Annotated in this window: 98 protein-coding genes, 2 tRNA genes and 1 pseudogene (2 of these 101 cut by a window edge); 40 read left to right on the plus strand and 61 right to left on the minus strand. The window is 70.3% G+C overall.

Going from position 1 to position 115,343, the window contains the following annotated elements; all coding sequences use genetic code 11:
* On the plus strand, positions 1–783 hold the 3' portion of the coding sequence (locus ACRYCC_RS35345; RefSeq protein ID WP_433818279.1) for a S9 family peptidase. 975 nt of this gene lie to the left of the window's left edge; only the last 783 of its 1,758 coding nucleotides appear in the window; its start codon lies off the left edge, out of view; it ends in the stop codon at positions 781–783.
* 656 nt (positions 784–1,439) lie between these two features.
* On the opposite strand, the gene ACRYCC_RS35350 is transcribed toward ACRYCC_RS35345, so the two are convergent.
* The gene (locus ACRYCC_RS35350) at positions 1,440–2,510 is read right to left on the minus strand and encodes a ribonuclease HI (protein WP_433818281.1); all 1,071 of its coding nucleotides are present in this window, start codon (positions 2,508–2,510) and stop codon (positions 1,440–1,442) included.
* 273 nt (positions 2,511–2,783) lie between these two features.
* Between ACRYCC_RS35350 and ACRYCC_RS35355 the strand changes: the two genes are divergently transcribed.
* The 7 genes from ACRYCC_RS35355 (at position 2,784) to ACRYCC_RS35385 (ending at position 16,143) form a co-directional block, all read left to right on the plus strand.
* Positions 2,784–4,427 (plus strand): DNA recombination protein RmuC, encoded by a 1,644-nt coding sequence (locus ACRYCC_RS35355; RefSeq protein WP_433818282.1) that lies wholly within the window; start codon positions 2,784–2,786, stop codon positions 4,425–4,427.
* A gap of 87 nt (positions 4,428–4,514) precedes the next feature.
* The gene (locus tag ACRYCC_RS35360; RefSeq protein WP_433818284.1) at positions 4,515–6,587 is read left to right on the plus strand and encodes an N-6 DNA methylase family protein; all 2,073 of its coding nucleotides are present in this window, start codon (positions 4,515–4,517) and stop codon (positions 6,585–6,587) included.
* Positions 6,588–6,622: 35 nt separating this feature from the next.
* Positions 6,623–8,230, plus strand: a complete 1,608-nt coding sequence (locus ACRYCC_RS35365; RefSeq protein ID WP_433818285.1) for a class I SAM-dependent DNA methyltransferase — start codon at positions 6,623–6,625, stop codon at positions 8,228–8,230.
* A complete protein-coding gene (locus ACRYCC_RS35370) occupies positions 8,223–9,410 on the plus strand; it encodes a restriction endonuclease subunit S (protein WP_433818286.1) in 1,188 nt (395 codons plus the stop codon). Before ACRYCC_RS35365 ends, ACRYCC_RS35370 begins: the two co-directional genes overlap by 8 nt.
* Positions 9,407–12,613, plus strand: a complete 3,207-nt coding sequence (locus ACRYCC_RS35375; protein WP_433818288.1) for a type I restriction endonuclease subunit R — start codon at positions 9,407–9,409, stop codon at positions 12,611–12,613. The genes ACRYCC_RS35370 and ACRYCC_RS35375 overlap by 4 nt, the downstream gene beginning before the upstream one ends.
* Positions 12,614–12,674: 61 nt before the next feature.
* Entirely contained in the window at positions 12,675–15,260 is a 2,586-nt protein-coding gene (locus ACRYCC_RS35380) for a hypothetical protein (RefSeq protein WP_433818289.1), read from the plus strand.
* Between the two features lie 73 nt (positions 15,261–15,333).
* Complete coding sequence (locus tag ACRYCC_RS35385; protein WP_433818291.1) at positions 15,334–16,143, plus strand: hypothetical protein; 810 nt, start codon at positions 15,334–15,336, stop codon at positions 16,141–16,143.
* A 328-nt stretch (positions 16,144–16,471) separates the two neighbouring features.
* Here ACRYCC_RS35385 and ACRYCC_RS35390 read toward each other — a convergent pair whose 3' ends face one another.
* The gene (locus tag ACRYCC_RS35390; protein ID WP_433818293.1) at positions 16,472–17,905 is read right to left on the minus strand and encodes a hypothetical protein; all 1,434 of its coding nucleotides are present in this window, start codon (positions 17,903–17,905) and stop codon (positions 16,472–16,474) included.
* Between the two features lie 651 nt (positions 17,906–18,556).
* On the opposite strand from ACRYCC_RS35390, the gene ACRYCC_RS35395 reads away from it, so the two are divergent.
* A complete protein-coding gene (locus ACRYCC_RS35395) occupies positions 18,557–19,576 on the plus strand; it encodes a helix-turn-helix domain-containing protein (protein WP_433818294.1) in 1,020 nt (339 codons plus the stop codon).
* Positions 19,577–20,448: 872 nt separating this feature from the next.
* Here the strand turns inward: ACRYCC_RS35395 and ACRYCC_RS35400 are convergent.
* Positions 20,449–20,522 (minus strand) — tRNA-Ile (locus tag ACRYCC_RS35400).
* Positions 20,523–20,683: 161 nt separating this feature from the next.
* Between ACRYCC_RS35400 and ACRYCC_RS35405 the strand changes: the two genes are divergently transcribed.
* The 5 genes from ACRYCC_RS35405 (at position 20,684) to ACRYCC_RS35425 (ending at position 26,826) form a co-directional block, all read left to right on the plus strand.
* Complete coding sequence (locus ACRYCC_RS35405) at positions 20,684–21,382, plus strand: LppX_LprAFG lipoprotein (protein WP_433818296.1); 699 nt, start codon at positions 20,684–20,686, stop codon at positions 21,380–21,382.
* Positions 21,379–22,917, plus strand: a complete 1,539-nt coding sequence (locus ACRYCC_RS35410) for an MFS transporter (RefSeq protein WP_433818298.1) — start codon at positions 21,379–21,381, stop codon at positions 22,915–22,917. Before ACRYCC_RS35405 ends, ACRYCC_RS35410 begins: the two co-directional genes overlap by 4 nt.
* Before the next feature lie 52 nt (positions 22,918–22,969).
* Positions 22,970–23,626 (plus strand): HD domain-containing protein, encoded by a 657-nt coding sequence (locus ACRYCC_RS35415; RefSeq protein WP_433818299.1) that lies wholly within the window; start codon positions 22,970–22,972, stop codon positions 23,624–23,626.
* 172 nt (positions 23,627–23,798) lie between these two features.
* Positions 23,799–25,199, plus strand: a complete 1,401-nt coding sequence (locus ACRYCC_RS35420) for a WS/DGAT/MGAT family O-acyltransferase (RefSeq protein WP_433818460.1) — start codon at positions 23,799–23,801, stop codon at positions 25,197–25,199.
* 247 nt (positions 25,200–25,446) lie between these two features.
* Positions 25,447–26,826: a WS/DGAT/MGAT family O-acyltransferase gene (locus ACRYCC_RS35425; protein WP_433818462.1), complete on the plus strand. Its 1,380-nt coding sequence runs from the start codon at positions 25,447–25,449 to the stop codon at positions 26,824–26,826.
* A gap of 23 nt (positions 26,827–26,849) precedes the next feature.
* Here the strand turns inward: ACRYCC_RS35425 and ACRYCC_RS35430 are convergent, their stop codons facing one another.
* Positions 26,850–27,758, minus strand: coding sequence for a carbohydrate kinase family protein (locus tag ACRYCC_RS35430; protein ID WP_433818464.1), 909 nt, complete (start codon positions 27,756–27,758; stop codon positions 26,850–26,852).
* A gap of 145 nt (positions 27,759–27,903) precedes the next feature.
* Between ACRYCC_RS35430 and ACRYCC_RS35435 the strand changes: the two genes are divergently transcribed.
* On the plus strand, positions 27,904–28,659 hold the full coding sequence (locus ACRYCC_RS35435) for a class II aldolase/adducin family protein (RefSeq protein WP_433818300.1): 756 nt from the start codon (positions 27,904–27,906) through the stop codon (positions 28,657–28,659).
* 55 nt (positions 28,660–28,714) lie between these two features.
* On the opposite strand, the gene ACRYCC_RS35440 is transcribed toward ACRYCC_RS35435, so the two are convergent.
* The 3 genes from ACRYCC_RS35440 to ACRYCC_RS35450 form a co-directional block, all read right to left on the minus strand.
* Positions 28,715–30,130: a purine-cytosine permease family protein gene (locus tag ACRYCC_RS35440; RefSeq protein WP_433818301.1), complete on the minus strand. Its 1,416-nt coding sequence runs from the start codon at positions 30,128–30,130 to the stop codon at positions 28,715–28,717.
* Positions 30,131–30,209: 79 nt separating this feature from the next.
* Positions 30,210–31,169: an isopenicillin N synthase family dioxygenase gene (locus ACRYCC_RS35445; protein WP_433818302.1), complete on the minus strand. Its 960-nt coding sequence runs from the start codon at positions 31,167–31,169 to the stop codon at positions 30,210–30,212.
* Positions 31,166–31,645, minus strand: a complete 480-nt coding sequence (locus ACRYCC_RS35450; RefSeq protein ID WP_433818303.1) for a nucleoside deaminase — start codon at positions 31,643–31,645, stop codon at positions 31,166–31,168. Before ACRYCC_RS35450 ends, ACRYCC_RS35445 begins: the two co-directional genes overlap by 4 nt.
* A 137-nt stretch (positions 31,646–31,782) precedes the next feature.
* On the opposite strand from ACRYCC_RS35450, the gene ACRYCC_RS35455 reads away from it, so the two are divergent.
* Positions 31,783–33,297, plus strand: coding sequence for a PucR family transcriptional regulator (locus ACRYCC_RS35455; protein ID WP_433818304.1), 1,515 nt, complete (start codon positions 31,783–31,785; stop codon positions 33,295–33,297).
* Between the two features lie 24 nt (positions 33,298–33,321).
* Here ACRYCC_RS35455 and ACRYCC_RS35460 read toward each other — a convergent pair whose 3' ends face one another.
* Positions 33,322–35,082, minus strand: coding sequence for a fatty acyl-AMP ligase (locus ACRYCC_RS35460; RefSeq protein ID WP_433818305.1), 1,761 nt, complete (start codon positions 35,080–35,082; stop codon positions 33,322–33,324).
* Positions 35,083–35,111: 29 nt separating this feature from the next.
* On the minus strand, positions 35,112–36,056 hold the full coding sequence (locus ACRYCC_RS35465) for an acyl-CoA desaturase (protein WP_433818306.1): 945 nt from the start codon (positions 36,054–36,056) through the stop codon (positions 35,112–35,114).
* Positions 36,057–36,304: 248 nt separating this feature from the next.
* Here ACRYCC_RS35465 and ACRYCC_RS35470 point away from each other — a divergent pair, with 248 nt between their 5' ends.
* Positions 36,305–37,054, plus strand: a complete 750-nt coding sequence (locus ACRYCC_RS35470; RefSeq protein ID WP_433818307.1) for a glucose 1-dehydrogenase — start codon at positions 36,305–36,307, stop codon at positions 37,052–37,054.
* A gap of 3 nt (positions 37,055–37,057) precedes the next feature.
* On the opposite strand, the gene ACRYCC_RS35475 is transcribed toward ACRYCC_RS35470, so the two are convergent.
* Positions 37,058–37,258, minus strand: coding sequence for a DUF397 domain-containing protein (locus ACRYCC_RS35475; RefSeq protein WP_433818309.1), 201 nt, complete (start codon positions 37,256–37,258; stop codon positions 37,058–37,060).
* Entirely contained in the window at positions 37,255–38,073 is an 819-nt protein-coding gene (locus tag ACRYCC_RS35480; RefSeq protein ID WP_433818310.1) for a helix-turn-helix domain-containing protein, read from the minus strand. The genes ACRYCC_RS35475 and ACRYCC_RS35480 overlap by 4 nt, the downstream gene beginning before the upstream one ends.
* 124 nt (positions 38,074–38,197) lie before the next feature.
* On the opposite strand from ACRYCC_RS35480, the gene ACRYCC_RS35485 reads away from it, so the two are divergent.
* Positions 38,198–38,623, plus strand: a complete 426-nt coding sequence (locus ACRYCC_RS35485; protein ID WP_433818311.1) for an ATP-binding protein — start codon at positions 38,198–38,200, stop codon at positions 38,621–38,623.
* A gap of 76 nt (positions 38,624–38,699) precedes the next feature.
* Here ACRYCC_RS35485 and ACRYCC_RS35490 read toward each other — a convergent pair whose 3' ends face one another.
* From ACRYCC_RS35490 to ACRYCC_RS35500, 3 genes are all read right to left on the minus strand, one after another.
* Entirely contained in the window at positions 38,700–39,863 is a 1,164-nt protein-coding gene (locus ACRYCC_RS35490; RefSeq protein ID WP_433818312.1) for a glycosyltransferase family 4 protein, read from the minus strand.
* On the minus strand, positions 39,860–42,016 hold the full coding sequence (locus tag ACRYCC_RS35495) for an amylo-alpha-1,6-glucosidase (protein ID WP_433818313.1): 2,157 nt from the start codon (positions 42,014–42,016) through the stop codon (positions 39,860–39,862). The genes ACRYCC_RS35490 and ACRYCC_RS35495 overlap by 4 nt, the downstream gene beginning before the upstream one ends.
* Positions 42,017–42,197: 181 nt before the next feature.
* Positions 42,198–42,270: transfer RNA gene (locus ACRYCC_RS35500), tRNA-Asn, on the minus strand.
* A 171-nt stretch (positions 42,271–42,441) separates the two neighbouring features.
* Here ACRYCC_RS35500 and ACRYCC_RS35505 point away from each other — a divergent pair.
* Positions 42,442–42,750 (plus strand): YtxH domain-containing protein, encoded by a 309-nt coding sequence (locus tag ACRYCC_RS35505; RefSeq protein WP_433818314.1) that lies wholly within the window; start codon positions 42,442–42,444, stop codon positions 42,748–42,750.
* Between the two features lie 72 nt (positions 42,751–42,822).
* Here ACRYCC_RS35505 and ACRYCC_RS35510 read toward each other — a convergent pair whose 3' ends face one another.
* Genes ACRYCC_RS35510 through ACRYCC_RS35550 form a run of 9 tightly spaced genes read right to left on the minus strand, consistent with a single transcriptional unit; the run spans position 42,823 to position 51,918 of the window.
* Positions 42,823–43,329 (minus strand): hypothetical protein, encoded by a 507-nt coding sequence (locus tag ACRYCC_RS35510; protein ID WP_433818315.1) that lies wholly within the window; start codon positions 43,327–43,329, stop codon positions 42,823–42,825.
* A gap of 42 nt (positions 43,330–43,371) precedes the next feature.
* Positions 43,372–44,691: an MGH1-like glycoside hydrolase domain-containing protein gene (locus ACRYCC_RS35515; RefSeq protein WP_433818317.1), complete on the minus strand. Its 1,320-nt coding sequence runs from the start codon at positions 44,689–44,691 to the stop codon at positions 43,372–43,374.
* Between the two features lie 49 nt (positions 44,692–44,740).
* Entirely contained in the window at positions 44,741–45,616 is an 876-nt protein-coding gene (locus ACRYCC_RS35520) for an HAD family hydrolase (protein ID WP_433818318.1), read from the minus strand.
* On the minus strand, positions 45,613–48,318 hold the full coding sequence (locus ACRYCC_RS35525) for a phosphoribosyltransferase (RefSeq protein ID WP_433818320.1): 2,706 nt from the start codon (positions 48,316–48,318) through the stop codon (positions 45,613–45,615). The genes ACRYCC_RS35520 and ACRYCC_RS35525 overlap by 4 nt, the downstream gene beginning before the upstream one ends.
* Positions 48,315–49,454 carry an HpcH/HpaI aldolase/citrate lyase family protein gene (locus ACRYCC_RS35530; RefSeq protein ID WP_433818321.1) on the minus strand — a complete coding sequence of 380 codons (1,140 nt, stop codon included), beginning with the start codon at positions 49,452–49,454 and terminating at the stop codon, positions 48,315–48,317. The genes ACRYCC_RS35525 and ACRYCC_RS35530 overlap by 4 nt, the downstream gene beginning before the upstream one ends.
* A 10-nt stretch (positions 49,455–49,464) precedes the next feature.
* Positions 49,465–50,040: a TerD family protein gene (locus ACRYCC_RS35535; protein WP_433818322.1), complete on the minus strand. Its 576-nt coding sequence runs from the start codon at positions 50,038–50,040 to the stop codon at positions 49,465–49,467.
* Positions 50,041–50,071: 31 nt separating this feature from the next.
* On the minus strand, positions 50,072–51,190 hold the full coding sequence (locus ACRYCC_RS35540; RefSeq protein ID WP_433818323.1) for a DUF475 domain-containing protein: 1,119 nt from the start codon (positions 51,188–51,190) through the stop codon (positions 50,072–50,074).
* Positions 51,187–51,765 carry a TerD family protein gene (locus tag ACRYCC_RS35545; protein WP_433818325.1) on the minus strand — a complete coding sequence of 193 codons (579 nt, stop codon included), beginning with the start codon at positions 51,763–51,765 and terminating at the stop codon, positions 51,187–51,189. Before ACRYCC_RS35545 ends, ACRYCC_RS35540 begins: the two co-directional genes overlap by 4 nt.
* Before the next feature lie 30 nt (positions 51,766–51,795).
* Entirely contained in the window at positions 51,796–51,918 is a 123-nt protein-coding gene (locus ACRYCC_RS35550; RefSeq protein ID WP_433818327.1) for a hypothetical protein, read from the minus strand.
* A 201-nt stretch (positions 51,919–52,119) separates the two neighbouring features.
* Between ACRYCC_RS35550 and ACRYCC_RS35555 the strand changes: the two genes are divergently transcribed.
* A complete protein-coding gene (locus tag ACRYCC_RS35555) occupies positions 52,120–53,352 on the plus strand; it encodes a molecular chaperone DnaJ (protein ID WP_433818329.1) in 1,233 nt (410 codons plus the stop codon).
* A 17-nt stretch (positions 53,353–53,369) separates the two neighbouring features.
* Here the strand turns inward: ACRYCC_RS35555 and efeB are convergent, their stop codons facing one another.
* From efeB to dnaG, 5 genes are all read right to left on the minus strand, one after another.
* Positions 53,370–54,644: an iron uptake transporter deferrochelatase/peroxidase subunit gene (efeB, locus tag ACRYCC_RS35560; RefSeq protein ID WP_433818330.1), complete on the minus strand. Its 1,275-nt coding sequence runs from the start codon at positions 54,642–54,644 to the stop codon at positions 53,370–53,372.
* The gene (gene efeO, locus ACRYCC_RS35565) at positions 54,641–55,768 is read right to left on the minus strand and encodes an iron uptake system protein EfeO (RefSeq protein ID WP_433818331.1); all 1,128 of its coding nucleotides are present in this window, start codon (positions 55,766–55,768) and stop codon (positions 54,641–54,643) included. Before efeO ends, efeB begins: the two co-directional genes overlap by 4 nt.
* An 87-nt stretch (positions 55,769–55,855) precedes the next feature.
* Positions 55,856–56,329: a YbjQ family protein gene (locus tag ACRYCC_RS35570; protein WP_433818332.1), complete on the minus strand. Its 474-nt coding sequence runs from the start codon at positions 56,327–56,329 to the stop codon at positions 55,856–55,858.
* Positions 56,330–56,435: 106 nt separating this feature from the next.
* Positions 56,436–57,584 (minus strand): RNA polymerase sigma factor RpoD, encoded by a 1,149-nt coding sequence (rpoD, locus tag ACRYCC_RS35575; RefSeq protein ID WP_433818465.1) that lies wholly within the window; start codon positions 57,582–57,584, stop codon positions 56,436–56,438.
* A 72-nt stretch (positions 57,585–57,656) separates the two neighbouring features.
* On the minus strand, positions 57,657–59,573 hold the full coding sequence (dnaG, locus tag ACRYCC_RS35580) for a DNA primase (RefSeq protein WP_433818333.1): 1,917 nt from the start codon (positions 59,571–59,573) through the stop codon (positions 57,657–57,659).
* Positions 59,574–59,767: 194 nt separating this feature from the next.
* Here dnaG and ACRYCC_RS35585 point away from each other — a divergent pair, with 194 nt between their 5' ends.
* The 7 genes from ACRYCC_RS35585 (at position 59,768) to ACRYCC_RS35615 (ending at position 66,578) form a co-directional block, all read left to right on the plus strand.
* Positions 59,768–60,070, plus strand: coding sequence for an urease subunit gamma (locus ACRYCC_RS35585; RefSeq protein ID WP_433818334.1), 303 nt, complete (start codon positions 59,768–59,770; stop codon positions 60,068–60,070).
* Positions 60,067–60,387 (plus strand): urease subunit beta, encoded by a 321-nt coding sequence (locus tag ACRYCC_RS35590; RefSeq protein WP_433818335.1) that lies wholly within the window; start codon positions 60,067–60,069, stop codon positions 60,385–60,387. The genes ACRYCC_RS35585 and ACRYCC_RS35590 overlap by 4 nt, the downstream gene beginning before the upstream one ends.
* A complete protein-coding gene (locus tag ACRYCC_RS35595; protein ID WP_433818336.1) occupies positions 60,380–62,089 on the plus strand; it encodes an urease subunit alpha in 1,710 nt (569 codons plus the stop codon). The genes ACRYCC_RS35590 and ACRYCC_RS35595 overlap by 8 nt, the downstream gene beginning before the upstream one ends.
* A 13-nt stretch (positions 62,090–62,102) precedes the next feature.
* Positions 62,103–62,798, plus strand: a complete 696-nt coding sequence (locus ACRYCC_RS35600) for an urease accessory protein UreF (protein ID WP_433818338.1) — start codon at positions 62,103–62,105, stop codon at positions 62,796–62,798.
* An 18-nt stretch (positions 62,799–62,816) separates the two neighbouring features.
* Positions 62,817–63,503 carry an urease accessory protein UreG gene (gene ureG / locus ACRYCC_RS35605; RefSeq protein WP_433818339.1) on the plus strand — a complete coding sequence of 229 codons (687 nt, stop codon included), beginning with the start codon at positions 62,817–62,819 and terminating at the stop codon, positions 63,501–63,503.
* Between the two features lie 58 nt (positions 63,504–63,561).
* A complete protein-coding gene (locus ACRYCC_RS35610; RefSeq protein ID WP_433818340.1) occupies positions 63,562–64,299 on the plus strand; it encodes an urease accessory protein UreD in 738 nt (245 codons plus the stop codon).
* Positions 64,300–64,364: 65 nt separating this feature from the next.
* Positions 64,365–66,578, plus strand: coding sequence for a leucine-rich repeat domain-containing protein (locus ACRYCC_RS35615; RefSeq protein ID WP_433818341.1), 2,214 nt, complete (start codon positions 64,365–64,367; stop codon positions 66,576–66,578).
* Between the two features lie 28 nt (positions 66,579–66,606).
* Here ACRYCC_RS35615 and ACRYCC_RS35620 read toward each other — a convergent pair whose 3' ends face one another.
* Together ACRYCC_RS35620 and ACRYCC_RS35625 are read right to left on the minus strand one after the other, a co-directional pair.
* Positions 66,607–68,019: an aminobutyraldehyde dehydrogenase gene (locus tag ACRYCC_RS35620; protein ID WP_433818342.1), complete on the minus strand. Its 1,413-nt coding sequence runs from the start codon at positions 68,017–68,019 to the stop codon at positions 66,607–66,609.
* Complete coding sequence (locus tag ACRYCC_RS35625) at positions 68,016–69,293, minus strand: glycosyltransferase (protein WP_433818343.1); 1,278 nt, start codon at positions 69,291–69,293, stop codon at positions 68,016–68,018. Before ACRYCC_RS35625 ends, ACRYCC_RS35620 begins: the two co-directional genes overlap by 4 nt.
* Positions 69,294–69,414: 121 nt before the next feature.
* Here ACRYCC_RS35625 and ACRYCC_RS35630 point away from each other — a divergent pair, with 121 nt between their 5' ends.
* A complete protein-coding gene (locus ACRYCC_RS35630) occupies positions 69,415–70,023 on the plus strand; it encodes a TetR/AcrR family transcriptional regulator (RefSeq protein ID WP_433818344.1) in 609 nt (202 codons plus the stop codon).
* On the opposite strand, the gene ACRYCC_RS35635 is transcribed toward ACRYCC_RS35630, so the two are convergent.
* Together ACRYCC_RS35635 and ACRYCC_RS35640 are read right to left on the minus strand one after the other, a co-directional pair.
* The gene (locus ACRYCC_RS35635; RefSeq protein WP_433818345.1) at positions 70,024–71,004 is read right to left on the minus strand and encodes an SIS domain-containing protein; all 981 of its coding nucleotides are present in this window, start codon (positions 71,002–71,004) and stop codon (positions 70,024–70,026) included.
* Positions 70,992–72,116: a hypothetical protein gene (locus ACRYCC_RS35640; protein ID WP_433818347.1), complete on the minus strand. Its 1,125-nt coding sequence runs from the start codon at positions 72,114–72,116 to the stop codon at positions 70,992–70,994. The genes ACRYCC_RS35635 and ACRYCC_RS35640 overlap by 13 nt, the downstream gene beginning before the upstream one ends.
* A 193-nt stretch (positions 72,117–72,309) precedes the next feature.
* Here ACRYCC_RS35640 and ACRYCC_RS35645 point away from each other — a divergent pair, with 193 nt between their 5' ends.
* Positions 72,310–73,563 carry an ABC transporter ATP-binding protein gene (locus ACRYCC_RS35645; RefSeq protein ID WP_433818348.1) on the plus strand — a complete coding sequence of 418 codons (1,254 nt, stop codon included), beginning with the start codon at positions 72,310–72,312 and terminating at the stop codon, positions 73,561–73,563.
* Positions 73,564–73,611: 48 nt separating this feature from the next.
* Here ACRYCC_RS35645 and ACRYCC_RS35650 read toward each other — a convergent pair whose 3' ends face one another.
* From ACRYCC_RS35650 to ppdK, 6 genes are all read right to left on the minus strand, one after another.
* Positions 73,612–74,124, minus strand: a complete 513-nt coding sequence (locus tag ACRYCC_RS35650; RefSeq protein ID WP_433818349.1) for an SHOCT domain-containing protein — start codon at positions 74,122–74,124, stop codon at positions 73,612–73,614.
* 105 nt (positions 74,125–74,229) lie between these two features.
* Positions 74,230–74,682: a GtrA family protein gene (locus tag ACRYCC_RS35655; RefSeq protein WP_433818350.1), complete on the minus strand. Its 453-nt coding sequence runs from the start codon at positions 74,680–74,682 to the stop codon at positions 74,230–74,232.
* Positions 74,683–74,766: 84 nt separating this feature from the next.
* Positions 74,767–75,999 carry an NAD(P)/FAD-dependent oxidoreductase gene (locus tag ACRYCC_RS35660; RefSeq protein WP_433818351.1) on the minus strand — a complete coding sequence of 411 codons (1,233 nt, stop codon included), beginning with the start codon at positions 75,997–75,999 and terminating at the stop codon, positions 74,767–74,769.
* A gap of 125 nt (positions 76,000–76,124) precedes the next feature.
* A complete protein-coding gene (locus ACRYCC_RS35665) occupies positions 76,125–77,378 on the minus strand; it encodes a deoxyguanosinetriphosphate triphosphohydrolase (protein ID WP_433818352.1) in 1,254 nt (417 codons plus the stop codon).
* A gap of 82 nt (positions 77,379–77,460) precedes the next feature.
* Positions 77,461–78,159: a YdcF family protein gene (locus tag ACRYCC_RS35670; RefSeq protein WP_433818354.1), complete on the minus strand. Its 699-nt coding sequence runs from the start codon at positions 78,157–78,159 to the stop codon at positions 77,461–77,463.
* 296 nt (positions 78,160–78,455) lie between these two features.
* A complete protein-coding gene (gene ppdK / locus ACRYCC_RS35675) occupies positions 78,456–81,146 on the minus strand; it encodes a pyruvate, phosphate dikinase (RefSeq protein ID WP_433818355.1) in 2,691 nt (896 codons plus the stop codon).
* Positions 81,147–81,369: 223 nt separating this feature from the next.
* On the opposite strand from ppdK, the gene ACRYCC_RS35680 reads away from it, so the two are divergent.
* Positions 81,370–83,256 carry a glycoside hydrolase family 15 protein gene (locus ACRYCC_RS35680; protein ID WP_433818356.1) on the plus strand — a complete coding sequence of 629 codons (1,887 nt, stop codon included), beginning with the start codon at positions 81,370–81,372 and terminating at the stop codon, positions 83,254–83,256.
* 146 nt (positions 83,257–83,402) lie between these two features.
* Here ACRYCC_RS35680 and ACRYCC_RS35685 read toward each other — a convergent pair whose 3' ends face one another.
* The 3 genes from ACRYCC_RS35685 to ACRYCC_RS35695 all read right to left on the minus strand — a co-directional run bounded on the left by ACRYCC_RS35685 (position 83,403) and on the right by ACRYCC_RS35695 (position 87,082).
* The gene (locus tag ACRYCC_RS35685; RefSeq protein ID WP_433818357.1) at positions 83,403–84,443 is read right to left on the minus strand and encodes an ABC transporter permease; all 1,041 of its coding nucleotides are present in this window, start codon (positions 84,441–84,443) and stop codon (positions 83,403–83,405) included.
* Entirely contained in the window at positions 84,440–85,951 is a 1,512-nt protein-coding gene (locus ACRYCC_RS35690; RefSeq protein WP_433818358.1) for a sugar ABC transporter ATP-binding protein, read from the minus strand. The genes ACRYCC_RS35685 and ACRYCC_RS35690 overlap by 4 nt, the downstream gene beginning before the upstream one ends.
* A 78-nt stretch (positions 85,952–86,029) precedes the next feature.
* Positions 86,030–87,082 carry a substrate-binding domain-containing protein gene (locus ACRYCC_RS35695; RefSeq protein WP_433818360.1) on the minus strand — a complete coding sequence of 351 codons (1,053 nt, stop codon included), beginning with the start codon at positions 87,080–87,082 and terminating at the stop codon, positions 86,030–86,032.
* A 243-nt stretch (positions 87,083–87,325) separates the two neighbouring features.
* Here ACRYCC_RS35695 and ACRYCC_RS35700 point away from each other — a divergent pair, with 243 nt between their 5' ends.
* The gene (locus ACRYCC_RS35700; RefSeq protein ID WP_433818361.1) at positions 87,326–88,114 is read left to right on the plus strand and encodes a DeoR/GlpR family DNA-binding transcription regulator; all 789 of its coding nucleotides are present in this window, start codon (positions 87,326–87,328) and stop codon (positions 88,112–88,114) included.
* On the plus strand, positions 88,111–89,139 hold the full coding sequence (gene galT / locus ACRYCC_RS35705) for a galactose-1-phosphate uridylyltransferase (protein ID WP_433818362.1): 1,029 nt from the start codon (positions 88,111–88,113) through the stop codon (positions 89,137–89,139). Before ACRYCC_RS35700 ends, galT begins: the two co-directional genes overlap by 4 nt.
* A 9-nt stretch (positions 89,140–89,148) precedes the next feature.
* Here the strand turns inward: galT and secD are convergent, their stop codons facing one another.
* Positions 89,149–91,425 carry a protein translocase subunit SecD gene (gene secD, locus ACRYCC_RS35710; protein ID WP_433818363.1) on the minus strand — a complete coding sequence of 759 codons (2,277 nt, stop codon included), beginning with the start codon at positions 91,423–91,425 and terminating at the stop codon, positions 89,149–89,151.
* Positions 91,426–91,512: 87 nt separating this feature from the next.
* Positions 91,513–91,956, minus strand: coding sequence for a hypothetical protein (locus tag ACRYCC_RS35715; RefSeq protein WP_433818365.1), 444 nt, complete (start codon positions 91,954–91,956; stop codon positions 91,513–91,515).
* Between the two features lie 181 nt (positions 91,957–92,137).
* On the opposite strand from ACRYCC_RS35715, the gene ACRYCC_RS35720 reads away from it, so the two are divergent.
* Entirely contained in the window at positions 92,138–92,818 is a 681-nt protein-coding gene (locus ACRYCC_RS35720) for a hypothetical protein (protein ID WP_433818367.1), read from the plus strand.
* Between the two features lie 276 nt (positions 92,819–93,094).
* Here ACRYCC_RS35720 and ACRYCC_RS35725 read toward each other — a convergent pair whose 3' ends face one another.
* The 5 genes from ACRYCC_RS35725 to ACRYCC_RS35745 form a co-directional block, all read right to left on the minus strand.
* Complete coding sequence (locus ACRYCC_RS35725) at positions 93,095–93,289, minus strand: hypothetical protein (RefSeq protein WP_433818368.1); 195 nt, start codon at positions 93,287–93,289, stop codon at positions 93,095–93,097.
* Between the two features lie 125 nt (positions 93,290–93,414).
* Positions 93,415–94,803, minus strand: a complete 1,389-nt coding sequence (locus ACRYCC_RS35730; RefSeq protein ID WP_433818370.1) for a glycine--tRNA ligase — start codon at positions 94,801–94,803, stop codon at positions 93,415–93,417.
* Between the two features lie 266 nt (positions 94,804–95,069).
* Positions 95,070–96,164 carry an alpha/beta hydrolase gene (locus ACRYCC_RS35735; RefSeq protein WP_433818371.1) on the minus strand — a complete coding sequence of 365 codons (1,095 nt, stop codon included), beginning with the start codon at positions 96,162–96,164 and terminating at the stop codon, positions 95,070–95,072.
* 240 nt (positions 96,165–96,404) lie between these two features.
* On the minus strand, positions 96,405–97,736 hold the full coding sequence (locus ACRYCC_RS35740) for a glycoside hydrolase domain-containing protein (RefSeq protein WP_433818466.1): 1,332 nt from the start codon (positions 97,734–97,736) through the stop codon (positions 96,405–96,407).
* Between the two features lie 178 nt (positions 97,737–97,914).
* Complete coding sequence (locus ACRYCC_RS35745; RefSeq protein ID WP_433818373.1) at positions 97,915–98,187, minus strand: antibiotic biosynthesis monooxygenase family protein; 273 nt, start codon at positions 98,185–98,187, stop codon at positions 97,915–97,917.
* Positions 98,188–98,256: 69 nt separating this feature from the next.
* On the opposite strand from ACRYCC_RS35745, the gene ACRYCC_RS35750 reads away from it, so the two are divergent.
* The 5 genes from ACRYCC_RS35750 to ACRYCC_RS35770 are packed head-to-tail and all read left to right on the plus strand — an operon-like array spanning position 98,257 to position 101,549.
* Positions 98,257–98,553 (plus strand): DUF6703 family protein, encoded by a 297-nt coding sequence (locus tag ACRYCC_RS35750; RefSeq protein WP_433818375.1) that lies wholly within the window; start codon positions 98,257–98,259, stop codon positions 98,551–98,553.
* A 32-nt stretch (positions 98,554–98,585) separates the two neighbouring features.
* Positions 98,586–99,488, plus strand: a complete 903-nt coding sequence (locus tag ACRYCC_RS35755; protein WP_433818377.1) for a metal ABC transporter substrate-binding protein — start codon at positions 98,586–98,588, stop codon at positions 99,486–99,488.
* Positions 99,485–100,276: a metal ABC transporter ATP-binding protein gene (locus ACRYCC_RS35760; protein ID WP_433818378.1), complete on the plus strand. Its 792-nt coding sequence runs from the start codon at positions 99,485–99,487 to the stop codon at positions 100,274–100,276. The genes ACRYCC_RS35755 and ACRYCC_RS35760 overlap by 4 nt, the downstream gene beginning before the upstream one ends.
* Positions 100,277–100,281: 5 nt before the next feature.
* Positions 100,282–101,175, plus strand: coding sequence for a metal ABC transporter permease (locus tag ACRYCC_RS35765; RefSeq protein WP_433818468.1), 894 nt, complete (start codon positions 100,282–100,284; stop codon positions 101,173–101,175).
* Complete coding sequence (locus ACRYCC_RS35770; protein ID WP_433818380.1) at positions 101,172–101,549, plus strand: Fur family transcriptional regulator; 378 nt, start codon at positions 101,172–101,174, stop codon at positions 101,547–101,549. Before ACRYCC_RS35765 ends, ACRYCC_RS35770 begins: the two co-directional genes overlap by 4 nt.
* A 33-nt stretch (positions 101,550–101,582) precedes the next feature.
* On the opposite strand, the gene ACRYCC_RS35775 is transcribed toward ACRYCC_RS35770, so the two are convergent.
* On the minus strand, positions 101,583–102,425 hold the full coding sequence (locus tag ACRYCC_RS35775) for an isoprenyl transferase (protein ID WP_433818381.1): 843 nt from the start codon (positions 102,423–102,425) through the stop codon (positions 101,583–101,585).
* A complete protein-coding gene (gene recO / locus ACRYCC_RS35780) occupies positions 102,422–103,210 on the minus strand; it encodes a DNA repair protein RecO (protein WP_433818382.1) in 789 nt (262 codons plus the stop codon). Before recO ends, ACRYCC_RS35775 begins: the two co-directional genes overlap by 4 nt.
* A gap of 140 nt (positions 103,211–103,350) precedes the next feature.
* Here recO and ACRYCC_RS35785 point away from each other — a divergent pair, with 140 nt between their 5' ends.
* Both ACRYCC_RS35785 and ACRYCC_RS35790 read left to right on the plus strand, forming a co-directional pair.
* The gene (locus ACRYCC_RS35785) at positions 103,351–104,382 is read left to right on the plus strand and encodes a M4 family metallopeptidase (RefSeq protein ID WP_433818383.1); all 1,032 of its coding nucleotides are present in this window, start codon (positions 103,351–103,353) and stop codon (positions 104,380–104,382) included.
* Positions 104,379–104,627, plus strand: a complete 249-nt coding sequence (locus ACRYCC_RS35790) for a protealysin inhibitor emfourin (protein ID WP_433818385.1) — start codon at positions 104,379–104,381, stop codon at positions 104,625–104,627. Before ACRYCC_RS35785 ends, ACRYCC_RS35790 begins: the two co-directional genes overlap by 4 nt.
* A 146-nt stretch (positions 104,628–104,773) precedes the next feature.
* Here the strand turns inward: ACRYCC_RS35790 and leuA are convergent, their stop codons facing one another.
* From leuA to ACRYCC_RS35845, 11 genes and pseudogenes are all read right to left on the minus strand, one after another.
* Positions 104,774–106,495 carry a 2-isopropylmalate synthase gene (gene leuA, locus ACRYCC_RS35795; protein WP_433818386.1) on the minus strand — a complete coding sequence of 574 codons (1,722 nt, stop codon included), beginning with the start codon at positions 106,493–106,495 and terminating at the stop codon, positions 104,774–104,776.
* Positions 106,496–106,724: 229 nt separating this feature from the next.
* Complete coding sequence (urtE, locus tag ACRYCC_RS35800) at positions 106,725–107,420, minus strand: urea ABC transporter ATP-binding subunit UrtE (RefSeq protein ID WP_433818387.1); 696 nt, start codon at positions 107,418–107,420, stop codon at positions 106,725–106,727.
* Positions 107,421–107,454: 34 nt separating this feature from the next.
* Positions 107,455–108,203: pseudogene (urtD, locus tag ACRYCC_RS35805) on the minus strand (urea ABC transporter ATP-binding protein UrtD).
* Positions 108,200–109,297: an urea ABC transporter permease subunit UrtC gene (gene urtC, locus ACRYCC_RS35810; protein ID WP_433818389.1), complete on the minus strand. Its 1,098-nt coding sequence runs from the start codon at positions 109,295–109,297 to the stop codon at positions 108,200–108,202. Before urtC ends, urtD begins: the two are co-directional and overlap by 4 nt.
* The gene (gene urtB / locus ACRYCC_RS35815) at positions 109,294–110,172 is read right to left on the minus strand and encodes an urea ABC transporter permease subunit UrtB (protein ID WP_433818390.1); all 879 of its coding nucleotides are present in this window, start codon (positions 110,170–110,172) and stop codon (positions 109,294–109,296) included. Before urtB ends, urtC begins: the two co-directional genes overlap by 4 nt.
* Before the next feature lie 33 nt (positions 110,173–110,205).
* Positions 110,206–111,429, minus strand: a complete 1,224-nt coding sequence (urtA, locus tag ACRYCC_RS35820; protein ID WP_433818391.1) for an urea ABC transporter substrate-binding protein — start codon at positions 111,427–111,429, stop codon at positions 110,206–110,208.
* Positions 111,430–111,662: 233 nt separating this feature from the next.
* Entirely contained in the window at positions 111,663–112,421 is a 759-nt protein-coding gene (gene ddaH / locus ACRYCC_RS35825; RefSeq protein ID WP_433818393.1) for a dimethylargininase, read from the minus strand.
* Entirely contained in the window at positions 112,418–113,032 is a 615-nt protein-coding gene (locus tag ACRYCC_RS35830) for a zinc ribbon domain-containing protein (RefSeq protein WP_433818394.1), read from the minus strand. Before ACRYCC_RS35830 ends, ddaH begins: the two co-directional genes overlap by 4 nt.
* A 108-nt stretch (positions 113,033–113,140) precedes the next feature.
* Entirely contained in the window at positions 113,141–114,109 is a 969-nt protein-coding gene (gene era / locus ACRYCC_RS35835) for a GTPase Era (protein WP_433818469.1), read from the minus strand.
* 63 nt (positions 114,110–114,172) lie between these two features.
* Complete coding sequence (locus ACRYCC_RS35840) at positions 114,173–114,829, minus strand: hypothetical protein (RefSeq protein WP_433818395.1); 657 nt, start codon at positions 114,827–114,829, stop codon at positions 114,173–114,175.
* Positions 114,826–115,343 carry the 3' portion of a SigE family RNA polymerase sigma factor gene (locus ACRYCC_RS35845; protein ID WP_433818396.1) on the minus strand. Its footprint extends 25 nt past the window's final position, so only the last 518 of its 543 coding nucleotides appear in the window; its start codon lies beyond the right edge, outside the window; it ends in the stop codon at positions 114,826–114,828. Before ACRYCC_RS35845 ends, ACRYCC_RS35840 begins: the two co-directional genes overlap by 4 nt.

The following is a 115,343-nucleotide window of genomic DNA, read 5'->3' on the forward strand; positions in this document are numbered from 1 at the left end:
GAACCCGACACCATTGAGTTCGCCGCCCGCGACGGCCGGACCGTGCACGCCTTCCTGTACCGCCCCCATGGTGACGGACCGTTCCCCGCGGTGATGTCCATCCACGGCGGCCCCGAAATGCAAGAACGCCCCGAGTACCTACGCGCCGGCCTGTACCAGTACCTGCTCGCCCACGGCATCGCGATCCTCGCGCCGAACGTGGCCGGCTCCTCCGGGTACGGCCTGGCCTTCCAGACCTGCATCTACCGCGACTGGGGCGGCATCGACCTGCGCGACTGGGAGGACTCCGCCGCCCACCTGGCCGCCCTCGACTGGATCGACCCCTCACGTATTGCGGTGATGGGCGGCTCCTACGGCGGCTTCGCCACCCTGTCCTGCCTGTCACGCGTCCCCCGCCCCTGGGCGGCCGGGGTTTCCATCTGCGGACCCTCCAACCTCATCACCCTGGCCCGCGCCTGCCCGCCGACCTGGCGGCACTTCGTCAACAACGTTCTCGGCGACCCCGACAAGGACGCCGACCTGCTCAGCTCCCGCTCACCGGTTAACTACGTCGAGAACATCAACGCACCACTGTTCGTCATCCAAGGCGCCCAGGACCCCCGCGTCCCCAAAGCCGAAGCCGACCAGATCGTCGAGCGGCTCCGCGCCCGTGGTGTCGAGGTCCGCTACGACCTCTACGACGACGAAGGCCACGGCTTCACCAGACGGGACAACGAAATCCAGGCCTACACCGACATCGCCGACTTCCTCACCCACCACCTCCAAACAGCCCCACCGGAGTGATCCCACGACACGCGATGAGCACAAACACTCACATGAACACAAGTGAGCAGCCCTCTCCACGGACACCACCGGCAGCCGGAAACGACTGCCACCAAGGAGAAACCAGCCGGTCGGGGCACCCCGACTCGGCGTCTCGGGCCTCGCTTCTGATCAAAAACCCTCATGTGAGCCTCCACGGTGCTTGCACGATCTCCACCGCCACCCTTCAATAGCGGCGAGTGATCACAAGAACACGGAGGGCTTCAATGAAGATCGCAGCCGTAGGCAGCCGGCTCACCGCACGCCTCAACAACCGGCTACTTCCCCGGCGACCAGGCTCATCCCCGCTGCCACCCCGAAGAGCTCGCCTCAACATGCTTGCGGCCGGGTTTCCGCTGGCCAACGCCAGTCTGCTACCAGGCGACTTCAAACCCAGCACGTCGTGGCACACCGGACCCCAGATGCATTACCACAGCCTGTGGGGCTCGTGGAGTCTGCTACTCGCCGTACTGATCGTCGCCGCAGCGTGCGCTTCGCTCCACCACCGCCGGACACGCCGATCAGGCCAGGCTCAATAGCGTCAACAGTGCAGTGGTCAACTGCTGTGCGCCTTCAGCCGCGAATGCCTCGACGTCAGCGAAGGATCGGACCACGCTGGCCGCTCTGTCGACCGTTGCTCACGCTGCCCGATCGCCAAGGACAGCGGTGGCGCGCAAGGCGAATCGACTACGGATGTCGGCGAGTTCGTCGGCCACCGTACGCGGGTGGGCGCCGTTGCCTTCCAGGATGGCAAGGGCGGCCAAGCGGTCGGCCGCCTCGTTGAGGATGTGGCCGCAGTGGCCCTTGATCCAAATGACCTTGACGCGGTGGCGCTGGGCGTGGGCCTGGCGCATCCACGGCAAGGGATGCCGGCTACGGCGCTGGACCTCGTCGAGGCCGCCCTCCAGAACCCGGTTAATCAGGTCCACGCAGCCCTGGTTGTCGGAAAGGATAAGCAGTTCCCGGTCAGCCAGTTCAGGAGCAACCGCTGCCCTGCAGATCGCGATCATCTCGGCTTGGTGGATCTCGGTGGTGGCCGTCAGCCCATAGCCGACCTCGCCAGTCTCAGTAATCCATCCGTACCCGCAGGCCTCGCCACCACGGCCGGAAGCGTCCGTAGCGACGACCAGCCGCCCTTCGGTATCGAGTGATCCCTGGTAGCTGTGGATGAGCCGTTCACGGACTTCGGCAGCGCAAGTACCGCGGGCTTCCAGGGTCAGCGCCCCCACGTACTCGCGGAGCCGATTTCCGAACTCCTCCATGCGCTGACGTGCAATCCCCTGGCGGAAGATCAGCAGATCCAGTTCCTGTCGGACAGTTCGCAGCCGGGCTCGCATCGCCGGCGTGGATAGATCCGGGCGCGCGGCGAGCCGGGCTTCCAACCGCAACGCGTCGGCGCGAGTATCGCGGACGGCACGGGCAAGGTGGATCACCCACCTTTCCACGAGTGCGTCGTCGACCAGATACCGGTTGGGTGCGATGAGCGCGTCGCGCTGGACCTCATAAGCGAAGTGCTCGATATCCAGGTCGGACAGCTCCGCCAGCGGACCGGACAGCTGGTCATCGATCCATCCATGGCGGACCGCCCAGCGCCACATGCCCTGGCTCGGGACGGTGGTGCTCAGGTCGGTGAAACCACGGTTCCGTAGTTCGGTCTCGATCAGATGGCCCTCAGTGTCGGTCCAGGACGCCTCGCTCGTGTGGTTCATGGCAGCCTCCGGGGCTTGAGTTCGTCGGGGGAAGACGATTCGCCCACGGTAGGAGCTACTTCTTTGCTGGCAATAAGCAATTACTGATAAGGCCAGTTATCAGCGATCCAATCGATATAAGGCAAGGCTCGGCCTTATGGTCATTGCCACCTGGGACACAGCGGCTTCGCGAGGGCCGTGGGTCACAGTGACCGCACCTTCCCCAACCGGCCCATTTACCGGGTCGGCGCGGCTTCCCCGGAGGTATCGACCATGAACGCACTATCTGTGACCGTGCTGGTTCTGCTGTCCGCCGTTGGCTTCGGCGGGATCGGTTACCTGATCGCAAGGAGCCGGACCGCCGCCGAACGCGGGCGACTGGAGATGGACCTTAAGGTCGCCGAGGAACGCGTCCGACAAGCCGCGACCCACACCCAGGAGTTGCGTGCTGAACGCGACGAGGCGAAGGATCGTGCGGACCGTTGGGAGAAGACCCAGGCCGAGCAGTCGGCCGAACGGCGTGGTCAGGCCGAGCGGCTCGTAGGTCTCAGCACGGAGTTGACGTCCGTCCGGGAGAAGCTGAGCGGCGCTGAGGCCGAGGTTGAACGGTTGCGTGCCGCTGCCGCCGGCCAGCGACAGGAGAACGAGGCTTTGCTCCGCGATCTGCGTGAGCGCGACCAGCAGAACGCGGCGCTGTCCACCGTCGACGGCCAACGTCAGCGGGAACTGATGGAGTGCAAGCAGCAGCTGGCCGGGCTCCAGGTAGAGCGGCAGGCCCTGCGCGAGCAGGCCGCGGCTGTGGAAGCGGCGCGCAAGGAGCTGGATCAGTCCCGCGAGGACAACAACAGGATGCAGACCGAGAGCTTTCGGGCACTGGCCGCGCAAATGCTGGCCGCATCGGAGGAGAAGCTGGTCGCCGCGGCGGACGGGAAGCTCAGTGCGACCAATGCGGCGATGCGCGAGCGCCTGGAGCAGATGGACCTGTACCTGCGGCAGTTCGACAGCCAGCGGGCGTCGGCGGACGCTCAGCTCAAGCAGCAGATCACCCAGTTGGCCGAGGAGAACGCCAAGGGCCGCGAGCAGACCCGCTCACTGGTCGAGGCGCTGCGCAAGCCACAGGTACGCGGTGCCTGGGGCGAGATGCACCTGAAGCGGTCGGTCGAGCTCGCCGGGATGCAGGAGCACTGCGACTTCGCCACTCAGGTTCAGGTCGAGGGAGACGATGGTCGGCTCCGGCCGGACCTGGTGGTCAATCTGGCTGGCGGCAAGCGTGTGGTCGTGGACGCGAAGGTCTCTCTGGCCGCGTTCCTGGCCGCCACCGAGGCGACCGACGACGCGGAACGAGAGCGGTGCTGGGCCGACCACGCCAAGCAGCTCCGCAAGCACGTCGACGCATTGGCGGGCAAGGAGTACTTCCGCAAGGTCGCCGGCAGCCCGGAGTTCGTGGTGATGTTCCTTCCGGGCGAGTCGCTGCTCCACCCGGCGTTGGAGCGTGACCCGCAACTGCTGGAGTACGCCGTCGGCAAGCGCGTCATCGTCGCCGGTCCTACCAACCTCATCACGATGCTGCGTACGGTCGCGTTCGCCTGGACCCAGGCCGCACTGCAGGACAACATGCAGCAGGTGTACGAGCTGGGACGAGAGCTGTACGAGCGGCTCGGCACGCTCGGCGGCCACCTCAGCACGCTCGGAACGAACCTCGGCAGTTCGGTCAACGCCTACAACAGGGCGATCGGCTCGCTGGAGAGCCGGGTGCTGGTGACGGCCCGCAAGTTCCAGACCCTGAAGGTCGTCGAAGACGATCTCAAGCCGGTCAGACCGGCCGAGCAGGCCGTACGCCCGTTGGGCAGCGCCGAACTGCTCGCCTCAGCCGAAGCGGAACGCACGGTTCGCGCTCTGCCCTCAGCCGATGCCAACGGAAGAGCCGAGACAGCCTGATAACCCGGCTTATCGGCATGTTCTCGGCCAAATTCCAAGGACCCATCTAGAGTTCTCCATGTGCGGGTCACGAAAGGAGGTGCTGACATGACAACTCCCCACGGGACCGCACAACTGATGTCAATGACGGAGATCGCGGAACTCGCAAACGTCCGGCGACCGGTCGTCACCACGTGGCGACGGCGGCACGAAACCTTTCCCAAGCCTTCCGCCGGTGATCAGGCCCATCCGCTCTTCGACTCCGAGCAGATCGTCTCCTGGCTGGTCGAGACCGGGCGAGCGCAGCGCAGCACGATCGAAGGCGATCTGCGGCTCTACACGCTCGCTCGGCTCGGCGCCCAGATGCCGCCACGGGCGCTGATCTCTTCGCTCACCGCGCTGATCTGCCTGCGTCACCTCACCGATGACGAACTCGACGATGGAACGCCGGGGCTGATCGCTCGACTCCGCGAACTCGCCCAGGGTGTGGATCCGGACGACCGCCTGTTGCTGTCGGAGATCAGGGCAGTGCGCGCGTCCTGGCTGCCGCAGGTCGTGGACGACCTGGTGGAGGCCGCCTGGGGCACTCAGAACGCCTTCGAGAGAGTGATGGAGGTCCGGGAACGGCTGGGGGCGGTGGAGTTGTCGGTCGACCGGCTCGACCCCACGCTGGTAGGACTCATCGCCAAGCTCACCGACGCCGTCCAGCAGGCCGACCGTGACGGGGCGGCCCGGATCGCCGACCCCTATGCGGGAGCCGGTGACCTTCTGCTCGCAGTGGCCGCCACGACCCGTGATGATCAGGAACTACGTATCACCGCCAGCTGCCCCGACCCGTACGTGGCCCGGCTGACCCGTCGCCGATTGGCTGTCCGCGACCTGCATGAAGGCGGCTTCGAGGTGCGTACGGATCCGAAGGACGACCTGGAGGACGCAAATATCATCGTCACCCAGGTGCCCTACCGGCCAGCCGAAGAACGCTCCGACGCGGACGCACTGCGGCTGCTCAACGACATCTCGTTGCGGCTCGCCCCTGGAACAATCGCGGTGGTTGTGGCTCCGGCGGACACCATCGCCGGGCTCGATCCCGCGGCCGATGCCGGTACGCTCCGCTCCGAGTTGCTTGCTTCTGGCTCGGTGAAGGCGATCGTTCGGCTGCCCGGCGGGCTGGTGCCATACCGCCCGGGCTATGAGGTGGCGCTGTGGGTACTCAGCGCAGACTACAGCTCGTCCTTGCGCGGCTGGGCGCTGCTCGCCGACGTCTCCGACCCCGACCTGACCTCTACGGTCACCGACGCGCTGGCCACCGATGTGCTCACCTGGCGGCACGAGGCCTTCGATCCCGATGCGCACGCCCGTACGTTCGCAGTTCAGACACCGGTCGCCGCCCTGGTGACCTCACCACGCCCGCTCACCCCCCGCTACCTGCCAACTGAACGGGAGCTCTACCAGGATGTCCCCGAACGGGTCGCCCGGGCCCTGGAGTTGGAACGCGTACTACGCGAGGTACGGCCAGACCGCCCGATGCTGCACAGCGACCTCGCCACCCGCGCCAATCCCATTCCGCCCCGTACCTCCACGATCAGCGAACTCACCAGAGGTGGCCGGGCCAAAACCAACCGGCTGTCCCTACGGAAGGGCACCCGGATCGCCCCCGAACTCATCAGGCTTGGCGACGACACCGCCACCCGAGCGCACTCCTACCCGGTACTCGGCCCGCCGGAGGCGCTGGGCCGGACACCGCTCGGCGCCAGGCGCATCGACCGGATCGCCTTCGAGACCTCCTACCCGAAAGCTCAGCGCAGCCTGCCCGGTGACGTCATCATCACAGCCGTCCCGGAGCCGGCCGCAGTCATCGATCACGACGGCTACTCGGTGGTCGAGTTTCCGGCCCGAATCCTGCGTGTCACCGAGCGAGGCAAGGAACAATTCACCCCGCGAGTCCTCGCTGCACTGCTCAACCGAGCCGGACGGCCCGAGGGCGCGATTCGCCCCGTGCAACGGCTCGAAGAGCTGCGGCTGCCACTACTCTCGGCGGCCGACCTGGCCCAGTTCGACCGGCTGCTGGCCGAACTCGAAGAACGCCGTAGGCAGGCGTGGAAGGAGATTCATGCTCTTGACGAACTGCGTCGTATCGCCGTTGCCGGCCTCTCCGACGGAACCTTGACTCTCACCATCTAAGCCCAGCGATCGACACAGCCACGCGAAGGAGAACGATGCCACCCCGCAAGACGGCCGCAGGCCAGGGTGAACTGCCCGGCATATCGACGATGGCAGATCTCAAGGAGATCCTCTGGAAGGCCGCCGACAAGCTCCGCGGCTCCATGGACGCCGGCCAGTATAAGGACTTCGTCCTCGGCCTGGTCTTCCTCAAGTACGTCTCCGACGCGTTCGAGGAGCGGCGTGAGCAGATCCGTCAAGAGTTGATCAACGAGGGAGTCCCCGAGTCCCGGCATGCCGGATTCCTCGATGACCCGGATGAGTACGAGCGCGAGGGCATCTTCTGGGTGCCCGAAGGCGGCCGCTGGGCCGACTTGGCCGCCCAGGCGAAGTCTGGCGCGATTGGTGAACTGATCGACGCCGCGATGGACGCCATCATGAAGACCAACCCCTCACTCACAGGTGTCCTCCCCAAGCTCTTCAACCGCGACAACGTCGACCAGCGGCGGCTCAGCGAGTTGGTCGATCTGATCAGCGACGCTCGCTTCAGCGGCCACGAGGGCAAATCCGCCCGCGATGTGCTGGGCGAGGTCTACGAGTACTTTCTGGAGAAGTTCGCCCGAGCCGAGGGCAAGCGCGGCGGAGAGTTCTACACGCCCGCCAGCGTGGTCCGGATCCTGGTCGAGATCCTCGAACCGTACAAGGGACGGGTGTACGACCCATGCTGCGGGTCGGGCGGCATGTTCGTGCAAGCCGAGAAGTTCGTGCTGAGCCATCGGGGCCGCCGCGACGACATCGCCGTCTACGGGCAGGAAGCCAACGAGCGGACTTGGCGGCTGGCGAAGATGAACCTCTCCATCCACGGGATCAGCGGTGATCTGTCCACCTTGTGGGCCGACACCTTCTACGAGGACAAGCACCCCGATATCAAAGCCGACTATGTGATGGCCAACCCGCCGTTCAACATGTCGGACTGGTATCGCAAGACGGACGACCCGCGCTGGCGTTTCGGCACCCCACCGGCCGGGAACGCCAACTTCGCCTGGATCCAGCACATCATCTCCAAGCTCGGCACCCGCGGCAGCGCCGGCGTGGTCATGGCCAACGGCTCGATGTCCTCCAAGCAATCCGGCGAAGGCGAGATCCGCACAGCCCTAGTCGAAGCCGATCTGGTCGCCTGCATGGTCTCCCTACCGCCTCAACTCTTCCGCACCACCCAGATCCCCGCCTGCCTCTGGTTCTTCGCCAAGGACAAGAGTTCACGCGGCGGCCACACCGACCGGCAAGGCCAGGTGCTCTTCATCGACGCACGCAATATGGGCACCATGGTCGACCGCACCGAGCGTGTCCTCACAGTTGACGACGCCGCCAAGATCGCCGACGCCTACCATGCCTGGCGCGGCACAGCCAGCGCTCGTGATGCGGGTTTGGCCTACGCCGACGAACCCGGCTTCTGCTACTCGGCCAACCAGGACGAGATCCGCACTCATGACCACGTCCTGAGCCCGGGACGCTACGTCGGCGCTCCCGAAGATGACGTCAGCGATGACGAACCCATCGCCGAAAAAATCGATCGCCTCGCCAAGGACCTCTTTATTCACTTCGATGAGTCCGCCCGCCTCGAGCAGATCGTTCGCACACAACTGGAGCGCATCGATGCCTGAGTGGCCTAAAGTTCCTTTTGTACAGCTTGCAGCGCAAGGAAAGAGTAGTTTCTCTATCGGGCCGTTCGGATCCGCAATCACCAAGGAGAACTATGTAGCTCATGGCGTTCCCGTTGTTCGCGGCATCAACCTAGCCCGTGGCATCTTCCACGATGACGAGTTCGTCTATATTACCGAGGGGAAGGCCGACGAGCTAGCTAATGCCAACCTTGCACCCGGGGATCTAGTCTTCACTCACAGGGGGACAATTGGCCAGGTATCAATGATCCCCCGAGTGCCACGTTTCTCGCGATATGTGCTTTCATCTAGTCAAGTAAAAGCTCGGCTTGATGAATCGCTGACCATCCCTGAATTCTACTTCTACTGGTTTCGATCACCGGTCGGTCAGCACACTCTGCTGGCAAATGCGTCAACGGTTGGAGTTCCTGGCATCGGACAGCCCCTTGCAACGATTAAGTCGCTTAAGGTCCCCTGCCCTCCCCGCTTGACTCAGGAAGGAATCGCGACAGTACTGGGAGCACTCAACGACAAGATCGCCGTCAACAACCGCATCGTAAATACAAATCGAGAGCTTAGCCTATGCCTGTATAGGAGATCAATTTTCAATGAGTTCAAGCAATCGACAATTGGCCAGGCGGTAACATTTCACAATAAATCCCGCGTGCCACTTTCCTCCCGACAGCGCAAAGAATTTCAGGGACCATACCCTTACTATGGGGCAAACGGAATAGTGGATCACGTTGCAGAATATCGATTTGACGGCGACTATATCCTCGTCGGCGAAGACGGCAGCGTAGTTACGAAGAACGGCTCTCCAGTCGTCCGACATGCGCATGGACAGTTCTGGGTAAGCAATCATGCCCACGTTCTCAGTGGAGATGCAATATCAAATGAGCTACTTCATTGCGCTCTTCGCGATTCCGACGTACGTCCATATGTGACGGGCGCCGTACAGCCCAAACTGAGCATGGGAAATCTGAAGAAGGTTTCAATAATCCTTCCGTTGGAGCGCCATCGTCTTGCACTGGAAGCCGAGCTCGGATTCCTCGCATCTCTGGCACTTATCAAATCGACTGAGAATCAGTCACTCGCAGAATTGCGGGACACGCTGCTACCGAAGTTGATGTCGGGGGAGATCAAGGTTCGGGACGCGGAGAAGGCGGTGGAGGAGGCCGTATGAGCGGGTACAGCGAATCGGACCTAGAGCATGACGTCCTGGAGATCCTGGCCGAGCTCGGATGGGAGCCCCATGAAGGGAAGCAGATCGCCAAGGGCTCGGGTGAGCGTGAGTCCTGGAAAGAGCTGATCATCCCGGGCCGGCTGCGGGAAGCGATCGCGAAGATCAACCCGGGCCTGCCAGCGCCATCCGTGAATGAGGTCGTGGACCTGATCCTCACCCCGCAGTCACAGGACGTCAGGAGCGAGAACTTCCGGATCCACGAATTCCTGACCCGGGGCATCCGCGGGATCAGCTACAACGACGAATACGGCGCCGAGAAGAACCCGACCGTCCACCTGATCGACCGGGCCGACCCTTACCGCAACGACTTCCTCGCGGTCCGGCAGGTCATGGTCGTCGACGGGGACGAGCGGCGCCGCTTCGACGTGGTCCTCTACGTCAACGGGCTGCCGCTGGCGATCTTCGAGCTGAAGAAGGCCGGCGACGAACACGCCACCCCCGAGACCGCGCACGCCCAGCTCATGGCCTATGTCCGAGACGTATGGCAGTCCTTCCGCTGCAACGTCATCTGCCTAGCCTCCGATGGCCTGCACGCCCGGTATGGCACGGCGTTCACCCCGTACAACCACTTCGCCCCGTGGAACGTCGACGACGCTGGTAAGCCGGTGGAGCAGCCCGCGCCCACCTGGGAAGAGTCGGAGTTGAGCCTCACCCTGCACGGCCTGTTCGACCAACGGCGGTTCATGGAACTGCTGGACGGCTATGTGGCCTTCTCCCAGTCCGACGAGGGCATGTTGAAGCGAGTCGCCAAGCCGCACCAGTATTTCGCGGTCGCCAGGGCGATCGGCAAGACCGTCGAGGCGGTGCGCAGCAACGGCAAGGCCGGCGTGGTCTGGCACACCCAGGGGTCCGGCAAGTCCATGGAGATGGAGCTCTACTCCAACCAGGTGCTCAAGCACCCGGCCCTGGGCAACCCCACCATCGTGGTCATTACCGACCGTACAGACCTGGACGACCAGCTGTTCGACGGCTTCAACGCCAGCGAGCTACTGCCGGAGAAGCCGGTCCAGGTGACCAGTCGGAGCCAACTACGGACCGAGCTGACCAACCGGCGTACTGGTGGGATCTACTTCACCACCCTGCAGAAGTTCGGCAAGACCAAGGTGGAGAAGGACGCGGGGAAGGCCCACCCGTTGTTGTCGGACCGGCGCAACATCATCGTGATCGTCGATGAGGCCCACCGCAGCCACTACGACAGCCTCAACGGCTATGCCCGGCACCTGCGCGACGCGCTCCCGTATGCCACGATGATCGCGTTCACCGGGACCCCCCTCTCCGAGGCGGACCGCGACACCCAGGCGGTGTTCGGCGACTACATCGACATCTACGACCTCACCCGGGCCGTCAACGACGGCGCGACCGTACCAGTCTACTACGAGAGCCGCCTGATCCCGGTCAAGCTCCCCGAGGACACCGATCCCGAGCAGCTCGATGAGGAAGCCGACAAGGCCACCGAAGGTCTGGACGACTCCGAACGCCGCCAGGTCGAGCAGGCCGCCGCCGTGCTCAACGCCGTGTACGGCGCCCCTGCCCGGCTGAAGAAACTGGCCGCCGACATAGTCGGGCACTGGGAGGCCCGGTCGGAGTCGATGAAGGAGTTCATCGACGCGCCCGGCAAGGCGATGATCGTGTGCAGCACGCGGGAGATCTGCGCGAAGCTGTACGAGCAAATTATTGCCATAAAGCCGGACTGGCACTCAGATGCCATCGACAAGGGCAAGATCAAGGTCGTTTACAGCACCACCAACGGCGATTCCGAGGAAATCCTTGAGCACCGGCTGCGGCCATCGCAGCACAAGGCCGTTCAGGGTCGGATGAAGAATGCTGACGACGAGCTCGAACTGATCATCGTCAAAGACATGCTGCTCACCGGGTTCGACGCCCCGCCGCTGCACACCCTGTACCTAGACCGCTCGATGCGCGGCGCGCAGCTCATGCAGACGCTGGCTCGGGTCAATCGCACCTTCCGCAACAAGCAGGACGGCCTGATGGTGGGGTACGCCCCGCTGCACGAGAACCTGCTCGCGGCGCTGGCCGAATACACCAGTGACGACCAGCACAACAAGCCGATGGGCCGGGAGCTGGACGACGCGCTGGACAAGGTACGCGACCTCGTCGACGTCCTTGGCAACACCCTGCTGGCCGGCTACCCATGGAGAGAGAACCTCCGAGCCAAGAACCCGAAGGCGTACCGCGACACAGTGCTGGGTGCGACGAACTACCTACGGGATCCGAAGAATCCCCTCAACCAGGTCACCGACCCCGAAGAGCTGACGCTTAAGGAGCGGTTCGCCAAAGAGGCCGCGCGGCTGACCCGGTTCTTCGCGCTGTGCTCCAGCAGCGGAGAACTGAACGACCTGCGCGACGACATCTCCTTCTTTCGCGACGTACGGGTGTGGGTCGCCAAGTACGACGCCGCCGAACGTCAGTCTGAGGGGCGGCCGATCCCCGCCGACGTGGAGCTGTACCTCAAGCAGCTCACCGCGGGCGCGATCGAGGCCGGTGACGTGACCGACCTGTTCACAGCAGCCGGGTTGGAACGACCGAACTTGTCGCATCTGGACGATGAGTACGTCAAGCAGATGCAGCAGGCCAAGAACCCGGCCTTGGCGATCGAGGCGCTGCGCCGGCTGGTCCAGCAGGAGATGCGCAAGGTCACCAAGCACAACATCGTTCGGCAGCAGAGCTTCTCCGACCGGCTCATCGCGCTGATGCGCAAGTACACCAACCAGAATCTCACTGCCGCCGAGATCATCGCCGAGCTGGTCGCCATGGCCAAGGAGGTCTCCGCCGACGCCGACCGCGGCCAGCGCTTCAATCCAGCACTCCACCCCGACGAACTGGCCTTCTACGACGCAGTCGCAGCCAAGGACTCTGTCGTAGTCCTCATGGGCGAGGGCGAACTCTCCAACGGAGAAGAGAAGCTCGCCGCCATCGCCCGCGACCTGGTCAAAGCCGTACGCCGTAACCTCTCCACCGACTGGACCGCTCGCGACGACGTCCAGGCCAAACTCCGCTCCATCATCAAGCGACTACTCGCCATTCACGGCTACCCTCCTGATGAGGAGAAGGACGCCATCGACAAGGTCATCCGCCAACTGGAAACCTTCGCCGACGAGTGGTCACCTAATGCAGACCAGTGATAGCCACAGGCGAAAGTCAAGCGACTCCTCGCGAACTGCTGAAAGCGCATCCCCTCGCGAGTTGGTGAAGATGGCCAGCTCTATCCGGGAGCGGGCCTCTAAAGGTGTCGACCTGGGGACCGTGCGTAGGGAGCTTAACAAGTTCAGCACCAGAGAGAACGCCATAGCGGCCATCTCCTACGCGCTATGGCAGATCGAGGGAGAACGGGTCGCTTACGGCCTGGGAGACGGCCTGGCGCCGAAGCGGACTTCTCTCGATCGAGAGCGGACTCTGCTGGAGCGCGTTCTTGCACACCTTTCCGAGGCCAGCCGTGCCGCCCATCTTCGGCGGCTCGCCGGGGTTCCCCGAGCCTCGTCCGCGCCGAATCACCTATCGGCCATGGTCATGCAGCATGTCGGCAAGCTCTCCTTTCAGAAGATCCTTCGTGAGGTCCTCGCCGGTCGGCACCTCCCGCCGAACGCGATTCATCCTCCGGATAACCCCGGCTATGTCTGGGCCTCTACCAATGGACTGCTCCCCAAACCGAACCCCCCGGTCGACCAGTTGCTTCGGCAGAGCGACGAATCCTTCGTCGCCACCATGCTCGAAGACGCCCTCAATCCTGGGCATCTGCCTGATCATCCGGCGGTCGCGACACGGCGGCTCACCCTGGCATCCGCAGCCGAGCGTCAGATGCGCTACCGAGTCGGCCAGGTTGAGGAACGGATCGGCAACCTCTCTCCGCGCGACCGCACCGCCACGTACTTCCGAGAACTACGCGAGGCGTATGAGCGCGCCGGGATGCTCGCACTGCGTCAGCGGCAGAGCGAATCGGTAACGGCCGAGCTGGAGTTTCGGGTCAAGCGTCTGGTCCGCGGTCCAGTCTTCATGAGCCTCCGAGCCGACTGCCTCCAAGAGGCGGCGGCCATCGCCGCCAAAGAGAAACCCGATCTTTGGGGGGCCGTCCTGATAGCCGTGGTTTCGCACCAGCGTCACTGCCCCGAGGCCAAGGCGTCCTTCCCGTGCGCCGAATGCGCGCCGATGTTGGCCAAGTCCATCACTTCAGCAGGCCGGGCGCCGGCCTCCGTGCCGAAGCAGCCAGGCCATCCAGCGACTGTCGACGATGTCACCATCGTAGAACGGCCCAACGTTCCTCCGGCGGATCGGGAGCTGCCCAAGCCTGCAGCACAGCTGCGGGAGGGCGCCCTGATTGTCGCCGTCAACGCCCACGCCAATCCCCGTTCGACCGTGGTGGGCCTCGCCTGGGTTTCTGAAGACGGTCAGGCCGGGGTCGCCACCGACCACGCAAGTTCGCTGCGCGAAGCGCAGCTTCTAGCGATCTGCCGGGCTGTGGCCGACCTCCAGGACACCGGACTGCCTATCGACATCCTCAGCCCCAACCAGCAAGTAACCGGAGATGCCAGGCTCCTGCTCCGCCAGACATCGGGCCAGCCACCTGCGATCAAGTCGGAGATCCCAGGGGCAACAGACCTGCTGAACTACCTGGTAAGCCGCGCAGGAAAGATTCAGGTACACACGGCGGGCAGTACGCACAAGAAGCATGAGCCCCTCATCGAGGCAACTCGGGGGCTCGCCAAGATCGCGCTCGGGGTCATCCGAGGGGACAGCTCTCAAAAAAACCTCGAGAGAAAGGTCTCCCAGGTCTCAGAACGCTTCAGCGTATCGGACAGCCCCCGACTCCTGGGCCCAGGCGAAAGCGCAGCCAGCCCCACTGTGCGCAAGGATCGAGATGGGCTTGTCTGGACCCAAGCACTGCACGCCCATCACCTGCGCTCACGGGCCATATCATTGCCCGCCGAAATCAGATCAGCAATAAGACAATCATTTCACGGCGAGGCCAGGATTCCGCTGACGATCTATCACCGGTCCGGGGAACTCCTCGCGGACAAAGCAATGAGAACCGTACGGGTCCAGACAGGAAACGCGGAGCCGGATCTGACTTCGCCGGGCTGGCCACGCGATTTTTTCCCAGGGATCATCGTCAAGTGTTCTTGGCAGCGGCGCACGAAGATGCTGACCGCAAAGACCCTTCGACTCGGCTCACCCTCCCGCATCGAAGACAGATTGATCAGCTACGACTACGATCCGCGGGTCCTCACCCGAGAGACGGCCCCCGGGGGTACCGGATCGGACGCCCCGAAGGGTCTCAGCGTCTCCGACTGGGTACTCCGGACGCTCCAGATCCTGGGTTACCTCGACATAGACGGCCGCGCCGTACTCGCCGAGGAGTCCCTAGAACGGAACATGGTCGAGCTCGGCTTCCCCGCCCAGCAACTACACCAAGTGACCGAGGCCGTGAAGGGACTGATCCGAGACGGAGGGATTCGGAAGGTGCAGGGATCGATCGGGCCCGGTGGATATCCGATCTTCCCCGCCATACGATATCGCCCGCCTGTGGAACTGCTTAGCTTCCAACCCAAGGTAGCCAAGGCTCGGGCCGAGTCACGGCCGCCGACTCAACGCATGCCACCACCCCACCGACCTCAATACGTATCCGGATTCGTGCGACGACTCCCGTCCGGATACACCGCCAGCGACGAGGCCATCGACGCCCACGCCGACGCCCAGCGTAGGGCAGAACTCGCCAACGACGGATCACTCAAGCCCGGCTACACGTTCGTCCGTCGTCATCGCAGGAACCACTGATCCACAGCCGACCAAAGATGTGTTCCCGTACTCACCAGGCCATGTAGGCGCCATGTCGAGAAGAGTGAGATGAATGGAATTCAAATTCCCAATGGGCCATACGGATTCCGTGACGCTTGCTAGCAACGCACGTCGGGAGAGTGCAATTCGCCAAGCTCGCTCAATCTTTCGAAATTATCCTACGGTACCCCTACGGGACCTTTTGAAACACGAAGGCGCCACTAGCATTAACATACTCGACCTCTGCTGGACTCAGCACCTGCGAGGCACTCTGGAAAAACTAAACGTTACCGAAACAACACAGTTGCTTAGGCTCTCAGCAAGGGACATCGTGAGGGCGCCCGGCAGTGGGGCCAACACTTCGATTAATCTCATTATAATTCTCATCCTCGCCCTAGGCGGTGAGTACATTAGATCCCCTCGTCCGGAGAAAGAAAACAGAGATCGACTGGAAAACAACCACCTAGATTTCCTCTCTTTTAGTGCCACAAAAGCGGATATCTTTGATCGTTTTGTCAATTTGAGCAGTGCATGGAAAAGTCAAACAAAGGGCGTCGAGGATGAACTTGCAGGATTGATCGTTGAAGAATACCAAATGTATTCAATTTCCGAGATTCTTGGTCTTGAGGAAGATGCCCGCACACCTAGGTCCATAACCTGTGATGACGTTCGACCCTATTGCCTCAGTGCTAGATCTCAGAAGTTGCTAGCAAATCCCAAACTTACCAAGTCACGAGATCTCACAAAGACAATCGTCGGTGACTTTGAAAAAATTCCTGGCATAGGCCCAACTGTTGCACGAGAAATAATTACAGCGCTTCTCAGAGCCGTCGCACAACAACTCGTAGATCGACCGACTGGTTCGATGGAAACGAGCTTCTGAGGAGCAGGGAGGGTCGGATGAAGAGTAAGTGGTGCGTCAACTGTCATACCCCGATGCCGCTACATGCTGAGACCGGTGCTCGGGGTCGGGACATCGCATGGATGGTTTACTGCAAGGCATGTGCCGCCCTGGTCGACGGCAAGATGGAACTCGTCATGGCGCGACCGGACGGGACATCGATCGATATCTATCGATGCCGTTCCTGTGGGACGCCACGATCCTGCCGGCCCGGATGGCGCACTTAGTGCATGGTTTGCCTCGACGAGCGGACCAACCCTCCCGATGACGCCACGGTTGAAACGGATCCGCTTGATCTGCTGGGACGTCATCAAGTATCCGCCGAGTCTGGCCCAGGTAGAGTGTCTTGACTAAACGTCTGATGGGTATAGTGCCTGGCCTTTGAGCCCCGGTCCCTGGTGCGCTTCTGGCGTCGGCCGACGGATTCTTGGCTACGCTCTACTGCTACGACGGTGCTTTGCCCGCCATCGATGCTTCGCTCGACCAGCCGCCGGAGGTCCCCAGCTGTGGTGCCGACCGTTCCAACCAATCCGTATTTGACCATCTCGACGAACTGGGTGGCGACTAGATAGCGCTCTACCTGTTTGTAGCCGAGAATCCGTGCTTCACTGCCGGTACGTGGACCACGGGTGCAATCGTCCGCCAGCAGGAGGCGCACGTAGGAGAGCGGAAGGTACATGCCGGGGACGAGCCCTTCGACGGGACGGGCCACTGAGTCCGTCGGCCAGTAGGCGAGTTTGAGAAAGCACGCGTCGCCTCCCATCCGCCACTCGCTCGGCTTCGCAGGAGACCTGCTCATCCGCTCCACATCTTCAAGTCGGTCGAGTTGTCTCCTGAGCCGCCCATCCACACGTATGGATCGGTGAATCGGATCGAGGCGCTTGTACTGGACGAGGACGAAACTTTCGGTAGGTTCGTGATAGTAGATCATGTCGGTCCCGAGGCGCGCCTCGACTGGGGTCGCGTTGACGTTTGCTACCTCAAGCCTTCTGCCAGTTCCGTCCTGTAGTACGTGGACGTCACACCGTATCTCGTGTGCTTGCTGCCAGTCGCTGAACATGTCGAAGGCGACCCCGGCGACGCGTATGTCGTGATCGATCAAGCTGTGCTCAACCGGCTGGGGTATGAGCCCGGCAAGATAGGGAGCATCTCGGGATAAGGGCCTTCGCCATGCCGCTAGTGCGGACTGTGGAAACTCGGCTATCCGGAGAAGACTTCTGGTGGCATCCTGCTGTTCCTGCCAAGACCGGTCCGCGAGGTCAGCGCTATCAAGCATGGGAGGAGCCGCCTGAGCGAGGAGCCAGTCGAGTAGCCCATCCAGACCTGAGTGCCGTCCTCGAAGTGCGGCCTCCAGCGCTTCCCACACTTCGTGGCTGCATTCGCCGACGTCACCCAGACGAGAGTTTTCATCGAACTCCTCGCGCAGCGATGCGGACATGTAGCTGAGCAACCCCTCCTCGCCATCGAGTGGGACCGCCTCCATGCACTCTCGGAGGGGATCGATGGTGATGCTCCTGTCCACGGCTCCAACGATGTTGTGCTGGGCCACAACGCCCATCCAGCCAAGCCGTCGCTGCCTCTGGGTTTCGCCTTCCTCGCTCAGCACCAGGACCATCGGAAGACCACTGCCCGAGCCGTTTCCCGTCCTCCCTTTAGGGAGAGCCTTCGTCAGCCGTTGCTCTGCTCTCAGTCTGTTATGGATAGAAGAGAGTTCTGGAGCGGCGAGCGTCACGATGTAGACCACGCGCGGAGCGTACGGGACTCAGCGGCGTCGGTCATCCGAATCGCACAATGCTGATCGAATCTGAGGTCTTCCATCTCCTCCAGCGATCCGCCGCCGTCTTTTCGCCGGTCAACCCGGCGCACGTAGTCACTGACTATGCGAGATTGCGGTCCTCCACTGACCTGACCCACAGCTGGGCCATGGTGATCACACCACGTCGAATCGGCCGACTATAGCGATCATGCAGTCGCTGGCGTGCCGTTGCCCGCGCACGGGTCTGCGTGGCTCCCCGTTGTCGAGTCGAACCCATGCCGTTTCTTGACCAACGATTGAAGAGCGGGCCTCTATCTGCGGCTGGCGGCGGATCACAAGGCAGGAGCTCTTGATGGGCTCCCGGGGCAGCTCGACGACCCCTGCGCCGGGATTCCGTCCAATGTTCGCACTCGCTACGCGGCAGATCAGTGCATTCGCACTGCTGATGCTGCCGCAGCAGCCAGCCGCCAGGGCGCATCGGCGATCGCCGCCCCGCGCGGCCCCACCATCCGGCTAGCACAGCAACGATAGCCACCACCGAGGCCCGCCAGCGCATCACGGTGACCCAACCAACTAACCGGCGTTAGCTTAACGCCGGTTATGCCGCTTCCGCTCCGCGACGAGCGGAGAAACGGCCGCATGTACGTCCTTGACGCCGCCGATCACCACCAAAGCCACGTTCACGTATCGCCTGTAGTCCTGGCCCGCCTGCTCAATCCTGTCAACGGTTCGGCGCTTGTTCGAGTCCTGGCGGCTCATCGGGACTTTCCTCTCTTGTGCGGGGTGGCTGCGTCGGATTCACAGATCGAGCGACGCCTCGTGTTACGGTTTTCGAGCTTCCCCGTGTTGCCGGTGAAAAAGTATCAGCAACACAGTTCACAAGGAAGGCGTGTTGTCGTGAAATCCGGATCGGGTTCGGCGGTGGCGTTCGGCCGCGTGCTGCAGGCCGTACGTAAGCACCTGTCGAAGAACCAGGCCGACGTCGCCAGCTCCTTCGAACCCAAGCTCTCCGTGGCCGCCGTCTCCATGGCCGAGAGCGGCAACCGCCCACCCAAGACCGAGGCGATTGTCCGGGGCTACGCCGCCGCCCTGGAACTCGACGAGGATGCGCTGCTCGATCTCTGGTGGGCGATGCAGGGGATGGTCGCACTGGAGAGCCGGGCCGAAGAGCGCATGGTCAAGCAGTGGTGGCGCGAGCTGAGGCCAGGTTGGGACGCCTCACACGACCGTGACCGCGCCAAAGACGCCGCCAAGGCGAAGCGGACTCCGAACGACGACTATTACGCGCCTTCGGCGGCCCTGTTCGCCCTCGCCGACGCGATCTGCGGGATCCTGGCGCGCATGCTGGGCGATTCGTGGAAGGCTAGCTATAAAGCCGAGATCGGCCTCCGTGAGCCTTTCGACGGCTATCTCGCAGTGGTCAATATCGAGCTGCAGGCCTACGAGTCTCTGGAGATGATGGCCACCTTCGCGTGCCCTGAGCCCGTGACACGGCCCCTCCCGGCCGAACAGATGAGGACGAAGCCTCAGGGAGGCGACGTCGGATGGATCCTCAATGCGCTGATGGCGATGCCCGCCCGCGAACGAGCGGCAGTCGCCGGGTTCATCCACGGTCTGCGAGAGGGTTCCAGCCTCTACGGAGCCGGCGAAGACAAGTAACGGCGCCACCGACCACGAATCAAGGCCGTGGCTCAGCGGTCAGCGTGGGCGGGCCACCGAGTCCGAACGCCTGGCCCGCATTATGCGCACGCCGTCGGCCCGCAGGCGAGGGAAAGCACCGCCACGCTGACGCCGGTCCGCCAAACGGGATCCTCGGCGAGCAGCCTGATCCACCACACGATGAGCAATGCGGCGCTGGCAGCGATGCCTCAGCAGCGACCTTCCACGTGTTCTCCCCCAGGCGAGACGCGGCGAACCCCTCCGCACCAGTGCCATCGTCAGATGCCGATCAGGGGCTGATGCGTGGCCGATACGGTCCACGGTCATCAACCCCCAATGCGTGGTGGACGAATCACGTCAGGGCAAATCGGCCAGCGATGACGATTATGCAGCCGCTGCCATGGCGTCGGTCGAGCACGGGTCTGTGTGGCTCCCCGTTCGGGGTTCGAACCCGTGCACGGGAGGCGGCCTACCGGCCAGCCCGCGCGGAACGGCCTGGCTTGACCGGGACGGCCATCACCTATCTCTGCTCGTACGCCACGGAACGACCCGGCAGCATTCGGCACGAAGCCCGCCTGCCGCCACTGGATCAAGATCCGAGGTGACCCCATGGCCGCACGGCGGAGCCAGCCAACGCTGCTATCGCATCGTGCCGTGCTTGGTGCCTCGTACCGAGCGGTCGAACGGAACAGCCACCGCCGCCTGACCGGTCCGTACCCGATGAACATCGACGGCCGGGGACCGCCCACGGCGCCATGATCAACCCCGGCCCGACCCCACGAGCAAACATGGAGCAAACACGGGAAACAAATCACCCGAAACCTGACACAGGCATATCGGATAAAAACTGGATACGACCAGCTCAGAATGGGTGGGGCGGGCGGGACTCGAACCCGCGACCGATGGATTATGAGTCCACTGCTCTGACCAGCTGAGCTACCGCCCCGTACAGCACCGCGGCCTCATCCCCGTCCGCAAGACCGCCCGGCGCGGCCATGATAGCGGCGGGCGCTCGCGGCGTGCCACCACGAACCCATCCCGCAGAGCGACCCTCGGTAGCCCTCCAGGAGGATGACGCATCAGGTGACCCGTCGGTAGGGTCCCTGCATGCCGTCAATCCGCGCCGTAGCCGTCACCGCCGCCCTCGCCCTCACCGCCGTCACGGCCTGTTCCGGTGGCGGTTCCGGTGGTGGCTCGGGTGAGAAGCTCCCGGCGGGGGCGGACCTCATGAAGCAGTCGTCCACCGCGATGGGCCAGATCACCAGCATGGGCTTCGCGATCCGGACGGACGGCAAGCCGTCCCTCCTCGTCCGGAGCGCGGACGGCAAGCTGCTCAAGAGCGGCGACGCCACCGGCACCCTCCAGGTCGTGCAGTCCGGGGCGACCGTGGAGATGGCCTTCACCGTGCTCGGCGACAGCGTCTACCTCAAGGGCGTGACCGGCGGTTACCGCAAGGTGCCCAAGGCCCTGGCGATCGCGTTGTACGACCCGTCGGCGATCCTCGATCCGCAGCGCGGCATCGCCCCGCTGCTGGCGAAGGCGTCCGGTCCGAAGGCGGAGGCGAAGGAGAAGGTCGGCGGCCAGGAGGCGTACCGGGTCAGGGCGACCCTGCCGAAGGACTCGGCGGCGGCCCTGGTGCCGGGGGTCACCCAGGACCTGACCGGTCTGGTGTGGTTGGGGGTGACCGACCACCGGCTGCTGAAGGTGAAGGCGGACCTGCCCCCGGCGGCGGACGGCGGCAAGGGCACGGTGACCGTCACCTTCACCGACTTCAACGGCAACTTCAAGATCACCGCACCGGCGTGACGACCTCCCGGAGGGTCGCGATCGGGGTGGGCGGCGCGGTCGTCCTGCTGGCCGCGCTGGACGCCTACGTGATCACGACGGTCCTGTTCGACATCGTCAAGGACCTGTCCATCCCGGTGAACCACCTGGAGCGGGTCACCCCGGTGGTCACCGGGTTCCTGTTCGGCTACGTCGCCGCGATGCCGCTGCTGGGCCAGCTGTCGGACCGGTTCGGCCGCCGTCCGCTGCTGCATCTGTGCCTGGCGGGGTTCGCGGCCGGTTCGCTGGTGACCGCCGTCGCCGGGGACGTCACGGTGCTGGTCGCCGGCCGGACCCTGCAGGGCGTCGCGGGGGGCGCGCTGCTGCCGATCACCATGGCGCTGGCGGGCGACCTGTGGGAGGAGCGGCAGCGCCCGGTGGTGCTGGGCGCCGTCGGCGCCGCGCAGGAGCTCGGCAGCGTGCTGGGACCGCTGTACGGCGCCGGGGTCGCCGCGGCCCTGGGCTGGCGCGGCATTTTCTGGATCAATCTCCCGCTCACGGTGCTGGCGATGGTGGCCGTCCAGTTCACCGTTCCGGGCGGGAGGGCGCGGCAGCGGTCGGTACGGCCGCGGATCGACGTGGTCGGGGGCCTGTTGCTCGCGACGGCGCTGGGACTGCTGGTGGCGGGCTCCTACAACCCCGAGCCCGACAAGGGGGCACTGCCGTCGTGGGGCCCGCCCGTGCTGGCCGCCGGGCTCGCGGTGATCGTGGCGTTCGTGGTCTGGGAGGCCAGGTCGCCGGTGAAGCTGCTGGACCTGACCGGTGTGCGCCGGAGGCCGCTGTTCGCCACCCTCGGGGTGAGCCTGCTGTCCGGCGCGGCCCTGATGGTGACCCTGTGGGCGGTCCAGCTGACCGCCCAGACCCTGCTGAGGAAGGACGCGGTCGGCGGTGCGCTGGTGCTGGTCTGGTTTCTCGTGGCGCTGACGGCCGCCGCGGTGCTGGGCGGGGTGCTGGCCCGGTGGGCCGGGGAGCGCTGGACCGCCGTGGTCGGGATGGCCGTCGCGGCGGCCGGTTATCTGCTGATCGCGGGCTGGCCGGTCGATCCGTCGGCCGCGCAGTACGGGCCGCTCCCCCGGATGGGCGTGGACCTGGTGATCGCCGGGCTGGGGCTCGGGCTGGTCATCGCCCCGGTGTCCTCGTCGGTGCTTCGGGTGGTGCCCGCCGCCCAGCACGGTGTGGCGTCCGCGGCCGTGGTGGTGGCCCGGATGATGGGCATGCTGCTCGGCCTGGCCGGGCTGTCGGCATGGGGCTTCCACCGTTTCCAGTCGCTCACCCACGACCTGGTCATGCCGCTGCCGTTCGGAGTGGCCAAGGACGAGGCGAAGCGGCAGCTGCAGGACTACCTGGCGGCCGTCGACCGGGCCCTCCACACCGAGTACCACGAGATCTTCCTCATCGTGGCCGTGCTGTGCGCCCTGGGCGCCCTCACCGCGCTGCTGCTCGACGGCCGTCCGAAGCCCGGAGAGGCGCATCCCGTGCCCGCCCTGGACGAGGAGCCCTCGGCGTCACTCGGCTGACCCCGGCCGCCGGCGTACGCGGGCCGGGCGGACGGCGTGCCATCATGAACCCATGGCCGCCGACCCGCGCAGATTGCTGGTAGAGGACAGTCCCCTCCCCGACGGCCTGGACGCCAGGCTGGCCGCGCAGTTCGGCTTCCTGGTGGAGATCGATCGGCTCAAGACCGTGCTGCGGCAGTCGCCGCTGGCGGCGGCCGACCGGCGGGAGAACGACGCCGAGCACTCCTGGCATCTGGCGATGATGGTCGTCCTGCTGTCGGAGTACGCCGACCGGCCCATCGACGTCGGGCACACCGTCCAGCTGGTCCTGGTGCACGACCTGGTGGAGATCTACGCCGGCGACACCCCGCTCTACGACGCCGACGCGGGCCTGGATCAGCGTGCGCGCGAGGAGCTCGCGGCCGACGAGCTCTTCGCCCTGCTCCCCCGTGACCAGGAGCGGCGCCTGCGGGCGCTGTGGGACGAGTTCGAGGAGCGGCGGACCCCCGAGGCGCGCTTCGCCAAGGCGATGGACCGCCTGCAGCCCCTGCTGCTGAACTGGATGGCCCAGGGCGGCACCTGGAGGACGCCGGGCGTCACCGCCGATGACGTACGGGCCCGCAAGGCGGTGATCGGGGACGCCTCCGCCCCGCTCTGGCGGGCGGCGCGGCACCTGATCGACGAGGGCGAGGCCCGGGGCTGGTCCACCGGCGCCACGCCCGTGGGCTGAGCGGCGGCCCGGGGAGGGACCTTCCCGGGCGAATTGCCGACTTCCGGGTCCGCGGCTGCGGCCAGGAGGATTGCTTCTGCCCCCGGCCGGTAGGAGTGTGGGAGAGGCCGCACGACTGATCAGTGACTGATCTGCGACAACGACGGCCGGAGGAGGTTCTGCGGTGGAACGGATGAGCGGCCTGGACGCCGGGTTCTACTTCGCCGACGGCCCGGACAACCCTTTGCACATCGCCTCGGTGACGGTGTTCGAGGGCCCGGCGCCGTCCTATGGCGACCTGGTCCGGCTGATCGTGTCCAAGCTGCCCCAGGTCCCCCGGTACCAGCAGCGGGTCCGTACGGTCCCGCTCAACCTCGGCCGGCCCGTCTGGGTCGACGATCCGCACTTCCAGATCCTCTACCACGTCCGGCACACCGCGGTCCCGGCGCCGGGCAGCCCGGAGCAGTTGCGCAACCTGGCCGGCCGGGTGCTGTCGCAGCGGCTGGATCCGGCCAAGCCGCTGTGGGAGATCTGGCTGGTCGAGGGGCTCGAGGACGGCCGCTGGGCGGCGATCACCAAGGTCCACCACTGCGTGGTCGACGGCGTCGGGGGCATCGACCTCATGACGGCGCTGTTCGACCTCAGCCCGGACACCGCTCCCCTGGAGCGGGAGACCGAGCGGCCGGACGCGCTGAAGATCGTGCCGCCCCCGGAGCCGTCGCAGCTCTCCCTGCTGGTCGACGGCGTACGGGGCACCATCGCCGAGCCGCTGCGGCAGCTCACCGCGCTGCCCGGCGCCGCCCGTCAGCTCGGTGACGGGCGGGCGCTGCGGAGCTTCGCCTCGGGTGTGCCGCGCACGATCGGACGGCTGACCCGGCCGACGACGGGGTCGCTCACCGGGGCCGTCGGGCCGCACCGCCGCTGGATGTGGGAGCACGCGACGCTCGACGAGATCAAGCGGATTCGCAAGGCCTTCGGCGGCACGGTCAACGACGTGATCCTCACCGCGGTCACCCGGGGGTTCCGTGATCTGCTGGAGGCGCGCGGAGAGCTCACCGGTTCCACGCTCGTCCGCACCCTGGTGCCGGTGTCGGTCCGCGGGGAGGACGAGGCCGGGAAGGTCAGCAACCGGGTCTCGGGAGTGCTGGTCAACCTGCCCTGCGGGGAGGAGTCGGCCCGGCGGCGGCTGTTCCTGATCCGCAGCCAGATGGACGACCTGAAACGCACCCACCAGGCCAACAGCGGCGACGCCATCGCCAGGCTCGCCGGCTTCGCGCCGACCCTGCTGGCGCTCGGCTCGCGGGCGGCGCTCAAGCGCAGCCAGCCGGTGGTGCAGACCGTGGTCACCAACGTGCCCGGGCCGCCGTTCCCGCTGTACGTCCTGGGACGCCGGATGGTGGAGCTCTACCCCTACGTCCCGCTCGGCATGGGCGTCCGGGCGGCCATCGCGATCTTCTCCTACGAGGGGACGCTGACCTTCGGGCTCACCGGCGACTTCGACGGGATGCCCGACCTCGAGGTGCTCGGCCACGGGATCCGGGCCGGCTTCGACGAACTCACCGAGCAGGCCGCGGAGGGGGCCCCGGCGACCTGACCGTTTCAGGCCATCCGGCGGCCACGGCCGGAGCTTGTTGCTCTATGGGTGATTGGCCCATCACCGAACGGGCATCTCCTGTCCCATCACCCCCCGACGAGAGTCGCCCCGAAGGAGCTCATAAGGATCAGTCAGTGCCGAGGGCACGACCGTTCTCCCCTGCTCGGTCGGAGCGCCACCGTGCTTGCAGGTGTCCTTATCCCACCCCGGAGCCGGGCGGCGGAGAGTTTGGTGATCCGTGCATCAGATGAGCGGCCTGGACGCGAGCTTCTATCTCCTCGAGGACGAGAACACCCCGCTGCACGTGGCGTCGGTGATCGTCTTCGACGGGCCCGCCCCCTCGTACGGGGATCTGGTCCGGCTGATCATGTCGAAACTGCCTCAAGTGCCGCGGTACCGGCAGCGCGTCCGATCCATCCCGCTTCACCTGGGCCGGCCCGTCTGGACCGACGATCCGCACTTCCAGATCCTCTACCACATCCGTCATACGGCGCTCCCGTCTCCCGGCAGCGACGAGCAGCTGCGCAACCTCGCCGGTCGGGTCCTCGGCCAGCGGCTCGACCCCAGCAAGCCGCTCTGGGAGATCTGGCTGGTCGAGGGCCTGCAGGAAGGACGCTGGGCGCTCATCGCCAAGGTCCACCACTGCATGGTCGACGGGGTCGCCGGCATGGACCTGATGACTGTGATCTTCGAGATGAGCCCGGACCCGGCACCGCTGCCCGAAGCCGAGGAGTGGAAGCCGAAACCCGAACCGTCCGGGACCGCGCTGCTGCTCAACACCGTCCGGCACTCCCTGGAGCAGCCGCAGAGCGTGGTCAACGACGTCCTCCGGCTGGCCCGCAACGCCGGCAACACCCGGGAGCTGGGCGGCTTCGCCGTCGGCCTGTCGCGCGCGCTCGGCAGGTTCCTCAGCCCGTCCGCGGCCTCCCTGAACGGGCCGATCGGCCCGCACCGGCGCTGGTGCTGGGTGCAGGGCGATCTGGGCGAGGTACGGACCATCCGCAAGGCGTTCGGCGGGACGGTGAACGACGTGGTCCTGGCCGCGGTGACCAGCGGCTTCCGCGATCAGCTGAACGGCCGCGGGGAGCTGGCCCCGGACACGGTGGTGCGCACCGCCGTGCCGGTGTCGCTCCGGACCACCGACGAGAAGGGCCAGCTGAACAACCGGGTGTCGGCGGTGTTCGTCAACCTGCCCTGCGGTGAGCCGGACCCCCTCGAACGGCTGGCACTGATCCGCAGCCAGATGGACGATCTCAAACGGACCCGGCAGGAGATCAGCACGACGGGGATCACCCGGCTCACCGACACGGCGGTGGCCCCCGCGCTGCTGGCGCTGGGCGCCCGCACCCCGGTACGGCTGCGCAACCCGATCGTGCAGACCGTGACCACCAACATCCCGGGGCCGCCGTTCCCGCTCTACTGCCTGGGCCGTCAGGTCGTCGAGATGCACCCGTACGTGCCGTTGACCGGCGGCATCCGCATCGCCACCGCGATCTTCTCCTACCTCGGCAAGCTCAACTTCGGCCTCTCCGGGGACTTCGACGGCATGCCCGATCTGGAGATCCTGGCCAAGGGCATCCGCGCGGGCTTCGACGAGCTCCTCGAACTCGCCGCCCGTCCCTCCTAATCCCCGCTCCGGCCCGGGGCTGGTCAGGGAAGGAGGGCGAGGACCGCGTCCAGGTCGGTGAGGCAGGCGTCGGAGCCGAGACCCTGGGCGACCGTCGCCGCCGCGGCGGTGCCCCAGCGGGCCGATTCCAGGACATCCTTCCCGTGCACCAGCCCGGTGATGAAGCCGGCGCAGTAGGCGTCGCCGCAGCCGGTGGTGTCCACCACGTCGACCTTCAGGGCGGGCAGCCGGGTGAGGCCCTCCGCCGTGGCGATGAGGCTGCCCTCGTCGCCGAGGGTGATGATCACCCCGCGCGGGCCCTGGCCGAGCAGCCGCCGGGCGGCGGTCTCGGGGTCGGCCTCGCCCGTCATAGCGAGGGCCTGCTCCTGGTTGGGAAGGAAGAAGTCGACATGGGGAAGGAAGGCCGCGGTGGCCCGCACGAGATCGGTCAGGTTGGACAGCAGGTCCATGGTGACCACGGTGCCGCCGGCCCGGGCCGCCGTCAGCACCTCGAAGAAGGCCGGATCGTTGAGGGCGAAGGTGACGTCGGGGCCGCCGAGGTGCACGACGTCGGCGGCGGCCAGCAGGGCCGGGTCGACGTCGGCCGGGGAGACGGTCAGGTTGGCGCCCGGCACGTGGAAGGACGGCCGCCCGCCGTCCGGCCGGATGGGCAGGATCGAGGCGCTGGTCTGGTCGGTGCCGCGCCGGGCCAGCCGGCCGACGTCGACGCCGTGCCGGGTCATGACGGCCACCAGGAAGTCGCCGAGCTCGTCGTCGCCGATGGCGCCCACCGACACGACGTCGTTCCCGAGCTTGGCCAGGTCCACGGCGGTCCCGGCGGCCGAGCCCGCGGCGGTGAGCCGGATCTGGTCCACCAGCACGGTGTCCTGGCCGGGCGGAATCGCCTCCACCGGGCGGGTCAGCACATCGACGATGTGCACTCCCAGGGTCACGACGGTCAACACGCACTCCCAACGTCACGGCGCCCGCCACGAGCCCGGCCGGCCCGGCCCCCCGGCCGCTGACCGGGGGCGGTGCCCCGCCACGGCGGTACGGGTCGTAGCGTACGGGAGATCATTCAACGTGAGAAGGATTCATATGCTGTTGGCGGAGGAACGGCGCGAACTCTGCGCGATCGGGCGGCGGATGGCCGAGACCGGTCTGGTCACCGGATCGGCGGGCAACATCAGCGTCCGCTCCGGAGACCTGGTGGCGGTCTCCCCCGGCGGGCTGATGCTGGACCGGCTCACCCCCGGCGACTGCCCGGTGATCGACCTCGAGGGTCACCTGGTGGAGAGCCGCGCACCGGGCGAGGGCGGGGACTCCCCCGGGGGCACGCGCCCGGAGCCGCGCGGCCTGGGCGAGCCGCCGGGCGCGGCGCCGGCGCCGCGCGGGGGGCGGGCGCGGCAGCCGTCCTCGGAGACCCCGATGCACCTGGCCCTGTACGCCGAGACCGGCGCCACGGCGATCGTGCACACGCACTCGACCTACGGGGTGGTGGTCGCGACGACCATGACCGAGCTGCCGCCGATCCACTACAACGCGCTGCTGCTCGGCGGTGTGGTCAGGGTCGCCGAGTACGCCACGTACGGGACGCCCGAGCTCGCCGCGAACGTCCGTACCGCGATGGCCGGCGGCAAGCGGGCCGCCCTCCTGGCCAACCACGGCGGGGTGGCCATCGGCCACGACCTGGAGGACGCCTACGAGGGGGCCCGGCTGCTGGAGTGGCTGTGCGGGGTCTACGTCCGGGCCAAGATGATCGGTGAGCCGCGCGTCCTGACCGACGAGGAGCTCGGCCAGGTGATCGCGCGGGCCGCCCACCCGCCCACCTTCCCCCACCTCACCCCTTCGTGATCATGCAATCGTTCGACGATCGATTGCATGATCACGAAGGGGTGGTCGAAGGTGGTCAGGGGTTGGGCTGGTCGGGGGTGGCGGGTTTGGCCAGGAGAGGGCGGAGTGCCAGATAGACCACGGCGGAGATGACGAACCCGATCTCGAAGGCGATGTCGCCGATGGATGGGAACTCCTTGGCGACCAGGCCGACGTACTTCTGCTGGTTGGAGAACAGCCAGACCGACAGGACCACGCCGGCGACCATCGCGATCGGGCCCGCCCAGTTGCTGTAGTGCCGGTCGAACAGCTGGGCGCCGGTGTCTCGGCCGTGCCGCAGCAGCTGGTCGACGAGCACGACCCCGAGCCACGGCCCGATCCAGTACGCGATCACCAGCAGGAAGCCCTCGTACTTCGCGCCGGCGTCCTCCAGCCCGAAGTAGGCCATCACCAGGCCGATGCCGCCGAAGGCCCCGGCGACGATCGCACGGCGCAGCGCGAGCGGCAGCTTCACGCCCATGGCCACGAACGACATGGAGCCGGAGTAGACGTTGAGGGCGTTCGCCGCGATCGCGCCGATGGTGATGGCCAGCAGGGTCAGCTTGCCGAGCAGGTCCGGCAGGTGCCCGGTGAAGACGCCGGTCGGGTCGCCCAGCGCGTTGCCGCCGATGGTCGCGGAGGCGGCGCCGACGATCTCCAGCAGGGTGCAGGACAGGAACAGGCCCAGCCCGGCGGCGAGCCCGACGGCCCGCTTGCCGGCGTCCGGCGCCAGATAGCGCGTGTAGTCGGCGGCGTAGGGGTTCCAGCCGGCGGCGTACCCGAACGCGGCGCCCACCGTGAGCAGGAAGCCGCCCGTGCCCCCGCCGGGACCACCGGCGTGCCCGGGGTGCGACTTCGACAGGATGACCACCGCGGCGATCGCGAAGATCACCGCCAGCAGGGGGAAGGCGTACTTCTCGAAGGCCTGCACCAGGTTGTGGCCGAAGAACCCGATGACGACCATCGCCGCGACCACGATGAGCAGGCAGAGCGGCTTGGGCATGCCGGTGAGCGTGTTCAGCGCCAGCGTCCCGCTGACGCTGTTGACCGAGAACCAGCCGATGCCCGCGACGACCGCGTTCAGCCCGGCCGGGAGGGCGTTGCCGAGGAAGCCGAAGGACAGCCGGCCGAGCACCATCTGCGGCACCCCGTGCCGGGGCCCCTCCGCCGAGAGCAGGCCGTGCGTGACGGCGCCGAGCCCGCTGCCGAGGGCCAGCGCCAGCGCCGCCTGCCAGAAGCTCAGGTTGAACGCGGCGATGGACAGCACGCCCACGAAGATGGTCGCGAACTCGAGGTTGGGAGAGGTCCAGGTCCAGAACAGCTGGCGGGGCCGGCCGTGCCGTTCGGCGAGCGGGATGAACTCCACCCCGCCGGGCTCGATGGTCGTGACTCTGGTGCCGTACTCCCCCTCCCGGACGACGACGCCCGGGTCCGGGTCTTGGATGACCGTCATGCGCGTGCCTTTCACTGTGCCGGGGGTTTCGCTGGGCCGGGGTTTCGCTGTGCCGGGGTGGGAGGGGATCGGGACCGGTTCAGCCGATGGTGATGGCGTTGAGCTTGTCCATGAGGTAGTCGGCCGCCCGGACGGGTTCGTACGCGACTGTGCCGACCGGTGCGCCGAGGGACTCGATCAGGGCGCCGGGGTTGACCTCGTAGAAGTAGATGAGGGAGATCAGCTCCTCGTCGGGGGCGCTGGGGTCGGGCGGCAGCACCCGGTGCCGGTTGGACTTCCACCGGTCGCCGGTCCAGCGGGCGAGCAGGTCCCCGATGTTGATGGTGAAGGAGTCCTCGACGTACGGCGCGGTCTCCCACTCGCCGTCGCGGGTGTAGACCTGCAGGCCGCCCACCCCGTGCTGGCGGTCGAGGATGGTGACGGTGCCGAAGTCGGTGTGCGGGCCGATCCGGAACTGCCCCGGCTCCGGCTCCCCCAGCTGGGACAGCGGCGGGTAGCGGTTGATGTTCATCGTGTACGAGGGGTGGTCGGCCCTGGAGGTGAAGAAGCCGGGGGCCAGCCCGAGCGCGGCGGCGCACAGCTCCAGCAGCTGGCCGGCGAGCGCGCGCATCCGGCCCAGGTAGTCGACGATCAGGGCTTCCAGCTCGGGCACCTCGGCGGGGTAGACGTTCTCGCGGAACCAGTCGGCGTCGATCGCGGGGTCGCCGGTCGGCTGGTCCGCGCCGACGGCGAAGGTCTCCTTGAGGTCCGGCGGGGTCTCGGTGCCCTCCGCGTAGCCGTTGGCCTCCACCCCGGGCGGCAGCCAGCCGCGCTCTCCGACGGTGACGGCGTACCGCCGCTTGGTCTCCTCCGGCAGCGCGAAGAAGCGCCGGGCCGCGGTACGGACCTCGGCGCGCAGGCCGGCGGGCACCCCGTGGCCGGTGACGAGCAGGAAGCCGATCTCGCGCAGGGCGGTGTCGACCTGCTCCGCGACCCGCCGGCGGCCGGCGTCGTCGCCGTGGAACCAGGGCGTGAGGTCGATGACGGGCACGGCGCTCATGGGGTGGGTTCCTCTCCGATGTCCTCGAACCACAGGTCGGGGCGGTCCTTGATGAAGTCCGTCATCAGGGCGACGCACTCGGGGTCGTCGAGCAGCACCACCTCGACGCCGTGCCGGGCCAGCCACTCGTGCTGGCCCGTGAAGGTCCGAGCCTCGCCGACGACCACCCGGGAGATGCCGAACTGGCGGATCAGCCCGCTGCAGTACCAGCAGGGGGACAGGGTCGTCACCATGGTCGTGCCCCGGTAGGTGCGCTGCCGGCCGGCGGCGCGGAAGGCCGCGGTCTCCCCGTGCACGGAGGGGTCGTCGTCCTGGACCCGGCGGTTGTGACCGCGGCCGAGCAGCCGGCCGTCGGCGGCGAACAGCGCCGCCCCGATCGGGATGCCGCCCTCCGCCAGCCCGGTACGCGCCTCGTCGAGGGCGACCCGCAGCAGACCGGCCGGTTCGAGGACCGATTCGTTGGTGTCTATGGCCACCCGCTCACTATGAACAATCACCGGCCGCCCGGGAACTGACAGAACGTCCGTACTATAGGCGGTGCTCCGCGACGTTCCGTAAGTAAGGATTCGTACGAGACCATCCGTACGGGGCGATCGCGTACGAGGAGGACCCGATGCCGCTGAGGCTGCGCGACGTGCTGTCGCTGGAGGCGCTCCGCGACGCCAGCCCCGAGGTGCTCGCCGGGGAGCGGTCCCTGGACCGGGTGGTGCGGTGGGTGCACTCCAGCGAGATCTTCGAGATCGGGCCGCTGCTGACCGGGGGCGAACTGCTGCTCACCACCGGCCTGGGCCTGGCCGGCACCGACGCGGGCGCCCGCCGGCACTACCTGCGCGAGCTGGCGTCCCGCGGGGTGGCCGGGGTGGCGCTGGAGCTGGGCCGCACCTTCCCCGAGGTGCCGCGCGAGCTGGTGGACGAGGCCCGCCGCCAGGAGCTGCCCTTCATCCTGCTGCGCTCGGTGGTGCCGTTCATCCGGATCGCCGAGGCCGCCAACACCCTGATCGTGGACCGCTCCGGGCAGCGGTTGCGGCTGGGCGACTCGATCAGCCGGGCGCTGAACGAGGCCCTGATCGCCGGGGCGGGCGTCCCCGGCGTCCTCGCGACCGCGGCGGAGTCGCTGGGCACCCCGCTGGTGCTGGTCGCCGAGAACGGCGCGCTGGTGGCCGCGCACGGCGTCACCGGCGACCGGCAGGCCTGGCAGGTGGCCGGTGAGGCCGCCGCGGAGGCCCCGGTCACGCTGCACGGCTCGGTCTGGGGGCGGCTCGTGGCGGGCTCCGGCTCGGCCCTGCCCGCGGAGGATCTGGCCGACGCGCTGGACCGCACGGCGGTCGCGCTGGCGCTCGGCATGCTGCGCACCGGAAGCCCGCCCAGCGCGCGGGACCGGCAGGCGTCGGCGCTGCTCACCGATCTGATCGAGGACAACGTCGCGGGCCGCGCCGAGGGCACCGTACGGGCGGCGCTGGCCGGCTTCCAGCCCGGCGCGGACCATCAGCTCGTCGGGGTCGCCGCCGACGCCGTGGAGGTCTCGGCGGCGCTCGCGGTGCTGGACCGGGCCGCGGTGATCCTGCACACCCAGGCGCTGCGCGGCCGGGTGTCGCGGCTGGTGCTGGGCGTGCTGACCGTCCCGCGAGGGGTGGTGGACGCGGCGGGGGCGGCGCACCAGGCCGTCGACGAGGCGCTGCGCCGGCTCGGCGCCTCCCACGTACGGGTCGCGATCGGCCACTCCGCCACCGAGCTCGGCGACCTGGGCGGCTCACTGCGCGACGCCCGGGCCGTCCTCGGCCTGCGCCCCGCGGCCCGGCTCTCGACCGCCCGCTCCCTCGCCCTCGACCTGGAGCTGACCCGCAGCGGCGACACCGGGCACCTGGACCAGCTGGTCCGCCGTACGATCGCGCCGCTGGTCGCCTGGGACGCGGCACACCGCTCCGACCTGGTGCGCACCCTGGAGGTGTTCCTCCTGCACGGCAGCAGCGCCACCCGCGCCGCGGGCGCCCTCCACCTGGGCCGCCAGTCGTTCTACCAGCGGCTCCAGCGGATCGAGACCCTGCTCGGCTACTCGGTCACCGACCCGGACGTGCACGCCTCCCTGCTGATGGCCGCCACCGCCCACCGCCTCCGCACCGCCACCTGATCAGACTCAGGACCTCCGCGGGTGTCAGAGGTCGGTGCGGGTGAGGGAGCCGTCCAGGTAGGCCTGGCGGCAGGCGGAGCGGGCGATCTTCGCGCTGCTGGTGCGGGGCAGGGTGCCGGGCTCGATGAGCACGAAGTCGTGCAGCCGCACGTCGTGCTCGGCCTTGACCGCGGCACGGGCGGCCTGGGCGATCTGCTCGGGGTCCAGGTGGGCGATGGGGAACCGGCGGTTGCGCTCGGCGATGACGACGACGCCCTCGGTGTCGCCGCCGATGTCCTGCGCGCTGACCGGGACCGCCGCGACGTAGTCACGGCGGATCGCCTCGTGCACGTTGTGGACGGTGTGCTCGATGTCCTGCGGGTAGTGGTTGCGGCCGTCGACGATGATGAGGTCCTTGATCCGGCCGGTGACGTAGAGCTCACCGCCCCACCAGAAGCCCAGGTCGCCGGTGCGCAGCCAGGGCCCCTCCGGGACCTCGTCCTGCATGGGCGCCGCCAGGGTCGCGGCGAAGACCTCCTGGGTCTGCTCGGGCCGGCCCCAGTAGCCCTTGGTGACGTTGGGGCCGTGCACCCAGATCTCGCCGACGTGGCCCTCCGGGCGCGGCACCCGGGTGTCACGGTCCACGATGAGCACGTGCTGGCCCCAGGTGGGACCGCAGCCGACCAGGGTCGTCGCCTGGTCCGAGCCCTCCGGGCAGGGCCGGGCCACTCCCTGGGTGAGCCCCTCCGAGTCGAAGGCGGTCGTGGTCGGCAGCCGGTCCTTGCGGGCGGCGGTGACGTAGACGGTCGCCTCGGCCAGCCCGTACGCGGGGACCTGGGACTCCGGCTTGACCCCGCACTCCTGGAACGCCTCGAAGAAGGCGTCGAGCGTGCCCGGCCGGATCGGCTCGGCGCCGTTCATGAAGACCGAGACGCCGCTCAGGTCGAGGTCCCGCTTCTCCTCCGCCGTGACCGTGGCGGTGAGGTACTCGTAGGCGAAGTTGGGACCGCCGGTGTAGACGTCGTCGTACTCGCTGAGCAGTTGCAGCCAGCGCACCGGCCGCATGATGAACGCCACCGGGTCCATGAACGCCCCGGCGTTGCCGTAGACCATCGGCAGGCCGCAGATCGAGACCAGCCCCATGTCGTGGAACATCGGCAGCCACATCACCCCGGTCGAGACCCGGGGGGCGCCCTCGAACGCCGCCCACAGCTGCTCGGCGTTGGCGGCCAGGTTGCCGTGCGTGATGATCACTCCGGCGGGCACCCGGGTGGAGCCGGAGGTGTACTGGAGGTAGGCGACCTCGTCCGGGTCGATCTCCTCCGGCGACCACGGAGCGCCCGGCTCCAGGGTGTCCACGGCGATGATCTGCTTGGGACGCGGCACCGGGTTGCCGTCCAGGAACGCCTCCACCTGCGGGAGCACCGAGGAGGTCGTGACGACGCACTCGGGATCGGCGTCGGTGTAGACCGCCAGCAGGCGTTCGGCGTGGCCGGGCAGGTCCGGGGAGAACAGCGGGACCGCGATCAGGCGGGCCCGCATCGCGCCGAAGAAGGCGACGACGTAGTCCATGCACTGGGGGGCCAGGATCGCGACCCGCTCGCCGGGCTCGCTGACCTGGCGCAGTGCCGCAGCGACGGCGTCGACGCGCCGCTCCAGCTCGCTCCAGGAGACGTCGATCCGTACACCGTCGAGCTCGGTGGAGTAGTCCATGAAGGTGTAGGCGCGGTCGTCCGGGAACTCCCGGGCCCAGCGCGCCAGGCGGCTGATGAGCGGGGTACGGTCCAGTTCCGGCAGAGAGGTCATGCGAGTGCTCCAGTGAAGAAGGGGCGATTTCAGGAGATGCGGCGCGCGGCCAGCCGCTGCTCGTCGGGCCAGCGGACGTCCCAGGCCCAGCCGAGCTTCTCGAAGATCCAGATGACCCGGGCGCTGAGGTCGATCTGACCCTTCAGCACCCCGTGCCGGGCGCTGGTGGGGTCGGCGTGGTGCAGGTTGTGCCAGGACTCGCCGAACGACGGGATGGCCAGCCACCAGACGTTGCGGGAGTGGTCCCGGGTGGCGAAGTCCGCGCCGCCGAAGACATGGCAGATCGAGTTGATCGAGAAGGTGACGTGGTCACCGGCGAAGACGCGCAGGAACCCGGCCCAGAACAGCGCGGTGACGGCACCGTGCCAGGACAGGGTCAGCAGCCCGCCCAGCGCCATCGGCACCGCGAACGTGGACAGCACGATCACGGCGTACACGGGGTTGAGCGACAGGAACCGAATGTCCCGGTCGGCGAGCAGGTCCGGGCAGAAGCGCTTGCGCGAGCTGCGGTGCTTGTTGAACAGCCAGCCCATGTGGGCGTGGAAGAGCCCCTTGGTCAGCCCCCACACCCCCGGGCCGTACGCCCAGGGCGAGTGCGGGTCGCCCTCCTGGTCGGCGTACTTGTGGTGCCGCCGGTGATCGGCCACCCAGCGGACCACCGATCCCTGCATCGACTGGCCGCCAAGGATCGCGAGCACGATCCGCAGCCAGCGCTTGGCCTTGAACGAGCCGTGGGTGAAGTGCCGGTGATAGCCCACCGTGATGCCGATGGCGTTGAGCGGGTACAGGACCGCGAAGATCGCGACGTCCGTCCAGCCGAGCCCCCAGCCCCAGAAGAACGGGACGGCGCACAGTACGGCGACGATCGGGCCCACCACGAAGAACACGATCGCCACCCGCTCGAAGAGCGGGACGGGAGTGGGGGAGATATCCGGGTGCGAAGCCCGGCCGGCCTCCGTGGCCGCTGCCGTCATGGGAGTCCTCCGTTTCGGTCGATGGCCCGCGCTGGAGGCGCTGTGCGCGTGCGCGTGACCATGACCGTACGGTCACGGGCCGGGAGGTTACTTTCGAGTCAACTCCGTTTTTTACCCCTCGGCGTTGTCAACCGGGTCACAACGCCCGCGCCGGCCGGCTCATCCCCAGGCGTCCATGGACCCCCCGTGGCATTGCCTCGACTGAGTCCGGGGCAGGACGTACCGATCCGATCGGCGGGGGGAAGGCCATGGGACAGCTCGACGGCAAGGTCGCGGTCGTGACCGGCGGCACCACCGGCATCGGCCTGGCCACCGCGCGGCGCTTCGCCGAGGAGGGCGCGCACGTCTTCGTCACCGGGCGCCGCAAGGCCGAACTCGACGACGCGGTGGCACGGATCGGCGGCCACGTGACCGGCGTGCAGAGCGACGTCTCCGACCTGAGCGACCTGGACGAGCTCTACACCGCCGTGGCCGAGCTGGGCCGCGGCCTCGACGTGCTGTTCGCCAACGCGGGCGGCGGCGAGTTCGCGCGGATCGAGGACGTCTCCGAGCAGCACTTCGACCGGACCTTCGGCATCAACGTGAAGGGCACGCTGTTCACCGTGCAGAAGGCGCTTCCGCTGCTGAACGACGGCGCCTCCGTGATCCTGACGTCCTCGACCGCCGGCAGCGAGGGCAACGAGGCCTTCAGCGTCTACGGCGCGACCAAGGCCGCCGTCCGGTCCCTGGCACGGTCGCTGACCGCCGAGCTCAAGGGCCGCGCCATCCGGGTGAACGCGGTCAGCCCGGGCCCGATCGACACGCCCGGGCTCACCGGTCTGGCGGCGGACGAGGCCGGCGCCGAGCAGCTCCGGGAGGCGCTGATCAGTAAGGTCCCGCTGGGCCGGCTGGGACGTCCGGAGGAGGTCGCCGCGGCCGTGCTGTTCCTCGCCTCGGAGCAGAGCAGCTTCGTCGCCGGCATCGAGCTCTTCGTCGACGGCGGCGCCGCCCAGGTCTGACGCCTACGGATCCAGGCGATCGGACTTGACGGCGGCCAGGAAAGCGGCCACTTCGGGACGGGCGAAGACCAGGACGGGACCGGCCGGTTCCTTGCTGTCCCGGATGCCGACGGTGCCGCGAATCCGCGCGACCTCGACGCACTGATCATGCTGGCCGCTGCTCCGGATGCTCTTGCGCCAGGTGGCATCGGCGAAGTCACTCATAGAGCATCCCTAATCTCGCTTATCAGACGTTCTGTGTCCTTTGCGGGCAGGACTACTGACCTGATCAGATCGTAGGACTCTTCCAGCCGTTTCACGACAGCCGGGTCGTTGACGATCCGGCCCGTACCGCCAGGACCTACGACATAAGCCGCGTCCGGCCCCTCGTCGAATGAGAAGAGCGTGAACGCGGCCGTGAGCCCGACATGTGCGCCGGTCCGGGCCGGGATGACCTGAAGGATGACGTTGGGCTTGCGCATCTCCTCCAGCAATCGGGTGAGCTGGGCTTTCATCACCTCGGGCCCACTGATGGGCCGCCTCAGCGCCGCCTCGTCGAGGATGACCAGGACTCGCGGCGGAGGTTCACGTTCGAGTGCCGCCTGCCTCTGCAACCGCACCTCCACGATCTCGTCCACCAGATGAGGAGCCGTGTCGGCGAGCACGAGTGCACGGATGTACGGCTCGATCTGGAACAGGCCGGTGATGAGCGTGGGTTCGAAGATCTTGATGATCGTGGCCGACCCCTCGTGGCCCGCCAGTGACCGGATCGACTCGGGCAGCCGCTCCTTGAGTACGAGCGGCAGCACGTCCTGGAAGAACGTGCCCGTGCCGTAGATCTTGTCGAGGGTCAGCGCGGCGTGCTCGTCGGGCGCCCGGCTGCCCAGCTCGATCTTGCTCGCGTGCTCGGCGCTGCAGTTGAGCTCGCGGCCCAGCTCGTCGGGCGACCAGCCGCGTTCGAGCCGCAGGGCCCGCATGCGGCCACCGAACAACCCGGCGGCGGACTGCGTCTGATCAATCGTTTTCGGTCTGCGGCCCATGGGGGATGTCCTCGTCTCGGAGTTCCGGACCGTTTGAAGGAGACGGCAAAAAGCACTTCCGAGCGTAGTCATCCGGCTACACCCTGGGAGTCCGAACATCCGGAACGAGCGACGGGCCTCCCCCATGACCACCCACCGGCCGACCCAGGACGACCCCTTCACGATGGTGCTCGAGCCGGTCCCCGAGGCCGTCGGGCAGGCCCGCGACCTGGTCGGGACCGTCTTCGCAGGCTGGGGCCTGGACGCCGACACCGCCCGCCTGATCGTCAGTGAGCTGGCCACCAACGCGGTCCGGGTGTGCGCCCCGGACCAGTACGTCGTCGTACGCGCCCACCTCACCGGGTCCGTACCGACGATCGAGGTGTGGGACTGCTCCGACGAGACGCCCGTCGCCGGCGATCCGGGCCTGACCGACGAGAGCGGCCGGGGACTGCTGCTGGTCGGTCTGCTCTCCTCGCGCTGGGGCGTACGGCCCCGTACCGAGGGCGGGAAGGTCGTCTGGGCCGAGCTGCCCGGCGACCCCGGGACGGCGGCGCCCGCGCGGCCGTAGCCCGGCGGGCCGAGGCCAGGGCCGAGACCGAGACCGGGCCGAAGCCGGGCCGGGGCAGACGGCCGCGTCCGGGTCCTCAGCGCGCCGGGCGCCCGGTGGGCGCGGCCTCGCCGAGCCGGGTGGCTGTGGCGGTGGCGCGGGCACCGGTGAGCCCCGCGTACACGCGCTCGTATCCGGCGGCCATGACCGCGACGTCGAAGCGGCGTTCGGCATGCCGCCGGCAGGCCACCGGGGACAGGGCACCGGCGGCGTCGATCGCCGCGGGCAGCTCCGCCGGGTGGTCCCGGACGCATCCGGTCACCCCGTCGACGACGATCTCGGGCACGGATCCGCGGCGCAGCGCGACGACCGGGGTGCCGCAGGCCATCGCCTCGATCATCACCATGCCGAACGGCTCGTCCCAGGTGATCGGGAACACCATGCAGTGCGCCGCCGCGTAGAGCAGTCGTTTCGCCCGCATGTCCGCCTCGCCGACGAACTCGGCGCCGGCGCCCAGCCGCGGCCGTACCTCGGCGTCGAAGTAGGCGCGCTCCACCGGCTCCAGCATCTTGCCCGCCAGGACGATCGGCCGGCCCGCCCGCCGGGCCGCCTCGATGGCGAGATGGGCTCCTTTGTCAGGGCTGAACCGGCCCAGGAACAGGACGTAGTCGTCCTTGCGGGCGCGAAAGGGGAAGTCCGCGACCCGCAGCCCGTTGTGCACCGTGCCCGCCCAGCGCACGTCCGCCGCGAGCCGCCGCTGGGCGTGCGATATGGCGACCAGGTGGGTGACGGAGGACAGGTGGCGGTAGTAGTCGGCCATCTCCCCCGAGCACGGGCCGTGCGCGGTCACGACCGTCGGGACGGGGCGGCCCTTCGCGGTGAGCGGGCCGGCCAGGGAGTGGTCGTGCACGAGATCGACGTCGAGGTGGTCCAGATAATGGCTGATCCACGCGGCCTGCAGCACCTCGGGCAACGATTCGCCCAGCCGCTCCGAGGGCGGCACCTCGTAGGTGCGCAGGAGCCGGGCGCGGGTGCCGTTACGGCCGGCCGCGACCATGACGACGTCGTGCCCGCGCTCGATGAGGGCGTCGGCGAGACCGGCGACCAGCGTCTCTATCCCCCCGTAGGCCCGCGGCGGCACCGAGAACCAGGGCGGCAGGGCCAGCGCGACGCGCAGCCGGCCGGTGCGGGGCGCGGTCGCCGGCCGCCCGCCGGGCCAGGGGCCGCCGGGCGCCAGGTGCAACCCGCCGGTACCGCTCATGCCGCCTCGCCGGGGGGCAGCGCCGCGGTCAGCGGCGCTCGCGGCTCCTCGACCAGTTCGATGCCCGGCGGCAGCCCCGTCACCTCCAGCCGTCCGTCCGCCACGTGGATCGAGACCCGGCTCCCGGCGAGATTGAACCGGTCGATCCGCAGATCTCCCAGCTCGGGCGGCAGCACGGGCGCGAGCCACACCTTCCCGTGCGGGATGGCGGGGTCGAACCGCAGCAGCACCCGGAGCAGGTGCACCGGGGTCGCCGCCGCCCACGCCTGGGGCGAGCAGGAGGTGGGGTAGGGCACCGGCCGCCGGTACTCGGACCGGTCGAAGCCGCAGAACAGCTCCGGCAGCCGCCCGCCGAAGCTCTCGGCCGCGTCGAGGAGGCTCAAGGCGATGCGCTGGGCCTGCTCGACGAAGCCGTACCGCATGAGGCCCGCGGCGACCACCGCGTTGTCGTGCGGCCAGATCGACCCGTTGTGGTAGCTCATCGGGTTGTAGGCGCCCATCGAGGAGGCGAGCGTGCGCACGCCCCACCCGGCGAACATCTCCGGGCTCATCAGCCGGTCGGCGACGGCGGGCGCCTTGTCGCAGTCGAGGATGCCCGTCAGCAGGCAGTGGCCCATATTGGAGGCGAGCGCGTCGATGGGCCTCTTGTCGCGGTCCAGGCCCACGGCGTACCAGCCCTTGTCCGGCAGCCAGAACGCCTCGTTGAAGCTCCGCTTCAGCGCCGCGGCCCGGTTGACGTAGTGGGCGGCGGTGACCTCGTCGCCCATCTCCCTCGCGAAGTGCGCCCGGGCGACGTAGGCCGCGTAGACGTAGCCCTGCGCCTCGGCGAGGGCGATCGGCGGCTGGGCCAGGGTGCCGTCGGCGAAGTTGATGCCGTCGAAGGAGTCCTTCCAGCCCTGGTTGACCAGGCCGAGATCGGTCTTCCGCCGGTACTCGACGAAGCCGTCGCCGTCCAGGTCGCCGTAGTCCTCGATCCACTGCAGGGCCCGGTCGGCATGCGGCAGCATCTCCTCGACGATGTCGTCGTAGAGCCCCCAGCGCCGCAGCTCGCCCAGCAGCATGACGAACAGCGGGGTGGCGTCGACCGACCCGTAGTAGGCCACGCCGCGCGGCCTGCCGTGCAGCAGGCCGAGGTCGACGCCGTGGCGCAGCTCATGCATGATCTTGCCCGGCTCCTCCTCGCTCAGCGGGTCGACCCGCTCGCCCTGGAGTTCCGCCAGGACGCGCAGGGTGCCGAGGGCCGGCGACTGGTCCAGCGGCAGGGTCATCCAGGAGGAGATGAGCGAGTCCCGCCCGAAGATGGTCATGAACCACGGGGCTCCGGCGGCGATGGCCGGCGGCTGGTCGGGGCGCTCGTGGTCGAAGATGCGCAGCGAGCCGAGATCGGCCCGGCTGCGCCGCAGGGCCGTGCGCAGGCCCGGGTGCAGGGTGGAGACCGTGGGGCTGCCCCGTTCCCAGGCGTTCTGGCGCCGTGCCGGGCCGGCGTGCTCGATCGGATGGTGGGTGGGGAAATGCGGCTCCAGCTCGGTGCCGTCGATCAGCGGCTGCACCAGCACGGTCGTCTCCCAGGTGCCACGGGGCGGCACGGCCACCCGGAAGGCCAGCTCGCCGCAGCTCACCGTGGCCCCCGTGGCGCTCACCCGTACCCCGCGCTGCCTGTCCCGGAACTGGGAGACGATCAGCAGGCCGCCCTCGACCGCCGTCACCGAGCGCGTGCCGCGCTCCCTGCTGAGCCCCGCCTTGACGTCGAACAGATCGGCGAGATCGGACTCGGCCCGCAGCACGAGGTGCAGGCCCGCGGGCTCCCGGGACAGGTTCCGCACCACGATGTCCTCGCGCATGCCCCCGCCTACGTACCGGGCCCGGGTGACCAGCAGGGTGCTCTCCGCCTGGCCCGGCCGCGGCCGCCCCCGTCCCACGAACGTCGCCGAGAACGGCTCACCCGGTATCACCGCCATCGGCTCGGCCGGTCCGCCGTCGATCTGGAGCTCCCAGTGCGACAGCAGGCGGGTGTCGCGGAAGAAGATCCCTTCGGTGCCCCCGGGCGTGATGTCACCGCCGGGCCCGCAGACGCAAAAGGCCGTGCCCTCCACGAGGGTGACGGCGCCCGGGCTCGGTGCGGCCGGGATCTCCTGAGCAGCCGGTTCGCTCACCCTGCCCCCCGTAGTGGACTCGCATGCGCTCCCACCTGGACGTTCCCCTCAACAGTACGACGGGGAGGATCCGGGGCGGTCGGGCAGGCCGGGGGCGGTCGGGCAGGCCGGGCGGCGGGACTCGACAGGCGGGACATGACGAAGGCGCGGACCGCAGTGGTCCGCGCCTGGCCGGGCGGTGCTCCCGCGAGTGGACTCGAACCACTAACCTGCCGGTTAACAGCCGGCTGCTCTGCCAATTGAGCTACGCGGGATCGTCGATGCCGATGATGTTGCTCCGCACACCGGCTGGACTAGATTAGCGCATCCGCAGAGGTGTTCGCTCCGCGCCGCTCCCAGGTCACGCCCTCCCGCACCCCCCGGCCGGACTGCTCCGGTTTTTGCTGGGTACGTCTACGCGCGATCGAACAACAGGGAGATGAATCATGAAGTATCGCGCGACATTCATCGTGGGAGCGGCCGTCGGGTACGTGCTCGGCACCCGGGCCGGCAAGGAACGCTACGAGCAGATCAAGCGGGCCTCCAACCGGGTCGCCGAGAACCTCCAGCTGCAGGAGACCGCCGAGGTGCTGCGCGCCCAGGCCGGCGACAAGGTCGGTACGGCGCGCGAGAAGGTCAGCGGCACCCTGCACGAGAAGTTCGGCGACAAGGCCGACAAGATCCCGGGCATGCACCGGCAGACCGGCGACGAGCTCCGCGAGCACCCGTCCCCGACCGCCCCGACCCGTCCTTGACCGCCCCCGGAGCCGTCGTGGCCGGGCCCCTCGCGGCGATGTGAGGGGCCCGGCCAGGGCGGCTGGGGGCGATCACAGACCCGTCTGGCGGCGAAGATCCTCCAGCAGCTGCTCCGCCTGGGCGCGCAGCCCGGCATCGGAGGGATCGAGCCCGGCGTCGAACACGAACGTCCAGCGCGGCTCACCCCCGTCGCGGCCGCGGCGCCCGACGATGCGGACCCCGCCCCCGCCGGGCAGCGCGCCGTACTGGCTGACCACGATCGTCGCGGTGACCCGCTCCTGCACGGCCCCGGGCACCGCCCCCGGCTCGGCCAGCCCGACGTGATGCCCGCCGTCCCCGCCGACCTCGCGGATGTGCAGCCAGCCGTCCTTCCACTGGGCGCGCTCGATGCGCTCCCACGGCAGCCGGACGAACCCCGCGTCCGGGGCGGGCAGGTACAGCGCGTCCGCGGTGACCACGGTGTACGACCCGCCACGGGTCGTGGCGTGGGCGAGCACGCGCTCCCCCCGCCGCAGGGACAGCGCGTCGCGCACGGCCGGGGGCAGCCGGGCGACCTTGAGTGACCACCGGGGTTTCATGGGTCCACGCTACCGAGGCCCCGCACCGCCGGGGGCCGCCGATCACGCCGCCCGCGGGGCCCGGCGGGCGGCGAGCAGGTCGAGGACCAGGGCCGCGGACCCGCTGAAGTCGTTGCTGCCCCTGCCGGTGCCGTCGAAGGGGTCGAAGAACTCCCGGAAGCCCGACTGCCGGACCAGCCGCAGCGTCGACCCGTACATGAGGTCGGCGATCACCGGGAGACCGTGGCCGGAGGCCCCGAGCCAGATCAGCCAGTTGATAGTGAGCCAGGTCGGCCCGCGCCCGTAGGAGGACCGGTCGAACATCGGGGACTGGATGTCGCAGGTGGGCACCGGATAGCCGGCCGCCCCGGCGAACCGGGCGGACAGCAGCAGGTCGGCCAGCGCGCGCAGCGGCGCGGCCGGCAGCTCCGGGTCGAGCAGCGGGCCGAAGGCCGCGACCGTGGCGACCGGGAGGCGCCGGCCCGCCCGCAGGTCCCGCGCCCGGAAACAGCCCGCCTCCTCGTCCCACAGCCGGTCCAGGAGGGCCTCATGGATCCGCAGCGCCGCCTCCCGGTGCGGCCCCGGGTCCGCGCCGACGATGCCGGCGATCTCGACCAGGGCGTGGGTCGAGGCCAGGTAGACGGCGTTGACCAGCGGATCCTCCACGGCGAAGGGATGGACGTCGCGCAGGTGCTCGTCGCGGTACCCGGCGTCCCGCAGCGTCGTGACCAGCCAGACATAGCGGTCGTAGTCCGTGCCGGTGGGCAGGCCCCGGGGGGTGTGGCAGGACGCGTACGTCGACGGGGGGAGCTGCAGGGCGGCCAGCGGGCGGTCCCAGACGGGGCTGTTGTCCAGGCCCGACTCCCAGGGATGGCAGATCGACATCAGCCCGCCCCCGGCGATGTCGCGGATCTCCGCCAGGTAGCGGTGCTGGGCCACCAGCAGCGGGTACAGGCGGACCAGGAAATCCCGGGCCGCCGCCGCGTCACCGGCGCCCTGGTAGACCCGCAGTGCCGCCAGCGCGTGCAACGGCGGCTGGGTGATCCCGGAGGTCTCGACGTCCCGGGGCGCCGCGGCCTGCTTGCGGCTGCGCCACAGCTCCGGCCCGGGGAAGTAGGCGTGCCGCACCAGCGCCGGGTTGAACACGATGTGCGGCACCAGCCCGTTGGCCCACTGCCCGCCGAACAGCGACAGCAGCTCCTGTTCCGCCCGGTCCTGGCGGTACCGGGCCAGGCCCATGCACACGAACGCCGAGTCCCACCCCCACTGGTGCGGGTAAAGCCCAGGCGAGGGGATCGTGGCGGCACCGGTCCAGTTCGCGTCGAGCACACGCGCGGCGGCCTGCCACAGGACGGACTCGTCGCCGGTCAGACGAGGGCTCATCCTCTTAGAGTGACCGGTCGGTAGCTTCCTGGCCACCCTGTGGAGCCGGTTAAATTCCGCGCACCGGGACGGGGAGGGGGTCCGGAGGGAGGGTCCGCCAGGGCCCGGTGGCGGGAATCAGCGTGGGATCGAGGGCCCGGTCGAGCAGCCACCCGGCGATCTCCTCCCCCGCCGCCACCCCCCGGGCCGCGGTGACCTGGATCCGGGCGGAGAGCCCGCCCGCCTCGGCGAGCTCACCGTGCGCCGGGCGGATCGCCGCGTCGGCCGCCTCGAGCAGCTCCCCGTCGAGCAGGGAGTCACCGGCGGCCAGCAGCGCGCCCGCGCCGCTCCGGCGGGCCACCTCGACCGCCGCCGCCGACTTGGTCAGCGCCCGGGGCAGGCAGTAGATCTTGCGGCCCTGCACCGACGTCGTCCAGCCGAGCTCCGCGCACCAGGCGGTCAGGCCGGCGATCCAGGCGGCGGGCGGCGCGGCCCGGTCGATGACCAGATAGCAGAACAGCTCCGAGGCGATCCGCGGCCGGGACGCGTAGTCGCCGCTCACCTCCGCCAGATGGCCGAAGACCTCGCCGGGGGACGCGCAGCCGTCGGTACGGGCCCGTACCCGCGCCGACCAGTCCTCGTCCTCGACGCCGTCCACCAGCAGCCGGCCGCCGTTGGCGCAGATGGCGTAGCGTGGCGGCCCGCCGGGCAGCCGCACGCGGGCGTACTGCTCGGGGGTCCGGGTCGTCGTCGGCACCAGCAGCGCCGCGCCGCCCAGCCGTTCGAGCCGCTCCGCGGCGACCTGTGTGACGTAGGACAGCGGGAGCTCCTGGTAGAGCTCGACGCACCTCAGCGGGGGCTCCTGCGGTGCGGGGCCACCGCCGTCCATCGCCGCCCTGGAGTAGATCAGGGTGCGGTCCAGGTCCACGCACACGAGGGTCGTCATGACATCGGCCTGATCAGGCCCACACAGGCGTACGGCAGGCCCTCCGGGTCCACCTCGACGACCGGCACGCCGCGCTCGGCCGCCAGCAGCCGGATGTGCGCGAGCTCGGCTCCGGCGTCGGCGCGGGCCAGGATCCGCCACGGCACCCGGCGCAGCAGCACCCGGGTGGTCTCCCCCACGCCCGGTTTGATCAGATTGGTGTCGCCGATGCCGTACCGCTCGCCGATCCGCCGCACGGCCGCCCAGCCGGACCAGTCGGGTGTCCGGTCGGCGGCGGCGTGCGCGGCCCGGTCCGCGGCCACCCGCCCGGCGACCGCGCCGAAGCGGGCGCAGACCGTGTCGAGGAACGTCGCGGAGACGTCGGCGCCGGCCAGGGCGGCGTAGAACTTGGCGCCGTGGAAGTCGCCGGGCCCGATCAGGCCGCGGTTCAGGACCGTACGGCTGACCAGCCCCGACACCGTGGAGTTCAGGCAGGCGGACGGGATCAGGAAGTCCTCGCGGGTACCGAAGATCGGCACGCACCGGCCGGGATCGGCCAGCACCGCGAGCTCGTCGGGGAAGCGCCGTCCGGTCGTCTTCTCGTGCCCGGCCAGCGCCTCGGTCAGCTCGGTGGCGATCGCGCCCTTGCCCGTCCAGCCGTCCACGAACATGACCTGAGCTGGGTCGTGGCGGGCGGCCAGGTAGCGGAGTGCCACCTCGTCGATCCCCCGGCCCCGGACGATGCTGGCCGCGTAGTGCGGCAGGTCGAGGCCGTGCGCGTACGCCGCCCAGCGCCGCACCAGGATGCCCACCGGGGTACCGGCGCGGGCCAGCGACACCAGGACCGTCTCCGGCCCGCGCTCGGCCAGGATCAGCTCGGTGATGAGCCCCACGGCGTACGCCAGCCGGGTCGCGGAGGCGTGCAGGGCGTCGTGGAACAGCCGCTGGTACTCCGGGCCGGGCTGGTACTCCACCGGCAGCGACTCGGCGTAGTGGGCGGTGCCCGCCTGGATGGCCTCCTCGCGCTCCTCCGCCGGGGCCTCCAGCCGCACCCCGGACAGGTCGGTGAGCAGCCAGCCGACGTCCTGCGCGCGGTAGCTGCCGAACTCGGGCCCGCGCAGCGGCCGCGGCAGCGGCTCCGGCTCCGCCGCGGGCCGCCCGGCCGGGGCCGCGGTCACCGCGGGGAGCGCGGCGCGCGCGGGGAGCGCGGCGCGCGCGGGGAGCGCGGCGTGCGCGGCGTGCGGCGGGGTCACGGCCAGCAGCACCGGCGCGCCGAGCGCCGTCAGCAGGGCGAGCAGGCCGCCCGGGGCGTGCAGCGCCGGGGTGTCGGCGGCGTGGTCGACCACCAGCACGATCGCGTCGAACCCGCGTCCCGGGTCCGAGCCGGGGGCGACGTTGTAGGCGTAGCGCTCCCCCGGCCCGTCGGCCGGGGCGTCGTGGGCCGGGAACGCGAGCCGGGTACGGATGGCGTAGCCCGGATCGTCGACCGCCAGCACCGGTGAGCGGGTGGTCGTGGAGAAGCGGACCTCGGCCGTCCCCAGCGAGTCGGCGAGCGTCTCCGCCAGCCGCAGCGGCAGGTACATCAGCTCTTCGAAGCCCAGAACGAGCACTCTCGCCCGCGGGTCGCCGGGCCGCCCCGGCTTCTCTCCCGCCAGGCCCGGCGGGTTTGCCGAATCCGGCAGGGCGGCGGCGATCCGGCCGGCCATGGCGGGCAGGGCCGGCTCCAGCAGCGCCCGGTGCCGCGGGGTGAACCCGTGGCGCCCACCGTCCGGCAGGCCCGCCGGCCACCCGAGCTCGACCCGCCGCACCGCTCCGGCGACCGCCGGGCCCGCGCGGCCGGGCGGCGGGTCGCCCACCCGCAGGGAGGTGAGCAGGCGCTCGGCGGTGTCCAGGATGCCGGGCGGCAGCAGCACCCGGCCGGTGGCGAGGGAGAGCGTGTCCACCCGGGCGCCGAGCTCGGCGGCGAGCGCGGTCATCGCGGCCCGGTCGTCCGGCCCGCGCATGTCCACCAGGGACGCCACGACGTAGTGGCGGCGCGGGCGTACGGCGTGCAGGGCCCGCAGGGTGTTGCGCACGGTGGTGCCGGTGGACAGCTCGTCGTCGACCAGCACCAGCGGCAGCCCGGTGTCCAGCGGATGGCCGGGGCCCGGCAGCAGCAGATGGCCGGTGGCGTGGCTGTGCTCCTCCTCGAACCCGCCGTAGGCGGCGACACCGTCGACGGGACGGCGGGTGGAGTGCAGGTAGTGGGCACCGCCCAGGGCGTCGGCGACCGAGTGCCCGAGCCCCGTGGCGGTCTCGGCGTAGCCGAGCACCACCGCCTCCACCGGCGGCCCGGCGGCCGCGCGAAGCCCGTCCCGGAACGCCGCGGCGGCTCCCGGGGCGCCCGTCAGCGCCCGCGCCAGCGGCTCCCAGGGGGCGGGTGCCCCGGCACCGGTGAGGACGTCGCGGACCAGGCCGCCGAGCAGCAGGCCCGCGCCGTGGACCAGCCGGGGATCGGCGGGCACGTGCTTGCCCAGCACGGTGGAGACCAGCAGATGGGCGCGGCGGGGATTGCGGCGCACGGCCAGCCCCACCAGGTCGGCCAGGCGGACCGGCCCGGCACCCGCTCCGGCGCCCGCTCCTCCGGAGCCGTCGACCCGCACGCCGAGACGGGCCGCCACCCATTCGCCCGGCCAGGCCCGCCCGGCCTGCCCGGCCGGCCCGGCCGGCCCGGGGACGGTCACGCGGCGGTCGCCGCGGCGTCGAGCAGGTCGGCGACGGTGACGCCCTCGGCGGCGACCCCGAACACCTGCGCCCGCAACTGGAGCCGCTGCGCCCACGCCCGGTGCGGCTTGGCCTCGTTCATCTTGTTGGAGTAGCGGCTCGCCAGCACGCCGCCCGCGCCCACGTCGTTGAAGGAGGCCAGGATGTCGGCGGCGTCGCAGTACTCCTCGTGCGTCACCACCGACAGGGCGTGCACCGCGGCCACGTGGGTGGGGTGGATCACGGTCTTGCCGGTGAGCCCGTTGGCCTTGTCCAGGTGCACCTCGCGCATCAGGCCGTCCAGGCCGAGACCGCGCCACCGGTCGTGCCGGGCGAAGAACTGCGACCGGGGCATCCGGGTCCTGCCGAAGTACTCCCAGACCGGGCCGGTGATCACGAACCCGCTGCCGGCCCGGCCCAGGATGTTCACCACGTCGGAGATCAGGCCGGCGACCGGCTGGATGTCGTAGATGGTCAGCTCACGGGGCCTGCGCAGCCCGTAGGCCGAGCACAGGTCGGTGGCGCCCAGCCGCACCGCCAGGACCCGTGACCGGTGCTTGGCCAGCAGCAGCGAGATGTCGTGCAGGGTCTCCGCCCGGGACTCGAGGTAGATCGCCTCCGGGCTCTCGATCACCGGCATGCCGTAGAGCCGCAGCCCGGTCGCGTCCGCCGTACCGGCGAGGGCGTCCAGGAACGCCGCGCCGGAGGAGCCGGTGAACTTGGGCAGCACGAACCCGCTGACGTCCTCCGCCGCCGGGCCGAGCCGGGCGACCATATCGGGGATCTGCTCGGGGGCCCGGACCCGGATGAACAGCAGCGGCCGTGAGCCCTCACCGCCGCCGTGCGCCTCGCGCAGTTGCGCGACCAGGTTGGCCTCCGCCTCCGGCACCTGGTCGTCGGCGATGGCGTCCTCCAGGCAGATCACCATGCTGGTGACGCCACGGCCGGCGCTCCGGCGGATGTCGGCCGCGAGCGCGGGCCGGATCGCGGGAGCGTAGAGCGTGGCACCGAGGGCGACGGCGAGCACCTCCGGATCGTCGTCGCGGGTGAAAGCCTGAGGCTCCCGGTGGAACAGCCGCCGATGCCGTGCCGGCGCCAGCCGGGCGAAATGACGCATGGACGCCCGGCTACAGGAACGCCGCAACCGCGGGCAGCAGGTGCTGGAAGGTGCGCCCGGTCGCGGGAGCACCGATCGCGGTCATGGACCAGCCCTGACCGTCCCGGGAGACCTTCGCCATGATCTGCGCGCTGTGCGAACCGCCGCCCGACAGCTCGTACCGGGCGATCTCCTGGCCGTTGCTCTCGTCGATGAGCCGGCAGAAGGCGTTCTGGATCTGGGAGAAGTCCTGCCCGGTGAACGAGTTGACCGTGAAGACCAGCTGGTCGACCTGCGCCGGGACCCCGGTCAGGTCGACCCTGATGGACTCGTCGTCGCCCTCACCGGCGCCGGTCGTGTTGTCGCCGGTGTGCAGGACCGACCCGTCCTTGCTGCGCAGCTGCCGGAACCAGACGGCGTCGGCGAGGTTGCCGCCGCCGTCGAAGAGCAGGCAGGAGGCGTCGAGGTCGATGGTCTGGGGCCTGGACCCGAACAGGCCCTTCTTGGGCGCCGCGTCCCAGCCCAGGCCCATCCGGACCTGGGTCAGTGTCCCGCCGCCCGGTTTGGTCAGCGAGACCTTTTGTCCCTTTTGGAGCGATATCGACATACGTGTGTTCCTTCATCGGGGGTTGATCCGGTCACACGCGGCTGAACTCGAATTCCTTTTTTCCGGCCGCTCCGCCGGCGGGAAGTCTCGCTCGCCGGTTCCGGATGATCGAGGAGAGCATCGAGGCGATGATCAGGATCGCGCCGGTGAGGCCGCTGACGACCTCGGGAACCTCCCGGGAGACACCGACCAGCATGGTGACCGCGAGGGCGCCGATCGCCCAGTGCGCTCCGTGCTCCAGGTAGATGTACTCCGCCAGGCTGCCCTTCTTGACGAGGTAGACCGTAAGCGAGCGGATGTACAGCGCGCCGATGCCGAGGCCGGCGGCGATGATGAACAGGTTGCTGCTGATCGCGAACGCGCCGATCACACCGTCGAAGGAGAACGAGGCGTCCAGCACCTCGAGGTACAGGAAGAGGAAGAACGCGGCCTTGCCGGTGGCCAGGACCGCTTTGTTCGGCCCGGTGCGCTCCGGCTCGCCGGACTCCTCCGGGTCGTCGTCGGAGCTCCCGGCCGCCATCTCCGCGCCCTGCGCCACGAACAGCTCACCCAGCCCGTTGACCAGCAGGTAGGTCACGATGCCGAGCACACCGGCGATCATCACTGGCGAGGGGTCGTCGGCGAAGATGCCGCCGACGACCGCCAGCGCGATCGATGCCACCACGACCGACAGGTGGTCAAGCCTGCCGATCTTGGCGAGCGGGCGTTCCAGCCAGCCCAGCCACTTCACCGCGCGCTCCTCGAAGATGAAGTCGAGGAACAGCAGCAGCAGGAATATCCCGCCGAAGGCGGCGATCATCGGATGGGCCTCGTCGAGCTTCGCCGCGTAGGCCGCCCCGTCGTTCATGGCCAGGTCGAGCGCCTGCAGCGGGTTGAGCTTGGCGGTGATGCCGACGATGACCAACGGGAACAGCAGGCGCATGCCGAAGACCGCGACCGCGATGCCGATGGTCAGGAAGATCTTCTGCCAGAACTCGCTCATCCGCTCGAGCACCTTGGCGTTGACCACGGCGTTGTCGAAGGACAGCGAGATCTCCAGGACGGCGAGGATCGCCACCGTCGCCAGTGCCGTCGGGCCGCCGAGCACGACCGCGGCCAGCAGGCCGGCTGCGGTGATGGCGAAGGACCAGCGGAACGTTTGGAAGATCATCCGACGTTGACACCGAAGTCCATGGCGATGCCGGCGAGCCCGGACGCGTATCCCTGGCCCACGGCGCGGAACTTCCACTCGCCCTGGTTGCGGTAGAGCTCGCCGAACACCATGGCGGTCTCGGTGGAGGCGTCCTCGGAGAGGTCGTAGCGCGCGAGCTCGGAGTTGTCGGCCTGGTCCACCACCCGGATGAAGGCGTTGCGCACCTGCCCGAAGGCCTGGCCGCGGTTGTCGGCGTCATAGATCGACACCGGGAACACGATGCGCTCGCACTCGGGGGGCACGGTGTTCAGGCTCACCCGCACGACCTCGTCGTCGCCCTCGCCGGCTCCGGTGAGGTTGTCACCGGCGTGCTCGACCGAGCCGTCCGGGCTGCGCAGGTTGTTGAAGAACACGAAGTGCTGGTCGGACAGCACCTTGCCCGCGCCGTCCAGCAGCAGCGCCGACGCGTCCAGGTCGAATTCGGTGCCGGTCGTGGTCCGCACGTCCCAGCCGAGCCCGACGAGGACGGCGGTGAGGTTCGGAGCGGCCTTCGTCAAAGAGACGTTGCCGCCCTTGGCCAGGGAGACTCCCATGAGTTGTGTTTCCCTCTCGTCAGATCGTCGTCAGAAGGTGACGCCGAAGTCCACGGCGATGCCGGCCGGCCGGATGCCGGCCCCTGACCCACCCGGCCCAGGATCCCGCTTGGTGACCGGAACGTCACCGCTCTTCGTCAAGGTGACGAACATCGGGCCTCCCAGGTTCCAATGGTGTTCACTCTGCTCAACGTCCGGGACTACGACGTTGTTCGCAAGGTTAACGTTCCCTTTGCCGGGCGGGAACAAAGGTCGCGAGGTCCGTGCCGCCGCGCGGAGTCCTCGACGGCCTCCCCGCGCGGCGCGTGCGCGACACTGAAGACCGGCGGAGCCTGATCGGAAAGGGAGGTCGCCGTGCAGAGATCCGGCCGTGGCCGGGGGGCTCAGGCCCTGGCGGCGGCGACCGCCGCCAAGGACGCGGCGGCGAACGCCTTCTACGAGATGGACCAGGCACAGCGTTATGTCGCCGGACGGGTGATGATCTTCGCGGACCTGGACCGCGACGGCGCGCGCCGCACCCAGGCCGAGTTCGCGGCGCTGACCGAGACGGCCGACACCGCGGCGTCCGCCTACATCGCGATCGTCGACGCCCACGATCTCAACGACCCCAACCGCACCCCCGCGGAGTACGACGCCGCGGAGCGGGCCTTCGGCGCGGTGATCGGGCGGCTCGTCGAGGCCACCGCCCGGTTCAACGAGTGCGCCGAGCGGATCACCCCGCAGCTGGCCCGGCTGGAGGCCTCGCTGGACCGGCTGGCCGCCGCGCTGACCGCGGCCCGGGAGACGGTGGCCGCCGCCGAGGCCGCGATCGCCGCGGCCCGCACCGCCGGCATGGACCCCTCCGGGCCCGAGCGGGACCTCGCCCCGGTCCGCGAGGCGCTGGCCCAGGTCGGCTCCCAGGGGCTCGGCGGGCTGGGCCTCGCCGGTGCCCTCGAGGTGGCCGGGCGGGCCCGGGAGACCGCCGAGCGGGTCCGGGACGCCGCGCTCGAGCTCCCTCAGCTGGCCGGGAACGTCCAGCGGTCGCTGGTGGCCATCCGCACCCGGGTCGACGTCGTCGCGGGCCGCCAGGGCCCGGTGGAGGCCGCTATGAGCCAGCTGCGGCGGCGCTACTCGACCGCCTGCTGGCAGGATCTCAAGGACGTGCCCGCCACCCTGCAGGCGGCGGTCGGCCGCGCCCGCGAACGGCTGGCCGAGGCCGAGGCGTACTCCGGCCGGCGCGAGTGGCAGGCCGCCCAGCAGGCGGTCACCTCGGCGCGCACCGAGCTCACCGCCGCCGACCGCCGGGCGGGCCAGGTCACCGGCCGGCTCGCCGACCTCGACGCGGCGGCCGCCGATCCGGCCAAGCCGGCCGCGACGGTGCGGTTCGCCGTACGCGACGCCCAGCGCCTGGCCACGGTGCAGCCGGGCGGTCCGGCGCCCGGGCACGTCCGGGTGCTGGACACGCTCGTCGCGCGGCTGGACGCCGCCGCCGGGAAACTGACCGGCCCGCACCCGGACTACTGGGCCTACCTCACCGAGCTGGAGGCGATCAAGACCGCCGCCGCCGACGTGGTGGCCCGGATCCGCGCCGAGCGCGCCGGCGGGTAGCCGGGCCCGGGCCGCCATCAGGCGAACAGCGTGTCGCCCCAGTGACCGCCCTTGCGGACGCCCGGCGGGCACGCGAAGACGCCGGAGCCGACGTGCTGGATGTACTCGTTGAGCCGGTCGCCGCCGGCCGTCAGCCGCTTCTGCAGCGGGATGAAGCCCGTGCGCACGTCCCGCTGGTAGGCCAGGAAGAACAGGCCCGCGTCCAGCCTGCCCAGCCCGTCGGAGCCGTCGGTGAAGGAGTAACCGCGGCGCAGGATCCGCAGTCCGGCGTTGCTGTCGGGGTTGGCCAGCCGTACGTGCGAGTCGGGGGGCAGCCTGGCCACGTCCACCTTGTCGTGCTCGTGCTTCGTGCCGTACGCCGCGCCCTCGCCCTTGGTCCGCCCGAAGATGTCCTCCTGCTCCTTGAGGGAGGTGCGGTCCCAGGTCTCGATGTGCATCCGGATCCGGCGCGCCACGAGGTACGACCCGCCCGCCATCCAGTCGGCTCCGTCGCCCGCGCCCGCCCAGACGAACCGGCTGAGCGCCTTGTCGTCGTCGGCCGCGATGTTGCGGGTGCCGTCCTTGAACCCCATCAGGTTGCGCGGGGTCTGCGCGTCCGGGGTGGTGGAGGAGGTCTTGCCGAAGCCGAGCTGGGAGTACCGCACGGTCACGATGCCGAAGCCGATCCGCGCCAGGTTGCGGATCGCGTGCACGGCGACCTGCGGGTCGTCGGCGCAGGCCTGGACGGCGATGTCGCCGCCGCTGCGGGCGGGGTCGAGCGCGTCGCCCGGGAAGTGCGGCAGGTCGGCCAGCGCCGCCGGGCGCCTGGCCTTGAGCCCGAACCGGTCCTTGCCGTCCTTCTCGAACAGCGTCGGCCCGAAGCCGATCGTCAGCGTCAGCCGGGAGGCGGGCAGGCCGAGCGCCTCGCCGGTGTCGTCCGGCGGGGCCTCCGGCATGCCGCCGACCGCGCCGGAGCCGTGCGGCCGCCCCGCGGTCATGGCGGCCGCCGCGGCCGTCCAGGCCTCGAGCAGCCCGGCCAGCTTGGCCCGGTCGCCGGTCACCACGTCGAAGGCGGCGAAGTGCAGCCGGTCCTGGACCGGGGTGGCGATGCCGGCCTGGTGGCCGCCGAAGAACGGGATCACGCCGTCGGAGGCCTGCTTCTCGTCCGCCTGGGCGACACTGACCAGGCCGGCGCCGACGGCCGCACCGGCGACGACGCTGAGGCCGGAGAAGCCCAGCATCCGGCGCCGGCTGACCTGCGCGCCCTGCCCCGCGGGCTCCGGCACGGGCTCGGCGGCCGGGTCGCCGCTCACTTGGCCACCGCCGCGGCCAGCTTGGACAGCGGCTCCCCGAGCGCGTTGACGCCGTCGGCGAGCTCCTTGACCTGCGCCTTGCTCAGGGTGGTGTAGGAGACGTAGCCGTCGTCCTTCTCGTGCTTGGCGAGCAGCGTCTCGACGGCGCCGAACTCCTGGTCGAGGGTCTTGGTGAGGGCCGCGTCCTTCTCCTGTGCGACCGGCCGCAGCAGCTCGAAGACCTTCCGGGCGCCGTCGACGTTGGCCTTGAAGTCGACCAGGTCGGTGTGCGAGAAGGCCTCCTCCTCGCCGGTCACCTTTCCGGTCGCGACCTCGTCGAGGAGCTCCTTGGCGCCGTTGGCCATGGAGGTGGGCGTGATCACGGCGCTCGGCACCTTGGCCTTGAGGTCCTCGAGGTCCTTGATGAGCCGGTCGGCGTACTTCTCCTCGCCGCGCACCGAGCCCTTCACCCACAGCGCCTTCTCCAGCCGGTGCCAGCCGGTCCACTCCGCGCCCTTCTCGAGGTCCTTCTCGCGCAGGTCGACCTTGGGGTCGATGTCGCCGAAGGCCTCCGCGACCGGCTCGATGGACTCCCAGCCGAACCGGGACGGCGCGTACAGCGCCTTGGCCCCGGCGACGTCGCCCTTGTCGACCGAGGCGGCGAACATGCGGGTCTTGGCCAGCGTGTCGTCGACCTGGGCGGTGACGTAGGCCCGGTAGTCGGTGACGGCCCGGGTCAGCCGCGAGTCGGCGGCGCCCTGGGCCTGGCCGGTGACGGTGATGTCCTGGCGGATCCCGTTGCCCTGCATGCCGGGCTTGCAGGCCACCTGGTACTTCCCGGCCGTCAGCTCGACGGTGAGCTCGGCGCCGGTGCCGGGCCCGATGTTCTCCCGCTCGGTCACGATCTTGTCGCCGGGGGCGTAGACGTAGACCTCGGTGACCTTGGCACCCTTGTTCGTGATCTTGAAGACGGTCTTGCCCGCCGGGAGGTCCTTCTTCGAGACCTCGCAGGCGTCGTCGGTCGAGGTGACCGAGATCGCGCCGCTGCTCGAACCGCTTTTCGCCTCGGAACCGCCGCAGGCGGTGAGGGTCGACAGCGAGAGCACGGTGACGCCCGCGGCGGCGAGGGCATGAACAGGACGCATAGGGTCTCCAGACGAGAACAAGGCACGGTAAGGCTAGCCTAAATTAGCTTTACCTAACCTTGGTTCGTCAAGGGGACAGTTACCTGCTCAGCTGTGACGATCCCCACGCCGGGACTGCAGGCCCACGGTGAGGTTCCGCGCGGCCATGGGCTGCGGGGTGTTCTGGAGGGGTCCGGGCTGCTGCTGGTAAGGCTGCTGGGCACCGGCTCCCTCGGCCGGCCGGCCCGCCGCGTCGGCGAGCGGGGTGGCCCAGACGGCGGTTCCGTAGGCGCAGATCTCGTGTCCGCTCCCGGCCACCGGCCCGTTGTCGAACCGCATGCCCACGACGGCGTTGGCGCCCTTGCGCTGGGCCTCGGCCTTGAGCCGTTCCACGGCGTCACGGCGGGCCCGCGTCAGGCCGGGAGACTGCGCGGCCTGGCCGTCGTCCGGCATCCGGAACGTTCCGCTGCTCTGGCCGCCCGGCGCGTTCGCCGGGCCGGCGTGCACCGCCACGGCGAAGACCTCGCCGAGGTACGCCTTGATGTCATAGCCCGCCAGGCCGTCGGTCGTCGCGATCAGCATCTGCTCACCGTACGGCACGAAATGTCCCGGTGTGGGGGCACTGGAAGGAAAGGGTGGGAGGGGCGGTCCCCCAGGGCCGCCCCCGCCTCCACCTCAGCCGGGCACCTCAGTCGAGGTACTCCCGGAGCGTCTGTGCCCGCGAGGGGTGACGCAGTTTCGCCAGGGTCTTGGACTCGATCTGGCGAATGCGCTCACGGGTGACGCCGAACTCCCGGCCGACCTCTTCGAGCGTTCTCGGATGGCCGTCGGTCAGGCCGAAGCGCAGCTGGATGATGCGCTGTTCCCGGTCCGACAGCGTGGCGAGGATGTCCTCCAGCTGGTCCTGGAGCAGGATGAACGCCGCCGCCTCGATCGGCACGACGGCGTCGGCGTCCTCGATGAAGTCGCCCAGGTCGGAGTCCTCCTCCCCGATGGGCGACTGGAGGGACACCGGCTCCTGCGCGATCCGCTGGATCTCCACGACCCGCTCGGCGCCCAGCCCCATCTCCGCGCCGATCTCCTCGGGGAGGGGCTCCCGGCCCAGATCCTGGTGCAACTGGCGCTGGACGCGGACCAGCTTGTTGATGGTCTCCACCATGTGCACCGGGATCCTGATGGTGCGTGCCTGGTCGGCGATCGCCCTGGTGATCGCCTGGCGGATCCACCAGGTCGCGTAGGTCGAGAATTTGTATCCTTTGGTGTAGTCGAATTTCTCGACTGCGCGGATGAGCCCGAGATTGCCCTCCTGGATCAGATCGAGGAATAGCATTCCGCGGCCCACGTAGCGTTTGGCGATGGACACCACCAGACGCAGGTTGGCCTCAATGAGACGTTGCTTGGCCCGCACCCCATGCCGGGCCAGCAGTTCGAGGTCGAGCCGTTGTGGCCGGGACAAGATGGCCGCCCGGGCCAGCTTCTCCTCGGCGAACAGTCCCGCCTCGATTGATTTCGCGAGTTCGACCTCATCTTCTGCCGTGAGTAGCGGTACGCGACCGATTTCTCGCAGATAGATCCGGACCAAGTCGCTTGTCGGCGCCCGCTTGTTGAGGTCTCCCTCATCAGCCCGCGTGAGTTCCTCGGTCTCGTTCTGAGACTCGAGAACCTCCACCCCCTGCTCTGCGAGCATCCGGACGACACGCTCGAGCGTGTCGGCCGGCAAGTCCGAGCGATCGATCACAGCAGTAACGTCGTCGACGGTCACACCACCGCCACGTTCTCTGCCACGTGCGACGAGATCCACCACCTGCTCAACCGATGGCGCCTCGCTGGGCAGCACCGAAGGGCTCACGGTGACAGTGTGCGTCAAGGAACCTCTAGATCACAGGACCCATTTTTCTCGGCGTGCGCTCTAATGAGTCCCGATGACGCGTTCCCGCAACATGCGTCGCTGCTGCTCAAGCGCGACAAGGTCGCCGAACAGGCGGTTGTAGTCGTCCGCCTGATCGACCGGATTCAGCCGCCCGAGTTTCGACTTCAGCCGGGCGATGTCCCTGGTGAGCTGGCTCTCCTGAATTCGGGCCAGCAATGCCGCCGCATAACGGTCGTCCGAATCGACGTTGGAATGCGGCGCCTCCACCCCGAGCCGGGTGATCAGATCTCGGACCTCGTCGTTGGGGGCCGCCTCGCGCAGCCGTACCGCCCAGTCGGTCGTGCCCTCCGCGGCCGCGACACCGCCGAGCCCGGCGATCACCTCGCGGACCGCGGCGTGCGGCGGCGCGGTGAACACCTCCGCGGGCAGGGCGTCGAAGACCGGCCCCATCGTGGCGGGCCGCTGAACGGCCAGCTTGAGGGTCTCCCGCTCGATCTGGATCACGGGGTCGTCCGGGTCGTACGCGGGCCGCGCCGGGGCCTCCTGGGCCGCGCCGGACCCGCCCGGGCCGCCCGCGCCCCCGGGCCCGCCCGAGCCCGTGCCGGACCCGCGGGCGTTCGGGCGGGCACGCGCGATGTGCTCGCGCACCCGGCCCAGCACGAACGCCTCGTCCATGATCCCGAGCCAGCGGTCGAGGTTGACCGCGTACATCTGGCGGAGCCCGCGGTCCTTGATCGCCGCCACGACCGGGGCGGCGCCGTCGAGCGCGGCCAGCCGGCCCTCCACGGTGTCCAGGTCGTGCCGCTGGATGGCGCTGCGGATGGCGAACTCGAACAGCGGCACCCGGGCCGCGATGAGATCGCGGACGGCCGCCTCACCGTGCTTGAGGCGCAGGTCGCACGGGTCCAGGCCGTCCGGCTGCACCGCGACGAACGTCTGGGTCACGAACTTCTGCTCGTCCTCGAAGGCGCGCAGCGCCGCCTTCTGCCCGGCGGCGTCGCCGTCGAAGGTGAAGATCACCTCGCCGCGGAACTCGCTCTGGTCCATGAGCAGCCGGCGAAGGATCTTGATGTGGTCCTCGCCGAAGGCCGTGCCGGAGGTGGCGATGGCCGTCGGCACCCCGGACAGGTGACACGCCATCACGTCGGTGTAGCCCTCGACGATCACGGCTTGGCGGCGCCGGGAGATCTCCTTCTTGGCCAGATCCGCGCCGTAGAGCACCGAGCCCTTCTTGAAGATGGAGGTCTCGGGCGTGTTGAGATACTTGGGGCCGTCGTCGGTGTCCCACAGCTTGCGCGCGCCGAACCCGACGACGTCCCCGGTCAGATCACGGATGGGCCAGATCAGCCGGCCGCGGAAGCGGTCCCGGGGGCCGCGGCGGCCCTCGCTGGCCAGCCCGCCGAGGATCAGCTCCTTGTCGGTGAAGCCGCGCCCGCGCAGGTGCCGGACCAGCGCCTCCCACTCGTTGGGCGCGTAGCCGATCCCGAACTGCTCGGCGTGCGCCGCCTCGAAGCCCCGCTCGGCCAGGAACCGGCGGCCGATGAGGGCCTCGGCGGAGCCGAGCTGCTCGGCGTAGAACTGGGCGGCGGCCTTGTGCGCCTCGACCAGCCGGGCGCGCTGCCCCTGGTCCTTGCGCGGCGTGTAGCCGCCCTCCTCGTAGCGGAGGTCGATCCCGGCCTTGCCGGCCAGCCGCTCGATCGACTCCGCGAAGGTCAGGTGCTCGATCTGCTGGATGAACGAGATCGCGTCGCCGCCGAGGCCGCAGCCGAAGCAGTACCAGAGGTTGTTGGACGGCGTCACGTTGAACGATGGGGACTTCTCATCGTGAAACGGGCACAACCCCTTGAGGGAACCGCCGCCGGCGTTGCGGAGCTGGAGGTACTCCCCCACCACCTCAGCGATCGGTGACCGCTCCCGTACGAGCGCGATGTCCTCGTTGCGGATCCGGCCTGCCACGTCGGCGAGTCTAGCCGCGCGCCGGGGTACACCGTGCCGGGACGGATCAGGACGGCGGTGTGACGGGCACGGCATCGCCGGCGGTACGGAGCGTGTGACGAGAGTGTTAAATCCGCCATCTGGGCGTTCCGGAACGGTTAAATCACCTTTCGGGACGTTCAGGATGACCGGGCCTGCGGTTAGCGTCTCCAACTGTGCTGATCACTCCTCACGAACAGGAACGCCTGCTCATCTACGTGGCCGCCCAGGTCGCGCGGGAACGCCGGGCGCGCGGGCTGAGGCTCAATCACCCCGAAGCGACCGCGATCATCGCCGCGTACGTCCTGGAGGGGGCCCGCGACGGCCGCGGCGTCGCCGAGCTGATGGAGGCCGGCCGCACCGTCCTGACCCGCGAGGACGTGATGGAGGGGATCGCGGAGATGCTCGACTCGGTACAGATCGAGGCGACCTTCCCCGACGGCACCAAGCTCGTCACCGTGCACCGGCCGATCGCGTGAGCGGCCTCGTCCCCGGCCAGGTGATCCCGGGCGCGGAGCCGGTGGAGCTCAACCCGGGCCGCCCGCGGGTGAGCGTGACGGTCGCCAACACCGGCGACCGGCCGGTCCAGGTGGGGTCGCACTATCACTTCGCCGCGGCCAACCCGGCCCTGGACTTCGACCGCACGGCCGCCTGGGGCCACCGCCTGGACGTCCCGGCCGGCACCGCCGTGCGGTTCGAGCCCGGCATCACCCGCGAGGTGTCCCTCGTGCCGCTGGCCGGCAACCGCATCGTGCCCGGCCTGCGCCTGGGCGGCCCTGGAGCCCTCGATGACTGAGCTGTCCCGCTCGCGCTACGCCGAGCTGTACGGCCCGACCACCGGCGACCGGGTGCGGCTGGCCGACACCGACCTGTTCATCGAGGTGACCGAGGACCGCAGCCGGGGCGCCGGGGCCGGCGACGAGGCGGTCTTCGGCGGCGGCAAGGTCATCCGCGAGTCGATGGGCCAGGCCCGGACGACCCGCGCGGAGGGCGCCCCCGACCTGGTCATCACCGGAGCGGTGATCCTCGATCACTGGGGGATCATCAAGGCCGACGTGGGGGTGCGCGACGGCCGGATCGTCGCCCTCGGCAAGGCCGGCAACCCCGACACGATGGACGGCGTCCACCCCGACCTGGTGATCGGCCCGTCCACCGAGATCCTGGCGGGCAACGGCAAGATCCTGACCGCGGGGGCGGTGGACTCGCACGTCCACCTGATCTGCCCGCAGCTGATGGAGGAGGCGCTCGGCGCAGGCGTCACCACCATCATCGGCGGCGGCACCGGGCCCGCCGAGGGCACCAAGGCCACGACGGTCACCGGCACCTGGTACCTCCACCGGATGCTGGAGTCCCTCGACTCCTGGCCGGTCAACGTCGCGCTGCTGGGCAAGGGCAACACCGTCTCGGAGGAGGCGCTCTGGGAGCAGCTCCGGGCCGGCGCCTCCGGGTTCAAGCTGCACGAGGACTGGGGCACCACCCCCGCGGCGATCGACGCCTGCCTGCGGGTGGCCGACGCCTCCGGCGTCCAGGTGGCCCTGCACTCCGACACCCTCAACGAGGCCGGCTACGTCGAGTCGACCCTGGGCGCGATCGGCGGCCGGTCCATCCACGCCTACCACACCGAGGGCGCGGGCGGCGGGCACGCGCCGGACATCATCACCGTCGCCGGCCACGCCAACGTGCTGCCGTCCTCGACCAACCCGACCCGGCCGCACACGGTCAACACCCTCGACGAGCACCTCGACATGCTCATGGTCTGCCACCACCTGAACCCGTCGGTGCCCGAGGACCTGGCGTTCGCCGAGTCGCGGATCCGGCCGACGACCATGGCGGCGGAGGACGTCCTGCACGACCTGGGCGCGATCTCGATCATCGGCTCGGACTCGCAGGCGATGGGCCGCATCGGCGAGACCGTGCTCCGTACCTGGCAGACCGCGCACGTGATGAAGGCGCGGCGCGGCGCGCTGGAGGGCCCGGCCGACAACCTGCGGGCACGCCGCTACGTCGCCAAGTACACGATCTGCCCGGCGATCGCGCACGGGCTCGACGACGAGCTCGGCTCGGTCGAGACCGGCAAGCTCGCCGACCTGGTGCTGTGGGATCCGGCGTTCTTCGGCGTCCGCCCGCACCTCGTGATCAAGGGCGGCATGATCGCCTGGGCCCAGATGGGCGACGCCAACGCCTCCATCCCGACCCCGCAGCCGATCCTGCCCCGGCCGATGTGGGGGGCGGCACCGGTGGTCGCGGCCGGCACCTCGGTGCACTTCGTCTCCGCCGCCGCCCTCGAGGACGGGCTGGCCGGGCGGCTGGCCGTCCGGCGCGCGATGGTCCCGGTGAAGGACACCCGGCGGCTCGGCAAGGACGCCATGCCGCTCAACGGCGCGCTGCCCCGGATCGAGGTCGACCCCGACACCTTCACGGTCTCGATCGACGGCGAGCCGGTGGAGCCCGCACCGGCGTCCGAGCTGCCCATGGCCCAGCGCTACTTTCTGTTCTGATGAGCACGCTCCGATGAGCCTCCCCACCCGGCTGCTGCTGCTCGCGGACTCACGGCTGCCGGCCGGCGGGCACGCCCACTCGGGCGGGCTGGAGGCCGCGGCCACCGCGGGCGTCGTCGAGGACCTCGGCGGCCTGGCCGACTTCCTGCGCGGCCGGCTGGCCACCGCCGGGCTGGTCTCCGCCGCCCTCGCCGCGGCGGCGTGCCACCACGCCGGGCGGGAGGACGGCGGGCGTGCGGATGGGGGGTGGGGGATGCTGGACGCGGAGGCGGACGCGCGTACGCCCTCGCCGGCCCAGCGGCAGGCGTCGCGGGCGCAGGGCCGGTCGCTGCTGCGCGCCGCCCGCACGGCCTGGCCCGCGCCCGCCCTGGACGCCCTGCGGGCCGCGGTCCCGGGCGGGGCGCACCATCCGGTCGTGCTGGGCGTCACCACCGCCGCCGCGGGCGGGGACCCCGGGCAGGCGGCCGTCATCACCGCGTACGGCGTCGTCACCGGGTCCGCGTCCGCCGCAGTACGGCTGCTCGGGCTCGATCCGCTCGCGGTGCAGCGGCTCCTGGCCGGCCTGGCGGGCGCGGTGGACTCGGTCGCCGCGGAGGCGGCCGACCACGCCGACGAGGACTGGGCGCGGCTGCCCGCCGTGTCCGCCCCGATCCTCGACCTGTTCGCCGAGCTGCACGTCCGCTCGGACGTCCGCCTGTTCGAATCCTGACTCCGAGGGGAGACCGTCATGGGAGCAGACCACGGCCATGATCCGCACGAGGCCGCTCCGGCGCACGGCCGGGCCCTGCGCCTGGGCGTCGGCGGGCCCGTCGGCAGCGGCAAGACGGCCCTGGTGGCCGCGCTCTGCCGCTCGCTGCGCGCGGAGCTGGCGATCGCCGTCGTCACCAACGACATCTACACGACCGAGGACGCCGACTTCCTCAAGCGGGCGGGGGTGCTCGACGAGTCGCGCATCGCGGCCGTCCGGACCGGGTGCTGCCCGCACACCGCCATCCGCGACGACATCTCCGCCAACCTCGACGCCGTCGAGACGCTGGAGGACTCCCTCGGCCCGCTGGACCTGGTGATCGTGGAGAGCGGCGGCGACAACCTCACCGCGACCTTCAGCCAGGGCCTGGTCGACCGGCAGATCTTCGTCCTGGACGTCTCCGGCGGCGACAAGGTGCCGCGCAAGGGCGGTCCCGGCGTGACCACCTCGGATCTGCTGGTCATCAACAAGACCGACCTGGCCCCGCTGGTCGGCGCCGATCTGGAGGTGATGGCCCGGGACGCCGCGAAGGTGCGCGGGGACCGTCCCGTGGCGTTCACCTCGCTGCGGGAGCTCCCCGGCGCGCCCGTGGTGACCGCCTGGGTGCGCGAGATCCTGCGGGAGACGCACCCGCACGGGCACCCGGCGGGCGTGGCCGCCTCGTGAACCGCCCGGCGCCCCCCGCACCGGGGAGCGGGACGACAGGTCGCGCGGGAGCGCGGCGGTGAGGACCTACCACGCGCACGCCGCGGTGACCGCCGAGTGCGACGCGTCCGGCCGGACCCGGCTGACCCGGCTGCGCTCCGACGGGCCGCTGGCGGTCCGGGAGACCGGCGAGGCCGTCTACCTGGTCGGTGCCGCGGCGGGCCCGCTCGGCGGCGATGAGCTCGAGCTGGACCTCGAGGTCGGGCCGGGAGCGGAGCTGGCCATCCGGTCGGTGGCGGCCATGCTCGCCCTGCCGGGCGACGGCGAGTCCAGGTTCACCGTGCGGGCTCGGGTCGGGGCGGGCGGCCGGCTGGACTTCGCCCCCGAGCCCACGGTGGCCGCGAGCGGCGCCCGTCATCGCTCCGTCTGCGAGGTCACGCTGGCCGAGGGCGCCGTGCTGCGGTGGCGTGAGGAGGTGATCCTCGGCCGGCACGGGGAGGCACCGGGGCGGCACACCGGCCGGATCGACGTGACGTACGCGGGAGCGCCGCTGCTCCGGCACGAACTGCGGCTGGACGATCCGGCGATCTACGGCGGCCGGGCCGTCCTCGGTACCGCGACGGCGGCCGGATCGGTGGTGCTCGCCGGACCCGGTCTGGTGGAAGAGCCCCGCACCGGCGAGGGCCTGGCCGTCCTCCCGCTGGCCGGGCCCGGGGTGCTGGTCTCGGCCACCGCCGCGGACTCCGCACGCCTGCGGCACCGGCTGACCACCGGCGAGCGGTACGCGGTCCGGGAGGCGGTGCGCCCCTCCCCCTGAGCAGTCCCAGCGAACCTGCGGTGATCGGCGGCGAGGACCCGGACCGGGCTGGGAGGCTGTCGCCCATGAACCAGCGGTACGAGATCATCAGCGCCGGGGAGGCCGAGGAGCGGTTCGGCGTCTCGGCGGACGTGGACTACCCCTTCGCCGAGTTCACCGACGAGCAGGAGATCCGGCTCTACCCCGGCGGCCTGCACGTGGACGGCACCATGAAGCCGGTGCTGGACGAGCCGGCCGACTGGCTGCCGTACAACCTGGTGATCGACGGGGACCTGACCGTCGACGGGGACCTGTCCTGGTACGACTGGGGCGGCGGCAACTTCGTCCTGGTCACCGGCGACCTGCGCGCCCGCAACGTCCTGCTGAGCGGCTGCCCGACGCTGGTGGTGCGCGGCGACCTGATCGCCGGCAACGGCGTGCAGGGGCACCACGGCGACGACGGCGGATGCCTGGTGGTCCGGGGCGCCACCCGGGCCGAGCTCGTCGTCAGCACCCTCTACTTCACGATGGCGTTCGAGCAGCCGCCCGAGGCGATCGTCATCGGTGATCCCTACCGCCTCAACTGCCCGGTCGACTTCGACGACGAGGACATCGACGACGTCGTCGAACCCGATCTGCTGGACGAGGAGGGCCGCGCCGACGAGCGGATGATCGAACGAGCGCTCGCCGCCGGACGGCCGATCCTGCGCCCGGGGACACGGCCCGCGCATCTGGTCGCGCTGGAGGAGCTCGACCGGCTGCTGGAGCACCCGGACGACGTCACCGAACTCGACCTGTCGGGCCGCAGGCTGCGCGGCTTCCCCGAGCAGATCTTCGCGCTCCCCCGCCTGCGCAGCCTGTCCCTCGCCGGCAACGCCCTCGGCCCGCTGCCGGACCGGATCGGTGAGCTGTCCGCCCTGGAGGAGCTCGACCTCGAGGACATGGGGCTGACCGAGCTGCCCGCCGGGATCGGCCGGCTGACCGGCCTGCGGATCCTGGACGTCTCCGACAACGACCTGCGGCTGCCGGAGGAGCTCGGCGCGCTCACCGGGCTGCGGGTGCTGCGGGCCGACGGCGTGCGGGCGCCGCTGCCCGAGTCGCTCGGCCGGCTGGCGGAGCTGACGGAGCTGCGGCTCCACGGGCTGCGGGGCGAGCCCTCGGGCGTGCCCTTCCCAGCGGCGATCACCCGGCTGCCGCGCCTGCGGGTGCTGGACCTGTCCAACACCTCCCTGGCCGATCTCCCCGACGAGCTGGCCGGCCTCACCGGCCTGGAGGAACTACGGCTGGACAACTCCCTGGCGGCGCTCGACCGGCTGCCCCGCCTGTCCCGGCTCCCCGCGTTGCGCACCCTGCGCATCGACGGCCGCGGCAAACCGGACGCCCGGCTGCTCGACGCGGTATGGGACATCACCACCCTCGAGGACCTCGGCATCGACCGCTGGGACCTGACCGGGCTGCCCGAGGACGCCTTCGCGCGGATGCCCGGCCTGCGGGTGCTCGACCTGTCGTTCAACCAGCTGACCACGCTGCCCGAGTCCTTCTACGCGCTGCCGGCGCTGGAGTCGGTGAACCTCGAGTACACCAGGCTGGACACCGCCACGCTCGACCGGCTGCGCGCGGCGTTCCCGCGGGGCGTCCGGTTCGACCTGCGCAACATCCCGGCGCGCGACGATCCCGCCGACCCCGGCCGGCAGGAGGTCCGCGAGCTGGTCAGGCGCGGCTCCGCCCTGCAGAACCACGACCGCGCCGGTGCGCTCGCCGCCTTCGAGCAGGCCCTGGACAGATGCGTGCCCGGCGCCCGCCACTCCGACTACGACGAGGTGTACGCGCTGTACGGGGCCGTCGACGCCCTCGTGCACCTGCGCGGCGCCGCGTCCGGCGCGGAACGCGACGTCCTGAACGGCAAGCTCGTCGGCTACGCCGAGCGGGCGCTGGCCGCCGTGCCCGAGCCCGGCATGATCTGGCACTTCACCGACCACGGCGCGTTCCAGGAGGAGGTCACCCGGCGTACCGGCAACGCGCTGGCCTGGACCCTGCTCACGATGGGCGAGCCCGGCCGCGCGCTGGCCGTCATCGACCGGGCGCTGACGACCGCGGCGGAGCCCGCCTACGACTACGCCCGGGACACCAAGGTGCGCATCCTGCTGGCGCTGGGGCGTGCCCACGAGGCGTACACGATCGTCGACCAGGTGCTCACCCGCGATCCCGGGTTCGGCGACTTCCAGGACCTCCGGCGCGACCCCGCCTTCCAGGACTGGCGGAGCGCACACAGCGCCCTCACGCCCCCGCCTCCCTCGTGAGACCGCCCGGGCGGGCCGGTGCCCCGGGTCAGGCCGGGCGGAAGGAGTCCCGGGGCCGCGGCGCGGCATGCTTGATCATCAGATGCCGGGTGACCGAGTACTCCTGCACCGCCTCCTGGCTCATGTCCTTGCCGAAACCGCTGCCCTTGACCCCGCCGTGCGGCGCCTCGGAGGCGATCGGCAGATGGTCGTTGATCCAGGTCACCCCGGCGTCGAGCCGGTGCGAGACCCGCAGTGCCCGTGACACGTCCGACGACCACACCGACGAGGCGAGCCCGTACGGGGTGTCGTTGGCGAGCCGTACGGCCTCGTCCTCGCCGTCGAAGGGCAGCACGACCAGCACCGGCCCGAAGACCTCGCCCTGCACGATCTCGCTGTCCTGCCCGGCTCCGGTGATCAGGGTCGGCGGGTAGTAGAACCCGGGCCGGTCCAGCGGGACACCGCCGCAGAGCACCTCGGCCCCGTCCGCGACCGCCCGGGTCACGAAGCCGTGCACCCGGTCCCGGTGGGCCGCGGAGATGAGCGGGCCGATGTCGGTGCCCTCCGCCCACGGGTCGCCCGGGGTCACCGCGCCCAGTACCGACCGCAGCGCGTCGACGGCCTCCGCGTAACGGGAACGGTCCACGTAGACCCGGGTGGCGGCCGTGCAGTCCTGCCCGGTGTTGTAGGTGGTGCCCATCGCCACCCCCGCCGCCATGGACTCCAGGTCGGCGTCGGCGAAGACCAGCGCGGGCGCCTTGCCGCCGAGCTCCAGGTGGAGCCGCTTGACCGTGTCGACCGCCCCGCGCATGACGGCGCGGCCGGTCTCGGTGGACCCGGTGACGCTGACCATGTCGACGCCCGGGTCGCCGACGAGGGCGGAGCCGACCTCGGCGCCCCCGGTGAGCACCTGCACCAGCCCGGGCGGCGCCCCCGCCGTCTCGGCCAGCTCGGCGAGCCGCAGCGTGCTCCGGGGCGTCTGCGGGGCGGGCTTGATGACCACGGCGTTCCCGGCGGCGACCGCCGGCCCGATCTTCCAGACCGCCATGACCAGCGGGAAGTTCCACGGCGCGATGGAGCCGACGACGCCGATGGGGCGGCGCAGCAGCACCGAGGTGTAGCCGGCGCTGAGCACGCCCGCCCCGCTGCCCTCCAGGGAGCGGGCGGCACCGGCGAAGTACCGCAGGTTGTCGACGGCGAACGGCAGCTCGCCGTCCCGGAACACCGGCGCCGGCTTGCCGGTCTCCCCGACCTCCAGCCGGGTCAGCCCGTCCGCGTCGGCCTCGACCAGGTCGGCCAGCCGCAGCAGCACCCGGGCCCGCTCCCCCGGGGTCGTCTCGCGCCAGGTCTCGTACGCCGCCCGGGCCCGCTCGACGACGGCCCGGACGTCACGCGGTGAGCTGTCGGGGACCTCGGCCACGGTCCGGCCGGTCGCCGGGTCGATCAGTGCGCGCGGGCTCACCGTGCGGCCCGCTCGATGAGGTCCGCGGCCCGCCGCAGGCCGTCGCGCCGCCGGATCTCCGCGCCCGCGGCGGCCAGCTTCTCGCGCAGCGCGGAGTCGCCCAGCAGCCTGTCCAGGGCCTCGTGCAGCTCGGCGTCGGTGAAGGTGTAGGTGCCGAGCCTGATGCCGTAGCCCAGCTCGTGGACGCGCTGGGCGTTGTCGTACTGGTCCCAGAACAGCGGCAGGCAGATCATGGGCTTGCCGAAGTGCAGCGCCTCGGTGGTGGTGTTGTTGCCGCCGTGCGTGATGACGAGGTCGGCCATCGGGATGACCTTCGTCTGCGGCACGAACTCGGCGCCCCACATGTTCGCCGCCAGCTCGATCTCGGCGTGCAGCGGCCCCATCGAGACGATGTAGCGGTACGGCGTCGCCGCCAGGGCGGCGATCACCCGGCGCATGAGCCCGACGTCGGCCGAGCCCAGCGAGCCGAGCGAGAAGTAGATCAGCGGCCCATCGCCCTCGATCCCGGCCGGCAACTCGAAGGAGTCGTCGGTCTCGCGGACCGAGGAGTCGAGCCGGTGCCAGGTCTCGCCCAGCGGCCGGGCATCGGTGTAGTCGGCGATCTCGGGGTAGACGTAGAGGTTGGCGGCGCCCTCGTGGACGAACTCCAGGTCCGGCAGCGGCGGCGCGCCCTGCTCGACCACCCACGCGTTGAACTCCGTCCACAGCTCCCGGTGGGTGCGGTCGTACTCCGCCCGGAACTCCGCCCAGCCGGTCCGGTCGTCGATGGGGTAGCCGGAGAACGCGGGCGGCACCCCGGGCCCCTTGACCTCCAGGGGGTTGCAGGACACGATCCGCACGAACGGCGCCCCGGCGGTCATCAGGGCCGGGAAGCAGACCACGTTGTCCTCGACGATGACGTCGGGGCGCACCCGGGCGATGATCTCCCGGAGCCGTGGCTCGCAGTAGCGGGCACCGCCGATCAGCTCCTCCCAGACCGGCTTGATCCAGGTGTCCAGCTGCTCGATGGTCGGCTTGCGGAACTCCGGCGCGGTGTCGCGGATGAAGTCCTTCCAGAACTGGCCGGCGTCCTGCTCCTCGTCGGACGGCGCGGCGAGGTCGACCAGGTCCTCCTCGAAGCCGAGCGGCGCCAGCCTGCCCCGCCACGAGGCCTCGGCGGCGAAGACCACCCGGTGGCCCCGCCGGCGCAGCACGTCACCGATGCCGACGCAGTTGTTGGTCGGACCGTACGCGCTCTCCGGCATGAACAGGATCGTCAGGGGCTGGTCGGCCATCAGGACTCCGAACGGTGTGCTTGTTTGTTGAAGAGCGATTCAATTACGCTCCCGCCATAAGCGTCAATAGCCAGACAAAGCGGGCTGTGTTCAGCCGGACAGCTGTTGAAGGCGGGTGACCATGGCCACGCGCAAGAGCCGGGCCGAACGGCGTCGTGATCTCATCGAGGCCGCCCGCCGGGCGATGATCCGGCACGGCACGGACGGGGTGCATCTGCACCAGGTCGCCGAGCAGGCCGGGCTGACCTCGGGCGCGGTGCTCTACCACTACCCGGAGCTGGACGATCTGCTCCTGGAGGCCCATCACGCCGGCATGGAGCGCTTCTACGAGCTGCGCCTGAAGAAGATCGCCCACCTGTCGGATCCGGTGGAGAAGCTGGTGGCGACCGTCCGGTCCGGAGTGCCCGACGGCCCCGACGACGCCGACGTGCTGCTGCTCAACGAACTCGGCGGCGCAGCCGGGCGCAGCCGGGTCTACGCCACCCTGCTCACCACGCTCTACGACCGGCAGGTCTCGATGTACCAGCTGATCCTGGAGACCGGCGCGGCGCGCGGGACCTTCACCCTGGCGGGCGACTCCCTGTCCATCGCCCGCAATCTCGTGGCCCTGGAGGACGCCTACGGCTACCGCATCGTCGCCCGGCATCCGCTGATCGGCCCGGCCGAGGCCGCCGAACTGATCCTCTGCTACGCCCGCCAGGCCACCGGCAACCCCCTCCTCACTCCGTGATCACGGAGGGGAGGTGGGGGGAGGGGACGCGGCCCACCAGTGGGCGGCGACGAGTTCGGCGACCAGGGTCTCGGTGAGCAGGGCGACGCCGGGGTCCTCGTCGTCCCGGTAGCGGATCACGCCGGCGGCGCCGGGCACCTCGGCGCCGACCGCCAGCACGGTGGAACCCCGCCGCCGGATCCACTCCATCGCCTGCTCGTCGTAGCGGGACCCCGGGAACAGCAGGGCCCGGTAGTCGAGGGTCTTGGTGAGGTAGACGTCCACGTGCGCCCAGTCGCCGGTCTCGCAGGCCGCCGCCGCCCGGCGCGGGCCCTCCCGCATCATCAGCGCGGACTGCTCCGCCGACGACAGGCGCTCCGCCGGGGCGATCGTGTACACGCCGTCCGGGCCGTCCAGCAGGTCCAGTGCCCCCGGCAGCCACCGCGGGCGCCGGTCCAGCAGGTCCTCGGTGGCGTCCGCGGCGCGCCGTACCAGCGCCGCCACTCCCGGCGCGCCGGTCAGCCGGGCGCCGAGCGCGAGCAGCAGCGCGAGGGTGTGCTGGAAGGTACGGCAGGCCACGCCGCCCTTCTCCTCCCCCGCCAGCATGGGCACGACGAGATCGGCGCCCTCGGTCACCGCCGAGCCCGGCGCGTTGGTGAGCGCGACGATGGGCGCGCGGCCCTGGAACTCCGCCAGCGCGTCCAGGGTCTCCCGGCTGCCGCCGGTGGCGGAGATCGCCACCACCAGGGTCCCGGGCGGGGGCGCATACGGGACCGCGGAGGCGTACTCCGCCACCGCGTCGACCCCGGCGGCGCGCAGCCGCAGCGCGGCGGCTCCCGCGGCGTACCGGGAACTGCCCATGCCGAGGAGGACCACCCGCCGTACGTCCCGGGGCAGCGCACCGTACGGGTCGTCGCCCTCCAGCGCCCGCGCCAGCGCCCGCAGCGCGGCCGGCTTGGCCTCCAGGTCGGCCAGGAACAGCTCCGGGTTCACCCGAACCATCTCCTCAGTACGCCCATCGGGGCATAGGTCCAGCGCGGCAGGAACCGGGCGGCGTAGATCAGCTCGCGGCACTCCTGCTCGATCTCGAAGGGCCGCAGCAGGCGGGGCTCGAACAGCTCGCTCCGGCCGCAGGCGGCCAGCCGCGAGGTGTAGGCGGACAGCAGGTCGCGGCGCGCGCCCCGCACCCAGCCGGCCATCGCCGCGGGGTCGGCCTCCCGGCGGCGGATCGCGATCTGGCCGACGTGCTCGAGGCTGGTCAGCAACTGGGCCACGTCCCGCGCCGCGGGCTGCGGCTCCGCCTGGGCGCCGTCCACGGTGGGGTTGCCGTCGAAGTCGATGACCGCGTACCCGTCCCGCCACCTCAGCACCTGCCCGACGTGCAGATCGCCGTGGATGGGCTGGGCCACGGCCGGTCCCCCGCCGGCCAGCGGGGCGATCCCGGCCGTCAGCTCCGCGGACCGGAACTCCAGCCACTGGCCGTCCTCGCCCGTGGTGCGGGCGCCGGCCTCGGCCACCGCCCGCTCCGCGCGCCGGTGCCATTCGGCCCCGTCCACCGTGGTGACCGGCGCCGGCTCGGTGCTCGACGGGGTGGCCAGCGCCACGTGCAGGTCGGCCGCCAGCTCGCCCAGGGCCGCGGCGAAGCCCGCCCGGTCGCCGCCGGCCATGACCGCGTCCACGCACCAGTCCCAGCCGTCCAGTGCCCCGGGCAGGTACGCGGTGACCAGCGCGGCCAGCCGGCCCCGCCAGAAGAGGGCGGCGTACGGCTCGGCCGTGTGCCGGAAGCCCACCTCGGCGAGATGGCCGAGCAGGCCGGGGGCCCGGGCGCCCCGCGCCGGGTGGGAGAACCACTTGACGACCACCCGCTCACCCACGATCACCGACCGGTTGGTCTGGTCGGCCGTCACGGGCCGCTCGGCGCCGCCGGTGCGCGGCACCGGCGCGAAGAGCCGCAGGGTGTACGGCTCCGGCGGGATCGCCCCCTCCGCCAACGCCCCTGCCAGCCACCGGGAGGCGCCCTCCGCGGGGCGCACGCGCGGCGACCCGCCGTCCGGCGTCTCGCCGTCCGGCGTCAGCAGGGAGTCCCAGCCGTGTACTGAAGGAGGATTCAACATCACACCAGGAAATAGACGTCACCAGGCCATCTGGAGTGTGACCGAACCTGATCTCCGGCGCAAACGGCGCCGCCGGCCGGCCGCCCGCTCCGGGCCTGGCCCGCCGGGCCTCGATGGACGGCGGCCGAAAGTATGGACATCGCCTGGTGAACAACGATGTAATCGCAGGCTCGGGGGTGCGAGAGGTGGTTCGGTGACCCAGGTACTCCTTGACGGCGTGAGCAAGACCTACCCCGGCGGGCACCATGCCGTGGACCGGCTCCGGCTGCGGGTCGGCGACGGCGAGCTGTTCGTGCTGCTCGGTCCGTCCGGGTGCGGCAAGTCCACCGTCCTGCGGATGATCGCCGGCCTGGAGGACATCACCCAGGGCGATCTGTGGCTCGACGACGTCCACGCCAACGATCTCGCCCCCCGGGACCGCAACATCGCGATGATCTTCCAGAACGGCGCGCTGTACCCGCACCTGAGCGTGCGCGGCAACCTGTCGTTCCCGCTGGACATGGCCAAGGGCGGCGATCCCTCCGCCACCCGTGAGCGGGTGGTGGAGATGGCCCGCGCGCTGGGCATCGACTCGATGCTCGACCGGCGGCCGGCGACGCTGTCGGGCGGTCAGCGGCAGCGGGTGGCCATGGGCCGGGCGATGGTGCGCGAGCCGACGCTGTTCCTCATGGACGAGCCGCTGTCCAGCCTGGACGCCGCCCTGCGCGCCGAGCTGCGGATGGAGATCGGCTCGCTGGTCCGCGCGCTCGGCGTGACGACGGTCTACGTCACGCACGACCAGGTCGAGGCGCTGACCCTCGCCGACCGCATCGCGATCCTGGACCAGGGGGTGCTGCAGGACGTCGGCACCCCGCAGCAGCTCTACGACGACCCGGCCACCACGTTCGTCGCCGCGTTCCTCAGCTCACCGCAGCTCAACCTGCTGCAGGCCACCGGGCAGGCCGTCCCGGGCCAGGGGCTCGTGCTGCACCTGGGACCCCAGCGGCTGTGCGTGCCCTGGACCGACCGCCGGGCGCCCGCGCTGATGGGCTGTCACGGCAGGCCGCTGATCATCGGCATCCGCCCCGACGCCCTCACGCCGAGCACCCCCGGGGACCCGGGGCCGCTGCTGTCCGGGCGGTTGCGCGCCCTGGAGTTCCACGGGCACGAATGGCTCGCGCACGCCGAGGCCGGTGTTCCCTCGATCGACGTCGATCCGGCCGCGGAGCCGCCGCGCACCGCCGAGGCGGCGCCCCGCCGGGCCACCTGGTGGGGGCGGCGCGGGGCGCCCGAGACCCCCCAGCCGGCCGGCCATGCGCACGGCCACCACCGCCGGTCGGACCTGGTGTTCCGGGCCGGCTCCGGGAGGGGTCTCACCAAGGGCGAGAACGTCCATCTCGCGGTCGACCTGGACCGGATCCTCATCTTCGGCCAGGACGGCCACCGCGTCGATCCCGTATACCGCTGAACCGGCGCCCGGGGCGCGCCCTGCCGGGTCCCGGCCCGGGGTGACCCCCTACCCGGGGCCCCGCATGAGGTCGGCCTTGAGCGCCTCGAACTCGGCCGCGCTGATCGCCCCGTCCTCGCGCAGCCGGGCCAGCCGCTCCAGTGCCTGGATCCGGTCGCCCACCGGCCCCGCACCGGGCGGGGCCGCCGGGGAGGTGAACACGCCGGGCGGCATCGGCGTGCCCTGCGCGCGCCGGTGGTGGGTCTCCCACTGCATCCGCGCCGTCCGCCGCTGCATCGCCTCGACGTCGTACCTCGGGTCTCCCTCCAGGTCGAAGACCACCTGGAGGGTCTTCGGGTCGTACTTCACCTGGAGGAGGTCGGCCTCCTTCGGCTTGGACTCGATGATGTAGAACTTCTCGCGCAGGCGGGCCTGGAACGGCGCCCCGCCCTCCGGCCGGACCTCCAGCACGAAGTCGTAGCTCTGGTAGCTGTTCGAGCTGATGTTGGAGTGCCGTCCCGCGGACAGGACGAGCGCCTGGGCGGTGAGGCCGTTCTTGCGGATGCGACGCTTGTCGAACATCAAAGACCTCATGTCACTCGAGCCGATCCCCCGAGTGTGTCAGCTCTGATCACCATGAAGACCGAAATGTCGCGATCTTGGGCCGGTGTCGTGGCGGGTCTCCGCCTATGCGCTCACGGGCACGAAGATCCACTTCCGGTAGGACCAGTAGCGGAAGGCGGCGCCGAGCAGGGTCCCGGCCAGCATGGCGATGTTGTACGAGAGCGCGCCGTCGAGGTGGAGCGAGTAGGTCCGGAAGCCCATGCACAGCGTCTGGATGACCAGGCCGACGCCGTTGAGCGCGAAGAAGACGGCGATCTCGCGGTGTGAGCCGTCGCTGCAGCTGTCCTTGAACGTCCAGCGCCGGTTCAGCAGGTAGGAGACCAGGGTCGCGGTCATCGTGGGCAGCACCACGCCGATCAGCGGGCCGTCCCCCACCCAGTGCCGCATGAGGTTGGCGCCGACAAAAGTGATCAGTGTGCCGAGGGTTCCCACCATGCCGAACGTGACCAGTTCGCGGACGAAACCGGGGTAGGAGGGGGCGGCCGTGGCGGTACCGGCCTGATCAACGACGCTCACTCGACCAAACCATACCCGACCTGCATAAAGCACCCGTCAGGATCTGGCAAAGTCGATGATCCACTGAGCTCCGGCAGGCCCCGCTCAGAGCAGGTCGGTCAGCGGAACGCCCGGATCGGAGAGCCGGTCCCGGTCGATCGGCTTGCCCGAGCGGATCAGCGCCTGGACGTCGGGGGTGACGTCCCAGATGTTGACGTTCATCCCGGCGACGACCCTGCCCTCCGACAGCCAGAACGCGATGAACTCCAGCGCCTCGGTGTCGCCCCGGTAGACGACCTCGTCGTACTCACCCGGCACCACCAGCCCCGAGAACTCCATGCCGAGCTCGTACTGATCGGTGAAGAAGAACGGCACCCGGTCGTACCCGACGTCCTGGCCGAGCATCGAGCGGGCGGCCGCCGCCCCGCCGTTGAGGGCGTTGGCCCAGTGCTCGACCCGCAGATGGCGGCCGAACAGCGGGTGGTAGTGGCTGGCGACGTCGCCCGCGGCGTAGATGTAGGGGTCGGAGGTGCGCAGCGCGGCGTCCACGACGATGCCGTCGTCGACCTCGAGCCCGGCCCCCACGGCGAGCCCGGTGTTGGGCCGGACCCCGACGCCCACGACGACCACGTCCGCGGACAGCTCGGCCCCGGTGGTGGTCAGGACGGCGGACACCGACTCACCGGTGCCGCGGAGCTCGGCGACCCCGTCGCCGAGCCTGAACTCGACGCCGTGCCGGCGGTGCAGGCTCGCGAAGACCTCGCCGAGCTCGGGGCCGAGCGACCGGGACAGCGGCGTGGTCTCGGGCTCGATGATCACCACTTCGTTGCCGTACTCGCGGGCCGCCGCCGCGGCCTCCAGCCCGATCCAGCCGGCCCCGACGACCACGACCCGGCGGCCCCCCGCGGAGAGCGCCTCCCGCAGCCCGGCCGAGTCCTGGAGGGTACGGATGTAGCGGACGCCCTCCAGGTCGGCGCCGGGCGCCTCGAACCGGCGCGGCGAGGCACCTGTCGTCAGCAGCAACCTGTCATAGCGCACCGGATCTCCCGCGGCGAGCCGTACCTCGCGGGCGGAGCGGTCGATGCCGGTCGCCGTCACGCCCAGCCGCAGCTCGACCCCGTGCTGCCCGTACCAGCTCTCCTCGTGCACATAGGCCTTCTCGGCGGGCTCCCGGCCGAGCAGGAAGCCCTTGGTCAGGGGCGGCCGCTCGTAGGGGCGTTCGGACTCGGCGCCGATCAGGACCACGCGGCCGTCGAAACCCTCCGCGCGCAACGTCTCGGCGGCCTTGGCCCCGGCCAGACTCGCGCCGACGATGACATGGGTCTCCTCGCTGGACATACGGACCTCCCTGTGCGCCGCGTCACTCGGTCCTCCCCAACCTGGCAGCCAGAGTACCGATGGGGCAAGAGACCACCTCCTGTCACCGCGTGGCGACCGGGGGGCACGTCAGGGGCGAGCCGAGCTCACCCGGCGGTGCCGGCCGAGGTCAGCGCGGCGTGCCGGGCGAGGGCGGAGGTGTCGGTGAGCGAGGCGATCTGGTCGACCACCACCCGTAGCCGCGCGGGCTCGTCGGGGGCGGCGGCGTAGGCCGCGTGGAAGATCGGCTCCAGGGTGTCCGGTGCGCCCTTGACCAGCAGCTCGGCCAGCTCCAGGAGCAGCTCGCGCTGCCGGGCGCGGGTGACCTCGTGGCTGATCCAGACGTAGTGGGCGGTGACGGCCTTCAGCACGGAGCACTCCAGCCGGGTGGCCCGCGGGATGATCAGGTCGGCGTTGTGCCGGGTCAGCGGCCCGGGGCCGTAGGCGGCCCGGGTGGCGTCCTCGGCGGCCAGGCAGAACCGGCCGATCAGCCAGCTGGTGAGGTGCTTGAGCGCGGCCAGGGTCCGCGGCGTGCCGTCATAGCTCCGGGGCCAGAACGGCTGGGCCAGCAGCGCGGTGAAGCGCTCCTCCAGCTCCGCGATATCGGCGTCGCCCTGCGAGCCGTCCAGCGAGGCGCCGTACATCGTGGCCGCCGTCTCGCAGACCGCCCGCCGCTCGGCCGGGTCGGCGAGCTGCTCCAGCCGCACCGGCCCGGAGACCAGGGCGTCCTCGAGGTCGTGGACCGAGTAGGCGATGTCGTCGGCCCAGTCCATGACCTGTGCCTCGAACGACTGGCGGAGCCCCGTCACGCCCTCGCGGATCCAGGCGGCGGCCGGGGCGTCGTCGGCGTACACGCCGAACTTGCCGGTGCCCGCGGCGGAGCGCGGCCAGGGGTACTTCAGGGCCGCGTCCAGCGTGGCGCGGGTCAGGTTGAGGCCGACGCTGCGGCCGTCGGGCGCGAAGGACTTGGGCTCCAGGCGGGTCAGGATGCGCAGGCTCTGGGCGTTGCCCTCGAAGCCGCCGCAGCCCTCGGCGATGAGGTGCAGCGCCGCCTCCCCGTTGTGCCCGAACGGCGGATGCCCGATGTCGTGGGCCAGACAGGCGGTCTCGACCAGGTCGGGGTCACAGCCCAGCGACTTGCCGAGCTCGCGGCCGATCTGGCCGCACTCCAGGGAGTGGGTCAGCCGGGTCCGCAGGAAGTCGTCCGCCCCGGGGTCGGCCACCTGGGTCTTGGCCGCCAGCCGGCGCAGCGCGGAGCTGTGCAGCACCCTGGCCCGGTCGCGTTCGAAGGCGGTGCGGTCACGTCGTTTGGCAGACTCCGGCGCCCAGCGCTCGCGGTCGTGCTGCGAATAGCCCTTCATTTGAACCGAGCATAGAACGCGTACGTGACGATCCGGTCAGCGCCGGATGTCGCCGCCGGAACCGGACGCGGGCGCCGCGGGGTCACTGCTCGCCGTAGATCCGGCCGAGGGTGCGATACCACAGCAGCCCCCCGGTCTCCCGGACGATGTAGTGGAACTGGGTGTCGCGGGTCTGCACGCTGGGACCGCTGTGCGTCGGGGAGGCGGCCGCCTTGATGCCGTTGTCGCCCGCCATGGTCTTGGAGCGCAGACTGTGCCAGGGGTCGGTGACGATGACGCCCGAGTGCCAGCCGAGCCTGCGGTAGACCTTGCCGATGGCCTCCATCGACTGCAGGGTGTCCTTGCCCACGGGCACCGAGACGACCTTGTCCGCCGGCACCCGGCCCTTCTCGATCAGCCAGTTGCGCCCGGCCGCGGCCTCGGTGAACCTGTCTCCGGGCTGCTTGCTGCCCACGGTCACGATGGCCGGGGCGACCTTGTCGCGGTAGAGGTCCAGGGCGTGCTGGAGCCGTGCCCGGAGCGTCGGCGAGGGTACGCCGTTGTACTGCGCGGCCCCGAGCACGATGATCGCGTCGGAGCGGGGGCGCTCGTCCTGGCGGGCCTGGTACCAGACCCGGGCGCCCAGCGCGAGCGGCGTGAGCACCACGATCGCGATCAGGCACAGGACCGTCCGCACGGTCCACACCCACCAGCGCCGGGGTCGGCGGCGCGCGGGCTCCGGCGTGGCGGGCTCGTCATGGATGGCCGGCTCGTCCGGCGCGAAGGACTCAGGCAATTCCACTTCCACGGTCATTCGGCTTCTGGGGGCGGAGACCCTCGCCGGTCAGGCGAGAGAGAGGTACCCCTTACCTCCTTTCTCACTCTTGAGCATGATCCCGTCACGATCGGTGTCAAGGACCCGGCGGGGTGGTGTGCCGTGTGGCCGGGCCACACCGCCGGGGAGAGGAGAGGTCGCTCCTCACGTTACGTGAGACGGCACCGGGAGCGGAGAAGGTTCACGCTTATGGCCATTGGTCGTGAAGCAGACCGACGGAGCGGACGTCACAGGACGCCCGCTCCGTCAGATCCCTCCCATGCCTACCGGCCGTCGCCCTCCGTGCCGAGAGCCGCCCGGGCCGCCTCCAGGCGGGCCACCGGGATCCGGAACGGCGAACAGGACACGTAGTCCAGCCCGACCTCGTGGAAGAAGTGCACCGATTCCGGGTCACCGCCGTGCTCACCGCAGATGCCCAGCTTGATGTCCGGCCGGGTGCCGCGGCCCTCGTCGACGGCGATCCGGACCAGCCGGCCGACGCCCTCCCGGTCGAGGGTCTCGAACGGCGAGACGCCGAAGATGCCCAGTTCCAGGTAGCGGCTGAAGAACGCCGCCTCGACGTCGTCGCGGGAGAAGCCCCACGTGGTCTGGGTGAGGTCGTTGGTGCCGAAGGAGAAGAACTCGGCCGCCTCGGCGATCTGGCCCGCGGTGAGCGCGGCCCGGGGCAGCTCGATCATGGTGCCGATCAGGGTGCGCACCTCCACTCCGGTCGACCGCTCGACCTCGGCCAGCACCCCCTCGGCCTCCTCGCGGGCCGCCTCGAGCTCCTGGACCGCACCGACCAGCGGGATCATGACCTCCGGGCGGGGGTCCCCGCCGGCGGCCCTGCGCTCGGCCGCCGCCTCTGCGATCGCTCTAACTTGCATCGCAAACAGGCCAGGAATCACCAAACCCAGGCGCACACCCCGCAGCCCGAGCATAGGGTTCTGTTCGTGAAGCCTGCGGACGGCTTCGAGAAGTCTGGTGTCCCTGAGGTCAGCACCGTTCGGCGTCGCCTTCGCCAGAGCCACCTTGACCGACAGCTCCGTCAGGTCGGGGAGGAACTCGTGCAGCGGCGGGTCGATCAGCCGGATCGTCACCGGCAGGCCGTCCATCGCCTCCAGGATGCCGAGGAAGTCCTGCTTCTGCAGGGGCGCCAGGGCGTCGAGCGCCGCCTGGCGGTCCTGCGGGCCCTCGGCCAGGACCAGGTTCTCGACCAGTTGCCGGCGGTCGCCCAGGAACATGTGCTCGGTGCGGCACAGCCCGATCCCCTGGGCCCCGAACCGGCGGGCGCGGGCCGAGTCCTCGGGGTTGTCGGCGTTGGCCCGCACGAGCAGCCGGCGCAGCCCGTCCGCGTGGGACATGACGCGGTGCACCGCCCGGACGAGCTCGTCGCCGTCCTCCGGCGCCAGGGTGCCCTCGAAGTAGTCCACGACGGAGGAGTTCACCACGGGCACCTCCCCGAGGTAGACCGCGCCGGAGGTCCCGTCGATGGAGATGACGTCGCCTTCCTCGATCACCAGGCCGTCGGGGCCGGTGACCCGGCCCGCCTTGACGTCGACGTCGAGTTCCTCGGCGCCGCAGACGCAGGTCTTGCCCATGCCGCGGGCGACGACGGCGGCGTGCGAGGTCTTGCCGCCCCGGGAGGTCAGCACGCCCTGGGCGGCGATCATGCCGGTCAGGTCGTCCGGGTTGGTCTCCCGGCGCACCAGGATGACCTGGTCGCCCTGCTCGACGGCGCGCACCGCGGCCTCCGAGGTGAACACCACCTTGCCCACGGCCGCGCCGGGCGAGGCGTTCATGCCCTTGGCGATCTTGCGGGCGGAGGCCGACTCGTCGAACCGCGGGAACATCAGCTGCGCGAGCTGGTCGCCGGTGACCCGGCGCACGGCCTCGTCGAGGTCGATGAGCCCCTGGTCGACGAGCTGGACGGCGATGCGGAACGCCGCGCCGGCGGTCCGCTTGCCCACCCGGGTCTGCAGCATCCACAGCTTGCCGCGCTCGACGGTGAACTCGATGTCGCAGAGGTCGTGGTAGTGGCTCTCCAGCGTCTGCATGATCGACAGAAGCTCGTCGTAGGCGGGCTTGTCGATGCCCTCCAGATCGGCGAGGGGGACCGTGTTGCGGATACCGGCGACGACGTCCTCCCCCTGGGCGTTCTGCAGGTAGTCGCCGTAGATGCCCTGGTTTCCCGAGGCCGGATCGCGGGTGAACGCCACCCCGGTGCCCGAGTCCATGCCCATGTTGCCGAACACCATGGAGCAGATGTTGACGGCCGTGCCCAGATCGGCGGGGATGCGCTCCTGCCTGCGGTAGAGGATGGCCCGCGGGGCGTTCCACGAGTCGAACACCGCGTTGATGGCCAGCGTCATCTGCTCGCGCGGGTCGGTGGGGAACTCCCGGCCGGCGTGCTCGCGGACGATGCCCTTGTAGGTCTCGACCAGCGCCTGGAGGTCCTCGGCCGTGAGGGCCAGGTCGTCGTCGATGCCGTGGGTCCGCTTGAGCCGGTCCAGGGCGTCCTCGAACAGGTCGCCGTCGACGTCCAGCACGGTCTTGCCGAACATCTGGATCAGCCGCCGGTAGGAGTCCCAGGCGAAGCGCTCGTTGCCGGACTGCTTGGCCAGCCCGAGCACGGACTCGTCGTTGAGACCCACGTTGAGGACCGTCTCCATCATGCCCGGCATGGAGAACTTGGCGCCGGAGCGGACGGAGACCAGCAGCGGGTCGTCGGGCTGCCCGAGGCGCTTGCCCATCTGGGCTTCGAGCGCCTCGAGGTTGCGGCCCATCTCCTGCTCGAGACCTTCGGGGAGGCTCCCATGCGCAAGGTAGTGGCGGCAGGCCTCCGTTGTGATCGTGAACCCTGGAGGCACCGGCAGGCCGAGGTTGGTCATCTCGGCCAGGTTGGCGCCTTTGCCACCCAGCAGGTCCTTGAGGTCCTTGTTTCCCTCTGTGAAGCCATATACGAACTTCGGCACGAGGAGCTCCTTTTCGCTCCGGTTCCACCCTTGGGGCGGGACTGTACCCGTCAAGTCGGCCATCGTTCGTCGCCCCGTTACCCACCGTACGTTTCCGCAGGTCAACCCGGGCAAAGTGGTCTATTCCAATATGGACATTCCAGACACATTGCCGCGGAAACATGGACGACGGATGTCATACCCAACATGATCGGGGGCATTGATGTACAAAGGAGGAGATGCAGTGAGGCCACTCGTCACCGGCGGTACCACGGGCGAACCTTTCGCCCCCATCGCCGACTACGGCTTCCTGTCGGACTGCGAGACCACCGCGCTGGTGGCGCCGAGCGGCAACATCGAGTGGATGTGCCTGCCCCGGATGGACTCACCCAGCGTGTTCGGCTCCATCCTGGACCGGGACGCCGGATACTTCCGCGTGGGCCCCGCGGGGGTGGAGGTGCCGGCGGCGCAGCGCTACATCCCGGGCACCATGGTCATGGAGACCACGTGGTGGACGCACGGGGGCTGGCTGGTGGTGACCGACACGCTGGTGATGGGGCCGTGGCACCACGAGAACGAGCGGTCCCAGACGACCCGTCGGGCGCCGACCGACTATGACGCCGACCACGTGCTGCTGCGGATCGTACGCTGCGTCAACGGCCAGGTGCAGGTGCGGCTGGACTGCATGCCCGTCTTCGACTACGGCCGTAAGCCCGCCCGCTGGGAGTACGCCGGTTCCGGCTACCACGAGGCGGTCTCGCAGGGCAACGGCATCGACCTGCGGCTGACCACGGACATGAACGTGGGGTTCGAGGGCTCGCTGGCCACCGCCCGCACCCTGCTCAAGGAGGGCGAGTCGCGGTTCGCGGCGCTGTCCTGGAGCAAGCACGCCGCGCCCCGCACCTACCCGGAGGCCCAGGAGCGGCTGATCTGGACCGTGCACCACTGGCAGCACTGGCTGGACCGAGGTGATTTTCCGGACCATCCGTGGCGCAGCCATCTGCAGCGCAGCGCGCTGACCCTCAAGGGCCTGACGTACGCCCCGACGGGCGCGGTGGCCGCCGCGGCGACGACCTCGCTGCCGGAGTGCCCGGGCGGCGACCGCAACTGGGACTACCGCTACACCTGGATCCGCGACTCGACGATGGCGCTGTGGGCCTTCTACACCCTGGGCTACGACTGGGAGGCCAACGACTTCTTCTACTTCATCACCGACATCGCCGAGGCCGCCAACGGCCGGCTGCAGATCATGTACGGGGTGGACGGGCGGGCGGAGCTCCCCGAGCAGACGCTGGACCACCTGACCGGCTACAACGGCGCCCGGCCGGTGCGCATCGGCAACGACGCCTACAAGCAGACCCAGCATGACGTGTGGGGCGCCATCATCGGCTCGATCTACCTGTTCGTGCGCAAGCGGGACCGGCTCGACGACCGGCTGTGGAAGATCGTCGTCAAGCAGGTCGAGGACGCCCTGGCCGCCTGGCGCACCCCGGACTGCGGCATGTGGGAGGTCCGCGGCGCTCCCCAGCACTTCACCTCCTCGAAGGTGTTCTGCTGGGTGGCGGCCGACCGCGGCGCCCGGCTGGCCCGCATCCGCGGCGACAATGAGCGGGCGACCCGGTGGCAGGCCGCGGCCGACGAGATCCACGCCGATGTGCTGGAGCACGCGCTGGACGAGCGCGGGGTCTTCGTCGCCTACTACGGCGCGACGGCGCTGGACGCCTCGGTGCTGCTCATCCCGCTGCTGGGATTCCTGCCGTCGGACGACAAGCGGGTCCGCGAGACGGTGCTGGCCATCGCCACCGAGCTCACCGAGGACGACCTGGTGCTGCGGTACCGGGGGGCGGAGACCGACGACGGCTTCAGCTGCGAGGAGGGCACCTTCACCATCTGCTCGTTCTGGCTGGTGTCGTCCCTGGTACTCATCGGCGAGCTGGAACGAGCCAAGAGCCTGTGCGAGAAGCTGCTGTCCTACGCCAGCCAGCTCCAGCTGTACGCCGAGGAGATCGACCCGCACAGCGGCCGCCATCTCGGCAACTTCCCGCAGGCCTTCACCCACCTGGCCCTGATCAACGCGGTCATGCAGGTGATCGGCGCCGAACGCGGCATCCACCAGAGCCCCTTCGCCTGACCGGACCCTGACGCCGACCCTGCCCGTGACCTCTCCCACCCCCCGCACGCTCCGTGATCATGCAATCGTTCGTCGAACGATTGCATGATCACGGAGGAGATGGGGCGGGCGCGAGTACGGGGAGGCGGGGCCGGGGTGGGGGTGGCTCAGGTGGGGAGGCCGACGGCGCGCTCGCCGCTGCGGCGCTGCTGGATGACGACCGCGATGACGAGCAGGGCGCCCTGGGCGACGTTCTGCCAGAAGGTGTTGACGCCGACCACGTCGAGGCCGTTGCCCAGGGCACCGAGCAGGACCACCGCCAGCAGGGTGCCGCCGACCCCGCCCTTGCCGCCCTTGAGCGCGCAGCCGCCCAGGGCGGCGGCGGTGATGGCCTTGAGCTCGAGCCCCTCGCTGCCGGAGGTGGGCTGGCCGGAGCCGGTGAAGGCGGTCAGGATGATGCCGGCGACCGCGGCGACGACCCCGGCCAGCCCGTACACCGCGATCAGGTACTTGTTGATGTCGATGCCGGCGAGCCGGGCGGCGGTGTCGTTGCCGCCGATGGCGTAGATGTTGCGGCCGATGTCGGTGTACTTGAGCAGCACGTGCACCGCGAGCGCGACCACAAGCATGATCCACACCATCGTGGGGATCCCGGCGATCTTGCCGCGTGAGATGAAGACGAACAGGTCGTCGCCGAGCACGTAGCCCTGGGCCCGGCCACCGGAGATGAGCTGGGCCAGCCCCTTGTAGGCCGCCAGCGTGGCGAGGGTGGCGATGACCGGGTTGACCCGGCCGTAGACGATGATCACACCGTTGACGATGCCGAGCACCGCGCCCATCCCCAGCGCCGCCGCGATGCCGGCGTAGGGGTTGCCGCCCGCCGAGGTGAACGCCATGGCGCTGACCACCGAGGCGACGCCGGCCGCGGAGCCGACCGAGATGTCCAGCGCGCCACAGATGATGACGACCGTCTGCACCACGGCGAGCAGCCCGATGACCGTCACCGCCTGGCCGATCGCCTGGACGTTGGCCCAGCCCAGGTAGTCGGGCCGCAGGTAGCCGAAGATCGCGACGACCACGACGAGCGCCACCAGGAGGCTGAGGTTCTGCGGGCCGATCGAACCGATCAGACGGCGGGCGGTACCCGGTGCGCCGGGCTCGTCCGCCTTCTTGGCCGGCTGACGGGACGAGGCGGTCGTGGGGGTCATACGGATCCTCCGGACAGGGATGTGGTCAGGTCGTCGGCCATGGCCAGGGCGAGGACTCCCTCCTCCGAGGCGGCGGCGCGGTCCACCTCGCCGGTCACCCGGCCGTTCTGCATGACGACGATGCGGTCGGCGAGGCCGAGTACCTCGGGCAGCTCGGAGGAGATGACCACGATGGCGACCCCGGTCTCGGCCAGGCCGGCGATGATGTCGTAGATCTCGGCCTTGGCCCCGACGTCGATGCCGCGGGTCGGCTCGTCGAGGATGAGCACCTTGGGCGCCCGGGCGAGCCAGCGGGCCAGCACCACCTTCTGCTGGTTGCCGCCGGAGAGCTTGCCGACCTCGTGCTCGATCGAGGGGGTCCGCACCCGCAGCCGGTCGGTGAACTTCTGCACGACCCTGCGCTCCTCGGCCCGGCGGACGAACCGCAGCCGCCGGATGGAGCCGAGGATGGCCAGCGAGGTGTTGTCGCGCACCGATCGCTGCAGGAACAGCGCCTGTGCCTTGCGTTCCTCGGGGGCGTAGCCGATGCCGGCCCGGATGGCGTCGCGGGGGTGCCGGATCCGGACGGCCCTGCCGTCCACCCGCACCTCGCCGGACCGGATGGGCACGTCCCCGGCCAGCCCGGCCGCCAGCTCCGAACGTCCCGCGCCGACCAGGCCTGCCAGCGCGACGACCTCCCCGGCGCGCACGGTGAGGCTGATGTCGTGGACGTCGTCGGTGCTCACGCCGCGGACGTCGAGCACGACGCGATCGGTCGGCGCGTGCTCCCGGCCGAACATCGCCGACAGGTCGCGGCCCACCATCATCCGGACCACCTCGTTCTCGGTGGTCTCCGCCACCGGGCGGACCCCGACGAGCTCGCCGTCGCGCAGCACCGCGACCCGGTCCGCGAGCCGGAAGATCTCCTGCAGCCGGTGCGAGACGTAGACGACCGCGAGGCCGTCGTCGCGGAGCCGCCGGATGAGCCCGAACAGCGCCTCGGTCTCCTGCTCGCCCAGCGAGGAGGTCGGCTCGTCGAAGGCGATCACCCTGGCGTCGGTGGTCAGCGCCCGCAGGATCTCCACCAGCTGGCGCTGCGCCGCGCTCAGCTCGGAGCCGAGCGTGTCGGGGTGCAGCACCCGCTCGAAGCCCAGCCGCGCCAGGTCGGCGCGGACCCGTTCGCGCAGTCCCCCACGGTCGAGCCGGCGGCCCGTACGGCGGGGCAGCGCCCCCACGTAGACGTTCTCCGCCACCGACACGTGCGGGATGATCTCCGGTTCCTGTGCGATGACCCGGATGCCCTGGCGCCGCGCGTCGCCCGGGGAGTGCAGGGCGAGCTCCCGGCCGTCGAGCAGGACGCGCCCGGCCTCCGGGAGGTAGTCACCATCGATGATCTTGATCAGGGTGGACTTGCCCGCGCCGTTCTCTCCCATCAGCGCGGTCACCTCGCCGCCGGGAAAGTCCAGGGTCACGTCGCGCAGTGCCTGGACGCCGGCGAAGCCCTTGGTGATGTTCTCCACGCGCAGCATGGACGCCTCGCTTCCGGGGGGTGGGAGCGGCGGGCGGGCCCCTCGGGCCCGGCCCGCCGCGATCGGGCCGTCAGCGGGTCACGTGCACTTCAGTCCGGCCTGCACGTAGGTGTCCGGGCCGACCATGGTGGTCTTGGCGAACGCCTCGGGCGGGAACTCCTTGCCGCTCTTGAGCTTGTCGTACATGTTCTGCACCGCGAGTGCGCCGACCTCGGCGCCGTTGAGGTACAGCGAGGCCTTCACGCCGCTGGCCTTGCCGCCCTTCCAGACCTTGCAGGCCAGGTCGCCGTTGATGCCCACCCCGATGATGTTGTTCGCGGTGTAGCCGGCGTTCTCCAGCGCCCTCGCGCCGCCGGTGACGTTCTCGTCGTTACAGCCCCAGATGATCCAGTGCTTGACCGCCTTGTTGGCGGTGACCGTCGCGGCGACCTTGTTCTGCGCGTCGGGCGGGGTGTTGTCGGTGCCGACCTTGATCTCCTTGATGTCGGCGCCGCTGGACTCCTTGAAGGTCTTGGCGGCGGCGACGACCCGGTCGGTGCAGACCGTCACGTCCTGCTTCCACGCGGAGATGATGCGGGTGTCCTCCGGCTTCCAGCCCGCCTTCTTGTAGAGCTCGGCGGCCTTGTTGCCGACCTCGGTGCCCATCTGGGTGCCGCTGAAGCCGACCCGCGGCACGAGGTCACCCGGCCCGCACTTGGCGGGGTCGGTGCCGTTGACGCAGATCTGGTCGTCCGAGGCGAGCAGCTGCACTCCCGCCGTCTTGGTGAGCTGGGCGAGCTGCGGCCCCACGGCCGGGTCCGGTACGACCACGATGATGCCGTTGGCCTTCTGCCCGATCGCCGCCTGCGCCTCGCTGACCGTCTTGTTGGCGTCGTTGCCGAGGTTGACGACCTTGAGGTCGATGCCGAGCTGCTTGGCCTTGGCCTGCGCTCCCTCGGCCTCACCGATGAAGTAACTCTGATCGCCCTGCTTCTGCAGGTAGGCGATGGAGATCTTCCCCGACACCGTCTTGGCGGGGGCCGGGGCGGACGAGTCGTCCTTGCCGGACGAGCATCCGCTCGCGGCGAGGCTCACGGCGATCGCGACTCCGGCGGCCACGACGGCCCCCTTGTACCTATGTGCTCGGGCCATGACTGCGCTCCTTCGGGGTGGACTGGCGCTCGGTCCTGCATCCCCCGATGCATCCGGCGACTGCTCCCGGATAGTTGATTATTCGTACCACTACCAACACATTCGAACAAGACTCAAGGCGATAACGACACTTACCCGGACAGGAACCGTCGCATATGGTCAGCATGCGGCCCCAGCTGTGCGACAATCTGTTGGAACATGTTTGATTGCCGGCACGGGGTGTCGGATCGGAGGAGTGAGGCGATGCTCGCCCAGCAACGGCAGCAGGCGATCCTGGACCTCGTGCGCCGGGACGGCGCCGTCCGGGTCGCCGAGCTGGTGCGCACCTTCGGCGTCTCCGACATGACGATCCGCCGCGACCTGGAGGTCCTCGCCGATCGCGGGCTGCTCGACAAGGTGCACGGCGGCGCCACCGCGCTCGCGCCGGGCTCCACCGAGGAGCCCGGCTTCGCCGCCAAGTCGGCCCGCCAGCAGGCCGAGAAGGAGGCGATCGCGCGGCACGCCGCCGCCCTGGTGCAGCCCGGCACCGCGATCGCACTGTCCGCGGGCACCACGACCTGGGCGCTCGCCCACCACCTCACCGAGATCCCGGAGCTCACCGTCGTCACCAACTCACTTCCGGTCGCCGAGGTCTTCCACCGGTCGGTGCGCAGCGACCAGACCATCGTGCTCACCGGCGGCGTCCGGACTCCCTCGGACGCGCTGGTCGGGCCGGTCGCGGTCGGCGCCATCCGCTCGCTCAACGTCGATCTGCTGCTGCTGGGGGTGCACGGCATGAGCACCCACGCGGGCTTCACGACGCCCAACCTGCTCGAGGCGGAGACCGACCGGGCCCTGGTCACCGCCGCCCGGCAGCTGATCGTGCTGGCCGACCACACCAAGTGGGGCGTCATCGGCATCAGCACGATCGCCCAGCTCAGGGACGCGCACGTGCTCATCAGCGACTCCGGCATGGACGCCGCCACCCGCGACGTCCTGGACGGCCACGTCGGCGAGCTCGTCATCGCGGAGCCCATGGCGGCCACGCCGTGAAGCGCACCGCCATCCACCTCGCCGACGGCCGCGAGCTGATCTACTTCGACCGGCACGAGGACACGGACCGGTCCGCCGCCGACCGCCGCGACCTGCCCGGCCGGGCGGCGGCCTCCGAGCTGCGGCACGACCCGCTGCTCGACGAGTGGGTGGCGATCGCCGCCCACCGGCAGGATCGCACGTTCCTGCCGCCGGACAAGGAGTGCCCGCTGTGCCCCTCGACCCCGGACCGGGCCACCGAGATCCCCGCGGCCGACTACGAGGTGGTGGTCTTCGAGAACCGCTTCCCCTCGTTCGGTGACGGCGCCGGCCGCTGCGAGGTCGTGTGCTTCACCTCCGACCACGACTCCTCGTTCGCCGCGCTGCGACCCGAGCAGGTGCGGACGGTGATCGACGCGTGGGCCGACCGCACCGCGGAGCTCTCCGCGCTGCCCGGGGTACGGCAGGTGTTCTGCTTCGAGAACCGGGGCGAGGAGATCGGGGTGACGCTGGGCCATCCGCACGGCCAGATCTACGCCTACCCCTTCGTCCCGCCGCGTACCCGGCAGATGCTCTCGGTGGCCGCACGGCACCGCGCCGAGACCGGGCGTGACCTGTTCGCCGACGTGCTGGCCGCCGAGCGGGAGGCGGCCGTACGGGTCGTCGCGGCCAACGATTCGTGGACGGCGTTCGTCCCCGTCGCCGCGCGCTGGCCCTTCGAGGTGCATCTGTTCCCGCACCGCAAGATCCCCGACATCCCGGCGCTGTCCCCGGCCGAGCGCGCGGACTTCGGCAGCCTGTACATCGATGTGCTCGGCCGCCTGGACCGCCTGTTCGGCGTCCCCATGCCCTACGTCTCCGCCTGGCACCAGGCCCCGGTGGGGGAAGGCCGCGAGCTGGCACAGCTGCACCTGCAGCTGTTCAGCAGCCGCCGCGCGCGGGGACGGCTCAAGTATCTCGCGGGCTCGGAGTCGGCCATGGGCGCCTTCGTCAACGACATCCGCCCCGAGGACGCCGCCCGCCTCCTGCGCGAGGCGGCGTCCTGAGGCGGCGCGTCAGACCACGGCTCCCGAGTCGCCGGGCGCGCGGCGCGGCCGGGCGCCGTGCCTGGCCGGCCGGGAGGCCGGCGTCTTGCTGAACGACTCCAGCCCGATCGCCAGCGGGGTCGCGGTGAACACGCTCGACCAGGTGCCGACCAGGATGCCCACCAGCAGGGCGACGGCGAAGTCGGTGAGCGACTCACCACCGAGGAACGCGAGCGCGGCCAGGATGAAGACCGCGCCGATGCCGGTGTTCACCGTCCGGGGCACGGTCTGCAGCGCCGCCCGGTTGGCGATCCGGGCGAACGGCACCTTCCGGTCCGCGGTCCACAGCTCCCGGATCCGGTCGAAGACGACCACCGAGTCGTTGACGGAATAGCCGATCACCGTGAGCAGCGCGGCGAGGAAGACCCCGTCGATGGGCCTGCCGAACCAGGCGAACACCCCGGTGACGATGAGCACGTCGTGCGCCATCGCCAGCACGGCCCCGGCACCGAAGGTCCACTTGAACCGGACGGCGAGATAGACCAGCTGAGCCAGCAGGGCGATGCCGAGGGCGATCAGCGCCTTGGTGCGGAGCTCGGCGCCGAGACTCGGGCCGATCAGCTCGTCGCGCTGCTTGGTCACCTGGCCCCCGTCGCGGGCCAGCGAGTCCCGGATGCGCTTCTCCTGCACGTTGGTCAGGTTCTCGGTCCGTACCGAGATGTCGTCCGTCCCGGAGGTCTGCACCACGGCACGCGGAAACCCGGCGTCGGCGACGGCCTGCCGGGCCGTGTCGGCGGACACCGTCCTGCTCGTCGAGTACTCCACCAGCCGGCCGCCGGTGAACTCCACCCCGAGGTTGAGGCCCCGGGTGGCGATCCCGGTGACCGCGAGCAGGACCGCCAGCCCGGAGATCGCCAGCCAGAGCCGGCGCCGCCGCATCAGGTCGGGCTCGCGCCGGTCCAGCCAGTCACGGACCCGCCCGGTGGCGCTGAGCCCGGTCAGCCGGGGGCGCCGGGTGATCAGCCGGCGGCCCACGGCCCACTCCGCCAGCACCCGGGTGACCAGCAGCGCCGACACCAGGGAGGCCATGACGCCGATGGACAGCGTGACGCCGAAGCCCCGCACCGGCCCGGAGGCGAGGAAGAACAGCAGCCCGCCGGCGAGCAGCGTCGTGATGTTGGAGTCCGCGATCGCCGACCACGCCTTGCCGAAGCCGGTGGTGAGGGCGCTGCGCACCCCACGGCCGGGGGCGGCGGCGTACTCCTCCCGGGCGCGTTCGAAGACCAGCACGTTGGCGTCGATCGCCATGCCGATCGCCAGCACGAACCCGGCCAGCCCGGGCAGGGTCAGCGTGGCGCCGAGCGCGACCAGGACCGCGTAGGAGATCAGCGCGTAGCCGGCGAGGGCGACCGCGGCGAGGGCACCGACCAGCCGGTAGACCACGACGATGAACATCGCGGTGAGCAGCACGCCGATCAGCGCGGCCTTGGCGCTGGCGTCGATCGCCGCCGCGCCGAGGGTCGGGCCGACCACCCGCTGCTCGATGATCTGCACCGGTACGGGCAGCGCGCCGCCCTGGATCAGCGCGGCCAGGTCCCTGGCCTCCTTGGGGCTGAACGAGCCGGTGATCTGGGTCGATCCGCCGCCCATGCCGACGCCGCAGGCGACCGACTCCACCACCTGCGGCGAGGAGATGACCTTGTCGTCCAGCACGATCGCCACCCGGCGGGCGTCGTCGCCCGGCTGCGCGCAGGCGGCCTTCGCCGTGACCTGCTGCCAGATCCTGCCGCCCTGGCCGCGGAAGTCCATGGTGACGAACCAGCCGCCGAGGTTCTGCTGGTCGAATCCCGCCTCGGCCTTGCCGATCTGCCCGCCGGTGAGCGCGGCCGGGCCGAGCCTGATCCGCCCGCCCTGCTCGTCGGCCAGGGCCTTCTCCCCCGGCGCCGGGCCCGCCGCGGCGGAGAGCACCGGATGCACCGTCAGCTGGGCGGTGCGCCCGATGACCTCGGCCGCTCGAGTGGGGTCCTGGACGTCGGGCAGCTCGACGATGATGCGCCGGTCACCGGACCGGGTGATCGAGGTCTCGGCGACCCCGAGCGCGTCGACGCGCCGGTGCAGGACGTCGGCGGCCCGGTCGGTGGTCTGACGGCCGGCCTTGACCGTCGGCGAATCCCGGGTCTCCAGCACGATCTGGGTGCCGCCGCGCAGGTCGAGACCGAGACGGGCGGGAGTGGTCAGGGCGAAGAACAGCGAGCCGGCCAGTACGGCGAACGCCAGAAGCGCCCGCACCATGGTGGCGCGAGACAAGGGGAACCTCCACGGGAGATGCCGCGGGCAGGCCGCGGCCCCGGCGGAGGGGGCGAGGCCGCCACTCCGCCGGATGGACAGGGAACGTCAGGAACCCGTGGAGGAGGGTGGTGCCCGGCCGTGGGGCGTCCCGGTGGCAGCGCCCGCCGGCACCACCTGGCCGGTGCCGCCGCGCCCGGTGGTGTGCCGCCCGGCGGAGGGCGCCGCGGCCGTGGAGAGCACGGCGGCCCCGGGGCCGTGGAGGCCCTGGGTCTGGGTGTGCCGCACGGACGTGGCGGCCGACTGCGCACCGGAGCCGTCGCGGCCCGCCGCGTCGCGGCTCGCCATCCTGACGACGCGGGCCGTACGGGCCCCGCTCTGCGCCGAGCCGGCGGCCAGCACCACCGGCCGCGGCGCGGATCCCGCACCGGCGGCTCCGGGCGCACCGGCGCCGGCGGGCAGCACGAACCCGAGCAGCCCGAGCAGGATCACCAGCAGCCGCGGGGCCGTCTTCGCCGCACCGGGAAGCGGTGGGCGCAGGTGGTCGTTCACACCCGGCCCTCCTGCCGACCCTCAGATCACAACGCCATCGAACGTCAATCTACTCGATCGGGCAACCGTCTCAGGGCTGGCACAATCCGGCCAATACTCGCCAGTAGCCAAGTCTTGCCCGCCAAATAAAGGTGAATTACTTTCACGGTGACCTGCCAGCAATCGGACAGAGGAGCCTCCGATGGCTAGAATCAGACAGATCGCTGTGGTGGGGGTCTCGTCCCTCGCCGCCCTCACGATGGTGGCCTCGACGGCCTCCGCCGCCACCACCACCATCCGCCGCGGGACCGCCACCGGCGCCGCCTACTCCGGCAACGTCCAGGCGTCCCTGCTGGGCACCGCGACCGTCTCGAGCTCGATCGGCAGCGGTAGCTGCAGCCAGTCGACCATGCTCGGCTCGATCGCCTCGAACGGCACCGGGCTGAGCATCAGCTCGGCGACCTTCACCGGCGCCGGCGGCGGCCCCTGCTCGGGCACCGTGAGCTCCACCATCACCGCGCAGAACCTGCCGTGGAGCGGCGGCAACGTGACCTTCACGTCCGCGGCCACCTCCGGCGTGCCGAACGCCAGCATCACCATCGCCAACTTCAGGGTCAAGGCCGTGGTGAACATCTTCGGCGGGATCACCTGCATCTTCGGCGGCAACCTGACCGCCAACGGCTACAACCCGAACAACTCCAGCCGGCCGAACGCGGCGGCCGAGGCCCAGGCCAACGTCAACGGCGCCACGGTCAACAAGATCAACAGCGGCAGCAGCATCCTGTGCCCGAGCACCGCCACGGTGACGGCCACCTACGCCCTGAAGGGCGAGACGACCGCGGGATCGGGCGTCTACAACCAGACGCTGTTCATCACCAGCTGACCGCTCAGGGCGTCCACCCCCGCCCTGAGCACTGAGTCACGGGCGGCTTCCCCCCACCCGAATTGGGGGGAAGCCGCCCCGCAGGACATGGCGACGATCACGGATCGCCGGCGCGAGTCAAGGGCACCAGCCCGTCCTCTGGTCACCCGGTCAGAGGGCGGTCAGCACCAGGACCGGCGGCAACATCACCTACGCGCCGGTCGCCGGAGGCCGCAACTTCACCCTCACGATCGCCAACTTCAAGATCAAGGCTGTCGCCCTCGGCCTCACCTGCAACTACAACAGCAACCTGACCGGTAACAGCTTCAACCCGGGCAACCCGGCCGCACCGGGCGGTTCGTCGGCCAGCACGAAGGTCTCGTTCAACACCACGGTCAGCAAGGCCGCCGGCAGCAGCCTCCTCTGCCCGGCCACCACCGCGCTCACCGCCGACTTCACGCTGACCGCGTCGGGCACGCCCGTGGTGGTCACCAGCTGACCGGCCGAACACGCGCCGGGCGCGCCGAGCCGCGCCGGGCCGCATGACAGGGGCCGCTTCCCCTCACCCGAATTGAGGGGAAGCGGCCCCACCAGCCTATTGGCCTCGGGACCAGAGGTCAGCAGCCGATCAGCTGGGCGGCCAGAAACGACTCGACCTGGCCGAGCGAGATGCGCTCCTGGCTCATCGAGTCGCGCTCGCGGATGGTCACCGCGTCGTCCTCGAGCGTGTCGAAGTCGACGGTGATGCAGAACGGCGTGCCGATCTCGTCCTGCCGGCGGTAGCGGCGGCCGATCGCGCCGGCGTCGTCGAAGTCGACGTTCCAGCTCCGGCGCAGTTGCGCGGCCAGGTCCTTGGCCTTCGGCGACAGGTCGGTGTTGCGCGACAGCGGCAGCACCGCGACCTTCACCGGCGCCAGCCGGTGGTCGAGCCGCATGACGGTGCGCTTCTCCAGCTTGCCCTTGGAGTTGGGCGCCTCGTCCTCGGCGTAGGCGTCCATCATGAACGTCAGCACGCAGCGGTCGACGCCCGCGGCCGGCTCGATGACGTAGGGGACGAAGCGCTCGTTGCGCTCCTGGTCGAAGAAGGACAGGTCGGTGCCCGAGGCCTTGCCGTGCACGGTCAGGTCGTAGTCGGTGCGGTTGGCGACGCCCTCCAGCTCGCCCCACTCCGAGCCGGTGAAACCGAAGCGGTACTCCACGTCGACGGTGCGCTTGGAGTAGTGCGACAGCTTCTCCTGGGGGTGCTCGAACAGCCGCAGGTTGTCCTTGCTGATGCCCATGTCGACGTACCACTGGAACCGGGTGTCGATCCAGTACTGGTGCCATTCCTCGTCGGTGCCGGGCTCGACGAAGAACTCCATCTCCATCTGCTCGAATTCCCGGGTGCGGAAGATGAAGTTGCCCGGGGTGATCTCGTTGCGGAACGACTTGCCGATCTGGCCGATGCCGAACGGGACCTTCTTGCGCGCCGACTGCTGCACGTTGAGGTAGTTGACGAAGATGCCCTGCGCGGTCTCCGGCCGGAGGTAGGCCAGGCCCGACTCGTCCTCGACCGGGCCGAGGTAGGTCTTGAGCAGCCCGTTGAACATCTTCGGCTCGGTGAAGGCGCCCTTGTTGCCGCAGTTGGGGCAGGCGATGTCCGCGAGGCCGCCCGCCGGGGGCCGGCCGTGCTTCTCCGCGTAGCCCTCCTCGAGGTGGTCGGCGCGGTAGCGCTTGTGGCAGGACTGGCACTCGGTGAGCGGATCGACGAAGGCGTTCACGTGGCCGCTGGTCTCCCAGACCTCGCGGGCCAGGATCACGCTGGAGTCCAGGCCCACGACGTCGTCGCGGCCCTGCACCATGGACTTCCACCACTGGCGCTTGACGTTGTTCTTCAGCTCGACGCCGAGCGGGCCGTAGTCCCAGGAGGCACGCAGCCCGCCGTAGATCTCACTCGACGGGTAGACCAGGCCCCGGCGCTTGGCGAGGCTGACGATCGTGTCCATCACGTCGGTACGTCGGGCCATGGTGGTTCTCCATCCGGCTGGCGGTCGGCGGGATTGTTCGTACGCCCCGTGGCGTACGGCATCAGTGATCCCCGGTGCTACGCCGGGGCGGCCACGATGATGGCCCGCCCCGCCGTCGAGCAGGTCACCAGCTTATTGCACCCTGAACGTGGGTGAGGGTAAGAGACGGTCCCGAGTACCCGGGGCGGCGAGGATGTCCAGGTCCGTGGTCGCGCACGGACCTGGGCACCCATCCTGATCTGCAGCTGCTCCCCGGAATCGATCAGCTAGTGGGAGTGCCCGGCGTGCGCGGGCCGGACGCCGTCGATCCACCGGTTCGCGTACGCGAACCACTGTGGCGCGGAGCGGTGCAGGTTGGTGTCGTGTCCGGAGTCGAACACGTAGGCGTTCAGGCGACCGGCCGACGTGAAGGCGGGAGCCTCCCGGTTCAGCACCGCACTCGCGGTGGCGCATGACAGACCGGGCAGGGCCTCATTGCACCCCAGCGCGTCCTGACGGCCGGTCACGATCAGCACCGGGACCTTGATGGCCTTGCTGTAGGTGAGATCCCTGCCCATGGCGAGTGTGGTGACCGAGCCTATGGTGCCGGTATCGGCACCGAGCCGCTCGTCACGCTCCATCACGGCCGGATCCACCCGGCTCGTCGCGTAGAACAGGCTGCGCGGCCTGACGGTGAGGTATCCGTCGGGCAGATGCGCGAAGCGAGACTCACTGTTGGCGGTGACGTAGTGCGCACGGAGATAGGTCACGAAGTTCACATCCGTGGCGTGCAGGAGATCGGCGAGGACCACTGCGCTCACATCGTGGTAGGTACCGGCCTCGACGATCCACGCGCCCGCGCCCATCGAATGCCCGACACCGACCACCCGGTCGAACCTGGCGTGGGCACGGCCGACCCGGCCGGCGCGGAGCTGGCCCACCAACTGGTGGAGCACATAGGCCTGGACCGGGAAGGTCACGAGCGCCGGGTCCGGGTGATCGGAGGCGCCGGTGCCGAGCTGATCGATGACGAAGGTGGTGTGGCCATTGGCGGTGGCGGCCCGGACGTAGTCCAGCCGGTCGTACCCGAGCCCCATCCAGTACAGATGGTTGTAGGTGAATCCGTGTACGAGGAACTGCACCTCACCGTTGCGGGGCTTCCGCGGACCGCACAGCCAGCCCGCCACCCGGTAAGTCGCGGTATCGGTCGAGGTCAGCCGCACTTTACTGATCGTGCGTTCGCACCCGTCACGACGCGCGATCAGGTCGGCCGACATCGGGTGCCCGGCGCGCGGCGCCTCGTGCGCCTGGGCCGCGACGGAAAGAAGGCCGACAGCCACCACCACCGCCAAGACGACGGCGATAGCCGATCTTTTCTTCATGTTGCTCCTTGATTCGCTCCGCATTCCAACGAAAGGGCGTGGATCAAGATGCAGTATGTGAGATAAGTCAGCCTTTCGCGGCAGATAGCCGGAATTAGTTGATCGCGATTCGCCCCGGCCGGTGAGCAAACTGGTTACCAGCCCGGCTCATACCGGTTCGTCACTGAATGGTGAGTGGTGCCCTTCGCATGTCTCTACGGCAGCGCCCGCGCACCCCGCACCGTGACCTGGAGCCGCGAGTCAGTACACCAGCCCGTCGACGACGTTGCTGTCGATGTTGAGGGTGTAGCCGCCGTGCCGCTCGTGGTGGCCGCCGCGGTACTGCTTGATCCGCCGGTGCGGCTGCCACCAGGACCGGCGCAGATAGCGGCCGCCCGCGGTCCGGGCCCGGCCGTCCCACCGCGCGAACCAGATCGCCTCGGGCTTGGTGATCCCGGTCGCCTCGCCGAGGGCCTGCACCCCCGAGCCCGCGCTGCCGTACACCCCGGAGACGTACCCCTTGCGCTGCAGCCGCCGGGTCCAGGAGTGCACGAACCTGAGCACCGCCCGCCGGCACCATCCCCGCTCGCTCGGGTAGGCCTCCATGTCGTAGTAGATCGGCTCCCCCCGCGGGATGCCCAGCGCCCTGGCCCGGTGGACGGCGTCGGTGGCGGCGGCGCCGCCCTTGCGGTCGGCGTTCTTCCCGGTGAACCGGTTGTGGTAGCCCGTGCAGGGCGCCTGCAGGCCCACGTAGGTCGGGATCAGCCGGTAGCCCATCCGGCGCACGTCGCGCACCCAGTCCCGGTTCAGGTTGGGCTGCGCGCAGCCGCGCGCGGCGCCGCCGATGTAGACGTTCGCCACCCGGTAGGCCCTCCGCCACGCGGCCATCGCCCCGCGCGAGGGAGCCGTGCAGGCGTCGAACCCCGGGCCGGTGGCCCACTCGCGCCGCCGCTCCCGGTCCCGCGCCGGCTGCCACTCGGGCCGGTACGGCACCGCGATCCGCATGCCGGACTCCGGCCGGGGGGCCTCCGGTGGCCGGAACGAGGGCAGCCTCCTGTGCACCCAGGGCCGGATCCGGGCACCTCGCATCAGGTCCGCCATCACCGCCCGGCCGGAGCCGTACGTCCCGGTCATCCGCACTCCGGCCGTGGGCAGCGCCACCCTGATCTCCTGGGCGGCCTCCTGTGCCGGGGTGGCCTCCGCCGGCACCGCGCCCTCGCGCGCCCCGGCCTCCGGCTCCGTGCCGTCCGGCAACTCGGCCTGCGGCACCCCGGCCTCCGGCTCGCCCGGCGCCGGCTCGGTGGCGGCTCGCGGCGGGCGCGCGCGGGACCCGGCCGGCTCGTCCAGCGGCTCGATCTGCAGGGTCTCGGTCCGGCCGGCCATCCGCGCGGGGCAGTCCTGGTCCGCGCCCGCCCGCCCAAGGTAGACCGCGTGCCGGTCGTACCGCACGCACTGGGAGGGCTGCTGGTCGAGCCGGTAGACCGGCCACTCCGCCGGGACGCTCACCCGTACTCCGCCGTACTCGACGATCCTGGTCCGCGGGCCGGTGTCCGTCATCGCCGCCACCGCCGTGCGCACCGCCCCCGCCGGCATCACGAACACGGTGGACACCACTGCCGCCAACCCCAGAAATCCGGCAAGAACGGTATGCGGCATCCCTACTCCCCACGGCTCTACGTCAAGATCGCAGGAAGTGGTTCCCGCTCACGCGGCGTTGCCACCGGCGGAGAGGATCTTTCACCGGGCCTTGGCCCGGTCTTGATCGGGGAGCTCAGGCGATGATCTCGAAGGCGCCCGGTTCGTCGACGGCCCCCGCCGACATCGGTATGACCAGCATGCGCACTTCGCCGAGGGCCCGGCGGTAGAAGCCCGCGCCCTCCCATTCGGTGTACATGACCCACAGCTCGGGATCGTCGGCGGCGCGGCCGAGCCGGCCGGACCGGTGCCCCCGGCACGCCGAGAACGCCTCGAGGACGGCGCGGGCCTGGCCGGCGAAGACCTCGGCCTCGTCGGCGGGGACCCGGTACCGGGTTATCGCGATCACGAGCCCATCCTCGCACCCGGCCGGGGCCGGTTCGGCGCGGGCACCGGCCCGGGGCATACGGTGGCGTCCATGTCTGCGAATCGAGGGCTCCGGGCCCGGGTGGAGCGGAGCAGCGCGACCCCGATGGTCTACCTTCACCAGCTTCCGCGCTGGGCACTGCCGGTCACCATGGGAATCCTGCTGCTCATCGGCATGGTGGTCACCGGCTGGCCCGGCGCCGTCGCGCTGCTGGTGCTCGCCGTCTTCCTGGGCTGGTTCGCCTACCTGTCCTGGCCGAGCCTCGACGCGGGCGGGCGGCTGCTCAGGCTGGCCGCGCTCGGGGTGCTGCTGCTCTTCGCCGCGGGTCACATCCTCCGGCAGTTTTGACAATCGTTTTCATCTTCATTCACACTATAGGGGTGTTTAGTACTAGAGGTCTGATACCCGGCGCCCTGCTCACCCTGCTGCTGGCGTGCACCGCGGCCTGCGGCGGGAGCGGCGCGGCCGCTTCCGGCAAGCCACAGGTGATCGGCTCGTTCTATCCGCTGGCCTGGCTGGCCGAGCGGGTCGGCGGCGGGAACGCCGCCGTCACCACGCTGACCAAGCCCGGCACCGAGCCGCACGATCTGGAGCTGACGCCCCGGCAGATCGTGGACGTCGGCAAGGCCCGGCTCGTGGTCTACCTCAAGGACCTCCAGCCCGCTGTCGACCAGGCGGTCGCCGAGCACGCCCGCACGTCCTCGCTCGACGCGGCCTCGCTGGTGAAGACCCTCCCGGCGGCCGGCACCGAGCAGCGACCGGGGCACCACGACCCCCACCTCTGGCTGGACCCGAGCCGGCTGGCCACCGTGGCGACGACCCTGGGCGAGCGGCTGGCCCGGATCGACCCGGCGCACGCCACGGCGTACCGGGCCAACGCCCGCACGCTGACGGGTGAGCTGACGGCGCTCGACGGAGAGTTCCGCGCCGGGCTCGCCACCTGCACGCAGAAGACCATCGTCACCAGTCACGCCGCCTTCGGCTATCTCGCCGAGCGTTACGGCCTGACCCAGGTGCCGGTCAGCGGGATCGACCCGGAGGCCGAGCCGTCGCCCAAGCGGCTGGCCGAGCTCACCCGGCAGATCCGCCGGACCGGGGTCACCACGGTCTTCACCGAGACCCTGGTCAGCCCGAAGGTCGCCCAGACCCTCGCCCAGGAGGCCGGGGTGCGGACCGCGACGCTCGACCCGATCGAGGGGCTGCCGCAGGGGTCCAGGGACGACTACGCCTCGGTGATGCGGCACAACCTCACGACGCTGCGCACCGCCCTGGACTGCTCATGATGGCGCCCGCCGGGGCACCGGCCCCCGTCTTCGCCATGACCGGCGGCCGCGTCCGGCTGGACGGCCGCGAGGTGCTGCGCGGCATCGACCTGCGGGTCGGGCCCGGTGAGGTGGTCGCCCTCCTCGGCCCAAACGGCTCGGGCAAGTCCACCCTGGTCCGGGCCCTGCTCGGGCTGGTCCCGCTCGCGGCCGGGCGGACCGAGATCTACGGTGCGGTGCCGTCGAGGTTCCGGCAGTGGGAACGCGTCGGGTACGTCCCGCAGCGGCTGACCGTGGGCGGCGGGGTCCCCGCCACGGTCCGGGAGGTCGTCTCCTCCGGGCGGATCGCCCGGCAGTCCCGGTTCCGGCCGTTCTCGGCCGCCGACCGGGCGGCGGTCCAGCGGGCGCTGGAGACCGTCGGGATGGCGGACCGCGCCCGGGACCCGGCCCACCAGCTGTCCGGCGGCCAGCAGCAGCGGGTCCTGATCGCCCGTGCCCTGGCCGGCGAGCCGGACGCCTTCGTCATGGACGAGCCCACGGCCGGCGTCGACGCGGCGAGCCAGCAGGCCCTCGCGGAGACCCTGCGCGAGCTGGTCGGCCAGGGCCGCACTCTCGTCCTGGTCGCCCACGAGCTGGGGCCGATGGAGCCGATGATCACCAGGGCCGTGGTGCTGGACGCCGGCCGGATCGCGCACGAGGGCGCCCCGCCCGCCCCGGAGGGCGAGTGCGCCGCTCCCGGCCACGAGCACCTGCATCCGCACGGGCCGGCCGCCGGCCCCTCATCGCTCACCACCTGGGAGCCCGCGTGACCGGCCTGCTGGAGATCCTCGACTACGACTTCATGCGCCGCGCGCTGCTCGCCGCGGTGCTCATCGGCGTCGCCGCCCCGGTCGTCGGCACGTTCATCGTGCAGCGCAAGCTGGCCCTGCTCGGCGACGGCATCGGTCACATCGCCCTCACCGGGGTCGCCCTGGGGCTCATCACCAGCACGTCGCCGGTGCTCACCGCGGTCGTGGTGTCGGCGCTGGGCGCCGTCGCCATCGAGGTGCTGCGGGCCCGTGGCCGCACCGGGGCCGACGTGGCGCTCGCCCTGCTCTTCTACGGCGGCATCGCCGGGGGCGTGCTGCTCACCAATCTCGCGCCGGGGGGCAGCACGGCCAACCTGCTGGGCTACCTGTTCGGGTCGATCAGCAGCGTCTCCTCCCACGACCTGTACGTCATCGTGGCGCTGGCCGCCGGCGTCCTGGTGGTGATGGGCGTGTTCGGGCGGGAGCTGTTCCTGCTCTGCCAGGACGAGGAGGTCGCCCGGGCCAGCGGCCTGCCGGTGCGGTTCCTGAGCCTGCTGCTGGCGGTGACCGCGGCGATGACCGTCGTGATCGCCATGCGCGTCGTGGGGCTGCTGCTGGTGAGCGCGCTGATGGTGGTCCCGGTGGCCGCCGCCCAGCAGATCACCCGGGGGTTCAAGACCACCGTCGGGCTGGCCATGGTCTTCGGTGTGTTCTCCGCCGTGGGCGGCCTGTACGCCGGTTTCCAGCGCGACCTGTCCCCCGGGCCCGCGATCGTGCTGCTCGCACTCGCCCTGTTCATGGTGGCCGTGACGGCGGGGCGGCTGCTCCGCCGCGGGCGAACGGCCGCCGACGACCGGCAGCGAGCGGCTCCGCCGCCGGATGCCGGGGCAGTAGATTCAGGGGCGGAGGTGGGAAGGTGACGACACGGCAGGACACGGTGCGGCGAGCGCTCGCGGCCAGCGCGGGCTTCCGCAGCGCACAGGACATCTTCGCCGACCTGCGCGCCGAAGGCTCCAAAATCGGCCTGACCACGGTCTACCGGGCGTTGCAGGCGCTCAGCGACTCCGGCGAGGTCGACGTCCTGCGCACCGACGACGGCGAGGCCGTCTACCGCGCGTGCGCGACCGAGGAACACCATCACCATCTGGTCTGCCGCAGCTGCGGCCGCACGGTGGAGGTCGAGGGGCCCGCCGTGGAACGCTGGGCGGAGGCCGTCGGAGCCGAGCACGGCTTCATCGGCGTCACGCACACCGTCGAGGTATTCGGCATCTGCCCCGGCTGCGCCGCGGGCTGACCCGGCACCCGGGCGAGGCCGGCCCCGGCGGGATCAGCCCCGGGCGGCCTGCCCGTTGACCTGCCCGTTCTGCCCGTCGATCCGGGCGTCCACTCCGGGCAGCTCGTTCGGCACGGCTCCGCCGTAACGCCGGTCCCGGCCGGCGTACACCTCGCAGGCATGCCAGAGGTGGCGCCGGTCGAAGTCCGGCCACAGGGTGTCCTGGAAGACCAGCTCCGCGTACGCCGACTGCCAGACCATGTAGTTGGAGGTGCGCTGCTCGCCCGAGGGCCGCAGGAAGAGGTCGACCTCGGGGATCTCCGGCTGGTACAGGTAGCGGGCGAAGACCTTCTCGCTGATCTTGTCCGGGTTGAGCCGGCCGGCCACGACGTCACGGGCGATCGCCGCCGCCGCGTCCGCGATCTCGGCCCGGCCGCCGTAGTTCACGCAGAACTGCAGGGTCAGCACGTCGTTGCCGCGCGTCATCCGCTCGGCGTCCTCGAGCTCGCTGATGACGCTGCGCCACAGCTTCGGCCGGCGGCCGGCCCAGCGCACCCGTACGCCCATGTCGTTCAGCTGGTCGCGGCGGCGGCGGATGACGTCCCGGTTGAAGCCCATGAGGAAGCGCACCTCGTCGGGTGAGCGCTTCCAGTTCTCGGTGGAGAAGGCGTACGCCGACAGGTAGGGGACGCCCAGCTCGATCGCCCCCATGATCACGTCGAAGAGGGCGTACTCCCCCATCTTGTGGCCCTCGGTGCGAGGCAGCCCGCGCTGCTTGGCCCACCGCCCGTTGCCGTCCATCACGATGGCCACGTGCCGGGGCACGAACTCCTTCGGTATCGCCGGCGGCCGGGCACCGCTGGGGTGCGGATCCGGCGGCGAAACGGCCCTGCTCACACCGACTCCCTGTCCTTCGTGATTCCGGCGTCCGGCGGTGTCCGGGGACGCGGTGACTCCCGTTCCACATGCCTGAGCGACCTGATCCCGTGTTCGAGGTGCCACTGCAGATAGGCGGCGACGAGGCCGCTGCACTCTACCCGGTGGCGGGGTTCGCTCTCGTCGGCGTGCCCCCACTCCCCGCGCAGCAGCGCCAGCATCAGCTCGAAGGTGGGCGAGGCCGGGGTGGCCGCGCCCGGCTGGCGGCAGGAGCCGCAGACCGCACCGCCCGCCGAGATCAGGAAGGCCTTGAGCCCGCCCCGGACCCCGCAGCGGGCGCACTCGTCCAGCGCCGGCGCCCACCCCGCGACCGACAGCGAGCGCAGCAGGTAGGCGTCCAGCACCAGGCGTGGATCGTGGCTCGCCTCCACCAGCGTCCGCAGCCCCCCGACGAGCAGCAGGAACTGGCGCAGCGCGGGCTCCTTCTCCTCGCTGGTGAGCTTCTCCGCGGTCTCCAGCATCGCGGTGCCCGCGGTGTAGCGCGGATAGTCCGCCACGAGCGGCCCGCCGTAGGGCCGGATCGTCTCCGCCTGCGTGATCAGGTCGAGCGAGCGCCGTTCATACAGCTGCACGTCGACATGGGAGAACGGCTCCAGCCGGGCCCCGAACCGCGACTTGGTCTTGCGCACCCCCTTGGCCGCCGCCCGCACCCGGCCGGTGCGCCGGGTCAGCAGCGTCACGATGCGATCGGCCTCGCCCAGCTTCTGGGTGCGCAGGACGATGCCTTCGTCGCGGTAGAGGGTCACCGGATCATTGTCCCCCACCGGACCGGCGGGCCGGGACACCACCCATCGCGTCCGGCCGCCGACGGATCGCGACCGGTTCCGGTCCCACGGACTCGGCCGGATCTGTGGCTTGAATCACCGTTGGATGGCAGCGTGGACCCATGAGATGCACGATCGTTCCCCCCCACATCCTGGAGCGGGTCGCCACGCGCAGCACCGACCCGGAGCTCCGAGATCTCGCACGCCGGTCCCTCATCACGGACACGGCACAGCGCACCGAGCGCCGCATGACGCTCGTCGCGCCCGTCGCGGCGGTCGAGGCCGCCGCCGAACCCGACCGGACCATCAAGGACGCCAAGAACCTGGAGGAGATGCCTGGCCAGACCGTGCGCAAGGAGGGCGGCGCCCCGACCGGCGACGAGGTCGTCGACCAGAACTACGACTGGCTCGGCGCCACCTTCACCTTCTACTCGGAGGTCTACGGCCGCAACTCCATCGACGGCGCGGGGCTGCCGATGATCTCGACGGTGCACTACGGCAGCGGCTACGACAACGCCTTCTGGAACGGCGAGCAGATGGTGTACGGCGACGGTGACGGCACGCTGTTCCTCGCCTTCACCGGGCCGCTCGACGTCACCGGGCACGAGCTCACCCACGGGGTCACCCAGTACACCGCGGAGCTGGAGTACTACGGCCAGTCCGGTGCGCTCAACGAGTCGCTCTCGGACGTCTTCGGCTCACTGATCAAGCAGCACCACCTCGGCCAGACCAGCGACGACGCCGACTGGCTGATCGGCGCGGGCCTGCTCGCGCCGGGGGTCAACGGGGTGGCGCTGCGCTCCATGAAGGAGCCGGGCACCGCCTACGACGACCCCCAGCTGGGCAAGGACCCGCAGCCCGGGCACATGGACCAGTTCGTGCACACCTACCGCGACAACGGCGGGGTGCACATCAACTCCGGCATCCCCAACCGGGCCTTCTACCTGGCCGCCGCGGAGCTCGGGGGCAACGCCTGGGAGAAGGCCGGCCAGATCTGGTACGACACGCTCACGGGCGGGTCACTGACCTCCAGCGCGGACTTCGCCGCGTTCGCGGCGGCCACGGTGGCGACGGCGACGCGGTTGTACGGCCCGTCGAGCACCGAGGCCGGCGCGGTACGGGACGCCTGGGCGGGGGTAGGCGTCACGACATGAAGGTGACCGTGGTCCGAACCGGTGGATTCGCCGGGATCGAGCGGCGCGGGGAGGCCGACACGACCTCCGATCCGGTCCTGTGCGGGCTCGTCTCGCGGGTCGATCTCGACGCGATCCCGCAACCCGGCCGGGTCCCGGACCAATTCCTCTACGAGATAGACGTCGATGGACGCACGGTGGTCGTCGGAGAGAACCGGCTGACCGGTCCGCTGCGGGAGCTCGTCCATCACGTCCTGGCGCACTAGCGCGCCGCACGGGGCCGCGGCCACCGGGCCGCGGCGCACCGGCGGGCGCGAATGCGATGGGCCTCGGCCGCGAGATCGTCACGGCCGAGGCCCATGCAGCGGCCACGCCCGGTGGTTCACACCGTCATGACCGAGTTCTCGGGTGTTCAGATTCGGGCGGCCCGGTTGATCGCCGACAGCACGGCCTTCAGTGAGGCGGTGACGATGTTGGCGTCGACGCCGACCCCCCACAGCACCTTGCCGCCGACCTGGCACTCCACGTAGGCGGCGGCCTTGGCGTCGCCGCCCGAGCTCAGCGCGTGCTCGTTGTAGTCCAGCACGCGTACGTCGACGCCTACCGTCGCCAGCGCGGTGACGAACGCCGAGATCGGCCCGTTGCCGACGCCCTCGATCTCGCGGATCTCACCGTCGACCCGGACGTCGACGTTGAGGAGGTACTTCGCGCCGCGCCCGGTCGCGGCGTCGCCCTGCGAGGACGCGCGGTGCGCCAGCAGCCCGATCCGGGCGCCGTTGCGGAGGTACTCGCCCTCGAAGATCTCCCACATCCGGTCGGCGGTGACCTCGCCGCCCTCGGAGTCGGTGTGGTCCTGGACCACCCGGGAGAACTCGATCTGCAGCCGGCGCGGCAGGTCCATGGAGTGCTCGGCCTGCATGATGTAGGCCACGCCGCCCTTGCCGGACTGGCTGTTGACGCGGATGACCGCCTCGTAGGTGCGTCCCACGTCGTGCGGGTCGATGGGCAGGTAGGGCAGCTGCCAGCGGACCTGCTCCACCGGCACGCCCGCCGCGGCGGCGTCGGCGTCGAGGGCCGCGAAGCCCTTCTTGATGGCGTCCTGGTGCGAGCCGGAGAACGAGGTGTAGACCAGGTCGCCGGCGTACGGGTGCCGCTCGTGCACCGGGATCTGGTTGCAGTACTCGACGGTACGGCGGATCTCGTCGATGTCGGAGAAGTCGATCTGCGGGTCGACGCCCTGGGAGAAGAGGTTCATGCCCAGCGTCACCAGGCAGACGTTGCCGGTGCGCTCGCCGTTGCCGAACAGGCAGCCCTCGACCCGGTCGGCGCCGGCCATGACCGCCAGCTCCGCGGAGGCGACGGCGGTGCCCCGGTCGTTGTGCGGGTGCACCGACAGGGCCACGTGCTCACGCCGGGTCAGGGTGCGGCTCATCCACTCGATCTGGTCGGCGTAGACGTTGGGAGTGGAACGCTCGATGGTGGACGGCAGGTTGATGACGATCTCCCGGCCCGGTCCGGGCTGCCACACGTCCATCACCGCCTCGCAGACCTCGGCGGCGAACTCCAGCTCGGTGTCGATGAAGATCTCGGGCGAGTACTCGTAGCCGAAGTCGGTGCCGCCCAGGTACTCTTCGGCGAACTTCATGACGTGCTCGGTGCCCCGGACCGCCAGGGCCTTGCACTCGTCCTGGTCGATGTCGAACACCACCCGGCGGAACAGCGGCGCGGTGGCGTTGTAGAGGTGCACGGTGGCCTGCGCGGCACCGGCCAGCGACTGCACGGTCCGCTCGATCAGCTCCTCGCGGGCCTGGGTCAGCACCGAGATGCGCACGTCGTCGGGGACCCTGTCCTGCTCGATGAGCTGCCGGACGAAGTCGAAGTCGGTCTGGCTGGCCGCCGGGAACCCGACCTCGATCTCCTTGTAACCCATGCGGACCAGCAGCTCGAACATCTTCAGCTTGCGGTCCGGGCTCATCGGGTCGATCAGTGCCTGGTTGCCGTCGCGCAGGTCGGTGGAGAGCCAGCGCGGGGCCTTGGTGATCGTGTTGCCGGGCCAGGTGCGGTCGGGCAGATGAACCGCGGGATGGGGGCGGTAGCGCTCGATGGGCATGCCGCTGGGTCGCTGCGCGAACATTGAAGTGGTGCTCCCTCTGGGTGGCGTTCCTGCGGCCGACGGGCGCGTCACAGTCCCGCGACGAGGGAGCCGACCTTTTACAGGCCCCCGCCGCGGCGCCTAAGGAGGAGCAGCTCGCAGAACACGGTCCAAAGGTAACAGACATCGCCCGTGCCCCGGCAATCGAGACACGACCAGACCCGGACACCCCACCCTTCCCGTCCGTGATCATGCACGGACGGGGTGGGGATCAGATCGCGAGGAGGCGTTTGACCTTGTCGTCGCGGAGGTCCTCGGCCGAGCCGGAGTGCTGGACGACGCCGCCTTCGAGGATCACGAAGGCGTCGGCCAGCCGCAGGGCGAGCTCCAGGTACTGCTCGACCAGCAGCACCGAGATCCCCTTCTCGCGGTGCAGCCGCTCGATGGCCTCCTCGATCTCGATGACGATCGACGGCTGGATGCCCTCGGTCGGCTCGTCCAGGATGAGCATCCGCGGCCGGGTCACCAGCGCCCGGGCGATGGCCAGCTGCTGCTGCTGGCCGCCGGACAGGAATCCGGACCGGCGCTTGAGCAGCCCGGTGAGCCGCGGGAAGACCTCGAGGGCCTCGTCGATCGCGGCCCGGTCCCGATGGCCGGTCGCCTCCAACGTCACCTGGAGGTTCTCCCAGACCGTGAGCTGCGGGAAGGTCTCGTGGCCCTGCGGGACGTAGCCCATGCCGAGCCGCACGCGCTCGAAGGTCTTCATCCGGGTGACGTCCCTGCCGTCGAACACCACCGTGCCGGCGGCCGGCGCCAGCACTCCCATGATCGAGTTGAGCAGGGTCGTCTTGCCGACGCCGTTGCGGCCCATCACGCACATCAGCGCCCCGGCGGGCACGGACACGTCCACGCCGAACAGCACGCGGGCCCGGCCGTACGCCGCCTCCAGTCCGGTGACCTCCAGCATCAGGCGCCCGCCCTCTCGTCCCTCGTGCCCGCGCTCACGCCGCCCTCTCGTCCCTGGACCGGCCCAGATAGACCTCCTGTACGCGGGGGTCGGCCTGGACGGTGGCGACGTCGCCCTCGACCAGGACCGCGCCCTCGTGCAGGACCGTGACCTGCGAGGCGTACCGCCGCAGGAACTCCATGTCGTGCTCGACCACGATCACCGTGTGGTCCTTGGCGATCTCGGTGAGCAGCTCTCCGGTGCGCTCGCGCTCGTCCTGGCTCATCCCGGCCACCGGCTCGTCCAGGAGCAGCAGCCTGGGCTGCTGGGCGATGAGCATGCCGATCTCCAGCCACTGCCGCTGGCCGTGCGAGAGCACCCCGCGGGACGGTCCGCGAGGTCACCGAGGCCGATGGTCTCCAAAGCGGCCGCCACCGCGGCGGAGACGGCCCGGCGCTGCCGCAGCAGCGTGACCAGGGGGCGGCGGAAGCTCGCGGCCAGGTCGAGGTTCTCCACCACCGTCAGCTCCTCGAAGACCACCGAGGTCTGGAAGGTCCGGCCGATGCCCAGCCGCACGATCCGGTGCTCCTTGCGGCCGACCAGTGACGTGCCGCCGAAGGTGACCGAGCCCGCGGCGGGCTTGGTCAACCCGGTGATCACGTCGATGAGCGTGGTCTTGCCCGCGCCGTTGGGGCCGATCAGGAACCGCAGCTCGCCGCTGTCGACGGTGAGGTCGATCCCGTTGACGGCCCGGAACCCGTCGAAGACGACCTCCAGCCCGCGGATCTCCAGCAGGGCGCTCATACCGTGGCCACCTCCTCGGTGAGCTCCGCCGGCGCGGCCTGCTCCGGCGGGGGCCTGCGGCGCCGCCGGGTGATCACTTCGCCGAGCCGGGCGGCGAGACCGACCACGCCCCTGGGCGCCAGCATGATGACGAGGATGAACATGAAGCCCTGCAGGTAGACCCAGCCGCCGGGGTACTGCTCGCTGAAGGTGGTGTGCGCCCAGTTCAGCAGCACCCCGCCCAGCACCGCCCCGCCCAGCGCGAACCGGCCGCCGATCGCCACCGCGACGACCAGCTCGATCGACGGCACCACGCCCAGCAGCGACGGCGAGATGATGCCGACCACCGGCACGTAGAGGGCACCGGCGATGCCGGCCATCGCGGCCGAGACCGCGAAGGTGATCGTCTTGACGGTGGCCGGGTTGTAGCCGAGGAACCGGACCCGGTCCTCACCGTCGCGGACGGCCACCAGCAGCCGGCCGAACCGGCTCTTCACCAGCTGCCGGGCGAGCAGGTAGAGCAGGCCCAGCACGACCGCCACGACGAAGTACAGGATCCGCTTGGTGCCGTCCTCCTCCGGGTCGTACCCGAAGACGTCGTAGAAGTGGGTGAGGCCGTTGGTGCCGCCGGTCAGCCCCTGCTGGCCGACCAGCCAGATGACGAAGGCGGCGGCGAGGGCCTGGCTGAGGATCGCGAAGTACGCCCCCCGGACCCGCTGCCGGAACACCAGCAGGCCCAGCAGCACCGCGGCCAGCACCGGCACCACGACCGCGGCGGCGATCGCCACCACCGGGCTGGAGAACGGCTTCCACAGCAGCGGGAGCCGCTCCACCCCGCTCCACACCATGAAGTCGGGCAGCGCGCCCGGCCCGGCGTCGTGCAGTTTGAGGTACATCGCCATCGAGTAGCCGCCGAGGCCGAAGAACACCCCCTGGCCCAGGGTCAGCATGCCGCCCTGGCCCCAGGCCAGCCCGATGCCGAGCGCGGCGATGGCGAAGCAGAGGTACTTCGCCAGCAGCCCGAGCCGGAAGGGGTCCAGGGCCACCGGCGCGACCGCCAGCACCAGCAGGGCCACCACCGCGAACAGCGCGTACCCGCGCAGCCGGGCGCTCATGTCAGCGCCCGGGTGCGCAGGACGAACAGGCCCTGCGGTCGGGCCTGCAGGAAGGCCACGATGCCCGCGAACACGATCACCTTGGCCAGGCTGGCGTCGGTCCAGAACTCGGCGTAGGAGTTGAGCAGCCCGAGGGTCAGCGCGGCGATGACCGCCCCGCGCAGCTGGCCCAGCCCGCCGGCCACCACCACGAGGAAGGCGTCGACGATGTAGTAGGTGCCGAGGTTGGGGCCGATGGGGCCGATCAGCGTGAGCGCGACCCCCGCGATCCCGGCCAGCCCGGAGCCGATGAAGAAGGTCAGCTGGTCGACCCGCGCGGTGTTGACGCCGCTGCACGCGGCGAGCTGGCGGTTCTGCATGACCGACCGCATCCGGCGGCCCTGCCGCGAGCGGTTCATGTACGCCCAGACGGCGATCACGGAGAGCACCGCCAGGGCCAGGATGAACAGCCGGGTGTTGGGGAACCGCGCGCCGAACATCTTCACCCCGCCGCCCAGCCAGGCCGGCGCGAGCACCTGGACGTTGGGGGCACCGAAGAGATCACGTGCGAGCTGCTGGAGGACCAGGCTGACCCCCCAGGTGAGCAGCAGGGTGTCCAGCGGTCTTCCGTAGAACCGGCGGATGGCCACCCGCTCCAGGATCAGGCCCATCGTGCCGGCGATGACGAACGCCACCGGCAGCGCGACCGGGACCGCCGCCCGGCCGGTCCAGTCCTGCAGCATGTACGCCGTGTACGCGCCGGTCATGATGAACTCGCCGTGGGCCATGTTGATCACGCCCATCTGGCCGAACGTGAAGGTCAGGCCCAGTGCGATCAGCAGCAGCACCGCGGCGATGCTGAGGCCGATCGGCAGCTGACTCGCGAATGCGTCCATGTGAGCTCCTCGGTGCCCCCCTCTCGCGCGGTGTCAGGACAGCCCGGTGGCCCAGGGGTAGCCCTTCAGGTACGGGTCCGGCTGGATCGGCTTGCCGGAGTTCCAGACCTCCTTGATCGTGCCGTCCTTCTGGATGACGCCGATGCGGGCGGTCTTGAACATGTGGTGGTTCGCGCCGTCGATGGTGACCTTGCCCTCGGGCAGGTCCATGGAGATGCCGCCGGCGGCCTTCTTGACGGCCTCGACCTCGGTGGTGCCGGCCTTCTTGACCGCCGCCGCCCACAGGTGGACCGCGTTGTAGCCGGCCTCCATCGGGTCGGAGGTCACCTTGTCGGCGCCGTACTTGGCCTTGAACGCCTTGACGAACGTGTCGTTGGTCCTGCCCGGGGTCGTCTGGTAGTAGTTCCAGGCCACGAGCTGGCCGGCGATGTTGTCGACGCCGATGCCCTTGACCTCCTCCTCGGCGATGCTCACCGACATGACCGGCAGCGAGCCGGCGGTGGCCCCGACGCTCTTCAGCTGCTTGAAGAAGGCCACATTGCTGTCGCCGTTCAGGGTATTGAAAACGGCGTCGGGCTTCGCCTGCATGACCTTGTTGACGAGCGTGCTGTATTCGGTGGTGCCGAGCGGCGTGTACTCCTCACCCAGAATGGACAGCCCGTTCGCCTTCGCATAGGCCTTGATCTCCTTATTGGCGGTACGCGGGAAAACGTAGTCGCTACCCACCAGGAAGATCTTCTTCTTGCCCTTTTCCTTCAGATAGTCGAGCCCGGGGATAATCTGCTGATTGGTGGTGGCGCCGGTGTAATAGATGTACGGCGAGCTCTCCAGCCCCTCGTACTGCACGGGGTACCACAGCAGTGCCTTGTTGCGCTCGAAGACGGGGAGCATCGCCTTGCGGCTGGCCGAGGTCCAGCCGCCGAAGACCGTGGCGACCTTGTCCTTCCTGATGAGCTTCTGCGCCTTCTCGGCGAAGGTCGGCCAGTCGGAGGCGCCGTCCTCGACGACCGGCTGGAGTTTCTTGCCGAGCACACCGCCGGCGGCGTTGATCTCTTCGATCGCCATGAGTTCGGAGTTCTTGACGGTCACCTCGCTGATGGCCATCGTGCCGCTCAGTGAGTGGAGAACGCCGACCTTGATGGTGTGACCGCTCGATGCGGTGCCGCCGTCCTCTTTCTTTTCCCCGCCGCACGCGGTCAGCGTCAGCGCCGATACCGCGACCACCGAAATGACGGCCCGCCAGGATGTTCTGTGCAAGTTCCACTCCCTTACAGATGCGACCCCGCACTGCTTTCTGGCCACAAGTCTGCTGAGGGAGATTTCCGGGAATCATCCGACGTGTTAATTGAGCACTACCAACTCCTCACGGCTGGCACGTTCCACCGTGAAAGATGCCCATATACCGGCCCGGACGACAAAGAAGGTTGCCAGATAATGGCATAGCGACAGGTCAGCCCGCCGCACCGGCAGCCGCCCGGATGAACGGCCGGTTAACCGGGGATGAGCACGCTGAGGCAGGTCACGCAGGCCTCCAGCGCCTCGAACTCGCTGATGTCCACGACGGTGACCCGCAGGCCCTCGGCACGCAGCCGCTCGGCGGTGCGCGGCGCGGACGCGGCCAGGAGCACGTGGTCCTCGCCGAGGATCAGCACGTGCGCCCCGGACGGCTCGGGCGCCACCCGCAGCCCGGGCAGCACCGAGGTGTCCACCAGGTCGGGCAGGCCGATCAGGGTCCCGTCCGGCAGCGCGGTCATCGCGCTCTTCAGGTGCAGGCAGCCGCTGACCTCGACCGGGACCACCCGGCGGCCGACTCCGCCGAGGACCCGGGCGAGCTGGCAGACCGCGTCCTCGTTGGTGCGGCCCGAGCGGCCGACGTAGACGGTGTCGCCGACCTGCAGCACGTCTCCGCCGTCCAGCGTGCCGGGCGCGTCGATCAGCACGACCTCCAGACCCAGGTCGCGCACGGCCTTCTCGGTGCCGGGCACCTCCGCGCGGCGCTCCGCGGCCCCCGAGCGGCCCAGGACGGCCAGCTCCCCGCAGACCACGACGGTGTCCTCGACGAACGGCGCGTCGGGCAGGTCGTCGGCCGGGGTGACGATCCGTACCCGCCAGCCGGCGTCCTCCAGCGCGGCGACGTAGGCCTCGTGCTGCGCGGCGGCCAGCACGGGGTCGACGGGCCGCCGGTCGATGTGGGTGACGAGCCCGTCGGCCAGCCGCGGGCCGGGCGGGCGGACCAGAGCGGTCTTCATCGGGCCGCCTCCCGCTCGACCAGCGCGATCACTCCGGAGACCTGGACCCGGGTGAGGTGGAGGTCGGCCCCCGCCACCAGCAGGGTCTCCCGCTCCGACTCGGTCAGCGGGCCGTCGATCAGGGCGATCCGGACCACCTCGGCGAAGAAGTTCTCCCGCGCCTCGGGCGCCAGCGCCGACGACGCCCGGGACAGCTCGGTCCGGACCTCCTCGAAGGGACGTACCAGGTCCCGGTCGAGGGCGGCGTCGTCGTAGCCGTGGTCCCCGGCCTCGCGCACCACGGCCAGCGCCCGCTCGCGGGCGTCGCGGTGGGTGACGTCCCCGGCCCGCAGGACCTCGGAGATCGCCGTCCGCAGCACCATCGCCGGCATCGCCGTCAGCTGGGCGGTGGTCGGCACCTGGAGCACCGCGACGTCGTAGCGGCTGTGGCACACCGAGCACTCGACGAACTCGCCGGTCTTGTTCAGCGGGATGACCGGGATGAAGAAGAGGGTGAAGAAGCGCCTGCCGGAGCGCCTGCGGTACTGGCGGTCCACACCGCAGTGCGGGCAGTGGAACAGCCCGTCACCCAGCGTGGAGAAGATCACACGCAGTCCGAAAATGATGATCAAAACGACCTCCGGCGTCACTACTGCCTCTGCACAAACTACCGATCCTGGCGCAGCATCGCGGCAAACGTTGGACATTTCACCCGAGAAGGTAAAGCCAGCCGCCCGCGATCAGTCGTAGAACCCCAGGCGCCGCAGCTGTTTGGGGTCACGCTGCCAGTCCTTGGCGACCTTGATCCGCAGGTCCAGGAAGACCTTGGTGCCGAGCAGCGCCTCGATCTGCTTGCGGGCCCGGGTGCCGACGTCCTTGAGCCGCTCGCCCTTGTGCCCGATCAGGATGCCCTTCTGGCTGGGCCGCTCGACGAACAGGTGCGCGTAGATGTCGATCAGGTCGTCCCTGCCCTCGCGCGGTGCCATGTCGTCGACCACCACGGCGATCGAGTGCGGCAGCTCGTCGCGTACGCCCTCGAGCGCGGCCTCCCGGATCAGCTCCGCGGCCAGCAGCTGCTCGGGCTCGTCGGTCAGGTCGCCCTCCGGGTAGAGCGGCATCCCGCCGGGCAGGTGGCTCACCAGCACGTCGGAGACGACGTCGAGCTGGTACGGGCCCCCGCCGCGCTCCCCCTCGGGCCGGCCCACCGCCGAGGCGGGCACGATGTCGGCCCACGGCCCCAGCCGACCGACGGCCAGCAGCTGCTCGGCGAGCTGCTGCCGGGAGGCCAGGTCGGCCTTGGTCACGATGGCCACGACCGGGGTCCGGCCCACGTTGGCGAGCTCACGGGCGATGAACTTGTCGCCGGGGCCGACCGGCTGGTCGGCGGGGATGCAGAAGCCGATCACGTCGACCTCGGTCAGCGTGGAGCGGACCAGGCTGTCCAGCCGCTCCCCCAGCAGGGTGCGCGGCTTGTGCAGCCCGGGGGTGTCCACGATGATCAGCTGCGCGTCGGGCCGGTGCACGATGCCCCGGATGGCCCGCCGGGTCGTCTGCGGACGGCTGCTCGTGATGGCCACCTTCGTGCCGACGAGGGCGTTCATGAGGGTGGACTTGCCCACGTTGGGCCGTCCGATGAAGCAGGCGAACCCGGAACGGAAGCCCTCACTCGAGCCTTGGGTCGGAGTCGTTGGCGATATCACGATGTCGATTCTCGCCTACCGGGCGGAGCGCGTCGGCCAGCGGCGCCCGCGGCGCCGCCGGCCGGACGGGCGTCAGGGCTCCGGCTGCGGCGGCGCGGGCTCGGTCTCCGGCGGCACGGTGGGGGTCACCGGCGGCGTCACCTCGGGCGTCGACGGCTCCGGGGTGGGCGTCACCGTCACCGGCGGCTGCGGGCAGGTCGGCGACGCGGCGACGCGCTTGCCCAGGGTGACCCCCGGCGTGGCACGGGGCTCGGTCTTACCGCCGGCCGTGGCCGTTCCCGCGCAGTTCGTGACCCCGGGCACCGGGGTGGGCGTCGGCGTCACCGCGGTGGTGGGCCGGGGGGACGTCTGGCCGCCGGGATAGGGCGGGTTCTGCCGTCCGCTGGTGGGGCCGCCGTCCGGACCGCCGCCCTGCCGCGGCCTGTCGTCCGCGGCCGGGCCGCGGTCTCCGGCGGAGGTGATGCCGTGGATGGCCGGGGGCGCGGACACCGCCAGCAGCGCGACGAAGGCGGCGGCCCCCGCGGCCAGCACCGGACGCGACCACGACTCGCCGAACCAGGCGCGGCGCAGCCGCCACGACCCGCCCGGCGCGGCCACCGGGCCCCGGCGCCGGTCCGCGATCCGCTCCCGGATGCGTTCGAGCCCGTCGGGGGCGGGCATGACCGAGTCGGCCTCCGCGTGCAGGGCGCGGCGGAGGATCTCGCCGTGCTCTTCGAAGGGGTCGATCATGACAGTTGCTCCAGAACGTTACGGAGCGCGGCCATTCCGCGCGCCGTATGACTCTTGACGGCCCCTCGGCTGATGCCCATCGCGTGGGCTATCTCGGCCTCGGAGAAATCGGCGTAGTAACGCAGGACGAGCGCTTCCCGCTGCCGGGTGGGCAGCGAGCCGAGCGCCTTGATGACCGCGGTGCGTTCCAGCTCCACGATCGCCCCGTGCTCGGCGCTCTGCGCGTCGGGCAGACCCTTGGGCGCGTACTTCTCCACCACCGCGCGGTGCCGCAGCACCGACCGCGCCCGGTTGACCACGGACTGCCGGAGATAGGACAGCGCCTTCTCCGGGTCGCGCAGCCGCCGCCAGCCGCCGTGCATGGCGATGAACGCGTCCTGGACCACCTCCTCGGCGGTCGCGACGTCGCGTACGAGCAGTGCGGCCAGACGCACGAGGGAGCGGTAGTTCGCGCTGTACAGCGCGGTCACCGCTTGATCGGCATCCCAGGCGATGGCCACCGCCCCCGCCGTAC

The organism is Actinomadura scrupuli (assembly GCF_050971785.1).
In the GTDB taxonomy this organism is placed as follows: domain Bacteria; phylum Actinomycetota; class Actinomycetes; order Streptosporangiales; family Streptosporangiaceae; genus Actinomadura_E; species Actinomadura_E scrupuli.

Coding starts and splice junctions, on each gene's coding strand:
- ACRYCC_RS35350 (WP_433818281.1), bottom strand. CDS start 2,510: ATGAACCACACGAGCGAGGCGTCCTGGACCGACACTGAGGGCCATCTG.
- ACRYCC_RS35360 (WP_433818284.1), top strand. CDS start 4,515: ATGACAACTCCCCACGGGACCGCACAACTGATGTCAATGACGGAGATC.
- ACRYCC_RS35365 (WP_433818285.1), top strand. CDS start 6,623: ATGCCACCCCGCAAGACGGCCGCAGGCCAGGGTGAACTGCCCGGCATA.
- ACRYCC_RS35370 (WP_433818286.1), top strand. CDS start 8,223: ATGCCTGAGTGGCCTAAAGTTCCTTTTGTACAGCTTGCAGCGCAAGGA.
- ACRYCC_RS35375 (WP_433818288.1), top strand. CDS start 9,407: ATGAGCGGGTACAGCGAATCGGACCTAGAGCATGACGTCCTGGAGATC.
- ACRYCC_RS35385 (WP_433818291.1), top strand. CDS start 15,334: ATGGAATTCAAATTCCCAATGGGCCATACGGATTCCGTGACGCTTGCT.
- ACRYCC_RS35395 (WP_433818294.1), top strand. CDS start 18,557: ATGTACGTCCTTGACGCCGCCGATCACCACCAAAGCCACGTTCACGTA.
- ACRYCC_RS35405 (WP_433818296.1), top strand. CDS start 20,684: ATGCCGTCAATCCGCGCCGTAGCCGTCACCGCCGCCCTCGCCCTCACC.
- ACRYCC_RS35415 (WP_433818299.1), top strand. CDS start 22,970: ATGGCCGCCGACCCGCGCAGATTGCTGGTAGAGGACAGTCCCCTCCCC.
- ACRYCC_RS35420 (WP_433818460.1), top strand. CDS start 23,799: ATGAGCGGCCTGGACGCCGGGTTCTACTTCGCCGACGGCCCGGACAAC.
- ACRYCC_RS35425 (WP_433818462.1), top strand. CDS start 25,447: ATGAGCGGCCTGGACGCGAGCTTCTATCTCCTCGAGGACGAGAACACC.
- ACRYCC_RS35435 (WP_433818300.1), top strand. CDS start 27,904: ATGCTGTTGGCGGAGGAACGGCGCGAACTCTGCGCGATCGGGCGGCGG.
- ACRYCC_RS35440 (WP_433818301.1), bottom strand. CDS start 30,130: ATGACGGTCATCCAAGACCCGGACCCGGGCGTCGTCGTCCGGGAGGGG.
- ACRYCC_RS35445 (WP_433818302.1), bottom strand. CDS start 31,169: ATGAGCGCCGTGCCCGTCATCGACCTCACGCCCTGGTTCCACGGCGAC.
- ACRYCC_RS35455 (WP_433818304.1), top strand. CDS start 31,783: ATGCCGCTGAGGCTGCGCGACGTGCTGTCGCTGGAGGCGCTCCGCGAC.
- ACRYCC_RS35460 (WP_433818305.1), bottom strand. CDS start 35,082: ATGACCTCTCTGCCGGAACTGGACCGTACCCCGCTCATCAGCCGCCTG.
- ACRYCC_RS35465 (WP_433818306.1), bottom strand. CDS start 36,056: ATGACGGCAGCGGCCACGGAGGCCGGCCGGGCTTCGCACCCGGATATC.
- ACRYCC_RS35470 (WP_433818307.1), top strand. CDS start 36,305: ATGGGACAGCTCGACGGCAAGGTCGCGGTCGTGACCGGCGGCACCACC.
- ACRYCC_RS35475 (WP_433818309.1), bottom strand. CDS start 37,258: ATGAGTGACTTCGCCGATGCCACCTGGCGCAAGAGCATCCGGAGCAGC.
- ACRYCC_RS35480 (WP_433818310.1), bottom strand. CDS start 38,073: ATGGGCCGCAGACCGAAAACGATTGATCAGACGCAGTCCGCCGCCGGG.
- ACRYCC_RS35485 (WP_433818311.1), top strand. CDS start 38,198: ATGACCACCCACCGGCCGACCCAGGACGACCCCTTCACGATGGTGCTC.
- ACRYCC_RS35490 (WP_433818312.1), bottom strand. CDS start 39,863: ATGAGCGGTACCGGCGGGTTGCACCTGGCGCCCGGCGGCCCCTGGCCC.
- ACRYCC_RS35505 (WP_433818314.1), top strand. CDS start 42,442: ATGAAGTATCGCGCGACATTCATCGTGGGAGCGGCCGTCGGGTACGTG.
- ACRYCC_RS35510 (WP_433818315.1), bottom strand. CDS start 43,329: ATGAAACCCCGGTGGTCACTCAAGGTCGCCCGGCTGCCCCCGGCCGTG.
- ACRYCC_RS35515 (WP_433818317.1), bottom strand. CDS start 44,691: ATGAGCCCTCGTCTGACCGGCGACGAGTCCGTCCTGTGGCAGGCCGCC.
- ACRYCC_RS35520 (WP_433818318.1), bottom strand. CDS start 45,616: ATGACGACCCTCGTGTGCGTGGACCTGGACCGCACCCTGATCTACTCC.
- ACRYCC_RS35530 (WP_433818321.1), bottom strand. CDS start 49,454: ATGCGTCATTTCGCCCGGCTGGCGCCGGCACGGCATCGGCGGCTGTTC.
- ACRYCC_RS35535 (WP_433818322.1), bottom strand. CDS start 50,040: ATGTCGATATCGCTCCAAAAGGGACAAAAGGTCTCGCTGACCAAACCG.
- ACRYCC_RS35540 (WP_433818323.1), bottom strand. CDS start 51,190: ATGATCTTCCAAACGTTCCGCTGGTCCTTCGCCATCACCGCAGCCGGC.
- ACRYCC_RS35545 (WP_433818325.1), bottom strand. CDS start 51,765: ATGGGAGTCTCCCTGGCCAAGGGCGGCAACGTCTCTTTGACGAAGGCC.
- ACRYCC_RS35550 (WP_433818327.1), bottom strand. CDS start 51,918: ATGTTCGTCACCTTGACGAAGAGCGGTGACGTTCCGGTCACCAAGCGG.
- efeO (WP_433818331.1), bottom strand. CDS start 55,768: ATGCGTCCTGTTCATGCCCTCGCCGCCGCGGGCGTCACCGTGCTCTCG.
- ACRYCC_RS35570 (WP_433818332.1), bottom strand. CDS start 56,329: ATGCTGATCGCGACGACCGACGGCCTGGCGGGCTATGACATCAAGGCG.
- ACRYCC_RS35595 (WP_433818336.1), top strand. CDS start 60,380: ATGACTGAGCTGTCCCGCTCGCGCTACGCCGAGCTGTACGGCCCGACC.
- ACRYCC_RS35600 (WP_433818338.1), top strand. CDS start 62,103: ATGAGCCTCCCCACCCGGCTGCTGCTGCTCGCGGACTCACGGCTGCCG.
- ureG (WP_433818339.1), top strand. CDS start 62,817: ATGGGAGCAGACCACGGCCATGATCCGCACGAGGCCGCTCCGGCGCAC.
- ACRYCC_RS35615 (WP_433818341.1), top strand. CDS start 64,365: ATGAACCAGCGGTACGAGATCATCAGCGCCGGGGAGGCCGAGGAGCGG.
- ACRYCC_RS35625 (WP_433818343.1), bottom strand. CDS start 69,293: ATGGCCGACCAGCCCCTGACGATCCTGTTCATGCCGGAGAGCGCGTAC.
- ACRYCC_RS35630 (WP_433818344.1), top strand. CDS start 69,415: ATGGCCACGCGCAAGAGCCGGGCCGAACGGCGTCGTGATCTCATCGAG.
- ACRYCC_RS35635 (WP_433818345.1), bottom strand. CDS start 71,004: ATGGTTCGGGTGAACCCGGAGCTGTTCCTGGCCGACCTGGAGGCCAAG.
- ACRYCC_RS35640 (WP_433818347.1), bottom strand. CDS start 72,116: ATGTTGAATCCTCCTTCAGTACACGGCTGGGACTCCCTGCTGACGCCG.
- ACRYCC_RS35650 (WP_433818349.1), bottom strand. CDS start 74,124: ATGTTCGACAAGCGTCGCATCCGCAAGAACGGCCTCACCGCCCAGGCG.
- ACRYCC_RS35660 (WP_433818351.1), bottom strand. CDS start 75,999: ATGTCCAGCGAGGAGACCCATGTCATCGTCGGCGCGAGTCTGGCCGGG.
- ACRYCC_RS35665 (WP_433818352.1), bottom strand. CDS start 77,378: ATGAAGGGCTATTCGCAGCACGACCGCGAGCGCTGGGCGCCGGAGTCT.
- ACRYCC_RS35685 (WP_433818357.1), bottom strand. CDS start 84,443: ATGACCCCCACGACCGCCTCGTCCCGTCAGCCGGCCAAGAAGGCGGAC.
- ACRYCC_RS35690 (WP_433818358.1), bottom strand. CDS start 85,951: ATGCTGCGCGTGGAGAACATCACCAAGGGCTTCGCCGGCGTCCAGGCA.
- ACRYCC_RS35695 (WP_433818360.1), bottom strand. CDS start 87,082: ATGGCCCGAGCACATAGGTACAAGGGGGCCGTCGTGGCCGCCGGAGTC.
- ACRYCC_RS35700 (WP_433818361.1), top strand. CDS start 87,326: ATGCTCGCCCAGCAACGGCAGCAGGCGATCCTGGACCTCGTGCGCCGG.
- ACRYCC_RS35720 (WP_433818367.1), top strand. CDS start 92,138: ATGGCTAGAATCAGACAGATCGCTGTGGTGGGGGTCTCGTCCCTCGCC.
- ACRYCC_RS35730 (WP_433818370.1), bottom strand. CDS start 94,803: ATGGCCCGACGTACCGACGTGATGGACACGATCGTCAGCCTCGCCAAG.
- ACRYCC_RS35735 (WP_433818371.1), bottom strand. CDS start 96,164: ATGAAGAAAAGATCGGCTATCGCCGTCGTCTTGGCGGTGGTGGTGGCT.
- ACRYCC_RS35740 (WP_433818466.1), bottom strand. CDS start 97,736: ATGCCGGCGGGGGCGGTGCGCACGGCGGTGGCGGCGATGACGGACACC.
- ACRYCC_RS35750 (WP_433818375.1), top strand. CDS start 98,257: ATGTCTGCGAATCGAGGGCTCCGGGCCCGGGTGGAGCGGAGCAGCGCG.
- ACRYCC_RS35760 (WP_433818378.1), top strand. CDS start 99,485: ATGATGGCGCCCGCCGGGGCACCGGCCCCCGTCTTCGCCATGACCGGC.
- ACRYCC_RS35785 (WP_433818383.1), top strand. CDS start 103,351: ATGAGATGCACGATCGTTCCCCCCCACATCCTGGAGCGGGTCGCCACG.
- ACRYCC_RS35790 (WP_433818385.1), top strand. CDS start 104,379: ATGAAGGTGACCGTGGTCCGAACCGGTGGATTCGCCGGGATCGAGCGG.
- leuA (WP_433818386.1), bottom strand. CDS start 106,495: ATGTTCGCGCAGCGACCCAGCGGCATGCCCATCGAGCGCTACCGCCCC.
- urtE (WP_433818387.1), bottom strand. CDS start 107,420: ATGCTGGAGGTCACCGGACTGGAGGCGGCGTACGGCCGGGCCCGCGTG.
- urtC (WP_433818389.1), bottom strand. CDS start 109,297: ATGAGCGCCCGGCTGCGCGGGTACGCGCTGTTCGCGGTGGTGGCCCTG.
- urtB (WP_433818390.1), bottom strand. CDS start 110,172: ATGGACGCATTCGCGAGTCAGCTGCCGATCGGCCTCAGCATCGCCGCG.
- ddaH (WP_433818393.1), bottom strand. CDS start 112,421: ATGAAGACCGCTCTGGTCCGCCCGCCCGGCCCGCGGCTGGCCGACGGG.
- ACRYCC_RS35840 (WP_433818395.1), bottom strand. CDS start 114,829: ATGATCGACCCCTTCGAAGAGCACGGCGAGATCCTCCGCCGCGCCCTG.